We start from the raw sequence: 115,343 nt of genomic DNA, 5'->3' as shown, positions 1-115,343 counted from the left end.
CATCGCCGGTTGCAGGTCAAAAAATTGGCCATATTCGGCCAGGGTGCGGCCAAAGAAGGCCACGGCAGGCCGGTCAAAGACCGGTGTTTCTTGAATCTCGGAGGTTCTCATAATCAAAATTTTAAGAAATTTTGTCACCTAATAGGTTACAAATTACTGCAGCCTGCGGGGAGGCAGGGACAGCTTCGGTGGGTAGAGCGGTGGGGGGCGGAAAACAAAAAGCCCGACTCGTGCTAGGGAGTCGGGCTTGGCGGTATTCAAGTGACGGGCACGAGGGCCTCGTCGTGAGATCAGATCGACCTCACCATCGCCAAGCCGGGGAACGCCACCACGCCCATGCGCCACCAGTCGGAGAGACTTGTGCCGGGCATTGCGATTCGGTGGTGGAACAACCGTTCATTGCGCTGGGTGATGCTTCGCCGGGCCGCGCCGATCAAGTCGAAAGACGACCGCGGCCTCCAGCCTGCGGCGACCGGCGCTCCGATTCAAACCGCTTTCGGGCTCGGCGGCGGCGGGGCTTTGCGGCCGAAGATCCCACGGATACGCGAAGTCGCTTTGAACGGCGCCGCGGAGCCGCTGCGCTTGGGCGAATCAAACGTCTCCTTAGGCGGTGCTGGCAGGCCGCGACGCACCCGGTCCTTCTCCGCCAGCAGGGTCTCGAGTTCGCGCAGGCGCTCCTCCCGCTTGCGGATTTGGTTGTCGAGATCGACGAGGGCCATGCGCTCGTCGCGGAACATCGCCTTCTCGGCGGCAAAAACTTCGCGGGCTTTTTCCAGTGCCTCCCAACCGCGACCATAGTCCTGATCGGAGCCCCAAGGCAGCCGAGTGCCGTCGCGGGCCATGCGACCATGTTTTGATTCCAGCGCTTCTTCGCGCTCGCGCAGGCGCAGCTCGTAGTCGCGCAGGTTGGCTTCCCGCGACTGCAGGTCGCTCAAGGTTTCCTCCCACATCACCCGCTCCTCGCGCAGTTCTTCGCGCGCCCGGTCCACGCGGGCGCGATCCATGGCGAGGGCCTGTCGCTGCTGATTCAAAGCCGCGCGTTCGTCGGCCATCATGCGCGCTCGCTCGTCCATCGCGGTCTGCGCGGCCTGCATCATGTCGCGCTCTCCTTCGAGCTCGAGCAACGCCTGCTTAAAACGATCGCGCATCTCGACCGCATCCTTGTCCGCCTGCAGCGACTGGAAAACGGGCTCCAATTCGCGCAGGGTCCGGTCGACTTCACTGACCTCAATCGAAGGCACGGTGGTGAGCCCCTCGACTCGCTCCGGCTCGACCATCGCCAGGACCCGGCGCACCACCGGCCCGAGATCCTCGTTGAGCGGCCAAACATCGGAGAGGCCTTCCCGAATCCCCTGCACCACCAAGGGCAGCTGCAGCTCCGGCAGGAGCATCACCACCGGCGGCACGTCGCCGACGCGCTCGCGAATGTCTCCCGCCAAGGCAAACGCCTCTTCGCCCATCCCTTGGTAACCCACCAAAATGAGGTCGAAGGTCTCCGCCGCCGCAACCGCCGCCGCTTCGGCGGTCGGTTCAATGGCTCGCACCTTCAGTCCCGCCTCAACCAGCAGCATCGCCAAGACCCGGCGGTGATGGGCATCGGCATGGATGATGAGAATGTGTGGAGATGTCGTGTTCATGGTGACTGGGGATCAACCAGTCACCAGCGATACGTCACCGGTTCCGTTTTTCCACGGTAAACCTCCTGATCTCCAAGCATTTACCCAGCATTTACGTTAGCCGGTTTTTTACAATTCCAGCTCCCGCGCGCGGCGACCTCAGGCCCGGAAGATCACGTCCTCGCGGTTGAACATCTTCACACACAACCACAAGGCGATGCCGGCGTAGACGGCGGAGGAGCCGAAGATCAGAGAGATATAACCCCAGTTCCAGGTGCCGGAGAGCATCTCCTTACACACCAGGCTCAGGTTCATGATCGGGATGAGCGCGGTCTTTGCGCTCAGCTCGATGCCGGGCAACATGCCCATGGCGGTCGGAATGATCACCAGAATCATCATGGGCGACACGTAGCTCTGCGCCTCTTTGAAGCTCTTGGCAAAAAGCGCGATCGTCAGCTCCAAAGCCGCAAACAACACCGCCACCGGCACCACCATCGCAAACACGCCGATGAGGCCCACCGGGTCGATCAGCATCGGCATGCCGCCGCCACCGCCCGCGGCCGCCGCGCCGCCGCCGGGACTGCCGAAGACCATGGGCGCCACAAAGGCACTCGCCGCCATCATGACGACGGTGAGCGCCACCGTTGCCGCCGAGGCCGTGAGCACCATGAGGAACTTGCCGAGCACGATGTTGATGCGGGCCACCGGCGCGCAGAGCAGGGTCTCCATCGTGCCCCGTTCCTTTTCACCCGCCGTCAGGTCCATGGCCGGATACATCGCACCGGTGAAGCACAGGATCACGATCATGTAGGGCACGAAACCGCCGATGGCGTTGCCGCCCACTTTCTCGGGCGGAGCCACGTTTTCGGTCTCCACCTTGAAGGGCTCCACCACGCTCTGCGGCAGACCGCGCGCAGTGAGCGCCGTCTGGACTTTGTCCTCGCGGTAACCGTTGAGAAAATCACGGGCCTGGCTGCGACCCATGTTCGACTTTATCTCCCCCTGATAGTGGTAGATCTTCACCGTCGGCACCTCGGCCCCACTGGCCAGCGCCGCGTCAAAACCCGGCGGGATGTCGATCGCGACGCGTATCTTCTTATCGGATACCGCCTGCTTGTAGTCGTCGGTCGTCGGCACGACGCGAAACTCGTCGTGCGCCTTGAGCGCGGCGACGAGCTCGGGGGAATCCTCGCCGCCCACGATCATCACCGCGGAGAGCTCGGCCTGGGCCTTCGTGATGACCTTCTTCATCACGAAACCGGCGCCAAAGAAGATGAGCGGGATCACCACGGTCGGCACGACGATGGTGGAAATGAGGGTGCGCTTGTCGCGCACGGTGTCACGCAGCTCCTTGAAATAAACGGTGGCAATGGCGTTCCAGTTCATGGCGGGTCGGTTCGAAGTGGGTTGAGCGGACGGTGGGTTCAGGCGTTCTTTTCGGCGGCATCGAGGGCGGCCTGCAGGGCGGCTTCGCCGCCGACGGCCTTGACAAAAATCTCCTCCATATCGGTCTCGGCAAAGCGCTGCTGCAGCTCCGGCAGGCTGCCCTCGGCGACGAGTTTGCCGTCATGGATGATGCCGATCTTGTCGCATAGTTTTTCGATCTCACTCATCACGTGCGACGAGTAGATGACGGTCTTGCCGCGGTCGCGGCACTGGCGCACGAAGCGCACGATGGCGCGCGCGGTCATCACGTCGAGACCGAGCGTCGGCTCGTCGAAGATCATCACCTCGGGGTCGTGCACGAGCGTGCGGGCGATCGAGGTCTTTTGCTTCATCCCGGTGGAGAACTTGTCGCAGCGGCGGTCGAGGAACTCGTGCATGTCGAGCTCGTCGGCGAGCTGTTTGATGCGCGCTTTGATCGCACGCGGCTCCATGCCGTTGAGCTCGCCGAAGTAGGTGATCATCTCCCGCGCCGTGAGGCGGCCGTAGAGCGCGGTGCTGGCGGCGAGGAAGCCCACTTGCTGGCGCACCGCGTTGGCGTCGCGCACCACGTCGTGCCCGGCCACCACGGCGCTGCCCTCGGTGGGTTTGAGCAGCGTGGCGATCATGCGCAGCGTGGTGGTCTTGCCCGCCCCGTTGGCGCCGAGCAGACCATAGATCCGACCGGGTTCGCAGCGAAAGGACACATCGTCCACAGCGCGCACGACGCCGCGCTTCTTGTCCTTGAAGGTCTTGGTGAGGTTGGCGGTTTCGATCATGGTGGACGGCTGGTGAGGGTTCAGGAACGGTTGCGGCCAAAAAGGCGACATTCGCCGCCTTTGCGAGTGACGGACATCAAAAGGGCGAGTGCGACAAAGCAGGTGGTCTGATCGGCGGCGGTGAAGATCATCAGCGCGGCGAGCAGGATGGCGGCAAGGCCGGTGGCCTGGGGCGAAATGCCCTGGCGAAGGAAACGGCAAATACGAGATTTCATGGTCAGGCGTGGGGGACAGTGGGTTGACGGATCAAAGGCTCATGCGCTCGCGAAAAGCCTGGGCTTGGCGGCGGCTGAGTTCGACTTTGGCGCCGCCCTTGAGCTCGACCAGCAGGCCGCCGCTGAACCACGGCTCGATCTTGTCGATCCACTGCAGGTTGATCATCTGGCGGCGGTTGGCGCGGAAGAAGGTCTTGGGATCGAGGCGCGACTCCATGGCGTTGAGCGAGCGGAAGAGCTGCGGCTGGGCGTCGTCGAAGTGCACGCGGGTGTAGTTGCCCTCGCTCTCCAGCAGCCGGATGCGCTTCACCTCGACAAACCAGCAGTGGTCGCCCTCGCGCACAAAGACCTTGTCGTCGGGATTGAGCACCTCGGCGCGTTCCGCGCCGGGCGCGGTGCCAACACTGCGTTCGCGCAAACGCTCGATGGCGGCGTCGAGGCGGGCGGGGTCGACCGGCTTGAGCAGGTAATCGAGCGCGTTGAGCTCAAAGGCCTTCACTGCAAATTCGTCGTAGGCGGTCGTGAAGATCACCTGCGGCACGGGCGGCTCGAGGGACTCGAGAAACTCGAGACCGGTCTCACCGGGCATCTGCACATCGAGGAACAGGAGGTCGGGTTTCAGCTCGGCGAGCTTCTCCCGGGCCTGTTCGGCATTGGCGGCTTCGCCCACAATCTCAATGCCTTTGACGCCATCGAGCAGGCGGCGCAGTTCGCCCCGGGCGAGGCGTTCGTCGTCGATCAAAAGAGCTTTCATGCGGAAACGGAATCAGGGGTGGTTTGAGCGTGACCCAGTGGTTTGCGACGTTCGCGCGGCATTTCCGCGCGGTCCTCGCCCATGGGCACGATCACCGCGGCAGTCACCACATTGGGCGCGGTCTGTTCGACCGAAAGGCGGGCGGCGTCGCCGAAGAGCAGTTGCAACCGATCCGAGGCATTGCGCAGGCCGACGCCGGTCGAGCGCTCCGCCGTGCGATTTCCAGTGGCGCTGTGGCGAAGGTTGCCGGGATTGCGCACCGCGATGTGCAGCTCCCCCTCAACCACGCGGGCCGAGATCAAGATCTCTCCCCCCTGAGGCTGTTCGGCAATGCCGTATTTCACCGCGTTCTCCACCAAGGTCTGCAGCAACATCGGCGGCACCTCCCGCCGCAGTGTTTCCGGCGCGACGTCGAGCTTGAGGCGCAGGCGTTCCTCGTGGCGCACCTGCTCCAGCGCGAGGTAGTCATTCACCACCGTGAGTTCCTCCTCGAACGACACGGTCTGCTTGCGCCCTGCTTGCAGGGAGTAGCGCAGCATGTTGGCGAGTTGCGTGACGGCCTCGCGGGCCCGCTGCGGATCTTCGTCGATGAGCGCCCGCACACTGTTGAGCGAGTTGAACATGAAGTGCGGGTTCACCTGTGACTTGAGCGCGCGCAGCTCGGCGTCCTTGACCACCGCCGTGAGGCGCAGGCGCTCAATCTCGGACAGGTTAAACCGATAGTAGACGTGGTAGATGAAGTAGGCACTCAACCAAGCCGAGTAAATGATGGTGCCGTTGATCGCCGCCATCGCCGGCAGCAGGAAGGGATTGATGCCCTCCGGCCAATCCTCGCGGAGGACGCCGTAGACCCAGCCGTAGCCCACGATGCTCCAGATGAGCGCCATCACGGCCGCGAGGCCCAGACCGCGCGGCAGCAGCTTGATCCACGGCATCTGCTTCAGCTTCCAACGCTCGATGTAAATGCGCGCAAAATGCGAGATCAGCCATCCCAGCAGGATCGTGTGCACCAGGTGCATGTAGTCACTGAGGTCGAGCCCTTTGTCCCGCGCGCTGGCGACCACCATGTAGACAGCCAGCTGCACCACCAGGAAGCAGCCCCAGCACAGCGTCTGGCAAATGACATACAACCGCTCCTTCGCACGCTCGCGTTTTGCGTCGGCTTGGAGGTCGGTGAAAGGAGCAGCGGAGTCGGTCACAGCGCCAACCTACACCAATCGGACCGCATCGGGGCAATCTTTGGACAAACGGTGCACAGCCCGTGACGAACGGAGCCCCGGCTCCCGATCGGCCTGCACTTCGTTCTTCAACCCGGTCCGTTCTTCCCTACCGTCAACGCCCATGACTGCACCCCAAGTCGTCGTCGTCGGCAGCTACGTCATCGATCTCTGCTTCAACTGCACGCACTTCCCCCGGCCCGGCGAAACCCTCGCCGGCACCTCACGCACCGGCCCCGGCGGCAAAGGCTCCAACCAGGCGGTCGCCGCCGCCCGTGCCGGCGCCCCCACCCTCTACGTCGGCGCGATCGGCCACGACGCCTTCGGGCGTGATGCCCAGGCCTTTTACGAGGCCGAAGGCATCGCCGCCCACTGGGCCATCAAACCCAAACATCCCACCGGCTCGGCTGCCATCCTCGTCAACGCCGAGGGGCAGAACCAGATCATCGTCGCCCTCGCCGCCAACCTTCATCTCAGCAAGGCCGACCTGCCCATCGACGCCATCGACGGCGCCCGCATCGTCATCGCGCAACTCGAGTCCAACCTCACCGCGACCAACCACGCGCTGAAGCTCGGCCGCGCCGCCGGCGCCCTCACCGTGCTCAACCCGGCGCCACTCCGCGCCGACTTCAAACCGGCGATGCTCCAACACGTCGATATCCTCATTCCGAATGAGAGCGAGTTCGTCGAACTGATCAACCGCCTCGGCCACGCCCCCGGCAAAAAGCCCCTCACCGTCAAAGCGCTGCTCAAGCTGAGCCCCGCCAAACTCCATGTCCTCTGCGGCAAGCTCGGCGTGCCGGTCGTGATCGTCACCCTCGGCTCACGCGGCTGCTTCATCTCCCGCGCCGATGGCTACCTCGAGGTGCCCGCCTTCCCGGTCGAGGCCGTCGACACCACGGGAGCCGGCGACGCTTTCGTCGGCGGGTTCGCCGCCGGCCTGCTCGAACACGAAGGCGATCTCGCCGCCGCCGCCCGCCACGGTTGCGCCGTCGCCGCCCTATCGGTCACCAAACCGGGCACCGCCCCGTCGATGCCCACCCGCACCGCGGTAACCCGTTTTCTAAAGAAACAGCTCTAAAGCCGCGTTAAAATCGGGCCCCGATCGCCCGACCGTGTGAGCCAGTTATCGCTGCATTCGCGCATACAAGAGACGTATGCCTCGAATCTCTGCTGCTCACGCCCGTTCATTCTCCCGCGCCTGCCTGCTCCTCGTGTTGCTGGCCGGGCTTTTATCGACGGTGCACGCCCGTGTATCCGTCACCGACGTCACCATCACGCTGACCAACCTGGTTCAAACCTGGGACGGCACCGCCAAAGCGCCGACCGTCACCACCAATCCGACCGGCGTCGCGGTCGTGCTCACCTACAACGGCGGCACCACCGCGCCCTCCGCCGTCGGCTCCTACACCGTGGTCGCGACGCCGGTCGACACCGTGAGCTACTCCGGCGCGGCCACCGCCACGCTGCAGATTACCGCGGTGAGCCAGAGCATCACGTTTCCGACCCCGACCGAACGTCCGCTCAACACCCCCATCACCCTCGCCGCCACCGCCTCGTCCGGCCTACCGGTGACCTTCCAACTCCTATCCGGGCCGGCCTCCCTCGACGGCGACACCCTCACCATCACCGGAGTCGGCGACATCACCGTGCTGGCACAACAGGCCGGCAACGCCTACACCGCCGCCACCGAGACCACCCTCACCTTCGCCGTTGACCCGCAGACCCTGCCGCGCATCGCCAACCTCTCCTCGAGCTCCCGCGCCATCGGCTCCACCGCCAGCGACCAACGCCTGATCTTCGGCTTCGTGCTGAGCCACGCCACCCCGCAACCCGTGCTCCTGCGCGCCGTCGGCCCTGGCCTCACCGGCTTCGGCGTGTCTGGCGTGCTCGCCGATCCCGCCATCGAGTTGTTCGACGCCAATGGCGACCGCATCGCGTCCAACGACAATTGGGACAACGCCGCCGCCGTCGCCAATCTCGCCCAAACCCTCGGCGCCTTCCCGCTCGAAACCGATTCCCGCGACGCCGCCCTGGTCGTCGACCTCGCCGCCGGCGCCTACTCCCTGCACGTCACCGGCGGAACCGGCGCGGTCATCGCCGAGATTTACGACGGCGACACCGCGCGTAGCCAGGTCGGCAACAACCTCGTCAACGTCTCCACCCGCGGCTTCGTCGAGGCCGGCACTCCGCTCATCGGCGGACTCGTCGTTGATGGCAATGGTCCGCAGTCCGTCCTCATTCGCGGCGTGGGCCCCACCCTCGCCAACCACGGGGTGAGCGGCGTCCTGCAAAACCCGGTGCTCACCGTCTACGATGCCAACCAAAACGTGGTCGCCACCAACGTGCGCTGGGACACGCCGACCACCGCCGGTGCCCCCGACGCCGCCGCCATCGCCGCCGCCGCCCAAACCGCCGGCGCCTTCGATCTCCCCGCAGCCAGCGCCGACGCCTCACTCGTCCTCGAACTCGATCCCGGCGTCTACAGCGTGCACGTCACCTCCGCCGACTCCGCCAGCGGCGTCGCCTTGCTCGAAATCTACGAGCTCCTCCTCCCCTAAGCGCCCCAGCACCCCGTCTCCGGCCCGCACCCTTTCCGGAAATTCGTCACCTATGAGGTGACAAATTTTCCCGGTGCTTAGCATGGTGGGTCCCCCTGAAACTCCACCAAAAGTGTAACCCAATAGGTTACATTTCTGGCCGGACTACCAACACGACGAAGGGGGTCCCATCGGCGAGAGCACTTGGGCGGGAAAGCGGGTGAAACCGGTTTTTCGTCGCGGCCGCTCGGCGCCGCTCAACCCACGCCTGCGACCATTCATCCACGCCGACTGGCGCTCGCGCGCGAAGCCCTCAACCTGCGAGCATGCTGAAACGTTTCCTGTGCCTGCTTGCGCTCCTCGCCGCGCCGTTTTGGGCGTCCGCCGCAACCGATTCCGCCGCCGACCTGCCGCCCCGGGTCGTGGCCCCGACCGACAAGGCGGCCTTCCGCCACTTCGTCCTCGATAACGGCCTCAAGGTCATCCTCGTCTCCGACCCCAACTTCAACAAATCCGCCGCCTCACTCGTCGTCGGCGTGGGCCAGATCGACGATCCCTTCGAGCACGCCGGCCTCGCCCACTTCCTTGAGCACATGCTCTTCCTGGGCACCGAGAAGTTTCCCGACGTTTCCGAATACAGCGCCTACATCACGGCCAACGGTGGTTACAACAACGCCTACACCTCGACCGACCACACCAACTACCAGTTCGAGGTCCGTCACGAAGCGCTCGAAGGCGCGCTCGACCGTTTCGCCCAGTTCTTCATCGCCCCGCTTTTCACGCCGGGCTACACCGAGCGTGAGGTCAACGCCGTGCACAACGAGGCCATGCGTCACGTGCAAAACGACCTGCGCCGCATGCTGAATGTGCGCCGCGAGATCTACGATCCGACCGCCGGCGAATCCAAGTTTTCCACCGGCAACAAAGACACCCTCGCCCACGCCACGCCCGAAATCGTCCGCGCCTTCTACGAGCAACATTACTCGGCCGACCACATGGCACTCGCCATCGCTGGCACCGCGCCCCTCGACGAACTCGAACGCATGGCCCGCAGCTACTTCGCCCCCATTCCCGTGCGCGATGTGCCGGCCATCGAACGCGAACCAACCTTCCTGCCGCCCGCCGAGGCCATTCGCCTCGCCACCATCGAGCCCGTGCGCGAACTCCGCCAACTTTGGATGGAGTTTGTGATACCCTCCACCCGCCCCCACTTCGTCTCCAAACCCGACTCGCTGCTGCTGTCCCTGCTCAACTACGCCGGCGACGGCGGCCTCGTCCAAACCCTCAAGGACGCCGACCTCGCCACCAGCGTCGGCGGCTTCACCTGGACCCGCACCACCGGCTACGAGTCGCTCTTCATCTCCGCCGATCTCACGCCGCAGGGGGCTGAGAACATCCAGCGCGTGATGGAGATCTTCTTCGCCTACATCGAGCACCTGCGCGCCGCCCCGTTCCCGGCCGATTTCTACGCCGACCAGGCCCGCATCGCCAACCTCAAGGAAACCTACGACGACCGCGGCGAAGGGTCCGCCCTCGCCACCCGTCTCGCCAACAACGCCCTCTTCTTCCCGTTGGCCGTCGCCGATCGCGCCGACCTGGCGTGGGGCGCCGCCGATGAAGCCGCCTACCGCAGCTTTCTCGAGGTCATCACGCCCGACAACATGCTCGTGACCTTCCAGGCCAAGGGCGTGCCCACCGACCGGCAGGAGGAAATCTACGGCACCGCCTACGCTTACACCGAGACCACCGGCACCGATTTCGCCAAACTCCAAAATCCGCCCGCCGTCGCCGGCTTCGCCCTGCCTGCCGCCAACCCCTTCCTGCCCGGCGAGACCAAGGTGCTGGCCGAGCGCCCGCTCACCCTCATCGATGAACCCGGCCTTGAGCTCACCTACGCGCAGGACGTCGAGTTCGAGCGCCCGCAGGCCACCATCAAAATCCGCTTCGTGCCCACCCGCGCGATGGGCACCGCCGAGACCGACCTGCTGCTGCGCTTCTATGAAGCCTGCCTCTACGACACGCTCGAAGCCGCCGCCGGCGACGCCGCCATCGCGGGCCTCGACTTCTCCATCGACGCCGGGCTCGAGGGCTTCGAGCTCACCGTAACGGGCTTCGCCGACTCGCCGACTCGCTTTGCCCAATATGTGGCCGAACAACTGCTCAGCTTCAACGTCGACCCGACTCGCTTCGCCGCGATTCACGAACGTGTGATGCGCGGCCTGCGCAGCTACGATCAAACCGAGGCCTATCAGCTCGCCAGCCACCGGTCCTCGGCCGCCTTGCGCGAATTTTACTTCCTGCCCAACCACTCCCTCGAGCAGGGGCCCGGCGTGACCTGGGCCGCCGTCCGCGACCTCGCCCACCGCTACTTCGCGCACGGCAAAGTGGAAGCACTCGTGCACGGCCACCTCACGCCGGAACAGGCCAAGACCTCCGCCCGCGCCATCGCGGCCGCCATCGGCGCCGAGCCCGCCCCCGCCGCCGAGCTCCTGCGCCGCCGCCATGTCGAGCTGACCGCCGGCACGCCCGTGATCGACACCGGCGTCGTGGAAGGCGCCAACTCCGCTTACCGCGCCAACTACCTCCTCCCGTCCGACTCGCCCCGGATGCGCGCCGCCGGTGAGGTCATCGGCACCTTCATGCGCGAGCCCTTCTTCACGGAGCTGCGCACGAATCAACAACTTGGATACATCGTCGGCAGCGGCTTCGGCTCGTCGCTGGATCAGCAGCTGCTGCTCTTCGTCATCCAATCGAGCACCCATGACGCCGACGACCTGCGCCAACGCGCCGAGACCATGATCGCCACCCTGCCCGACATGTTGGCGCAGCTGCCCGCGGACGCCTGGCAAACCCTGCTCGCCGGCGCCCGCGCGACCCTCGGCGAGAAACCCAAGTCCATTGCGGAAAAGGCCGCCGTGCTCTTCTCCCGCGCCTACGACCACGACGGCGACTGGGAACGCCAGGCCGACACCCTCGCCGCGCTCGATCAACTCACCCGCGAAGCAACCGTCGCGTTGTTCCGCCGCGCCATTGATCCGGCCACCGCCGAATCTCTCATCGTGTTGCTCGACAGCCCGAATCACGAAGCGAGCGCGGCCACGCCGACCTTCACCGACCGCACCGCCTGGAAAGCGACGCAGCACTTCGATTGAACAGGCGCTCAGCCACCCACCTGCACCGCCGCCAAACGGGCGCGCAAGGTGGGAAGATCGAAGGGCTTGGCCAATACCGCCGCCGGATGGATCGCCTCCGGCGGCAGGTTGGCGAGCTTCTGGGAATATCCACTCATCAGGATCACCGGCACGTCGGCGGCGATCGCATCCATCGCCGTATGGGCCTCGAAGCCATCCATGCGCGGCATGGTGATGTCGAGCAACACGCAGGCAAGGCGATCGGCGTTTTGCCGGAACACCTCGACGCCTTCCACGCCATCGCGCGCCGACACCACCTCGAAACCCAGATTGCGCAGCATCCGCTCAATGACGCGGCGCAGAGTGGCGTCATCGTCGACCAACAGCACCGTTCGCTTGCTCGGTGTGGCGTCGGCTTCGTCCCCTTTGTCGGATTCCACCGGTTCGGTCGTCGGTGGTTTGAGCGGCAGCAACACGCGAAACCGCGCGCCCGCACCGGGTTCACTCTGCACCTCAATGCCTCCGCGGTGTGTGCGCAGGAAACCCATCACCACCGCCAGGCCGAGCCCGCTGCCCGTGAACTTGGTTGAATAGAACGGCTCGAAGATGCGCTGCTTCACTTCCGCCGTCATGCCTGGTCCGTCATCGGCCACCTCCAGCAACAGGTAATCGCCGGGCAACAGCCGTTCGTCACCGCGGTGGAAGCTGCGGAGGTCGGCGGCCGTCAGGTGCCGGCAGTGCGTTGACACCTCGACGGTGCCGGCCCGTTCACCGATCGCGTGGGCGGCATTGAGCACGAGATTCATCACCACCTGTTGCGTCTGCGTCATCGCCGCCAGCACCCGCGGCAGGGGCTCCTGGGGGGAGAACCGCAGCGTGACGCTGCGCGCCAGACTCGGTTCCACCAATCGCAGCGTCTCCGCGATCAATTCATTGAGATCGATCTCCGCAAACTCAACCGGGCTGCGGCCGGCGTAGGCGAGCATCTGCTGACACAGGGCCGAAGCGCGCACCGCCGCCCGCTCCATGGTGTCGAGGCAGTCGCTCGCCTCGGATCCGGCCGGGATGTCCAGCCGGGCGAGGTTGGCGCTGCCGACCACTGACATCATGAGGTTGTTGAAATCGTGCGCGATGCCCCCGGCCAGCACACTGAGACTCTCGTCCTTCTGCACCTGCATGATCTGACGCTCGTGCAGCATGCGTTTCTCCTCCGCCTGCTTCTGCATCGAGAGGTCGCGCAGAATGAAGGAAAGAATGGCCGTATCCAATTCTTCATCACGATGGGCCAGCACCACCAATGCGGTCGGCCGCTCCTGGCCCGTTGGCATGGTCAGCGCGACCTCCCCCTGCCAGATGCCGTCACGCAAGGCGGCGGGAACGGCCTCGTCGCGCAAGCGCCGCGCATTGGTTGGGGTCAGGAACTCCTCGATCGAACGTCCACTCCATGCAGCGACCTCCCCGGGTATGCCCCAGCCTTCCAACATGGCGGTGTTCACATAAAGCACCGTGCCATTCGCCTCGCTGGTGAAGACCCAATCCGGCGTGGCCTCGATGATGCGCAACAAACGACCAATCTCCGCCTCCGCCCGCTTCCGTGCGTTGATGTCGACCACAATGCCCGACATGCGCAGCGGCGCCCCGGCGGCATCCCGCTGCACCACGGACCCCCGCGACAGCACCCAATGCCAGGAGCCCCGCTTGGTCCGCAGCCGGAACTGCGCTTCGTAAAGATCCGTCTTCCCCGCCAAATGATCCGCCCACGCCGCCTGCTCCGCCGGCAAATCGTGCGGGTGCACCAGGTCGATCCAACGCTCGCGCAACGGTTCGATTTCGGCGGATTCATAACCAAGCATGGCCGCCAGGTGATCGTTGGTGGCGACGTCCTCCCCGCCCACGTGCCAGTCCCACAGCCCCGTCTGGGCGCCCGCGATCACGCGGTCGAGCTGCGCCCGGCTCTGCGAAAGGGCATACTCCGCGACCTGCTGGCGCGACACCAGCGACCCCAGCCCCAGTCCCACCCCAGCCACCGCCACTTCGAAGAGCAGGAAAACATAGGCGAAGTCGGCCGTGCTTTCCATCAGCCTCATGCCCACCAATCCGGTCATGGTGACCAGAAGCGTGGCCAGCACCGCGCCCCGCATGCCGTGGTTCATGCAAATCCACACCAAGGGCAAGAAACTCAGGTATAGCGCGGGCTGCGCCGGCAACACCGGCGCGGCGACCATAAACCAGACCGAACCCAGCAGCGCCACGCTCGCCGCGATCGTGAGAAAATCACCCCGCAACGATCGCGGGCGGGGGCGGGGCACCGCTCGGCGCTCATCGATGTAGGGCGCGACAAAAACCGCCACCACTGGCACCACCGTGAGCAGACCGCTGGCGTCGCCGATCCACCATTGAAACACGGTTTGCCAAAACGCCTGTCCCGACGGCGGCGCCCCGTCCATCGCCACCAAGGTCGCGACAAGGGCATAGACCAAGGGCGACAAGACAATCGTGCTGAAGAAGACCAGCGTCTGGCGATGCTGCCCGGGCAACAAGCGGATCCCGATTGTGCGCCGCACCAGCCACGCCGTCGCCGCGTAGTTGGCCGTCATCAACAGCGGAAACCAGACGAGCGATCCCCAGCTGCCAACGCCCCCGATCAACCACGTCCCTGTCACGTTCGCCAACAGGACAACCGGCGCGTAGCGCGGACCCAGCAACAGCAACAACGAGAGCGCGAGTCCCGCCGGAGCATACCAGATCGAAATGGCCACTCCTCCCGGCGCCACCTCGAACCACGCCGCCGAATAATGCGCCACCAAGTGCAGGACGAAGTAGGCCCCGCACAAAATCAGGTGACGGATAGGTTTTGCCGCAGGCATGACGGGGGTAGCGGAGCGATGATCGAAAATCGGCCGCCTTCCAAGTCTATCGGAAGCCGTCGCCTGATTTTGAGTAATAATACAGCCGGTAATCCCGGCCACCACTGGCCATTGCGTCGCCACCGCGAGCCGACACCCCCTCGCCAGCAGAGTCCACCGCCGGCGCACCGGTCACTTGGGGGATGACCTCACTGGGCAAGCCCTCAGACAAAAAGGTCGACCGGTCATACCACCACACGTTCCCCTCCCCCACCGGCACGGCAAATCCCTCGCCGTTCGACTCCAAGTGAATCCCCGCCGACGGCGTAGCCTCGGGTAGATACGCGGTCTTCATGACCACCAGTGCACCGCCGGAGTTGTGCAACAGGCCGATGCGACCCGCATCATCGCGAAAAACAATCACGGATCCGTCCCCCGATATGTCCACCCCGACGGTCCGCCGGCCGTCGGCTTCGCCGGCGCAAGCCGTCGCCACGCGGGTGTAGCCCTCGGTGCCCTGCACCCGGCAATAAAGTTCAAGCCCGTCCGCGCCGGCGACCAACCAGGTGCCGTCGTCGGAGATCGCCACCCCGCACGCCGGGCCCGCCGTCCGCACGTCCAGCAGCACTTGCCCCGTTGCAACGTCGTAAGCGCGCACAAAACCCGTGGCCGGCACGGCCTCGTAATCGCCTGCCGCCGCCGCGAATCCCCCATCCGCCGAAACCGCCACCCGTCGCACCCCACCCCAGCCGGTGATCGGATCCGACCATCGCAAGACGCCATCGCCGCCATAACAATACACCCCCAACACCACCGCCTCGCCTTCCCCGCTCCCCGCCGATGCTGCCAAGCAAGTCCCCGCGACCACCGTGTCGCCGTCCGCACTCAAGGCGACCGCCCCGACCACACAGGGAGGTCCCCCCGGAGAAGTCTGCCAGACCAGTGACACCGACTTTTCGGAAGAAGGGATAGACATGCTAAGGAAGCCCGAAGGTCTGCAACTTGGTTGGCTGCCGGAAAATTTTCCACCCTTTTATACCCAGCCAAACCGGCCTATTCCGACTTCGACGCCAATCTGCTGAACTTCCACCAAGCCCGCCTCTGGGTCCGCTTGCCCCCTTACCGACCGCTGTCCACCGTGCGACTCATGAAGCCCCGGATTATCCCGACTCTCCTTTCCGCTTTTCTCCTCTCCGCGGCCACTGCGTCGGCTGCCGATGAGAAATACCCCGAACCGCAGGCCATCGGCTCGGCCCTCCCGCACTTCGAGTTGCCGGGCATTTCCGCCGAAGGCGAGGTGCGCACCTACACGCCCGCGGATTTCGCCGACGCCAAGCTCCTGTGCCTGGTTTTCACCTGCAACCACTGCCCCACCGCCCAACGCTACGAGGAGCGCATCAAAGAGCTCACGTCCGAATACGGCCCCAAGGGCGTGGCCGTCGTCGCCATCAACCCCAACAACGCCGACGCCGTGCGCCTCGACGAAATGGCGTGGACCGATGTCGGGGACACCTTCGAAGACATGCAGGTCCGCCATGCCCACAAGGCCTTCAACTTCCCCTACCTCGACGATGGGCCCACCCAGGAGATCTCCCGCGTTTTCGGTCCGGTCGCCACGCCGCACGTCTTTATCTACGACCAGGATCGCAAACTCGCCTTTCAGGGCCGCATCGACGACGCCGAGCTCCCGCAATACATCAAGCACCACGACACCCGCGACGCGCTCGATGCCCTGCTCGCCGGCAAGACCCCCGAGGTCCAGACCACCCGCGTCTTCGGTTGCTCGGTCAAGTGGGCCGAAAAAGCCGAAGGCTACAACAAGGTCTGGGCGCAGCGACTGAAGGAGGAACCCGTCACCCTCGAGCACGCCACCGCCGCCGACTTCGTCGCCCTGCGCGAAAACGCCGACTCCGGCAAGATCCGCGTCATCAACGTCTGGGCCACCTGGTGCGGCCCCTGCGTCGCGGAGTTCCCCGATCTGGTGGATCTCAACGTCACCTTCCGCGGCCGCGACTTCGAGCTCGTCACCATCGCCGCCGAATATCCCAAGATGGAGGCCAAGGCCCTCAAGTTCCTGCAAGGCCAGCACGCCTCGATGAAGAACTACATTTTCGGCGACACCGACAAATACGCCAACATCGAGGCCATCGACCCGGAGTGGAACGGCGCCCTGCCCCACACCCTCGTGGTCAATGAAAAGGGCGAAGTGATCTTCCGCCAAACCGGCCCGGTCGACTTCCTCGAACTGCGCCGCCTGCTCCTCCCCGCCCTCGAAGCCATCACCCCCTGGGGTGGCCTCGACGGCAACTGAGCTCGCTCCGCCTTTCTCCGCATCATCCAGAAGCGCCGTCCGCAAAAGCGGCCGGCGCTTTTTGCGGCTCGGCCCGTCCCACGCGAGCGGGCGCACCCGCTGCTCAAATCATCGCCCGTGGCCGCGAGCGGGAGCGAGTGGACCTCGCCCCATCGCACCCGCGCTGCACGCGCCAGATCATGAACGCCAGCACAGCCGCCGGAACCAGCACGTCCCCGCCTTGCAGCCGGTCAAAACCCCGCACCCCAAACGCCAACAGCCAGAACAGCCCGCAGGCCAAGATCGTGGAAACGTGAGCCTCCCACACTCGTGAGCGGACCGTGAAAAACAGGATCGGCGCGGCGCTGAAGGTCCACGCAAACAGCCAAGCCCACTCCCACAGCTCCGATCGCGGAGAACACCATGCGATCGTCCATTCGCCGCCGAAATCAGTATACACCCACGGCATCAGCAAGACCTGCAGCGCCCCCAAAACTGTGAATGCCGCACTGAGGTGCAGAAAACGGGACGGGCGATAGGTCGGGGCAGGCATCACAGGACGGGGTGTCCGAAAACGACCGTAACCCAATTCCGTCGACAATTCCTCACAATAAAAAAGCGCCGCGCCCTCATCGGGACGCGGCGCTGAAATTCAGGACACTTTTTCGCGGCGCTCAGAGGTGTTTCTGCAGAAACGCCTCGATGCCTTCGAACAGCTTCACGCGGTTCGCCAGGGAACCGGCACCGTCCTGCAGGGAAAGGGTCTCGTAGGGCGCGCCGGCAGACTTGAGCTCGGCGATCAGGCGACTGGCTTCGTCCTGCTCGACCGTGTCGGCGCCCAATTGCTCGATCACCAGCAGGGGAGCCTTGATCCGGTCGACCCGCTTCGACGGCGAGACCGCGCCGTATTTGGCGGCTTCACGACCCGGATCGCCCAGGACCGCGAAATGTTCGCCGTAATTCGGATCCCGCTCGCGATCGACGCCCAGGGTGTTGGCCGCCCGCGCCCAGTCATAGATGCCGGCAAAGGTCACGCCCGCCGCATAAAGGTTCGGATCTTCAACCAAACTGGACACCGCGAGGTAACCTCCGAATCCACCGCCGGAGATCGCCACGCGTTTCTCGTCGATCATGCCAGTGCGCAGCACGGTCTTCACCGCGCGGCTGATGTCGACGCGCATCATCAGGAAGTCATTGCGCTCAGCCTCGGTGAACATCCAGTCGTAGCCGGTGGAACCCCGGTAGTTGGGCTGCAGCACCGCGAAGCCGCGGCTGGCGAGCGCCTGCACCTCCGGGTCGAAGCCCCAGGTGTTGCGCGCCCAGGGGCCACCGTGCGGCAGCACGACGAGCGGCACCGGCGAATCCTTCGACGCGCCGGTCGGCAGCGTCACATAGGCATCCAATTTCTTGCCGTCAGCCGTGGTGTATTTGACCACGCTGGTCGGGCGCATGAGTTCGGGGTCGAGCCAGGGGCGCACGCTGGCGAGCAAGCCGACCGTGCGTTCCGTAAGGTTGACCGTGTAGAACTCGACCGGATGACGATCGGAGGAGACGGCCACCAGTTGCACGTCACCCTTCACGCTGGCGTCGATCATGCGCACAGCCCGGCCGGGGAAGAAGTCGTTCAGCACCTCCTGCAGTTTGCGATAGGCCTCGTCGAACCAGTGGTTGGTCGGGCCCGCCCGATCATAGAACGCGCCCACGATCGCCTTGCTGGCCGGGTCGCGATAGGTGGTGCCCTCGAAGTCATAATCCTTGTCGCGCAGCACGAGATCGCCGACCTCGCCCGTCAGCGCGTCGATGAAGAACAATCCCGCCGTTTCGCCATCCTGCGGCGGGAGGCGGACGAGGAGCTCGCCGACCTGGCGGCCGACATCGACCACGCTCATGCCGGCGAGGTTGAGTCCGGATGCGATCCAGTTGGCTCCATCCCAAACATGCAGCACGACGCGCTCATCGGTCGCCGTGTAGGCGAAGCCCAGGTTGCCCTCGGCGTCGGCCAGGTAACCCAGTTGGGTGCGACCGGCCGGCACGGGCACCACGCGAAGGATGTGATCGTTGTTGTGCTCGGCCACTTTGGCCCAGGCCGCGTCGGCGTCGTCACCGCGCACATCGATGAAGCCACCGGTGTTGAGGGAGGCATCGATCTCGACCACCGCAGGGGTGCCTTCGGCACCGGCCACGGACACCCACACGAGGGGCTTCATCGGGGAACCGGACGGCACGCCGATGATCTGCGAGGCGCCGTATTGGTAGACGGGATACGCCCCGGCCGGGTTGTTGATATCCACCACCATGAGGCCAAGTTGCGACCCGCCGATCACGTTGAGCGTGTAGGCGACATGCTGATCGTCCAACCACCGGAAGGACGAAACCTGCACCTGACCGGAGCCACCCACGATCACCGGCTCCTTTGGGGAACCGACTTCCTTGATCATGAGTTGATAGGTCTCGCCACCACCCGAATACAAGGCGGCGACATGGGTGCCGGCCTGGTTCAGGTCGGGCGTCTGGATGAGCGGCGAGCGCAGGAAGGCGGAGGCGTCGATCGGATCGGCCGAGACAAAGGCCACGTCCTCCTGGGCCGACAGCCGGACGACCGGCGCCAGCAAAGGCAGGAGCAACAACAAGCAGGACCAACGACGAAGAGGTTGGAAGTTCATAGGGAAACGCAGAGACAGACTTACGGGGTTTAAAGGTCGGGGGAGAGGCGGGCCACGATCACCAGACACGGAATCCGGCGACGGGTTTGCGTCAAAAGAACGAACACCGAAACAAACCCCGCCCCGGAGCGCACGCCGAATTTTAACCCGGCATAGACGGGGAGAAAGGGCTCAGAGGTGCTTTTTCAAAAAGGCTTCCTGACGCTCCACAAACTCCAGCATGGCGGAAAGGTCGCGCGTGAAGGCGCGGCCCTTCTCCAACATGAGCGACTCATGGACCACCCCGGCCGATTTCAGGGCAGCGATGAAATCCCGGGGCGCCTCGAGCCCGCCCTCCCAGGGAAAATCCGAATTGGCCACCAACACCGGCGCACGCAGTTGCGGGGCAAGCTCCACCGGTGACCGCGACGTCGTCGAAGCCGAAGCCTCGGGCGGGCCGAACTGGGGTCGCTGCTTTGAACGGTCAAATTGCGTGCCGCCCAGCATCACGGCCTGATAAAGGCTGTCCTCGCGCGCAGCCGCCAGCAGCGCAATGTATCCACCCTCCTGCAGGCCGTAGATCGCCACGCGAGCGCCGTCGATCACCCCGGTCTTGATCGCCGTCCGCACCGCCGCGTTCAGATCGGACGCCATGCCGGCATGATCCCCGGCCGCTGCGCGGCCGGCCCGCCAGCGTTGCCCCTCGGAACCCCGGTCGAGAGCCCGAAGCACCGCATACCCGCGGCTCGCCCAAAACTGGGCGTAGTCGTTGTAAAGCGCGTCAAAGTTCCCGCCCGGACCGGCCGAGAAGACGACCAGCGGCAGCTTCTCCTGCGGTTTCGCCGTCGCCGGCAGCGTGAGATATGCGTCCAGTTTATATCCGAGATCGCTGCGATATTGGAAGTGATGCGTGCGCCCCATCCGGTCCGCCCCCAGCCACGGGCGGGAAGACTTAAGGAGGGCAACCTTTTTGGTCTTCGCATCGAAGGTGTAGTAGGTCTCCGGGTCCCGGTCCGAAATGGTGCGGAAGAGCAACACCCGGCCATCCTTGGAACTGTCCAGAATGTCGACCACGCGGCCCTTGAAACCAGCGTTCAACAGATCCTGCACCGCCTTGAACCCTTCATCAAACCACACGTGCTGTCGCTGCTGTTGCTGGGTCGTGAGACCCACCACCTTGCCCGTCGCACGGTGAATAAAAACATCCCCGACAGCATCGTAGTTATCATCCCGATACAGCACCTGCTGCTCCTCCCCGCTGAGGCCGTCCACCAGCACCAAACCGCCCGGCTGCTCCCGCGGACCGTGCTCGCGGGCGATTACCGCCTGCGGGCCGTCCTCCACCGCCTGGATGTCGTAGCGGGACAAATCCAGCCCCGCCGGCTCCCAGCCCTGCCCGTCCCAGTGCAAGAGACTCGCCTTCCCGTCCTTCACGACTTCCGCAAAGGTAAGCCGGCCCGCCCCGTCGGCCCAGTAGCGCCGCGTCCGCCCGCCGTCACCAGGCGCCGGATACGTTTCCAAAATATGACTGCGGTTGAGGTATTCGATGGCCTGCAGTCGATCCGGCGCGATCCGCCACCAGTTCTTGCCCAGCTCCACCCAACGGCCGGCCCGCGAAGTCGCGTCGATCTTAACCACCGCGCCGTCCTCCGGCGCTCCCCAGCCCTGCACCTGCACCAGGGGCTTCAGCGGCTCGTCCTGCGGCACCCCGACGATTCCACGGTCGGTGAACTGCAGGACCGGATAGGCCTTCTCCACACTGCGCACGTCGACCGCAAACAGGCCGACGTAACGCCCGTTCATGATGTCGAGCGGCACGAGCAAGGTGTTGTCGTCGAGCCACCGGTAACCCAACACCTGGCCGCCTTCCAGCCCGCTGAATCCGCTCAGTTTGCCCGAGCCCAACTCTATGATGCCCAGCTGCCAGCGCTCATCCCCCGTGTTCATCAACGCGGCCACATGCGTGCCCGCACCGTTGAGCGCCGGAAGCCCCATGAATTCCTTGCGGAAAAAGTCCGCCGCGGGGATCGGTTGGTCCGCCGGCACCGGCTCCATCCGCATCGCGGGCACCTCGGTCTCGGCGAGCGCGACCGCGCTCAGGCACAAAATAACAACAGCACGACAAGCTAACTTGGTAACGTTCATGGGGGAGGCAAAGAAGGGTTCCAACGCTATAGCTGCGCGCACGGGATCACGACAAGCGCCAACGCTGTTCAGCAAACTTCTCCTCGCGTCGGTTCTCCGGCCTCACACCCTCATCGCCATGCCCCGCCTCACCCCTGTCCGCCACCGCCGGCGCTGGCTTCTGCCGCTGGCGCTGACCGCCCTCACTCTCACCCCCCTTCACGCCGAGGACGCCCCCGCCCCTGCCGTGCCGGCCTATGAACTGGCCCTGCCCAGCTACGACAACGGCCTGCCCGGCCGCGGTCCACTGCGCCGCCACACGTGGTTTCAAAACCTGTGGCAGGAGCGTCGCGGCCAATGGTCGCGCAGCGTCGCCGCTGATCAGGGGGCCGTGGTCTTCTTCGGCGACTCCATCACCCACTACTGGGAAAAGGACATGGACGCCGCCTTCCCCGGCTTGAAATGGGCCAATCGCGGCATCGCCGGCGACACCACCCGCGGCCTGCTCCTGCGCCTTGAACACGACGTGCTCGCCCTCAACCCCTCCGCCATCGTCCTGCTGATCGGCACCAACGACATCGAGGAGGGCGCGCGCAACGACACCATCACCCGCAACGTCGAGCTGCTGGTCGAGCGCATTCAGGACCACAGCCGCGCCGTGCCCATCATCCTCAACCTCGTCTTCCCCAGCTCCCCGCAAAAGGAGCGCCCCCGCACCTACATCAGCGATCTCAACGACCGCTACCGCGCCGCCTTCAAAGGAGACCCGCAGGTCATCATCCTCGACACTTGGACCCTCTTCGCCGACGCCGAGGGCAACGCCAAACTCGAGGAGATGCCCGACCTCCTGCATCCCAACGAGCTGGGCTACGCCAAATGGCGCAACGCCCTCTGGCCCCTCTTCGCCACCCTCGGTTTGGTCGAGACCGAGACCGATCTGGGTTGGCAACCCGAACCCGGCTACACCGCACTCTTCAACGGCACCGACCTCACCGGCTGGGGTTATCGGCCAACCCCCGAACCCGAGCGCGAGGGCGCCCGTCGCTGGATGGCCGGTGACCCGAACGTGACCTACCCCTTCGTCGACGAAGCCGTGAACTTCGACGGACTGCGCGCCACGCCCGATGGACGTTTCCGCGCCATCAACGGCCGCCTCGTCGTCACCACGCCGCCCGAGGGGCGCAAGATCCAGAAGCTCTTCACCCAACAGGAACTCGGCACCGACTTCGAACTGCGCCTCGAGTTTCGCGCCACCCCCAACGCCGACAGCGGCGTCTACGTGCGTGGACCGCAACTCCAGTGCCGCGACTACGACCTCGCCGGTCCTTGGAAAGACCTGCCCCACTACCGCCCCGGCGATTGGAACGAACTCATCATCACGGTCCGCGGCACGACGATGACCGCCACCTGCAACGGCGACCCGCTCGACCATGACCTGACGCTCCCTGCCATCGGCCCCATCGGCGTCGAAGGTGACCGCGGTCAGATGGAGTATCGCCGCCTCCGCTACAAGACCCTCTGAGCCAGGAGCTCGCCGGTCCGAGATATGCTGGAAAAATCGGAAGGGGTGCTCCGCCGCGCGGGGTTCCTCCCCCTCACCCTTTCCGGTTTGTTTCCGTCCCGTCGCTTCAACTCTGCCCCCGCTGTGCCCGCTGCGCCCTTCGCCGCGCGCAATCACTTGCGGTTAAATCGTGCGCCATCAAGTCGGCGACGGCGGATTGAACCGCGCGACATTTGACATCCGCGCCGCCTTCCAGATTCATTTCCACCGCTTCGGCTCTTACTCCACCTACCCCCTACATGTCTGCTTCCCCCCGACCGCGACGCTTTGTCGGTTTCGCGTGGGTTGGTCTGGCGACCTCATGGTTGCTCTCCACCTCCTTCGCCGACACTCCCCTCAACGACGTTCAAAAAGCCGCCTCTGAATGGGCCCGCCTGCGGTCCGAGACGTCGCGACTCGAAAAGGAATGGGACTCCGAAAAGGAGTTGCTCGACGCCTCGATCAGCGGCCTCGGCGTTCAGGCCACCCAACTGGCGGCCGAGCACGACACCCTCGCCGCCCGCACCGCCACCGCCCGCGACGAGATCCAAGCCCTCACCGACGCCAACCTCGCAACGGCTGAGCGTATCACCCACGCCGGCGAACGCATCACCGAGCTCGCCGCCAAACTCATCGCGCTGCGGCCGGCCCTGCCCCCGCGTCTCTCCACTGCCCTCGACCTGCCCTACCGCAGCATCGGCACCCCCGAGATCGCTCCCGCCGAGCTCATGCGACACTCGATGGCGATTCTCAACCGCTGCAATCAGTTCAACCAGAGCTTCGTGCTCTCCGAGGAAATCCTGCCCGTCACCCCCGGCGGTGAACCCCGCCTCCTCGAGGTGATCTATTGGGGCCTCGCCCAAGGCTGCGCCCTCGATCGCTCCGCCGGCGAAGCCTTCGTCGGCCGCGCCGTCAACGGCACCTGGACCTGGCAACCGCAACCCGATCTCGTCGGGCGCATCGCCGATCTCATCGACATTCACCGTGATGAAACCTCGCCGGTGTTCGTCACCATCCCCGCTCAAGTCATGGGAGGTGCCCGATGAACCGCCGCACCGTCGCCACCGCCGCCCTGGCCTTCACCGTCAGTGTCGGTGCCATCGCCCAGACCACGGCCCAAAAGACCGCCCAATACGACGCTCAGCTCCGCAAGGTCGCGCTCGACTACACCACCCGCATCGAGACCGCCACGCAGACGCTCAACGCCACCCGCACCCGCATCGGCGAGGAAAAGATTCCGCTGCTCAATCAGCAGCGCGACATCGAAAACCGCATCCTCAACCTCCGTGCCGAGGTCTCCCGCCTCCAAACCGAGAGCGCAACCTTTGCCAACGACAAGGCCCGCCGCCAACAGGAGGCCGAAGCCCAACGTCTCAACATCTCCTACTTCGCCGGCGCGGCCGCCGAAGGCCTCTCCACCCTCACCAGCTCCCTCGGCAACGTGGAGGTCGAGCACTGGGAGGAACAAATCGGCGCGCTGCGCAACCGCCTCGACCCTGTCGGCGGCATTCCCGATATCGACGCCGCCGTCGAAACCGCCGACCTCCTGTTCTCCCGCGTCGAAACGCTCATCGGCGGCGATACCCGCTCCGGCATGGCCGTCTCCGCCGAGGAACACGAACTCGTTGAAGGCACCTTCGTGTTCTTCGGCCCCGAAACCCTCTTCGTCGGCAACAACGGACTCGCCGGCACCGTTCGTGCCCGCGACGAAGGCGCCGCGCCGATGGTTTATCCGATCGGCGGTTGGGACGCCGCCGCCGCCGCCGCCCTCGCCGCCGGCCAGCCGGCCGAATTCCCCGCCGATGTCTCCGGCGGCAAAGCGCTCCAGCTCGCCGAAAACCAAGGCACCTGGATCGACCACATCAACAAGGGCGGCGTGGTCGGCTACTCCATCATCGGCCTCGGTCTCTTTGCGCTGCTCACCGCCATCGTGAAGTTCATCGATCTCGGCAAACTCTCCGTCGATAAACCCGTCGCGACGCTGCCCTTCCTCAATGCCATCGCCGAGACCGGCGCCGCCGACGCGGACGGCAAGCTCACCGGCCTGCGCAAAACCAGCCGCGAGCTCTTCGCCACCGGCCTGCGCCACATCGCCAAGCCCAAGGAAGTCATCGAGGAGCACCTTCACGCCTACATCCTGCGCGAGCGCCTGCACCACGAACGCTGGCTGCCCATGCTCGCCGTCATCGCCGCCGCCTCCCCGCTGCTCGGTCTGCTCGGCACCGTCGTCGGCATGGTGAAGACCTTCACCCTTATCACTGTCTTCGGCACCGGCAACGCCGCCAAACTCTCCAGCGGTATTTCCGAAGCCCTCGTCACCACCGAGCTCGGCCTCACCGTCGCCATCCCGACCCTCGTGCTGCACGGCCTGCTCTCCTACCGCACGCAGAAGAACCTCTCGCTGCTCGAACGTTACGGCGTGGAGTTCATCACCGCCTCCGAAGACCACAAAGTCAGCCGCCCCACCGCCCAATAATGGAAGCGCTCCGCGAACTACTGCAGCAGGGTGGCCCCGTCATGGTGCCGCTCGTCCTGCTGTCGATCGTGCTCTACGAACGCTGCTTCGGCCTCTACTTCACCGTGCGCCGCGCCGCCCGCCTCCTCACCAACGACGAGGCCGCCGGCCTCGATTCGCTCACCGCCGTGCGCATGCTGCGCCTCGAGCTCCAGGATACCTTCCAACAGCATCGCTTCATCATCACCACGCTCATCGCCGCCGCGCCGCTCATGGGCCTGCTCGGCACCGTGACCGGCATGATCAGCACCTTTCAAAGTCTCGTGAACCGCGCCGGGCAAAAATCCTTCGAAGGCCTCGCCGACGGCATCTCGGTCGCGCTCATCACCACCGAGACCGGTCTGGCGATCGCCATCCCCGCGGTGATCCTCCTGCACTTTGCCCACCGCCATCTCCAACACGGCGAACAATCCCTCGTAAAACGCGAGAGCGCCCTGATGGAAACCGCCTGAGCCCCGCCCACCCCGATCATGCTCAAGTCCACTCGCTCCGATTCACGCTACCAGGCCGTCGCCATCGATCTCGCGCCGATGATCGACTGCGTGTTCATCCTGCTCATCTTCTTCATCGTCACCTCCGTCTTCGTCGAGGACCCCGGCATCGAGGTCGAGCGCCCCGACACCCGCGGCGAGAATGTGACCGATCGCAACGCCCTGCTCATCGCCATCTCGGCGGAGGATGGCATCTACTTCGACGGCCAGCAAATCCGCCTCGATCAAGTCGGCCCCACGCTGCGCCAAGCCTCCTTCTCGGACGACGCCACCGTCATCATCCGCGCCGATCGCCACGCCAGCCACGGCGTCTTCGCCGGCGTCTACTCCGAAGCCAAACGCGCCGGCCTCGCCCACGTGCAATTCGCCACCGCCCGCCTCGGCGCCAGCCAACCCTGAGCCACTCAATTTAAGTATCTCAGCCTTTCAGCGTTTCCCCCATGCCCTCCTCCGCCCCTTCTGTCATCGACCTCGAGCCGTCCTCCGGCTTCGGACGACAGGTGCTCAAGTGGGGCGCCGGCTTTGGCATGAGTCTGGCGATCCTGGTCATCCTCGCCCACGTGCAACGCACCGAGGTCGAACTGCCGCCCGCCCCCATCGCCGATCTGCAAACGATCGTGCTGGAGGATCCGCCGCCCCCGCCGCCCGAGATCGCCACCCGCGAACCACCGCCTCCCACCGTTCTCGACCTCGATCCGGTGCCTTCCGACAACGTGGTGAAAATCCAGGTCGCCGCCCTCACCTACGAGGTGCCGCTGCCCGAGGCCACGCCCATCCTTGAGTTCAATCTGGCCGACTTTAAGCCCGACCTGAAGTCCGGCGAGAACGACCCCAATCACATTTTCCAGTTTCGCGACGTCGACCAGCGCCCCGTGGTCATTCACCGCAAGAAACCCGACGTATCCAACGAACTGCTACGCACCGTCAAGGACCCGCGGGTGGTCGTGAGCATGGTCGTCACCCGGGCCGGCTCCGTGCGCAACATCAGCCCGGTGCAGTCCTCCAACAATCGCGAATTGGACAAGCTCGTCATGGAAGCCCTCTCCGAATGGCGCTTCCGCCCCGCCATCAAGAACGGCAACGCCGTCAACTGCATGGTCATCCAATCCATCGTCATCAAACCGTCCCGCGGCGGTTCCCCCTTCAGTCTCTGATTTTTCCCATGCGCACCCGCTTGCTGCTCCCCCTCCTCGCCACCTGCCTCGCTCCGCTCGCCGTCGTTGCCCAACCCCTCAGCTCCGGCACCGACGCCACGCCCGAACTCACCCCGCAGGAACAGCTCGCCCAGATTCTTGGTGAAGGCGCCGGCCAGCCCGACGTCGACCCGTATAGCGTCATCAACGAGTCGATGAACTTCCGCAAAGAGCGGGAGCCCGATATGACCGCCGCCGAGTTCGCCCTCTACGAACGCATCTCCAGCATGGTGGAAACCAACCCCACCTTCGCCCTGCAACTCCTCGAGACCATGCTCGGTGACGACCAGGAGGACAGCGCGGCGTTCGACCTCGCCCTCGGCAACCTCTACTTCGCCGAAGAACGGATCGATGAAGCCCTCGCGCGCTACAACAGCGCCGTCGAAAAATACCCCGAGTTCCTCCGCGCCTGGACCAACATCGGCATGATCCACTACCAGCGCGAAAACTGGCCCGAGGCCGCCAAGGCCTTTGCCAAGGCCGTCAACCTCGGCGATCGCGATGCCCAGACCTTCGGCCTGCTCGCCTTCTCCATGCGCATGACCGGCAACACCCTCGCCGCCGAGATGGCCTTCCAGCAGGCCATGACCGCCAACCCCGAGGATACCAACTGGATCGGCGGTCTGCTGGAACTCTACTTCATCAACGGTCGCCACGCGCAGTCCGAATCCCTCGTCCGCGAACTCGTCCGCCTTGAACCCGGCAAAGCCGAGAACTGGATGCTCTACGCCTCCCTTCTCGTCGAACTCGACCGCCCCTTGCAGGCCGCCACCCAGCTCGAAATCGCCCGCCAACTCGGCGCGGTCAACAAGGACTCCCTCGGCCTCCTCGGCGACCTCTACGTCGGCCTCGGCCTTATCCCCGAAGCCATTGCCGCCTACCAGGCGATCCCCGGCGACGCCGACAACCTCGCCGCCACCCGCCTGCTCGCCTACGCCCGCGCCATGATCAGCGACGGCAAACTCGAGATCGCCCACGACATTCTCGCCAAAGTCCCCGCCACCGAACCGGATTGGGAAATCGCCCGCCCGCGCCTCTTCGCCACCGCCGAACTCGCCGTCGCCGAGCAGGACTGGACCGCCGCGCAGGAAGCCTACGAGGGTATCATCCAAACCGAACCGATGAACCCCTTCGCCCTGCTCGGCTTGGGCGGCGCCCTCGCCGAAGCCGGTGACACCGCCCGCGCCGAATTCACCTTTGAGCACGCCCTGCAAGTTCCCGAAGCCGAAGCCCGCGCCTGCCTTGAGCTGGCCAACATCGCCCTGGTCGACCGCCGTTTCCACCGCGCTATCGAAATGCTGAACCGCGCCGACCGCCTGGAACCCTCGTCGGCCGTGCGCGCCCAGATCGCCCGCATCAACGCCCTCGCCGGGCAGTAAGCGCTGCGGGATCGCCGCCCGAAAAGTAGGCTGCCCGCTCGCGGGCGCTGCGTTGCCTCACAGGCCTTCGTCCGACCCTCGCTCGCGCAACCACCGCCGCACGCGCCAGCGTTGGTGCCGCGCCACAATGTAACCCGTGCAACGCTCCGCCCCGCACCGACAAGGATGCCCCAAGCCATCCCTGAACGTGTAGCCGTAGTCGAAGCTCAGTTCCTCACCTGGTGCGATATCCCGCGTCGCCACGATCCAAACGGAATCGTCCCAAATATCCGACGCACAGTTGGGTTCACAGTGGTGGTTGATCAACCGCGCCACATTCCCCGAATCGCGCCCATCGATCGCCCACGCATCATCGAAGATGTAGAGGTAGTCGCAAATCCCGTCGCCCGTCCCACCCGCCGCCACCCGGGCCTGGCGCGCCTGCTCTCGCCGCACCGCCTCGGCGATCGGAATGCGTTCGCCGGTGTATTCCAAAATCACATCGCCTTCCCCGATCGGCATCCGCGCCACCACGCCCCGCCCATGAATGGCCGAGTCCCGCGCCTCAATCGCATCTCGCGGCACCGTGATCACCCCCCAACCACCGCCAGCACCCGCCCCCCAGGTCAAGCCCACCAACCGTCCGCCCAAACCGACTGTCACGTCCTACGTGACAAACTCCCGCACGAACGGAGCAGCCACCGCGGTGGCGACGGGCGCGGTGACCTACGGGGTAAGCACCACGTCGTCGGGAGTGTAGCGCTCGCCGTCGGGACCGCTGGAGCGCAGCTCCATGCGCTCGGCACTCAGTTGATGGAAGAACAAGGGTGTGCCCCAACGGTCGCACAACTCACCCCGTGCGTTAATCGCCGGGTGGTCCGGCGGGATCACTTCGAATTTCCACGGGTTGCGGCCGGTGAGCGTCGCGGTGATCTCGCGGTTGGTGCCGACGGGATTGCCATCGCCCTGCGCGTTGCTGCGCCAGGCCGCCAAAAGTTCGTGCAGAATCAAAAGATCGCGCTCGGCGCTGCCACCCGGCGCGTTTAACCCTGCCCCCAATCGACCCTCCAGCGGATCAGACCACTCCGCCACCGCGCCCTCCCTCCGCTCGGCGGAATCGAGCGCCGGATCGCCCGGCGCGGGCAATAACGGTCCGTCACCACGTCGCGGATACAACAGCAGCCCGACCACCAGCACCACCACCGCAAACAACAATGCCAGCCCGGCCTGCGCGGTCTTCATGCGATGCCGTTCATGAAGCCGAGGTCGCGCGAGGCAAAGCGGCCGATGTTGGGCAGCACCAGCGGAAGGTCGCTGTCACTCACCCCAAACCACCGCGCGAGCGTCGCGTTGTATTCGTCGACACTCACCGTCGGAATCCAACGCCCCTGCTCGGTGTCATCGGGACCGTCGACCGTGAGGTCCGGCACCCGTCCGTAGAAATCACCGCCGCGCACCGCCCCGCCCATGATGAGGTGATGACTGCCCCAGCCGTGATCGGACCCATCGCCGTTGGCCACGAAGGTGCGGCCGAAATCGGAGGCGGTGAAGGTGGTCACGTCGTTCGCCACGCCGAGACTTTCCGTCGCCGTGTAGAAGGCCTTCATCGCGTCGGACAACTCCGTCAGCAGCGTGGCATGAGCGTCGACCTGACTGTCGTGCAGGTCCCAACCGCCGAGTCGCGCAAAGAAGATCTGCCGCCGCAGACCGAGCTGTTGCCGCACGCCAATCAACTGCGCAATCATCCGCAACTGCCCGCCCAGATCGGTGTCGGGAAACGGCGTCTCGAGCGGGGTCGCGTTCTCCAGGATTTCACCCAGCAACGCACTGTTCTCCAGCGCCTGTCCGGTCGAGTGGCCAAAGGCCGATCGGAACAGGTTGGCGTCGTTCTGCGCCATCACGTCCTCCATCGCCGCAAGTCGCGCCGCCGCCGCACCGTCGCCATCATTGGCGTTTTCATGCCACCACAACGTTGGCGCGCCTTCCGGCCGCACCGCGAACTGCACCACCTCGCGACCTACCTGGAAGGAGTTCTTTCCGTCCAGGGTGATCGTCATCGAGATGCGGTTGTTCTCGTTGAAGGCGTTGGTGAGTTCAGCGAGGCGCCCGCCCCAGCCGGTTTCGAAGGCCCGGTCCGGCAGGCTGCTCTGCCACTGCACCGATTGATCGCTGTGCGAGAACAACTGCGGCGGCAACGGCACCGAACCCGCACGATATTGCGCCTTGGTTGTCGGGTGCAGGAGCGTGCCCACGTTGGCCAACAGAGCGACCTGCCCGCCCACAAACAGGTCACGCAGGCCGGTCATCGCCGGATGCAGCCCCCAAGCACGACCATCTGTCGTGGTCGGTTGGATACCGAGCAAGTCTCCGCGCGACACCGCGAGATTGCCCCGGGCTCGCGCATAGGCGGCATGGCCGGAGCTGTCGTTCGGAATGATGAGGTTGTTGGCGTCGTTGCCACCGTTGAGATAGAGACAGACCAGGGCGCGGTAGTCCGGCGCCTCGATCCCGGTCGCATCCAGCACCGTGCCGGGGCTGGCTGTCGCACCGAAGAGCCGCAGCTGCGCGAGCGTCGACAGCACCCCCGTCGCGCCCACGGCCGCACAGCATTGCCCGAGGAAACGGCGGCGGGTGGAGAAGTGGGGATCGAAGGACATGGCGGAATGGCGGGTTCAGTTCTGCACCGCGGCGGCGGGCGACGTGACAGTCAGGTAGATCAAGGAGCTCACCCCCTGCCGCGCACTCACCCAACCCGGCAGCTCGGCGTGGGCCTGCAGGATGCGTTCGCGTGTGGCCGTATCCATGGATCCGGCACAGAGGCGTGCGTTCAGCTCATCGAGCAGCGCACCGGGCGTGGCGTAGAGCGGCAACAGGTCGGCGATATCGAGGATGACATCATCGGCCTCGCGGTTGGCCGGGTCGCCCCAGTTCGAAAAGGAATAGACCGCCAGGCGATTGGGCACGCCAAGTGCCGTGGTGTCGGTGTGAATCTGCATTTCCGGCGCGAACAGACCGGCCGCGGCGAGGTTGCCCGGCGGCACGTAATCCGGGGTGAAGAAATTGAACACAGAGGGCGAACGCAGCGGCGCTTGTGAGAGTTCGCCCTGCGACCAGAAGTAGTAAATCCGTCCACTGGCCGAGGCGCCGTCGAAGGCGCGCAGCAGATTGGTCACGCGCAGCAGCGGTTCCTTGAGCTTGCCAAAATTCGGCGCGGAGGCGGCGTCCGCCGAGCGCGCCTCGTGGTCGAGCAGGATGGCCCGCACGACCGCGCCGAGATCGCCGCGCACGCCCGCGCCATTGTTGGCGAAAACCTGTGCGACGCGATACACGTAGCCGGGACTCGGGTTGCTGGTGACGAGGCGCTGGATCAAACGCCGCGCGATGAACGGCCCCGTGTTCTCGTGAAGGAAGAGGGTGTCGAGCGTGTCGCGCAGGTCCTTCAGCGCGCCCTGCCCGGCGGGAAGTTCGCGTCCGGTCACGATGCGCTTGGCACCGTCCTCGTGGTAATCGGGGTAGTTGATCATCGGCCGCAGGAACTCCGGTTCCGTCCAACGGAAACGCCAGGGTTGCGGGTCGGCGTGATAGAAGGACCAACCGGTGAAGACCTTGGCCATCTCGGTGATCGTCGTCTGGTCGTAGGTCGGGATCGGCAGGCCGTTGCCATCGAGTCGCAAGGTGCCGTCGGGGTGCAGCTCGACGAGGCCGATGGAGAACAACTGCATGATCTCGCGGGCAAAGTTTTCGTCCGGCACCGAGCCTGTCTCCGGGTCGGCTTTGGCGTTGCGCAGGTGACTCAGGTAGGTGCCCATCACCGGGCTCAGGGTCACGTCTTCGAGCAGGTCGCGGAAGTTGCCAAACGCGTTGGCCGCGAGGATGTCGAGGTAGTGCGCAGCGCCCTCCTGCCAGTTGTAGATCGTGCCGTTCTCATCGGAGATCACGAGGATCTCGCTGAGCGCAAAAGCCACGCGCTGCCGCAACTGATCCTCACCGCGCAGGGTGATGTTCCACCACGCACCGATGCGATGTTGCTGGTCGGGGCGATCGGCAAAATTGGGTTCACCCCAACGGTCCAATTCGGCGCGGGTTTCCGCGAGATGGTTCGAGGCGGGCAACGCCATCTGCGCATCGATCCATTGCGCATAGGTCTGGCTAAGCAACGCGGTGACTTCATCCGGCGTCGGTCCAAAAGTCGCCTGCGTGAGGAAGCGCGCCGCCTCGGCGCGCGTGGTTGGTGCCGTCGGCGCAGCCGGCGCGGCGGACGGCGCCGTAAAGGTGCGCGAACCTGCGTAGCGCACCGCCGCGCCGCTGAGTTCGCCGCTCGGGAACTGGGTCGATCCAATTGTCGCCTGAATGCGTCCTTCACGCAGCGCCGCGAGAATGTCCGCCGGGCTGTGCGCGCCGACCGCCTGCAGGTCCCATTGCACGTTGGTCGCCTGGCCGCTCGGTAAGGCGAAGAGGTAGTCGCCGTCCTCGCCCGGCGCGCCGAGTCGCAGGTAGGCGGAGGTCTCGGGCGAACTCAGGTTGGCCACGCGACTGCTCACGATCAGTGCACTTTCGTCGGACGCCAGCTGGATCGTGACCGTGCCATAGGCATTGGAACCGGGCGAGGTCGGCAGCAGGTTGATCACGTAGAGCGTGCCCGCGCTGTAGAAGATCGTCGCTTCGGCCGTCGTTTGCAGCCCCGCCCCATAACCGGAACCGGGCGCGACGGAGAGCGTCACCGATTTGTTGAAGGTCTGCACATCGGTGTTCGGGTAAGGCGTGATCGCAATGGTCGCCGACGCCTCTCCCGGCGCGAGGGTGATCGTGCGCGGCGCATTCACGTAGTCGGCGCCCATCGCCGCCGTGCCACCGTAGTCCAGGTTCACGGTCAACGCGTCAGCGGTGCTGCCCACGCGATGCACGCGAAAGGTCGCCGGGGCCGAACCGGGCGCGGTGTCGGTCGAGGCGTTGAGCGCCGTGACACTCACGGTCGCGCTCTCGGTCGGCGTAAGATCGTAAACCTCGACGAGCGCCGGACCGGCCGCGCCATTCACGCCGCTCACCAGCAGCGTGTAGCCGCCCGCCGGCAACTCGGCGAGCAGCGCGGCGTCGGCGCTGCCTTCGAGCAAAGGAAACGCGCCGGCGGCCGCGAAGGTGTCGTTCAGCACCGCCGCGTCGGGCGAGTCGCCCCAGTTGTCGTTGCCATCCAGATGCACGCCATCCGCCTGCCGCACGATGGTGATGGCCGGATCACCCAAGGGCGCGTTCACCCCGTAGGCCGCCAGCGACGGGCCAACCGCCCGAAACAGAAGGCGACGATCCCCCCCATCGGCCCCGACCACGAGGCCGGCGATCACCAGTGAACGGTCGCTGTCCACCCGGGCGCGGGTTGAGAGGTTGGTGAGGCGCGTCGGTCCCGCGAGATCGTAGACTTCCACGACGCCCTGCCCGAAACCGAAGCCGCCGGTTGCGTGCACGACGGCGGAGTAATTGCCCGGCGCCAGTTCCGCCACCAACGCGGCATCGGCGCTGTCCAGTGGGAGCGCAAACGCACCGAGCTCGTCGAAGGTCGATGCCAACACGGCCGGCCAAGACGCGTTGTTGGCCACCACGTTGCCGTCGACATCCACAATCTCGAGCTCGGGGTCGGCCATGGCATTGCCGACGCCGTAACCCGTGAGCGCCGGCCCGATCGCGCGCACCAGCACGCGTTTGGCCGGCCCTGGAGCGATGGAGAACCCCGCGATCAGGACTTCGTCGCCCTGCCCCACCCAGGCACTCGACGACAGGTTCTGCAACCGATCGCCCTGTGCGAACACCGACGATTCCGCGCCGAGGACCAAAACGAGGCCACGCAGCAGCAAACGTCCGACTGACAAAGGGGATAACATGGGGGTATCCAAACGGGTGACACCGCAAACAAACCCACCCCGCCGCGGCTGGCAATGCCCGGAATTCGTGCGGACGCGGCCTTACGAAGCGTTTACAGCGCCAGCACCGACCACAGCACCCCGGCGGCGATGGCGGACCCGATCACGCCCGCCACATTGGGCGCCATCGCCTGCATGAGGAGGTGGTTCTCCGGGTCGGCGGTCCGCCCGATCATCTGCACCACCCGGGCCGAGTCCGGCACGGCCGACACCCCCGCTGCTCCCACCAGCGGGTTGATCTTCTCCTTGAGGAACAGGTTCATGAACTTCGCGAAGAGCACCCCGCACGCCGTGGCGATCATGAAGGATAAGGCGCCGAGACCGAAAATAAGCAGTGACTGCGGCGTAAGAAAGGTGTCGGCCTGCGTGCTGGCGCCGACCGAGATCCCGAGCAGGATCGTGACGATGTCGATCATGGCGTTGCGGGCGGAGTTCGCCAGCCGCTCGGTCACTCCACTCTCCTTGAGCAGGTTGCCGAGGAAAAGCATCCCTAACAGGGCGATGGAACCCGGTGCGATGAGCGCGCAGATCAGAAACGCCGTCACCGGAAACAGGATACGCTCGCGCTTCGAAACCTTGCGTGGCGCGGCCATGCGGATGCGCCGTTCGCCCGGAGTGGTAAGCAGTTTCATGATCGGCGGCTGGATCACCGGCACCAACGCCATGTAGGAGTAGGCCGCCACCGCGATCGCCCCCAGCAGGTGCGGCGCGAGCTTGGCCGCAAGGAAGATCGCCGTCGGTCCGTCGGCCCCGCCGATGATGCCAATGGCGCCCGCCTCCAGCGGCGTGAACCCCAAGCCGAGCGCGCCGATGAAAGTGAGGAAGATGCCCATCTGCGCCGCCCCGCCCAACAGGATGAGCTTCGGGTTCGACAACATGGTCGAGAAATCGGTCATCGCCCCGATGCCCATGAAAATGAGCGGCGGGAAGATGCCCTGTTTCACCCCAAAGTAGAGGTAGGACAAAACGCTGCCCTCGTCGTAGACGCCCAGCGGCATGCCTGCGGGATACGGGATGTTCCCCACCACGATGCCAAAGCCGATCGGAACCAGCAACAGCGGCTCGTAGTCCTTGGTGATCGCCAGGGTGATGAAGACCAGCCCGACCACGATCATGACCGCGTGGCCCAAGTCCAAACTCGCAAAACCGGTCGTCGGGCCAAACTGGAAGAACGTATCCATGAAACGGTGGCAGATGGGCGATAAAGGAGCTATTCGATGGTGAGCAGCTCGCCGCCCTGCTCGACCACCGCGCCCTTGGCCACGGCGACCTTGGTGACCTTGCCGGCGATCGGCGCGGAGATGGTGTTTTCCATTTTCATCGCTTCCATCTTGAGCAGCGCCTGACCCGCCTTCACCGCGTCACCCATGCGCACAAAGACATCGAGCACCGCCCCCGGAATGGGAGCGCGCACCACCCCGGGCGCATCCTGGCCTTTCATCGCCGGCACCGGGGCCATCGGGCGAGCCGCCGCCGCGCCCGATGACCGGGTCGCGGCGGCGGCACCCTCACCCGGCAGCACATCCTGCCGCGTGAGTTTCACCGCGAACACCTCCCCATCGACCTCAATCAGGCTCTCGTTGGGGTGGTGTGATTGGACCGTGACCGTCAGGGGATGGTCGTTGATGACGAGTTGGTATCGGCGCATGGCGAATCGGAGTCGGGATGGCGCGATGAGTAGAGAATGGACCAGAGGCCCGGCGACCGGGTGGAGCGGAAGGTAAGGCGGGTCTGATCGCCGAGCTGGAAGACTTCGAGTTCACGCAGCGCCACCCACGCCAGCGCGGCGCGCACCTCGGGCGAGGGCAGTTCGGCCGGGGGTGCATCGGCCGGATTCCCCGCGGGCTGGCGCCAGGTATCCCAGCGCGCCAACACGCGCGGCAGGACCGCGATGTAGCTCGCGATCAGCAACAGACCGCCAAAGACGATCGTGATGCCGGTGAGGGCCAGGGGAACGCCGTCACCATCGACGATGTTTTGCCAATTGAACGCAAACAGGAGTGGGGTCATGACAGCCATCCTCACAACGGCATGTTGCCGTGTTTCTTGCGCGGGTTGGTGTCCTGTTTGTTTTCCAACATCGTCAGCGCCTTGATCAGCCGAAGACGGGTGCGGCCGGGGGTGATGATGTCGTCGATGTAGCCGCGGCGGGCCGCCACCAGCGGGGTGGTGAAGCGCTCGTTGTAGTCGCGTTCCTTGGCCGCGAGCAGCGCCGTCGGATCTTCGGCGACGGCGGCTTCCCGCGCATGGAGAATCTCCACCGCACCGCGCGCGCCCATCACCGCGATCTCAGCCGTCGGCCATGCGTAGTTGATGTCACCACGGAGGTGCTTGGAGCTCATCACGCAGTAGGCGCCGCCGTAGGCTTTGCGGGTGATGACGGTCACTTTGGGCACCGTGGCCTCGGCATAGGCATAGAGCATCTTCGCCCCTTCGCGGATGATGCCCCGGTGTTCCTGCGCCGTGCCGGGCAGAAAGCCGGGCACATCCACCAGCGTGACCAGCGGAAGGTTGAAACAATCACAAAAGCGCACGAAGCGTGCGCCTTTGATCGAAGAGTCGCAATCGAGCACGCCGGCCAAGTGCAACGGTTGATTGGCCACGATGCCGACGGGGCACCCGCCAAGCCGGGCAAAACCGGTGACGAGACTGGGACCGAAACCCGCCTGCGTTTCCATGAAGTCACCGTTGTCCACAACCGCAGCGATCACCGCGGTGATGTCGTAGGGTTGATTGGGATTGTCAGGCACGATGGCATCGAGGCCTTCATCATAACGATCGAGCGGATCCTGGGTGGAACGGCGCGGCGGCATCTCGAGGTGATTCGACGGCAGGAAACCGAGCAGCCGCTTGATCTGCGCCAGCGTTTCCAACTCATCCGGACAGGCAAAGTGGGCCACGCCGCTGCGAGTGGTGTGCACGCCGGCGCCGCCGAGGTCCTCGGTCGTCACGTCCTCATGCGTCACGGCTTTCACGACCTTGGGGCCGGTCAGGAACATGTTGCTCTGGCCCTCCACCATGAAGGTGAAATCGGTGAGCGCGGGCGAATACACCGCCCCCCCCGCGCAAGGACCGAAGATGGCGGAGATCTGAGGCACCACGCCGGAGGTCAGCACGTTGCGCAGGAAGATGTCGGTGTAGCCGGCGAGGCTTTCAATGCCCTCCTGAATGCGCGCCCCTCCGCTGTCGTTGAGCCCGACGACCGGCGCGCCGTTCTGCAGCGCGAGATCCATGACCTTGCAGATTTTTTCCGCGAAGGTCTCCGACAGGGACCCGCCGAACACCGTGAAATCCTGCGAGAACACGTATACCAGCCGCCCCTCTACCGTGCCGTAGCCGGTGATCACGCCGTCGCCGGGAAAGGATTTCCCGGCCATGCCGAAATCGGTGCAGCGATGCGTCTTGAAGAGATCGAACTCCTCAAAGCTGCCCTCGTCGAGCAACACCGCCAAGCGCTCGCGGGCCGTGAGGCGACCCTTGGCCTTGTGCTTGGCGATACGTTCAGCCCCGCCACCGAGTCGGGCCGTTTGCTTCAACTCGGCCAGTTCCTGCAGACGCTGGAGAGACGATGGCATGATGCCACGCGGGGTAGAACGGCGATTCAGACGTGTTGATAAACTTGATACAGTGTGGGCTCGCCCAGCAGCGCATCGATATCGGACTGGACGGCGACGCGTTCCGGGTTGTTGAGCCAATCGGTCCACTTTTCAAGGGAAGCCCAGGTGCTGATGACGAGGTATTCCCCGGGGACGTCGATGTTCAGGAAGGTTTCGCCCGAAACATAGCCGGGCTGAGCCAAGGCGAGCGCCCGCAAGCGCTGCACGAGCGGCTTGAGCTCCTCGAAGCACCGCGGGGTGCCTCGACGGACGATGAGCACTTTGACGGCCATCTTACGACGGGGTTGAGGGTGACCTGACGCCACTAGGATTACCGCATCCGCGCCCCGTCGGCTCACCGGATCTTGGCAAAAGCTCAGCGCACATTTCCATCATCGGTGAACATGCGACATTCGCCGCGGTCCAAGAGATTTATGCGCGCGACTCCCCTGACTGTTTTGCTCACCGGCCTGGCCCTGCTCCTCACCGGTTGCGTGACCGTGGGCGTGGGCAAAACCGAACGCGAGTGGAACGCCGCGCTCAAGGCCCTCGAACCAGGTCTCACCCAAGCCCAGCTCCTCACCATGTTGGGCGAGCCACGCGAACGCATTGCGCCCAGCCCGGAAGACACCTTCGACAGCAAATGGATCTACTCGCGCCCTGAGATCATTGGCACGCGCAACAAGATGACCGGCGAGCACGACATCCGCCTCCCCAACGGCAAGGACACCGTCACGGTGCCTACCTTCGAAGACCGCGACATTCGCGTCATCGCCGAATACCACCTCTACTGGCAAGGCGACGTGCTGACGGACTGGGAGCGGATCGAATTAAATTAATCCCCATGCCGGCGAGAGGACGGCGTCCCCACGGGGATTGGTCCCGCTGCCGCGGGATCGCTGCGCGACCGACGCTACGCATCGTCCCTTCTCCAGTCGCTTCGCTCCTTTCGTCGAACCCGAGGGTTCTCATCCCCGCTCCGCAGAAACGAAAAGCCCCCCGACGTTTTAACATCAGAGGGCTTTTTAAAGTGGCGTCCCCACGGGGATTGGTCCCGCTGCCGCGGGATCGCTGCGCGACCGACGCTACGCATCGTCCCTTCTCCAGTCGCTTCGCTCCTTTCGTCGAACCCGAGGGTTCTCATCCCCGCTCCGCAGAAACGAAAAGCCCCCCGACGTTTTAACATCAGAGGGCTTTTTAAAGTGGCGTCCCCACGGGGATTCGAACCCCGGTTCTCACCGTGAAAGGGTGGTGTCCTGGACCGGGCTAGACGATAGGGACGTAAGCACGGGAGGGCGGAAACTAGAAACGACTTCCCGCCGCGCAAGGCGAAATTTCGCATTTTTCCACCACCCTCATAAAGATTTCCTGCTTTCGCTCCCCGGCCCGCTCCCCTCTGCTCCCATCGGTCCAAGACCGTTCCGCCATGACTTCCGCCGAGATCGCCGCCTCCCTCCCCGCCATCGCCCGCACAACCATCACCGGCTTGCCCTTCCCCCTGCTCGCCTCCGGCAAGGTCCGCGAGATCTTCGACCTCGGGGACGCCCTGCTCCTCGTCGCGACCGATCGGCTGTCCGCCTTTGATGTGATCCTGCCCGACGGCATTCCGGGCAAGGGTATCCTGCTCAACCAGTTGAGCCTGTGGTGGTTCGATCGCACCACCGATCTCATCGGCAACCACCTGCTGCCCGACCAAGCCGGGGAATTCACCCGCCGTGGCATCAGCGACCGTGACCTGCAACTGCGCTCCATGATCGTGCGCAAACTCCAGCCCCTCACCATCGAGTGCGTCGTGCGCGGCTACCTCGTGGGCAGCGGTTGGGCGTCCTACCAAAAATCCGGTCAGGTCTGCGGTCACACCCTGCCGGCCGGGCTGCGCCAAGCCGACAAGCTGCCCGCCCCACTTTTCACCCCGACGACCAAAGCCCCGAAGGGCGAACACGATGAGCCGATCAACGACGCTCAGGGCGCTGCCGCTGTCGGTGCCGCCCTCTACGAGCAGGTCAAGGCCACCAGCCTCGCCCTCTACCAACGGGGTCACGATCTCGCCGCCGCCGCCGGCATGATCCTCGCCGACACCAAGTTTGAGTTCGGCACCGACTCCGCCGGTCAACTCGTGCTCATCGATGAGGTCCTCACGCCCGACTCTTCCCGCTACTGGCCGGCCGACGAATACCGCGTCGATTGCTCTCCCCCCAGCTACGACAAGCAGTTCGTGCGCGACCACCTCGAGGCGGTTGCCTGGAACAAGACGCCGCCCGCACCCGTGCTGCCGGCCGAGACCATCGCCCGCACGCAGGAGAAATACCTCGCCGCCGTGCGCAACTTGGTGGGGTAAGGGCTCGTGTCAGCCCGTGTCAGGTGAGGCCGTCGCCTCCCGCTTCACACCTTCTCGCCCGGCTTGAGCATATCGAGCGTGCGGTTCACCGCCTTGCGGGTCGGGGTGATCGTTTCCAGCGCGCGATCCCGATCGATGCCCAGTTGCTTGAGGGTCGTCTCGTGCAGCGACCAGAAATCGCGTTCCACCCCCAGGCCCTGGTCGAGGCTGTCCGCGCCCCAGCACGCGAGGTGCAAGAGCGCCGGTTCGGCTCGCTTGTAAGGGTCTTCCACGGGCGACCACGCGTAACGCAGGCCTTCCACCGTCGCTTTGGAAAACTCCCACAGCTCCAACAACCGCGCGCCGGCTTCGTCGGCCGCCATGCCGAAAGTCGCGATTTCCCATTCACGGGTCGCGGCACCGGAAGTCTTGGCTCCCGAGGTCGGCGGCAGCGCCGCTTCCTGACCGATACGCTGCAACAGCATCCGGCCCGAACTGCGCAACAAGCCCAGCGTGTAGGCCTCGCGCGACTCGCGACCGCTGGTCGACGCAAACTGCTCGGCCGCCAGCGCCGTCACCAAGGCGTTGAGCCAGAGGTCGTCGCCCGAAATGCGATAGAGCGGCAGACCCACGGCGAAGAGTTGATCCGCCACCGCCGCGCCCACGAGCCGGTGAATCTCGCGCAGACCGATGCGACTGATCGCCATGTCGAGGCTCTCCACCGCGTCGCCGCGCCGAAAGACCGGACTATTGGCCACCCGAATGACCCGCACCGCCAGACTCGGGTCCACGCGCACAATCTCGACCACGGCATCGATGGCCACATCGGGATTGCGCAACGCCGCTTCCAAGGCCCCAAAAACACGCGGGGACGACGGCAGGCGCTTTGCCGCAGCGAGCAGCATCTCGGAGGTGACGTTAAGTGAAGCCAAGGTTACTCCTTTCGGACCGGACCAGCCGACCTTTACCGGGAATAGTGGAAATCCCGCTCGGTCAGCAAGCTGCGAGATTGAGCCACGCCGTCGCAGGAGGTCCGCTCAATTATGGTGAAGTTCGATCGAAGGCAGCCCACCCGCCGGGTCATCCTGGGCCCGCAACAGTTCACGGCGGAGCCAATCGAGGGCAAAGTTCACTGCCCGGCGCTTCACCGCCTGGCGGGGCCCCGGGTAGCGGATGCGCTTGGACCAAACGCCTTCCTGCGTGTAGAGCGCGATGAACATGGTGCCGACTGGGTTCTCGTTGGTGCCGCCGCAGGGGCCGGCGAAACCGGTGATGGCGAGGCCGTAGTGCGCGCCGAGTTTTTCGGCCGCCCCCGCCGCCATCGCGATCGCGTTCTCCGCACTCACCGCGCCGTGCTGCATGAGGATCTCCTCCGGCACATCAAGGAGCTGCATCTTGGATTCGTTGGAGTAGCACACCGAACCGCCCGCAAAAAACTTCGTCGCCCCCGAAAGGTCAGTGAACGAGCTCGCCAGCATGCCGCCGGTCGCCGTCTCCGCCACCGCCAGGGTCGCGTCCTGCGCGCGCAGCAGATCGGCACAGATCTTCGCCAACGAATCATGGCCGAAGCCCATAAAATCGTCGCCCAGCACCGCCGCACATTCCTCGGCCACGGCCTCCAATTGCGCCCGGGTGACATCCGAGCGCGCCGCGCTCAAACGGCAGTCGACCTGCCCTTGGTGCGCACAAAACGCGATCTCCAGCTCACCGGGGTGCGCGTCAAAGATCGGTTGCAGCTTCGCCTCCAACGCCGACTCGCCCACGCCGGCCGTGCGGATTTGCACGTAGGCTTCGCCCTCGGTCAGCAGGCCGCGCTCGGTCAAGCGCGGCACGACCTGCTCGGTGAACATGGGCTGCAGTTCGTTGGGCGGTCCCGGCAGCATCACCAAGACCTTGCCATCCGCCTCATACCACAAGCCCGGCGCGGTGCCGTTGGCATTGGGCAACACCTCGCCGTCGCGGAAGCGGTAGGCCTGCTTGAGGTTGTTGTCGGTCATACGCCGCGCGAAATGACGGAAACGCTCCCGAATCGCCGCCTCGATGGTCTCGTCGAACACCAGCTGTTGCCCCAAGGCCTTCGCCACTTCCTCGCGGGTGCGGTCATCGCAGGTGGGCCCCAGTCCGCCGGTCGTGATGACGACCTGCGCGCGTGCCCAACTCTCGGCAAATTGCGCCGCAATCGCCGTCGCGTCGTCGCCGATCGTGACGTTGCGCAACAAGCGCCCGCCGCGCTTGCCGATCTCCTGCCCGATAAAGGTCAGGTGGCCATTCGCCGTGAGCCCGAGCAACAACTCGTCTCCGAGCGTGATCAATTCGATCGCCGCGCCGCGCGAAGCGGGCGATGTCGCGGTATTATCGTCGGCCGGATGAGGAGAAACCATTTGCAGGCTGAGAAACTAGGCTAAACTCCCGGATTTTCCAGCGCCCGATCCAATTCGATTTATCGCACCACCTCGCCGCCACCTCTACCGCAAATCACTGTCGGCCGCATCGCGGCTCCCAGCGCCCAGGTTCCAGCTCCCAACATCCAGCCATGAGCATCCAATCCAACCTCAAAGAGAAAGTCCGCCAGCTTCCCGAGAAGCCGGGCGTCTATCTCATGAAGGATCGGCTCGGGCGCATCCTCTACGTCGGCAAGGCCAAGGCCCTGAAGAAGCGCGTCGGTTCCTACTTCACCCCGTCGCGCGCCCACGTCCACTCGCCCAAGATCCGCGCGCTGGTCGAGATGATTGCCGACTTCGAGACCATCGAGGTTAAATCGGAACCCGAAGCCCTGCTCCTCGAAGGGCGGCTCATCAAGCAGTGGAAGCCGAAATACAACACCGACTTCGTCGACGACAAACGCTTCCTCCTCGTGCGCGTCGACCTCGGTGAAACCCTGCCGCGCTTCCGCCTCACCCGCCTCCGCAAGGACCAACGCTCGCGCTACTTCGGGCCCTTCGCCCACAGCGGCTTGTTGCGCAAAACCCTTTCCCAGATGCGCCGCCAGTTCGGCATCCTGCTCGCCGACTCGACGCCGCAGCAACTGCCCGACGGCCGCTGGCGCCTTTACGACGACGTGCGCCAGGAAATTTACGGCCACCTCAACGAGATCACGACCGACGAATACCGCGCCCGCGTCGAGGCCGCCTGCGACTTTCTCGACGGCAAGTCCCGCGAGTGGCTCGCCACCCTCCGCGAGGAAATGCAGGAGGCCGCCGGCAAGCAGGCCTACGAAAAGGCCGCCGAGCTGCGCGACATCGTCTTCGCTCTCGAACGCACCATCAAAAAAACCCGCCGCTTCGAACGCGACCACCCGGTCATCCGCACCGACGACGAAGCCCTCGAGCGCCTGCGCGACGCCCTCGCCCTGCCCGGCCTGCCGGAGCACATGGAGTGCTTCGACATCTCCCACATCAGCGGCACCTACGTCGTGGCCTCCATGGTGCACTTTACCCACGGCCGACCCGACAAAGCCCAGTATCGCCGCTTCAAAATCAAGAGCTTCATCGGCAACGACGATTTCCGCGCCATGGAGGAAGTGGTTGGCCGCCGCTACCGCCGCCTCCGCGACGAAGGTCGCCCCTTGCCCGAGCTTGTGGTGATCGACGGCGGCCGCGGTCAGATCGGCGCTGCCTTGAAGTCATTCATCGCCCTCGACCTCGAGCCACCGCCCATGATCGGCCTGGCGAAGAAACACGAGACGATCATCTTCCCCGACGAACGCGACCCGCTGAACCTCGGCCTCACCGACCCAGGTCTGCAACTCCTCCAACGCCTACGCGACGAAGCCCACCGCTTTGCCAACACCTTCAACGCCGACCTGCGTAGCCAAAAGATCCGCGAGTCGATCCTCGATGATTTCCCCGGCCTCGGCCCGCGCCGTCGCGCCGCGTTGCTGGAACACTTCGGCACCATCGAAAAATTGAAGGCCGCCAGCGCCGCCGAACTCTGCGACGTCGAAGGCATCGGCGACAAGTTCGCGAGAGAGCTGCACGCCTTCCTGCATCAGAAGGGAAACAATCCCGCCACCACCGTTGAACAGTGACCGTTTCGTCGACCGGCGTTCGGACCGTCACCCGGAAATCCGCTGGCAAACCGGCCCGATCGGCATAGCCGTTACCCATGCCCCAAACGCCCCACCCCGCCCCGTCTCGGCGCGCGTTTTTCAAAACCGCCGGACTGGCCGCCGCTTCGCTCGCCCTCGGCCGCTCGACCGTTTCCGCCACCGCGCCCATCCCCGACGGCACCACCGCAGCCAACGTTCCGTTTCGCATCGGCGTCGCGTCCTACTCGCTGCGCAAACTCCCGGTCGAAGGCGTCATCGACGCGATGCACGCGCTGCAGACCCCGTGGCTGTGCCTGAAGTCCTTTCACCTGCCCTACGAGCTGAGCACCGCGGAAATCAAAGTCGCCCGCACCCGCTACGAGGCGGCCGGACTGACCATCGTCGGTGGCGGCAACATCGCCCTGCGCAAGGACGACGATGACGACATCCGCATGTATTTCGAATACGCCAAAGCCGCCGGCATGCCGGTCATGGTGTGCTCGCCGCTCATCGCCGCCCTGCCCCGCATCGAAAAGTTCGTGCAGGAATACGACATCAGGATCGCCATCCACAACCACGGTCCGGAGGACAAGGAATACCCCGCCGCCCGCGACGCCCTGAAATACCTCGAGGGCATGGACCCCCGCATGGGCGTCTGCCTCGACATCGGCCACGCCACCCGCGCCGGCGCCGACATCGTGGAGGAGGCCGCCCTCGCCGGACCGCGCCTCTTCGACCTGCACCTGAAGGATCTCAAGGACAAGACCGATCGTGACAGCCAGTGTGTTGTCGGCGAAGGCCTGCTCCCCATCCCCGCGCTCCTGCGCCAACTCCAACGTCAGGGCTACACCGGCTGCGCCAACCTCGAATACGAGATCGACGCCGAAAACCCCGTGCCCGGCATGCTCCGCTCCATCGCCTACCTGCGCGGTGTCCTCGCCGGCCTCACCACCGCCTGAAAGCCAACCCGTTCCAACCACAGATTTCACAGAAAACACAGAGCCGTCATCTGTGCCCTTCTGTGAAATCTGTGGTTCATTTTCCCTGCTCTATCCCACCCCCTGTGTTCACTCGCCGCCTGCCCATCCTCCTCGCCGCCACTGCCGCCGCCGTCACCGTCTCGGCCGCGCCGCCCGACCCGTCTTCGCTCAAGTTCACCGAGTTCGCCCGCGAGCCCATGGTGCGCAACGTCGTCGCCGTCACCGTCGATGAACAGGGTGACGTTTACGCGACCTCCGTCGTGCGCCGCCAAGCCGCCGACCTCGACATCCGCCGCTTCACCGAGTGGATCGAGACCGACCTCAGCCTCACCTCGGTCGACGCCAAACGCGATTTCTTCCGAAGTCAGCTCACGCCCGAAAACTCCGCCCAATTCGCCGGTCGTTTCGAGGACACCAACGGCGACGGTTCCTTCGACTTCGCGGACCTCAACCTGCTCGCCGACCAGATCACCCGCCTCACCGACACCGACGGTGACGGTGTGGCCGACACCTTCGTCAAATTCAACGCCACCGAGAACACCCACATCACCGGCATCGCCGCCGGTCTCGCCGCGTGGGATCACTCACTCTACGTCGCGGTCGAACCCGACCTCGTCCGCCTCACCGACACCACCGGCAACGGCATTCCCGACGAGCGCACCGTCCTCGCCCATGGCTTCTCCCACCACATCGGCTACGGCGGTCACAACTTTTCCGGCTCCACCATCGGCCCCGACGGTCGCATTTACGCCGCCGTCGCCGACCGCGGGATGAACGTCGCCGCCTTTGACGGCTCCCGCCATTGGAACCCCCACAGTGGCGCCGTCGTGCGCGCCGAACTCGACGGCTCCAACTTCGAGATCTACGCCACCGGCATCCGCAACGTGCAGGAACCCGCCTTCGATGCCTGGGGCAACCTGCTCGGCGTCGACAACGACGGTGACATGCCCGGCGAGCGCGAACGCTTCGTCTACCTCGCCGAGGGTTCCGAGACCGGCTGGCGCACCTACTGGCAGTATCGACAAGGCCAATACAATCCCTGGCAGGACGAGGGCCTTGATGTGACGCCGCACGCCGACCAGCCCGCCTACCTCTTCCCTGCCCTCGACCTCTATTACGACGGACCCGCCGGTTTTGCCTTCAATCCTGGCACCGCCCTGTCCCCCGCCTATCGCGACTACTTTTTCCTCTCCGCCTTCCCCTCCCGCCAGCTCTACGCCTTTCAAGCCGAACCCGATGGCGCCGCCTTCCGCATGGTGAACTCCCACACCGCCGCCTCCGGCGTGCTGATGGTCGGCCTCGCCTTCGGCCCCGACGGCAAGCTCTACGCCGCCGACTGGTCCTCCGACGGCTACGCCATGAATGAACAGGGCGCCGTCTGGACCCTCGACGACCCGGCCTTTGCGAACTCCGAGCTCCGGCGCGAAACCGCCGGTCTCATTGCTCAGGACTGGAGCAGCGTCGCACTCGCCGACCTGCCGACCCATCTCGCCCATCCGGACCAGCGCGTGCGCATGAAGGCCCAGTTCGAACTCGTGCGCCGCGATGCCGGCGACGTTCTTACCGCGGTCGCCACCGACGCTGCCGCCGACCGCCTTGCCCGCGCCCATGCCATCTGGGGCCTCGGCCAGCGCCTGCGCCACGGCCAAGCCGTATCCACCGATTCGTTACTCGCGCTGCTGACCGACCCCGACGCCGAGCTCCGCGCGCAAACCGCCAAAATCATCGGCGAGGCGCGACCGGCTGTTTCCGCGACGACGGACGCCCTCATCGGCCTGCTCGCCGACGAAGCCGATCGCCCGCGCTTCTTCGCCGCCATCGCGCTCGGGCGCCTCCGGCACGCGGAGGCCGTGCCCGCGCTGCTCGACTACCTGCGCCGCGATGGCACCGACCCCTACCATCGCCACGCCGTCGTGATGGGCCTCGCGGGCTGCGCGACGCCCGAGCAACTCGCCGAACTCACCTCCGCCCCTGCCAGCTCGGATCGCCTCGCCGCCGTCGTCGCACTCCGGCGCCACCGCTCTCCCCTCGTCGCCCAATTCCTGCAGGACACCGATCCGCTCGTTGTGGCCGAAGCCGCGCTCGCCATCTACGACGACGAGTCGATTCCCGCCGCCCTGCCCGCCCTCGCCGCATTGCTCGATCACCCCACACCGCAACGGCAACGCACCACCCGCCGCGCCCTCGCCGCCGCCCAGCGTCTGCGCGATGGCACCAACGCCGGCCGCGTGGCTGCCTTTGCCAAAGATGACGACCACGATACCGCCCTGCGCCTGCATGCCCTCGATCTGCTGCGCACCTGGCCCGAGCCGCCAAAACTCGATCCGGTGCAAGGCGCCTTCCGCGCCCTCCCACCGATCGACCCTGCCTCCCTGGCCAGTGCGGTGAAGCCCGCCTTGAACGCCTTGGCGAAGGACGCCGATCCTCAACTCGCCCGCGCGGCCTGGGACGCGGCGGCCACGTTCTCCATTGAGCCCGACACTGCCGATCTGATGGCCATCGTCGCGCAGGACACTCCGCTCGCCGCCGACGCCCTGCGCACGCTGGAGCAGTCCCAACCGACTGGTTTGGCCGAGGTCGCTCGACCGGCCCTTAAATCCGCTCACGCTGCGGTGCGCTCCGCTGCCTTGCGTGCCCTCGCCACCGCCGACCCCGCCGGTGCGCTCACCGAGGCCCGCGCCCACATCACTTCCGCCGACATCCCGCTCGCTCGCGCCGCGCTGCACGTTGTGGCCGCGTCAGACGATGCAATTGCCCATCAAGCCCTGCGGGACGCGCTCCATGCTCTGCAGAACGGCAGCCTGCCGCTGGCCCTGGCGCTCGACGTAATCGACGCCGCCGCAACCACAAAGGACCACACCGTTACGGCCACCCTCGCCGCGTATCAACAATCCAAGGATGCCTCCGATCCCCTAGCGCCCTACCGTGAGACCCTTTACGGCGGCGACCCCGCCCGAGGCGAATCGATCTTCCGCACCTCGGTCACCGCGCAATGCACCCTCTGCCACCGCGTGGACGGCCCCGGCAGCAACGTCGGACCGCGCCTAAACCGCATCGGCAACAAGGATCCCGCATATCTCCTCCGCGCGCTCGTCATGCCCGGCGCCGACGTTGCGCCCGGGTTCGGCTTCACCGCCCTCACGCTCAACTCTGGCGAGGTCGTGGCCGGCACGCTGATGAAGGAAGATGCCGATTCCGTGCGGATGAAGCTGCCCGACGCCACCGAACGGTCGGTGCCGACCTCGGAGATAACCGCCCGGTCGCCGCTCACCTCCTCGATGCCCCCCATGGGCACGATCATGAGCCGCCGCGAGCTGCGCGACGTGCTCGCCTACCTGCAGACGCTCAAGTAGCATCTGCTGGCCGCTGTAGCCGGGGACGTTGACCCCGGTCGGGAGCGTTACGAACCGGGGTCACCGACCCCGGCTACAACGCGTTACCTCCGCGCGTCATGCTCCGTTTGCAGGGCATGCAACTGCTCGATGATGTCCGCCAGCCGCTCGCCGGCGGCCGTGAGCTGGTATTCGACGTGCAGCGTTGTCGCCTGCGACAGGTCCTGCCGCACCACCAGCCCGTATTCACTCAGGCGACGCAGCCGTTCGTTCAGAATCTTGGTCGATATGCCCGGAATATAACGCTCCAAGCGACCCGGTCGGTTAACCCCGCGTTTGATCGCCCCGACGACCGCCGCCGACCATTTGCAACCGACCACGTCTTCCAGGCTCCGGTAGGCGATGCGCTCTTTCAGGCTCAGGTGTTTCGCGGGCATGAACCCGGGAGCGTAGGCCATCCTCCGCCAGCTGCCTAGTCCTTACTTTTTGGTGAGGGGGCACGCACCGTTTTGTGCCCAATTCTCACCCACGGCGAGGTCGGCTAAGGTGACGACATCGGCCCGCCAGTCTGGTGGGCCCAATAATCCGAAACCACCACTACACCATGAAATCATCCGCCATCTTCTATCACGCCGGTTGCCCGGTCTGCGTCGAAGCCCAAACCGTCGTCGAGTCCTACCTCGACCGCGGCAAAACCGAACTCCAAGTCGTCCACCTCGGCGAATCTCGCAATCGCCTCCCCGAGGCCGAAGCCGCCGGGGTTGCGTCGGTGCCCGCGCTGGTCATCGACGGCCGGGTCGTGCACCTGAACCACGGCGCGGACCTCGCGGCGCTCAAATAAGCTCCGCGCCCTCCCTTGCATCGTCCGCCGCAGATCGTTCTGCTGGCGGGCGATGAAACCCCTGTCCGCGCTGCTGTTCGCGCTCTCGTTTTCCGCCGTCTCCGTTTCGGCCGATGTCACCCTCGCCCCGGTCTTCACCGACCACGCCGTCCTGCAACGCGACAAGGCCTTGCCGGTGTGGGGTTCGGCCGATCCGGGTGAAGAGGTCACCGTGGCCTTCGCCGGGCAGACGCTCCGCACGACCGCCGATGAGGACGGCGCTTGGTCGGTGCACTTGGCTGCCTTGCCGGCCAACGCCACCGGTCAAACCCTCACGGTCAGCGGCGACAACACCCTCATCCTCACCGACATCCTCATCGGCGACGTCTGGCTCTGCGGCGGCCAGTCCAACATGGAGTGGCCCCTGCGCCTGACAACCGACGCCGCCACCGCCGTGCCCGCGGCTGACCTCCCGCTCATCCGGCATATCAAGATCGAGCGCCGCATCGCCCGCGATCCGATCACCGAAGCGCGCGGCACCTGGACGGTTTGCACGCCCGAAACCGCGCCCCATTTCACTGGCGTCGGTTTTTATTTCGCCCGCCGCCTGCAGGCCGAACTCGGCGTGCCGATCGGCCTCCTCAACAGCAATTGGGGTGGCACCCCCGCCGAAGCCTGGCTCCCGCCGGCGGCGCTGGAGGACCTCGACGTGCTCGAAGCCAGCACCTCCCACCAGGCGGTTTCGTATCAGGGAATCCATGACGCCGTCGTCCGCTACCGGGAAAAACTTGCTGACTGGAAAGCAGATCGCCAGCGGACGCCGAAGCCTAACGCCCCGTGGCGCCCCGGCGCCGAGAATGCCTCGCTCGTGCTCAACAACGGCATGATCGCGCCGCTCGCCCCCTTCGCTCTCAAAGGTGTCATCTGGTATCAGGGCGAGGCCAACGCCGATCAGCCCGAGACCTACCGCACGCTCTTCGGCGCCGTCATCGAGTCCTGGCGCGCGCAGTTTGAGCAGCCCGAGCTGCCCTTCTACTGGGTGCAATTGGCCAACTGGGCGCCGGGCAACGTCGACTGGGCCTACCTGCGCGAAACCCAGACCCAGACCCTCGAACTCCCGCACACCGGCCAGGTCGTGATCCTCGACGTCGGTGATCCCAATGACATTCACCCACGCAACAAAACCGCGGTCGGCGAACGTCTCGCCCGCCTCGCGCTGCGCCGTCTCGAAGGCCGCGACCTCATCGACTCCGGCCCCACCTTCACCGCCGCCTTCTACGAAGACGGCAGCGCGCGGGTCGTTTTCGATCACGCCGCCGGCCTGCACACAACCGACGGCGGCGCGCCCCTCGCCTTTGAGATCGCGGGCGATGACCTGGCGTTTCATCCCGCCAACGCCAAGATCGAGGGCCCGCAGTCGGTGCGCCTCACCAGCAAAGCCGTTCCCTTGCCGCGCTACGTGCGCTACGCCTGGACCGGTCACACTCCAGTCAATCTCGTCAACGGCGAGGGCCTGCCGACGGCGCCCTTCCGCACCGACAAACAACCGCGGGAGTAACGCGGACCGGGGTCAACGACCCCGGCTGCAACCAGCCCAAACTGTAGCCGGGGTCGGTGACCCCGGTTCAGTCCTTCGGTCTCACCGCTCCAACCAAACCGCCTGCAGCGGGTGGATGTCCAAGAGGGTTGGATACACGCCCTTCACCGCCGGATCGATGGCGAAGTATTTGGTGTAGGTGTAGAGCGGGATGACCGGCACTTCGCGGCCGAAGATTTCCTCCATCTCCGCGAAGATCGCCTGGCGCCGCGCGAGGTCACGCGTCGCCAGCGCTTCCTCGACCAGTTCATCGAAACGCGGACTCGACCAGCCGGTGCGGTTGTTGCCCCCGTCGGTCACCATCATGTCGAAGAAGGACAGCGGGTCGACGTAGTCGGCGATCCACGCGCTCCACGCCACGTCATAGTCCTGCTCCTGCATGGTGTTGAGGTAGACCTTCCACTCCTGGTTGTAGAGCTGCACGTCAATGCCGAGGTTGCCGCGCCACATCGACTGCAGGGCCTCGCAGACGATGCGTCCGGTGTCGGAGGTTGGGTAAAGGATCTCGATCTTGGGCAGGCCCTTGCCGTCGGGATAACCCGCCTCGGCCAGCAAGCGTTTCGCCTCCGCCACATCGTCGACGAAAGTGTTGTGCGCCGGGTAGTCCGGCATCGCCGGACAAAAGCTGAAGGCCGGGAACTTGGCGCCGCGCTGCACTTCGTAGGCGAGGCCCTGCCGGTCGATCGCCAGGCCCAAGGCGCGACGCACCCGCGGGTCCTGCAACTGCGGCCGATTCACATTCACGCGGAAGTAGGCCGCCGCCAGAAAGTCATCGATGCGAAACACGTCCTGCCGCTCATCGCGGTAGTGGTCGATCTTCGACAGCGGCAAGGAATAGGTCAGGTCGAGCTGCCCGGTGCGGAACATGCGCTCCTCGGCATCGACACTGTCGATCGGGTAAAACCGCACGCCGTCGAGCCGGGTGTTGGCCGCGTCCCAGTAGGTCTCGCTGCGCTTCACCTGCACGTGCTGATTGGGTATCCACTCGGTGAGCACGAAGGGCCCGTTGCCCACATAGTTTTCCGGCCGGGTCCACTTCGAGCCCTTGCGCTCCATGCCGTCGAACTTGGCCACCGTGGCCGGGTGAATCGGATACCAACTGTAGTGGTGCAGGATATCCAGCAGGTAGCTCGTCGGGTGATCCAACGTGAGCTGGATGGTGCGCTCATCCAGGGCCTTGAACCCGGTCTGGGCAAAGTCGGTGAGTTCACCCGAGTTGAAGGCCTCGGCGCCCACCACCGGGTAGAGCATGTAGGCGTATTCGGAACCCAGGGACGGCGTGAGGATGCGTTGCCATGAGGTCACAAAGTCCTGCGCGGTGACCGGGTCGCCGTTGGACCACTGGGCGGTGGGCCGCAAGTGGAAGGTGTAGACCAGACCGTCGTCCGAAATCTCCCACGACTCCGCCTGCCCCGGCATCGGTTTGAGCGTCTTCGGGTCGGGAATCACGAGGCCCTCCATGAGCGCGCGGATGATGGTGCTCTCCGGCCGCCCAGTCACCGTCTGCGGATCGAGGTCAGATGGCTCGGTGGCGTTGGCCATGTGCAGGATGTTGCCCTTGGCGTCACCGGTGTGCTGCTGGGCGCAACCGAAACCCAAAAGCGCCACCAAGGTGGCGAGACCCAGCGCCCCAAGGCGCCGGCAGGAGGAGTCGAACAAATTCATTAGATGGAATATTTCTCCCGCACGTCATCCGGCAACGGCACGGCGCGGTTTGTGGGCAGATCAATGAGGGCGTAGTCACAACTGCCGTCGCAGGATCGTTTGCGATCCGGCAGGCGATCGATCTCGAAGCTCAGTTTGCAGCCGAAGCGGGTGAACTCGGTGATCCAACACCGCACGATCATGCGATCACCCAGGCCGAGCGGGCGTTTATAGTTCACCGTGGTCGAGGTCATATACCAACCCAGACCCCGCGCGGCGAAGTCACTCATCGACATGCCGTAGTGCCGCTCCATCTGGATGAAGCGCGCCGCCAGCACGTAGTCGAGGTAGCGGGTGCTGTGCACGTGCTGATAGAGGTCGATGTCGTCGGGGCGCACATCGAGTTCGGTTTCGAATTTGGAGAACACGTCCATGGAAAGTGTGCCTCAGGAGGCGCCAAACAACTCGTCGAGCTGGCGCCGATCGCGCTTGGTGGGACGGCCGGCGCCGCGGTCGCGCGCGAGGATCTGCTGCACGCGGGCATTTTTCACCCGCTCGATTTCCTCCGGGGGCGTGCGGTCTTCACAAAAGTCCGGCACCAGCTTCGCCCCCACGCGGGAGGCCGGCAGGTCCCGCACCACGAAGACCCGTTGCAGGAGGCCGTCGCGCACCGTCACCGTTTCGCCGATACGCACGTCGCGCGCGGGTTTCACCACCGTTTCGCCGACGCTCACATGACCTCCGCGGCAGGCACCGACGGCAAGGCTGCGGGTCTTGAAGATTCGCACCGACCACAACCAACGGTCGATGCGACAGGTGGCGTCCGGGCTGACGGCGGGGGGTGGGACTGACGACGAACTCAAAATAAAACGGCCGCCAGCAAAACAATGCCGGCGGCCGGGTTCAAATCAAAGGCGGTGAACGGCGCTCGTCAGGCCGCCATGCCTCGAAATTCTTTGCGCATCCAACTGTCGATGAGCTGCTTTTCGTAGCGCAGGGGGTCACTGTCACCAGGGCGGGCGGCGAACATGAAGCCGAGGTCGCGCAGGCGGCGATTGCCCTCGGCGACGACCGTGCCGTCGGAGCGGGTGAGGCGGAAACTCAGGTTGATGCGCGGCGGATACAGGTCCTTGACGATGCGCACATCCTGGGCGCGCGCGCCGTGCCACGGCTCGAATTCGCCGGCCATGTCGACGTCGGTGATCACGACTTCGAGCTGCAGGTCACCGCCGAGGCGGGACTCCGCCCGCTGCTCGATGAATTGCGCGAGTTCCTTGACGTAGGCTTCACGCCCCCGATCGGGGAACGAGTAGGAGTCGGTGAAGTCGGTGAAGTTGTCGGTATCGACGAAGTTCACCTTCACCGCACCGACCGATTCCGCCGACGCGACGCCGGCGAGAAGCCCGAGAGTTGCGAGAATGATGGTGGTTTTCATGGTTCAAACGTTGTTGCCCCTTCCGACCAAAGCGCCGCCGGGAATGTTTCAAAATTCGCGCTGCGGTCATTGCGTAGGCCCGCGCGCGACACGGCCAAGTCGTTGGCGTCGAGCCCTTCACGACAGGCTAAAAATCACGTCAAAAGATTCTTCGCCGCGCCCACTTTCCTTTTTGGCGGAAACACCTACCGTGCCCGACCGCCCCCTCCGCCACCATGTTCGCCAACCTCCTGCCGTTCCGTAACCCGTCCGACTCCGACGATCACGAACGCGCCTTCGTGAAGGAGGTCACGGTCAAGCGGCCGGTCCGACGCAGCCGACGTTCCGAGCTGCTGATCCTCGTCGGATGGATCCTCATCGCGCTCAAGTGCTGGGGCACCTTTTGGGTCGTGAAGCACTACCAGATGCCGTTCAACCCGTGGTGGATCGTGCTGCCCACCCTCGCCGCCGCGGCCTTGTGCACCTGGGTCTACTGGCGCCGCAATTGACCCGGGCGCTCCGGCGCGCACAGTCGCCCGCTATGCCCGCCGTTACCGGACTCCGCAGCCCCTACGCCGTCGTCACACGCCTGTGTTACGTCGGCCGCATGTTTGATAAGATTCGCCTGCACGCCCGGGGCGAATTGCCGGCCGACTACCACGGCAGCCTCGGCAAGGGGCTCGACCAACGCCTGTGCACCTTCGCCGGGGTGGACTACGCCGCGGTCTGCGAGCGCGTGCTGCAGGGCGGCACCGACGCCGAGCTCGAGGCGTGGCTCTTCACCACCGGCACCGATCGCAGCGACAGCGATTGCCACACCTGGAACCATTTCGTGCGCAAACTCGGCTGGCGCGACGAACGCTCCGACTTCCTGCGCCAACGCGTGGCCGAGGACGGCTTCGAAGGACGCGGCGTGGAAACCTTTTTTGACCTGATCGAGATCGACGAAGGTCGAGCGATTGGCGGCGCCGATGCCTGAGTCGCCCCCTCCCCCCGGCGCCGTCGTCGTGATGGGCGTGTGCGGCACCGGCAAGTCCACCATCGGCCGGCAGGTCGCGGCCGCGCTCGGCTGGATCTACGTCGACGCCGACGACCACCACCCGGCCGCCAACGTCGCCAAGATGCGGACCGGCACCCCCCTCAACGACGACGATCGCGCCCCGTGGCTCGATCGGCTGCGCGCCCTGCTCAGTGAGCACGCCGATCGCGGCGCCGGGGTGGTGCTCGCCTGCTCCGCCCTGAAAGCCGCCTATCGCCAGCGCCTCGCTCCACCCGAGCACGCCCCCGCCTGGGTCTTCCTCCACGGCGAACGCGACCTGTTGGCCGATCGCCTGCACGCTCGCACGGACCACTACATGCCGCCCACGCTGCTCGACTCCCAACTCGCCACCCTCGAGCCGCCGTCGCCGGATGCGGCCCTGTGGTGCGACGTCGTTGAGTCCCCGGCCACCATCGTGCAAAACGTGCTCCAACACCTCCGTCTTCGCCGCGCCCCATGAAAGTTTCCCGTCTCCTCCGCTGGATCGGCCTCGGCCTTTGCACCGTCTTTCTCGTTCTCCTTGCGGCCTTCGCATGGATCTGGTCGCGCGTGCAGGGCAGCCTGCCGCCCCTCGACGGCGAACGCCCCTTGCCCGGTCTCTCCGCCGCCGCTTCCCTCTCGCGCGACGAGCGCGGCATCGCGGTGATCGAGGCCCAGACCTTCGCCGACGCCCTCCGCACCCTCGGCTTCGCGCATGGCCAGGACCGGTTCTTCCAAATGGACCTCATGCGCCGCCGCGCCAGCGGTCGCCTTGCCGAACTGTTCGGCGAAGACGCCGTCCCGCTCGATCGTGCCAACGTCGTGCACCGTTTCCCGGAACTCGCCGCCACGGTCATCGCCAATGAACCCGCCGACCGTCGCGCCTGGCTCGAAGCCTACGCCGAGGGCGTGAACGCCGGCCTGCAATCCCTCGAATCCGACCCTTGGGAATACTCCATCACCCGCACCGCCCCCCGCCCCTGGACCACCGTCGACACCGTGCTCGTGTTCTATGCCATGACCCTCGACCTCCAGGATTCGACCGGCGCTTACGAACAGACCCTCTCCACCCTGCGCGACACCATGGGCACGCGCACCGTCGACTTTTTCAACCCGCTCATCGGGCCGCACGACAGCGCCCTCGACCACACCGTCGCCGACCTCCCCGCGCCGCCGTCCGCCGACCTCGTCAACCTCCGCCAACAGGCCCTGCCGAGCACCCCCGCCGACGAAACCGCGTTCCGCGAAGCCCCACGCTTTGGCTCCAACGCCATCGCCCTCCCCGGACCACGCTCCGCCTCCGGCGCCGGCCTGCTTGCCAGCGACCCACATCTCAACCTGCTCCTACCCAATGTTTGGTATCGGGCCCAACTCAATTGGACCGATCCAAACGGCGCCCCCCGCCAAGCCAACGGCGCGACCATTCCCGGCATGCCCGGCGTCGTCATCGGCTCCAATGGCCGCGTCGCCTGGTCCTTCACCAACGCCACGGTCGACACCGGCGACCTCGTCCTCGTCGACCTCAACCCGGTAGCCCCGGAGCTCCTCTACCGCGGCAAGGGCGAGTTTCTGGAGTTCGATTTCCATACCGACGAGATCCCGGTCAAAGGCGGCGATACCCAGACCGTGGAAACCACGTGGACCATCTACGGTCCCCTCGTCGGCGCCAACGACCGCGGGCGCAATTACGCCCACAAATGGACCTTTCACGATCCGAGCGCCGTAAATTTTGCCCTCCTCGAGCTGGTGAACACCACCACTGTCGACGACGCCATCGCGCTCGCCAGCGAGGTTGGCATGCCCAACCAAAACTTCTTCGTCGTCGACCGCGCCGGGCACGCCGCCTGGACCCTCATTGGCCGCCTGCCCCACCGCTTCGGTTTTGATGGGCGCTTCCCGACCGACTGGACCTACGGCGATCGCGGCTGGGACGGTTGGCTACCCGCCGACCAACGCCCCGTCGTCCGCGCCCCCGCCAATGGCTCCGTCTGGTCCGGCAACCAACGCCAAGTCGGCGGCGACGCCCTCGAACGACTCGGCGATGCCGGTTACGACGATCCCGAGCGTGCCGCCCAAATCGAGCGCGCCCTTGCCGCCCTCGCCCGTCCCGCCGAGCCCGCCGACCTGCTCGCCATTCAGGTCGACGAACACGCCGAGTGGGCGCTGCGCTGGCGCGAACTCCTCGTGCAAACCTTCGACCGCGCCGGCGATGCCGCCATCGCCACGCCCGCTCGCGCCGATTTCCGCCGCCTCATCACCGCATGGGATGGCCGCGCCGCCGCCGACTCCGTGGGCTACCGCCTGCTCCGCGACTGGCGCAGCCAATTGGTGCCGCTGACCCTGCGTCCGATCCTCGACCGCGCCTATCGCGCCGACCCCGCCTTCCCGTATTGGAAACTCCGCTACGAGGCCGGACTCTGGGCCCTGCACCGCGACGAACCGATCCACCTGCTCGCCGCCACCTACGCCGATTGGGACGCCCTGCGCCTCGCCGCCGTCGACCGCGTCATCGCCCGCCTCGATGAGGCCGGCACCGAGCTCGCGGCCGCGACCTGGGGCGAGGCCAACACCCTGGCCCTGCACCACCCCTTCGGTGATTTCCTGCCCGATCCCTTCGCCTCCTGGATCAATCTCCCATCGCGCCCCCAGTCCGGTGACAACCGCATGCCGCACGTCGCCCGCCCGCGCTTCGGCGCCTCCCTGCGCATGGTCGTGGCCCCCGGCCACGAAGCCGACGGCATTTTCCACCTGCCGGGTGGCCAGAGCGGCAACCCCCTCTCGCCCTTCTACCGCGCCGGCCACGAAGACTGGTTCAACGCCCGCCCGACGCCGCTCCTGCCCGGCGAGCCTGAGCACACGCTGACGCTCATTCCATAGTCCGCCAAGGTGGACGCCGACCTCCGGACGGCGTGAGGACTGTGGAGTGGATCTACGGCTACCTGCGAAAAGTCTGCGGTTCAACTCGCCCCCTTTCCCCGCAAAACCGCGTTGCCCCGGCAGCGCGGTTTTTGTTGCATCTCACTGGCGCCGCCACCGACGTCCTCTCCCCGCGTGAAAAGCAAACTCAAGCCTGCCGCCAAGAGCTACTCGGTCTACTTCGCCGGGGAGCTCTTCGACATCAAACACCTCGTGGGCAACGCCTACCTGGCCGAGGCCATTTACGAGAAATCGCACGGCAAATACCTCTGCCACCTGCCGCAGGACTTTGAGCTGCGCGGGCTCAATCCGCACGTCATCCGCGATCAGGACATCCTCGCCCTCTTTGAGGCCGACCTCGCCATCTTCAACTTTGACGGCACCGAACTCGATAGCGGCACCGTGGTCGAGTTCATGTTGGCCAAGTTCGCCGACATCCCGACCGTCATCCTGCGCACCGACCTGCGCGCCGCTGGCGACCAGGGCAGCGCCCGCCACGACCCGTGGAACCTCATGGCCAGCTTCTACCCGCGCACCGAGGTCGTGCGCGCCGCCAGCCTCATCGATTACCGCGTTCTGCAAAAATCTCGTCTGCGCAAGGCGCCCGACGACATCACCCGCCTCGCCGGCCAGCACGCCTCCGCCACCGCCTCCATCATCTGCGACCGCGTCGCCACTCAGGTCGTGCGGGCGCTCAACAAGGTTCTCAAAACCCCACCCGTCATGCCGGCCAAATCCCGGCCCGACGTCTACGCCTGGCTCGCCCTCATGCCCGGTCTCAAGGGCAAAAAAAAGGAGCTGCACGGCCACCTCGCCAAGCTGCTTGAGCGCAAAGTCCTTCGCGGCCTGCTCTGACCTCAGCAGAATCGAAAATCCACAATCCGAAATCGACAATCCCATGGCCCACCTGCTGCACCACCCCCTCGCGTCGCACATCCTCACCCACCTGCGCGACAAGACCACCAAGCCCGCCACCTTCCGCACCCTCAGCCACCAGATCGGTCTCCTGCTCGCCCTCGAGGCCACCCGCGACCTGCCCACCGGCGTGAAAACCATCGAGACGCCCCTCGAGCAAATGGACGGCACCGTGCTCGAGGAAACCTTGGTGGTCGTGCCCATCCTGCGTGCCGGCCTCGGCATGCTCCAGCCCTACACCGATCTTTTTCCCAACGTGAGCGTCGGCTACGTGGGCTTGGAACGCGACCACGACACCGCGATCGCCCGCAGCTACTACTGCAAACTCCCTCCCGTCGAGGGCTGCCGCGTGCTCTGCGTCGACCCCATGCTCGCCACCGGCGGTTCGGCCGTGCAGGCCGTGCAGATCCTCAAGGACTACGGCGCGACCGACCTGCGCATGGTCTCCATCGTGAGCGCGCCCGAGGGCATCGAAACCTTCGAATCGGCCCACCCCGACGTGCCGGTCATCACCGCCGCCATCGACCGCGAGCTCAACGACCGCAGTTACATCCTGCCCGGCCTCGGTGACTTCGGCGACCGCCTGTTCGACACCTGACCGCCGCCGATGCCGACCGCATCCACCTTTTCAATACGCCCGCTCACTGACGCCCCGGCCGACGATGTCGCCTGGGCGCGCTTGCGGCAGGCCCTTTGGCCCGACTGCCCGGTTGAACGTCACGCCGTGGAGAAGGAGATCTACCTGCGCTCGCCCGGCGTCGTGTTGTTCGCCGTCGATGCGACCGACACCGCCATCGGTTTCGCCGAAGTCAGTCGGCGCCGCGACCACGTCGTCGCCAGCAGCACCGCCACCACGCCCTATCTCGAGGGCTGGTATGTCGAGCCGGGTTGGCGCGGTCGCGGGGTGGGTCGCGCCCTCATCGACGCCGCCGCCGACTGGGCCCGACAAGCCGGATATCGCGAACTCGCCAGCGACGCGGAACTGGACAACGTCGCCAGCCAGACCGCCCACCAGCGCCTCGGCTTCCGCGAAGTCGAACGCACGGTCTCCTTTCTCAAGCCGCTTTGAGCACCTCCACCCTCCCCGTCCCTCTCCTGCGCCCGGCCACCGCGGCCGACCTGCCGGTGCTCGCCGAGATCTACATCGACGCGGTGCGCTCGATCGGGCCCGAGGCTTACTCCGCCGCGCAGGTAGCCGCCTGGGCCACCTGGCCAAGCGCGGAGCCGGAGGAGTTTCGCCAACGCATCCTGGCCGGCCACCCATGGGTGGCCGAGGTCGACGGCGTCGTCGCCGCCTTCGCGGCCTACACCCCCCCCGACCACCTTGATTTCCTCTACACCCGCGGCGACTACGCCCGCCGGGGCCTCGCGACCAAGCTCCACCGGCGGCTCGAGGCCATCGCCAACGAAAACGGCGCGCCGTGGCTGCGCACCGAGGCGAGCTACCTGAGCCGCCCGGCCTTCAACCGCTTTGGTTACCGCGTGACGGAGATCGAGCGGGTGGAACGCTTCGGCGAGATGTTTACCCGCTTCAAGATGCGCAAGCGCCTCACCGTTGGCCCCCCCGCCACCGGCCCCGCCACCGCCGTGCTGCAGGAACACGAGGCCTCGTTCGCCGTCACGCCGGTGGTCGCCGCCGAAGAACAGGTGACCGTGCGCCAAATGGACGAGAACAACCCCGGCTGGTTCAGCGGCAGCGATGCCCGCGGCGTGCCGGGCTACTTTCCGGCGGAATGGTTTCGCATCGACGAACTCCAGAAGCGCGGCACCGCCCAGCGGGACTATGCCGCCACCGAGCTCAACGTTGCGGAGGGTGACCTCGTGCACGTGATCGAGACCGTCTCCGGCTGGCACCTGGTCGTGACCGATGACGGATTGCACGAGGGCTGGATTCCCGTCTCCTGCCTGCCCGAGACCCCGCCCGACACTTGGAAGCCGATCTGATCCTGCGGCCCCCGCGCAGAACCCGGCCTCAAACTTCACCCGATTGTTGCGCCCTCGCCGCCGGGTGGTCTCACGCCTGCTTAATCATGGCGCGACCAACCGAACCTTTTCGGCTCCGGCGGGTCTTGGTTTCAAACCGCAACCTTCAACCGTTCCTCGCCATGGTCTACTTCAGTTCATCGCATCCGTCCCCGGAGACCGCCACGCCGCTGCTCTCCGAGATCATCGCCGAAGCCCTGCAAAACGCCCGGACCTGCCACCTCAACGGCAGGTTTTTTTGTGCCCCGGCCTCGCCGCCCACCCGCTCCGCACAAGCCCCGGAAGAAACCGAGACCGCGCTCTTCGAGTCCGAGCTCCTCGGCATCGCCCGGGACTTCAGCTTCCTCTACGACGCCGACACCGAGGTGATCTACGCCGAGCTCCACCGCCAATTCATCGGTCGGCCGGTCCCCGCGTAACAGACCGCTTTTCCTTGCGAAGCTCCATGGCTGGCGGACACTCCGCGGCCCATGGAAACCTTCCGACGTCTCTTCCAGCAAAACCGCGAATGGGCCGAATCCATCACGCGGGAAGATCCCGAGTTCTTCAAAACCCTCTCCCAACAGCAGACGCCGGAATTCCTCTGGATCGGTTGCGCCGACAGCCGCGTGCCCGCCAACGAGATCATCGGCCTCCTCCCCGGCGAGGTCTTCGTCCACCGCAACATCGCCAACGTGGTCGTCCACACCGACCTCAATTGCCTTTCGGTCATCCAGTTCGCCGTCGATGTGCTCAAAGTGAAACACATCATGGTCGTCGGCCACTACGGTTGCGGTGGTGTGAAAGCCGCCATGACCTGCCAACGCGTCGGCCTCGCCGACAACTGGCTGCGGCACGTGCAGGACGTGAACGACAAACACCGCAACTGCCTCTGCCAGGTCGAGAACGATGAAGACCGCCACGATAAACTCTGTGAGCTCAACGTCATCGAACAGGTCGCCAACGTGTGCCAGACCACCATCGTGCAGGACGCTTGGGACCGCGGCCAAAAACTCATCGTCCACGGCCTGATCTACAGCCTCAAGGACGGCCTGCTGCGCGACATGCACATCAACGCCGCTTCGCAGCAGGAAGCGAGCACCGCCTACCAGACCGCCGTCGCCGAACGCGCCGCCCTCTGACGCCCCGCAGCCACTCGTGCGGTCGGCGGACCGCTGATCCTGAAGCCGTTGTCCTTTTCGCGGGAAGCAACGTCCTCGCTGCACGCTCCCTTACTTCGATGTTCAATCCCCGCTCTCCCCTTTCCCTCGACGAGCAATGGCGCCAATTCGCCGCCGCCCGCTTCCTCACCATGCCCCTGGCCGGCACGATCATGTGGATCGTCATCGGCATCGTTGGCGCCCTCAAGCCCGGCCCCGTCGCCGAGCTCACCATCTTCATCTGCACCGGCTCGATCTTCTACCTCGCCCTCGGTCTGTCCAAGCTCACCGGCGAGGACCTTCTGGGCAAAACAAAGCCCGGCAACTTCTTCGACCGCATCTTCCTCTCGACGATCATCATGGCCTTCATGACCTACTCGATCGCGATCCCCTTCTACCTCGTGGAAAAGAGTTCGCTGCCCATGACGGTCGGCATTCTCACCGGTCTCATGTGGATCCCCTTCTCCATCCTCGCCCGGCATTGGGTCGGACTCTTTCACGGCATCGGCCGCGCCCTCGGCATCGTGGCCGTGTGGTATCTGCTTCCTGAATACCGCTTCACCGCCATCCCGGCGGTGGTGGTCGCCTTCTATCTCGTGACCATCGTCGTCCTGGAAAAACGCTACCGCGCTCTGAACGGGTAGGATCGCCACCGCTCCGCCGCGGCGCCGTAGCACGGCGTCAAGCTGTGGCCGGGGTCGGTGACCCTGTGGTCCGTCTCACCAAGCTCACTCCTCCAAGCGCAGGTATTTGTAGGGATGCTTGTCGAGCGGGTTGGGCCACCAGCCCTTCACCCGCGGGTCGATCAGGTAACCCTGCGTGTAGTGGTAGATCGGGATCAAGGGCATCTCCTCGACCAACATCGCGTCCAACTCCTGCAGCATGTCCATGCGTTTCACCGGATCCAGCTCGGCCATCGAACGCGCATGCAGTTCATCGTAGACGGGATTGCCCCAACCGGTGCGGTTGTTCGGGTTTCCGGTCGTCATGATCTCCACGTAGAGATTGGCGTCGGCGTAAACCGCGATCCAACCCGACCGCGCCACGCCGTAATCCAACTGCGTCATCGAATCGAGGTAGACCTTCCACTCCTGGTTCATGAGCTGCGCGTCGATGCCGAGCTCGCGCTTCCACATCTGCTGAATCGCCTCGGCCACCGCGCGGTGGGTTTCCGAGGTGTTGTAGAGCAACTCCACCGGCGGAATCCCCGCGCCGCCCGGATACCCCGCCTCGGCCAACAAGGCCCGTGCCGCCTCGACGTCATAACCCACCTTCACGCGCGCTTCAAAACCGCCGATACCCGGCGGCGTAAAACTGCCCGCCGGTGCTTCACCACCCAGCGTGATCTTCGATACGATGGCCTCCCGATCGATCGCCAACGCCAGCGCGCGGCGCACGCGCGGATCATCAAACGGCGGTCGCGTGACATTGATCCGATACACGTAGGTGCCCCACTGCGGATCGAGCCGCAGCGGCGAATCGACCTGCGCCGCGTATCCGGCGATCTTGGACACCGGCACGTCGTTGGTCTTGTGCAACTGGCCGCTGCGGAACATGCGCTCCTCGGTGTCGAGGCTGTCGACCGGAAGGAAATGGATTTCGTTCAACCCCACCGTCGCCACATCCCAGTAGTGCGGATTGCGCTCGAGCTCGACCACGCGATTGGGTTGCCAGGACTTGAGCCGGAACGGTCCGCTGGTCGCCAGGTTCTCCGGCTTCGTCCAACCCGAACCCCGCCGGCGCAATCCCCCCGCGGCCTCGATTACATTCGCGGGGACCGGATACCAGGCCGGGTAGGTCATCAGGTCGAGGAAGTAGGGCACTGGATGGGCCAGTCGCACCACCAGTGTGGCCGGATCGGGCGCCGCAAAGCCGACCGTGGAAAAGTCCGTCGTTTCGCCACGATTGTAGGCCGCCGCCCCGTCCACGATCTCGAACAAGTAGGCGTATTCCGCCGCGAGTTCGGGATGCAGGATGCGTTCGTAACCGCGAATGATTTCCGCAGCCTCCAACGGAGTTCCGTTCGACCACTTCAAGCCCGGCCGCAGGTGGAAGGTGTAGGTGCGCCCGTCCGCCGATCGTTCCCAGCTCTCCGCCAACCCCGGCGCCAACTCCCGGCTTTCCGGATCGATGTCCAACAGGCCCTCGAACAGCGCGTCCATGATGTGAAACTCCGGCACGCCCGTCGCAATATGCGGATCGAGGGTCTGCGGCTCCGCCCCGTTGCCCAACAACAACACGCCCTCCCGCACCCCGCGGTCGACCGGCCGCTCGCTGCGGCCACAACCACTCGACCCCACCACCACCCCAAGCATCGCCATCGCCGCCAGACCCCCGAACACGCGTCGTTTTTGCATGGCACGTTTACGACGCAACTCCGCCCTGCGCGCAAACCCGGAGATCGCACGCGGGACTTGTCTTGCGCCCCGATCGATGAACGCTCGAAGCCTCCCCTTCACCATGCGGCTCTGGCACAACAAGACAGTCTGGGAAAAACTCGCGAAGCAGGACCCGTATTGGGCCGTGCTCACCTTGCCCGACACCGCGGGCAACCGTTGGCAGATCGATGAATTTTTCGCCACCGGTCGTGAAACCGTGGATACCGATATTGCCTACCTCGACCGCCACCTGCCGGAGCTGCGCAAAGGCGACGCCCTCGACTTCGGCTGCGGCGTCGGCCGCCTCAGCCAAGCTCTCGCCCACCACTTCGAACGCGTCATCGGCGTCGACATCGCCGCGCCGATGATCGAACTCGCCGCCCAGCACAACCGCCACGGCGAGCGCGTCACCTACGTGCACAATCCGGCCAGCGATCTGCGCCGCTTTCCCGCCGCCAGCTTCGATTTCGTCTACAGCGTGATCACGCTGCAGCACATCCCGCCTGCGCTCATCCGCCGCTACCTGCGCGAGTTCATGCGCATCTGCCGCCCGGGCGGCGCGGTGTTTTTCCAACTGCCCGCCGAGGCACCGTCCAAGCGCTGGCGCTTCTCCTGGTATCCGCCGACGACCTGGATGCGCATCAAACGCTGGTTCCGCAAAGTCACCGCGGTGGATGCCGAAATGGACATGAACGCCCTGCCCAAGCCCGAAGTCATCGCGATCCTCGAATCCGAGGGCGGCAGGATCGTCGACACCCAGACTTATCAGGCCGCCGGCGACCTGGAAAGCTGGTCGTATCTGGTGACGAAAACCCGCTGACCGTCGACCACCCTATTCTTCTCTTTCCTCTTTATCTTTCTCTTTATCCCCACTGGCCGGAATTCGGCCGCATCACACCTTCAACCGGGCGACGCTTCGCGTCGTCAGAGGAAAGAGAACGAGAAAGAATAACGAGCAAGATAGCCGCTGCGCGGCCGCTCACTCCTCCCTCGGAAACAACTTATCCCGGATCTCGCGCGAGTTGATGAGGATAATGCCCTCCTCCTCGATGATGCGACGGGTCTCCGGCGCGGTCGCCCAATCAAAGTCCAGCTGCCGCCACTTCGCGCCCCACAGCGGGTGGTTCACCGTCACTGCGCGCATCTCCTCATCGTCGTAGGCGACGTGCAGCACGATCTGGTTAAGACCCGGCTGCAGGTCGCGCAACAACTGGTTGTAGTGCGCGATCATGCCGTCCGGATAGGTGTTCGGCGGCGCGCCGCCAATGCTGGTGTAAGCGGCGCGATAGCCATCAAAGGCCGCCTTCAATTCCGGCGACTTCACCCGCTGCCCCGTGTGTTCGTGTAGCCGCAGCGGCAGACCGTATTCCTCGCCGAGCCGCAGGTAGAGCTGCATGATTTCCTCGCTCGCCATCATCACGCCCATGTGGCCATCGAGGTGCGTTACATCGATGCCTTGCGCCAAGGCATGATCGATCTGCGCCCGCACTTCGCGCTCCACTTCCTCCACCTTCGCCGCCGCCGCGTAGGCCGGCACGTTGTCATGAAACACGCCCGCCGCGGTCACCAGGCTCGGGACCTGATCTTTGCCCAACAACGGCCCCCACTTGTAGGTGTCCCACTCCGCCGTGAGCGTGATGTGCACGCCGATGTCGGCCGCCGGATTCGCCTGCTGGTATTGCACCACCTCGGCCACCCAGGGCGTGGGCATCATCACGCTCGCAGACGTGACCACACCCTCCTCCATCGCTTTAAAGGTCGCGGCGTTCTGCGAATGCGACACCCCGATGTCGTCACCGTGGATGACCAACAACTTCGCATCCGCCGGGTAACCCAGCCGCTCCTGAATGGTGCGACTGTCAGCATCGGCATGACCATGTTCGTGGGCGGCCAAGGGCGCGGCACAGAGACCAAGCACAAGGGCGGAGGCGGTGATGAGACGGGGTAACATGGCCGCAGCTTGCACCGCCTCGGCCGCCATGATGAGCCAAAACCGTGGCCGCACCCGCCTCAGTCGCTGATCGTCATGCAAGTGCAGGTCGCCGTCGCCACCAACTTGCCGCGCGCGTCGTGCACCTCGCAATCAAGGAACCCGATCCGCAAACCGCGCTGCACCACCTTGGCCGTGCAGGTCAGCCGCCCCAGTTTCACCGGGCGCATGAAGTTCACCTTCAGCTCGATCGTCGAAAAATCATCGTCGTCGTGCAGTTGCCGCCCATAGGCCGTGCCCATGGCCGCGTCGGTCAGCGCCGCAATCACCCCGCCGTGCACGCGCCCCATCGGATTCGCATGCTGCGGCCCGGCCTCGAGCGTGACCGTGGTCACGCCGTCGACTTCCGGTGCGACCTGGAAGCCGACGAGTTTCGAAATGGGCGCGTTCTCAAACTGACTTGCCGATGGAGCCATACGAGGCACCAGAACAGGCTCGCGGCGGGGTGCAACGGCCGACCGCAGATTGTGTCGGCTAAGCCGTCGCCGCCGGTGGCAACGACAATGTCGCCATGACCGGGTGCTCGCCGGGCAGGCCGAACTCATTCCGCAACACCGCCTTCAGCTCCGCCAGATCGCCCACCATCCGGCGCTCGACCCGTCCGTCGGTGTAGCGCCGCAAATATTCGCGGTCACGCAGCACCCGGCGATGATCCGGCTGCACCAACGTGACAATCAGCGAGCGCCGAAAGAGCGAGTCCGGGTGGGTGCTGGTGAACCAGTTCGCGCCCATCACGTCGACCGGATGGATCGGCGTCAGTTCGAGATGAAACACATCCTGCCACTCCCCCGGTGCGAGCTCTACTTCGTGCCGCACCGTGCCATCCTCGCGTCGGGTGAGCCGGCGCCGCTCGTGCGGCGTGTCCTGCACCGCCGTCTCAGCCAGGCGCAGCGGCGCGGTCGGTCCCACGCCGCCAAACCCACCATCGACGAGCCACTCCTCTCCGTCGATCGCCACCCGCAGGCATAGATGCGAACGCCCGGTCACCACCTCCGCCGGCACTTGCCAACGCACCCGCGCCAACATCCGCACCAAATTGAACCCCAGCGCCTCCAGCGCCGCGCCCAGCAGGGTGTTGAGCTCGTAGCAATACCCACCCCGCCCTTCCCGCACGATCTTCTGCTCCAGTTCCGGTAAGGTCACCGGCACGGGCTGGCCCAGATACGGCGACAGGTTTTCAAACGGAATCGCCGTCACGTGCGCCCACAAGATACCCCGCAGGGTCGCGAGCGTGGGCGCGCGCTCACCGGCGTAACCGATGCGGCGAAAATAGGCGTCGAGGTCGAACATGGTTCTCCTTGAACACTCAAATCCGGCCGCAAGTTGCAAGGATCACACGTCGCACTCGACCCCCGCCGCCGGCATCCCTACGCACTGCCCTGCCGTGACCTCGTCCGCCGCCCCCGCCATCCTCTTCGAAGACGCCGACCTGCTCGCGCTCAACAAACCGTCCGGTCTGCTCACGGAGGGCGGCGGCGACCGCGAGTCTGATCTCGAACAATGGGCCTCCGAGCACTGCGGCCGCCCCGTGCACGCCTGCCACCGCCTCGACCGCCTCACCAGCGGCGTCGTGCTTCTGCGCAAAACCGCCCGCCTCAACGCCGCCCTCGCGCAAATCTTCGAGGCGCACCGCACGCGCAAACTGTATTGGGCCCTTGTCGACGGCGCGTGGGACGGCCGTATCCAGAAAATCGACACGCACATCGTGCCGGCCGGACCCGGCCGCTTCGCCAACGCCGCCAGCGGCGGCAAACCGGCGACCACGACCGTGCGCGTGCTCGGTCGCACACCGACCTCCACCTGGCTGGGTCTGTTGCTCAAAACCGGCCGCACCCATCAGGCCCGCCTGCACTGCCTGCACGGCGGCTGCCCGGTCCTCGGCGATCCGCTCTACGGCCGGGAAAACCCCGACGGCTGGTTCGGGCTCCACGCCCGCGAACTCCGCTTCACCCATCCTGGCACCGCCGCGGCACTCGCCATCACCGCGCCTCCACCGCCCGCCTGGACGGACCCCCTCGCCCGGCTGGGCAGCGGGTGATCTCCGGCACCGCCTCCCTGCAGCCGGGCTCATCGGGGTGAGAGGTCCGCGCCCGCCACAACAGCTGCGTGCACCTGAAAACGACGGGCGATCACCTGCGCTACTGTTTCGGGCGGTCGACGACCTTGGGCATTGAGCCTCGCCCCCATCCCCTTCCTGCTTCGCTCAGGTTCCGCGCCCCCCCATCCACGACCGAGGACCCGACAGCGCCAGCAGTTCTGCGCGATCGAAGCGAAGTCGCTGTTTTCACCCCACCCCGAGCGACTCGTCGCCTCCCTTCATCTCTCCCCGTCGCCATGATCAAATCGGCTCAACGCTGCACGCTTCTCACCACCGGTCTGCTCGTCGGCACCGTGGGACTGCTCCTCACCGCCTGTGCCCCGCGCGAATCAGCCGTCGAGGTCGGCAATCGCACCAAAACCCTGCACATCGGCAATGGCGCTGAACCTCCGAACCTGGACCCCCACACCAACAACAGCCTGGTGGTGGGATTCATTCACCAAGCCCTGTTCGAGGGGTTGGTGCGCCTCGCCCCGGACGGCGCCACCGTGCTCCCGGGGGCGGCCGAGTCCTGGGAGATCTCCGCGGACGGCCGCCGCTACACCTTTGCGCTGCGTCCGGAAGGCCGCTGGTCGAACGGCGACCCGCTGACCGCCCATGACTTCGTGGCGGGGATGAGGCGCTTCATGACGCCGGCACTCGGCTGCGAAGCGGTCAACGTCTGCTTCCCGATCGTGGGCGCCCGCGACTACGCCGAGGGTCGCAACGATGACTTCTCCTCCGTCGGCGTGACCGCTCCGGACGACCACACCTTGGTGATTCGCCTCCGGCACCGGACGCCCTACTTCCTTTCCTCCCTCACCAAGGGTCAATTTTCTCCTGCCCATCGGCCTTCGATGGATGCGTTCGATGCGTGGGCCCAACGGGGCGGGGTCTGGACCCAACCGGGCAATCTTGTCTCCAACGGCCCGTTCTTCCTGCACGATTGGCAACCCAACGAGTTCGTCGCGGTGGATCGCAATTCGCACTACTGGAATGCCGACGCCGTGAAATTGCAGGCGATCCACTTTCACCCCATCGAAAACAAGGTGGCCGAGGAGCACGCCTTTCGCGCCGGTCAGATACATGTCACCGTTTCCGTGCCGGCCAGCCGACTGCGCGGGTATCGGGAGCGCCAGGATCCGCGTCTCGTTTCGATTCCCATCCTGAGCACGCGGTTCATCACCTTCGGCACGCAGCAACCTCCGTGGGACGATCCCCGGGTGCGACGCGCCTTTTCTCTGGCCATCGATCGTGAGCGCATCGCGGCCGCCGTGCTGCCGGGCATGGGCGAGCCCGCGTGGACCTACGCCCCTCCCCAATCCGGCGGCTATGACCTGCCGGCCTTGTCCCAGTATGATCCCGCCGAAGCCCAACGGCTGTTGGCCGAGGCGGGCTACCCGGGTGGAGCAGGGTTTCCGGCGGAGGAATTCACCCTGCCCAGTCGCGACTCCGACATGTTGAACTTCGGCCAAGCGCTGCAACAGGCGTGGCGCGAAACGCTGGGCGTGGATCTGCAGTTGGCGCCCATGGAATTCAAGGTGTGGATCGACATGGTCCGCAGCAAAACCCTCCGCCTGTCCTACGACTCTTGGTTTTTGTCCGTCGATGACCCCGTGGAAGTGCTGGCGCTGGGGGTGACCGGCGACCCCAACAATTCAGCCGACTGGCGCAACGAGGACTACGACGCGGCCTTCGCCCAAATCGAGCTCGCGACCAACGAAGCCGAGCGCGCCGCCGCCATCCTCGCGTGCGAACAGATCATTGCGGACCAAGTGCCCTACGCCCCAGCGTATCACGACATCGCCAACCGGCTGGTCCACCCCTCGGTGCAAGGCTGGCACCCCAACGCGGTGCAATACATCGACTGGACCGCCATCTGGTTGCAGTGAACCCGCCCCGCCTGGACGCCCCCCTCGCGAGCCTGAACTCAGCGTGAGTCCAGAATGGCCGCCAGTCGCCGGACGACGTCCCGGCGGCCGGGCTCTTTCAACGTCTCCTCCAAGTCGGGATCCTCCAGCAGGTCACTGAGCCGCGCGATCTTCGCCGCCAGTTCGCGCGCGCCAGACGGCCCGAGTCCGGGCAAACCCAGTCCCACCAGCACCCGCGCCAGCGGAGCGTCGCGGCTCTCCGCGATTGCCGCCACCAGTTGTTCGGCCGTGCGCATGCCGACGCCCGGCAACTCCACCAGCTGCTCGATGGTGAGTCCATACAGGTCCGGGATGGCCTGCACCAATCCGGCCTCGACCAGCTTCTTCACCATGCCCGGCCCCAGTCCGCGAATGCCCAGTGCCTGCCTGGACGCATAGTGCAGCACGCGTTGCTCCAACTGCGCCGCACACGTCCAGTTCGGGCACGCCACCTGCGTAACCGGTTTGTCAATACGCAGGGGCTCTCCGCAACTCGGACAACGTTGCGGCAACGCCAGCGGCTCCGCTCCCGCCGCCCGTTGTTCGACCACCACGCCGGCCACCTGCGGAATGATCTGCCCGGCCTTTTCGATCCAGATCGTATCATCGCGATGCAGCTCACGCCGGACAAACTCCGCCGCGTTGTGCAACGACGCCCGGGTGATCGTGGCGCCACCGATCACCACCGGATCAAACTCCGCCACCGGCGTCAGCGCGCCGGTGCGACCCACCTGCCACACCACCTGCCGCAGACGGGTTTCCGCCCGTGGCGGGGAGAATTTGCGCGCCAGCGCCCAGCGGGGCGCGGTAGGACCGTTGCCCAACGCCGTTTGCCGGGCCGCGTCGTCGACCTTGAGCACCACGCCGTCGGTGGGATACGGCCAATCGCGCGAGCGCACGACCGCGATCGCGGCGTTGAGTTCGGCGGCCGTGCGCGGCGTCACAAAACTCGCGTCCTCCACCGCCGGCAATCCCACGTCTCGCAGCCATTGCTGAAACGCCTTCACCGACGGCGGCGCCGCCTCGACCGGCTTCACCGCGCCCCAACCATGGAACACGATGGACAGGCCGCGCGCGGCGACCTCGGTCACGTCGTCCAATTTGATCGATCCCGCCGCCACACTGCGCGGATGCCGGAACGGCTCCAGTCCCGCGGTCTCCCGTTCCTCATTGAGCCGGGCAAAGACCGCATGACTCAGGAACACCTCGCCCCGCAATTCGATCTCTTCGATCCGTGGCCGCTGCAGATCAAAGGCCCACTCGTAATCGAGCCCACGCACCGCCCGAATCTGCACTGTGACATCCTCCCCGGCCGACCCGTCACCGCGCGTGGACGCCGAGACCAAGGCCCCGCGGCGCAACACCACGTTGACCGCGACACCGTCAAACTTGGGTTCGATTGCATACTGCGCCGATTTCCCCGGTGACACGGCCGCCACCCGGTCAAAAAAAGCCGCCACCTCGTCTTCCGAGTAAGCCTTGTCGAGGCTCAGCATCGGCTGGCCGTGAACAACGCGGACCGCGTCGCCGCTGAGATCGTCCCCCACCGAGGCCGAGGACGATACCCCTGCTTCCTCCTCGAGCCGGCGCAGTTCCAGCTTCAGCAGGTCGTATTCGTAGTCCGTGATCTCCGGCGCCGCCTGCCGAAAATACAGGTCGTCGTGATGCGCGATCTCGCTGCGCAGAGCCGCGATCCGATTCAGCAGCTCCTCTTCCGCCGCCATCGCCGCGCTCGCGCCCCACCCAACGAGCGTCGCGCACACCAAGACCCGCCACCACAAAGCACCAGAAACAGCCGAGGTCTTCATACCCCCTGTAACGCAGCCAACCGCCCCAATCTTGCAGCAAAGTGCCCCGCCGCCGACCAGGTGGACGCGGACGTCCTCGACCGCGTGGTTGGTCTGCCCCTCCGCATTCAGCTCTGGGTGGACGCGGACGTCCCCGACCACGTCTCTCACCTGCCTCTCCGCCCTGTCCCAATCGTAGCAACAAGACCCTCACCTTGCACGAACCCGCACCCCGCCCACCTTGCCTGACCGTGCGCGTCTCCATCATCGTCCCCGCCTTCAACGAGGAAAAACTCCTCGGCGCCTCGCTAACCGCGATCAAGGCGGCGACGCGCGCCTGGACGGACCTCGGCTGGGAGCACGAGTTGATAGTCTGCGACAACAACTCGACCGACCGCACCGCCGCCATCGCGACAGAGCACGGGGCTCACGTGGTCTTTGAACCGATCAATCAAATCGCCCGCGCCCGCAACCGCGGCGCCAGCATCGCGCAGGGCGACTGGCTGCTCTTCATCGACGCCGATTCCGCGCCCAGCGCCGGCCTCTTCGCCGACCTCGCCGCCGCCATCCAAACCGGTCGCCACCTCGCCTGCGGCGCGACCCTGCGCTTCCACCATCGCAGCCTGCTCCTCCGTTTCCTCGCGACAACCTGGCGCCTCTGGAGCCGCACGGTCCGCCACATGGCCGGCGCCTTCGTTGCGGTGGAGGCCGATGCCTTCCGCGAAGTCGACGGCTTCTCGGCCGAGTTCTACGCCGGCGAAGAACTAGACCTTTCCCGCCGCCTCAAGCGCCTCGGCCACCGTCGCCAGCCCCGTCAGACGATCACCATCCTCGCGGCCCATCCCCTCGACACCTCCAGCCGCAAAGTGACGCTCTACACCACCCGCGAGCTCCTCACCGTCGCCCTGCGCTACCTCCGCCGCCCCCGCCAAACCCTCCGCCACCGCGACGCCGTCTCCCCGTGGTATGACGGCCGCCGCTAAACTGAGTTAGGATCGCGATAATATTTCACTTGGAGCCGACCGGAGAAAGCCTGTTGAAAATCGTATGAACGTCGCCAAGCGTCGACCCGATGAGCATCGCCACCAAGAAGACCGCGTCCGAGCAGGCGGCGACCAAGAAGCTCCCGGGCAACAAAGGAACCCTTAAGAAGGCGGCTTCCAAGAAGGCGACTGCGAAGAAGACCGCGCAAAAACGCAGGTTTGCCCCGTCCGGGATGAGAATTCACCCGGTGTCAGGCCTTCCCTACATTCCCAGCCAACCAGGGCAGAAACCAATTGCGGCCGATCGGGTGGCAACTCTGCTCGACGAGCTACCGTGACCTACCTGCTCGATGTAAACGTCCTTCTTGCTCTGCTTAGCGAACGGCACACGGACTTTTCTCGAGCCCATCGTTGGCTCGGCGGGTTGTCGGCCACCACCCGATTCGCGACCTGTTCTATTACCGAAATTGGTGCCATGCGGGTGGGCCTCCAAGTGGGAGTGTTTCCCGATCTCCCCACCGCTCGTCGGACGCTTGGCGCGCTTCTCTCCTCAAAACGCTTCAACTTGCTGCCGGACGACGTCGGAGTGGCCAAGCTACCGAAATACGTGAAGGGCCCTAAACAGATCACCGACGGTCACTTACTTGCACTCGCTGAGCGACATGGCGCGCGACTAGCCACCCTCGACCGCGGGATCCCGGACGCCGAACTGATCGCCTGATCGGAAGTCGCTAAGCCAAACCCATGCCTCCCCGGCAAGACCGCCGACGTGGCCCTCATGCTGACAATGTGACGACATGACCCCGTCTGCCTGCCCCGTCTGCCTGCCCATGCCTCCCCGGCAAGACCGCCGACGTGGCCCTCATGCTGACAATGTGACGACATGACCCCGTCTGCCTGCCCGTCCTGCTTAGGATGCCGGCTGTGCGGGATGCCGTCGCTCGAATCAAGCGCTAGGAAGGCATTCGCGTAATCCGCTAAAAGTGGCGCGCGGCTCACGATCTTCCAAGGCTCAGCGCCCTATGGATGATCTCTGCTACCCCCCGTTGAGACAAGAGCCTCCCGGTTCGTTGTTCGATCCACAACTGAGCGTGCGCGGTGCTCTCGAAGTTCCCCCGGCGGACCTTGGCTTCGAATTCCTGCTTCCGGGTGCCTTTTAGGGTCGGAGGGCGGCCGGTCGACTTACCGCGTTTCAGAATACCCTCCAAGCCATCCTCCCGGAACGTCCGCCAGTAATTGAAGGCCGTTCGACGGCTGACTCCATGCACCTTGGCGATTTCGTCGGTCGTTTGCTCGCTCCGGAGCATGCTCTCCAAAATCCGCAGTCGCGACTTTTGCCAGGGCTCAGAGGCCCTTCGCAGCGCCGTGCGCACCACCGCCAAATCGTCACGTGTCCTTTGGTCCATGGCCCAGTTTCGAAGACAAAACCCTTCAGAACGGCCAAGTGCAAAACATTAGTTCCGCTTTCCTAAGTTACAGATCCAGCGTTGTTTCAGCAAAATGAACCGATTAGTGTCCTCAGGAAAATGCCCCTATTCGTGGCCATCTGACACTTTTATGGGTCACTCACCAGGCGTGGTGAGTGACTCATTAATTTTCAGCGGAATGGCTCAATTCTCGTCCGAGAAAAGGGAGGTCGGAAAGCGAATCGCCGTGTGAATGGCTCGATTAGTGTCCCTACCTGGATTTTAACGCGCAGGCCGATCTCGCCGCAATGGAACCCTAATGCAGTTTCAGACATAAAGATCTCCACCGCAAAATTTGCTATTAATTGTATTTCCGCTGTTTACGAGCTCACTGATCTGCATTTCCGAAGAACCAAAAGTTCGCGGAGACCTTCGGGAGTGTCATTTTTCAATTTCGCCATTTCGCTAAGGCGTAGTCAGCTTGAACGTGGTTAGCCAGTTGACCTGCTTTATGAAGCTGGATCGGCGAAATCACAGGAACCAAGAGTCCGACTGACCTACCCCGGGACTCTAAAATTGGCGCTCCAGCACTGGGGGGGCAGGTCAAGCGCCCGCCACTCCGCCTGCGTCACCGCAAACTTGCCGAGATAGAAATCATCCACGAACTACACCCGATGCCGCGGCTCCTCATCTTTCGCTCCCCACGTCCAAACACCCCCCCCGCGACCCGATCCACCCCAGCCCCGCCGGAATCCGCCGAAACGCCATCGCCAACCCACCCGGCAACGGCAGCAGCAGGTCAGGCTCAGCTCGGGTGATTTCCCAGCGATCGGTGTTCATGCGTGTTCGGTTTCTCCTTTTGACATGGAGTGGCGACAAAAAATCGGTCGGTTTCGCGGTATACTTAGGACCCTGTTTCAACGGTGAGGAGCGAGCAGTTGCTCACACTCGCGCAGGGCTTTCTTCACCTCCGTGATCATTTCATTGTCGACGTCACTCTTCCCAGACTCCAACTCCAGCAGCCTTCGGAAACTGCGCTCCGCCCCGGACATGTGCTCAATCAAAAGCGCCTCTTCATTCAGCAACTCGGGACGCATCCAATTCCCAATTTCGAAATAAAGGGAGCCGAGAATGCGCCATGACCACGGGGAATCCGGGTCTTCCTCCGCGTGGGCGGCAAAAGACGCCACGGTCTCGGCATACTCTTCCCGCTTAAATTCGTAGAGTTCCCGGAGGCAGTCGATCTGTCGACTGGCAACGGCGACCTTGAAAGCGTCGATCTCTTGGCGGGCCGCACCCTGGCCGATTTCGTAGCTGATTTCACCTCCGTGTCGGAGCAGTGCCCGCACCGTCTGTGGATTGCCAAAACGGATTCCTACCACGAGGGCGTTTGCCCCTTTAGGATGTCTCGCATCGGGGTCCGCCCCGGCGGCAACCAAGTCATCAACCAAATCACCATCACCGAATGCCGCCGCAATGTGAATGATCGCGTCACCCGTTCGGTTGGTTTGCTTCACATCCGCACCGTTCGCTATCAGCGTATCCACCATGCCTCGTAGCTGCGGTTTCTGTGGCAACTCTTGAATGAGAGCGCCCAAGAAGGAGTTGCCGTTATCGAACACCAAATCGGTGCCGAGCCCGGCCTCCACCAACGCCTCCGCAAAGGCAAATTTGCCCGCCACCGCCGCCACCCCCAATGCGGCATTCCCTTGCTGCCGATCCTTGACGCCTGGGCTGAGAACCTGCAGCAGACGCACGGCGTCTGTGGTTTCGTCCGTGGTGGCCACAAACTGAGGCAATGGTGCCATCATCGGCGGCATCGTTGCCCCCGCTTCGGGGCTCAACGTAACGTCGGCTCCCGCTCGAACCAGAATGTCAGCCAGGCGGATCATCGCGTCCTTGGATTCACTTTCGTTGAACTGCAGCAGAATGGCCCCGATACCCGTGAAGGTCACCCCTGCCGTCGGCACCGGGCGATGATTCACGTCGCCACCTTGTTCAATCCAGGCCTCGACCTCCGCGAGGAAGTCTTCGTCGACACGCTCCCCCATCATTACCCGGGTGCGAATATCCCGAGACAATGATTCCGTGGCCACCGCCGGAGCGACTGGCGTTGGACTGTCCGCCAATAACGCTGCCGCCATCTCATTCTCAGAGAGCCTGACGATCGATCTAAACGACAAGCCGGCCATCACGACGTTGGGGTCGGCTCCGAGGTCCAGCAGCAGCTTCAAGGCGGCGCGGTTATCCGCCGCCAGAAAAATGGGACTCGGCATGAGCGCTCCTATTTCTTCCCAGTCGTCGCGCTCAATACTCACCCCGGATTCGACAAGTTTTTCCACGAAGCGGTAGTTGCGCAACATCACAGCCATATCGATGGGGCGCTGTCCATCGCCGTTCGGCGTATCGAGGGAGAGACCGTGTTCGACGTAGAGGTCGATCATGTCGGTTTGGCCATAAAATGCCGCCCAAGTCAGCGCCGTTTCACCGGCGGCATTTCGACGGTCAACCTCGGCTCCCTGTTCGATCATCCAACGGGCAACGTCTTCGTTGCCGGATGCCGCCGCCAACATGAACGGAGTCATCCCTTCATCGCCAAGCACCATGGTGTTGATCTCGTCGGCGGAAAGCGCGGCCTGAACCTCAGCGAGCGTTCCCGACAAAATGAGTTTCGCGACCAACGGAACATCCTGATCACCCGGGAACCACTTGTTGGCCAGATCACCGGCAATCTTGACCTGCTGGGCGCGCTCCACCTCCGCCTCCTCCGCCCGCTGGCTCGCGTCCTCCGCCTCGCGCTGCGCCCGTTCGGCCTCCCGCTCTCGCACTTCAATCACCCGCGAGGCGTCCTCGACCCGGCGCTCCGCATCCATAATACGCCAGCCTGCGACAGAGCCCGCCGCCAAGAATACCACCGCCGCGCTTGCCCAGAGGACCCTGCGCCGTTGTTCAGCCACCCGGTGTCGCCGGGCTAGATCGTCAAAGCCCACTTCGAGCGCACCGGCGAGCACCTTGAGCAAACTGTTCTTTCGGCCATCGCCCTGTGGCCGCAGGTCGGCCGCCAGCGGGTGCGCGGGGTGACGAAGGCTCTTTGGGAAACACTCCAACGGTACCCCGTTGGCGTCCGTTTCATTCGTATTCCGCTTGCCGTCCACGATGACGGCCAGCACCCGGTCGATTCCGTGCTTCTCGATGAAGTAATCGACCTCGTGATTAACCCAATGGGAATTCGCCGAATGAGGAGAACACAGCACGATCAAATAGCGTGAGTCATCGAGTGCGTTCCGCAGGCTGTCATTCAATTGCCCGGCAGCCGGCAATTCGGTCCGGTCACGGAAGATGGGGCGCAAATGCCGACCGACTGTGGTTCCGTCATTCAGCTTGGAACCGCGAATTGGTGCTGGGATGGGAAAGTGCTCCAAGCTCTTTTGTAGCCAGTTAGCCTGCTCGGAGTCGGCGGAAGAATAGGACAGGAAGGCCCAGTATTTTTTCATGAGCTTTTGGGATAAGCTTACCACAGATCCACCACACGTGTAGCGTGATACCACTCCATGGTTTCGTCGGCAAAAAGGTCTTCAGTGCGGGCGACCCACTCTTGCAATAGGCGCTCGCTTCCACCGATCGGAGTTTCGGCCGCTAATCGATCCAGTTTAGCCACCATGTCCGGATAGCGGACCGCGCGGCGATCATGGTCCAGAAGACGCGACGAGGACTGAATCCACGCCGCCACCATCGGCACCGCGACGGGAAACATGCACACCACCGCCGCGCTCACCCAACACGCCGTTTCCATGCCCCAACCCCAGATGTTGTTGTAAAACACCACCAGCAAAACGAGCGGAAGAGAGCCGAGCAGGGTCAGCGCAGTGCCCGCTCCCCCGCGGACCCGTTTGACCGACTTTTCGCCGTTCTTCGCGAAATAGTCGCGTTGGTTCAGCAAGCGCTTCTCCAAATATCGCTGCTGATACCTAGCTCGGTCGAAAACGGGTTTCTCAATTTCGTGCCGCAATACCCCCACCGTCACAGCGAAGCGACGCCACTCCGGGCGCTTTCGCGCCAAGGCAGAACGCAATGGATCCAACACCGGCTGACCAAACTCCGCGCACTTCGCCACCTGCACTGCATAGCGCGACTCGGTCCAGACATCCCGCGACTTTTTGTGCCGCTCCCAAACCTTTCCGCCCAGCACCACGATCACGAAACCAAACTCCAGCATCGCCACCACGATGGCAAAACTCGGCAGCCAGTCCGCACCGCCGTAGAGCCCTTCCATCAACTGCGTCAGGGTCACGACAAGGGCTGACACTGAAGCCAGTCCCATCGTCCAAACCGCGATATCCCGAAAGGTTGTGGCATCGGTCTTAGCCAGTTCGGACAAGTTGGTCTTGAGCTGAGCCGCAGCATCGATTGGCGACTGCTCCAGCGCGGCGTCCGAAAGGACGCCTTTCTCCACGAGCAGCTTCCAAGTCTCATCGAGGCCCAGCCATTCCTGGTCAAAACCACCGCGGATGACTGCCTCGCCTGGCTTGCCCGATACCACTACCCACGGCAAAGAGCGATGTTTCGCCTGCTCCAACAACTGTTCCCCACGTTCGGTTGGTGCCGATCGAACAAACACAACCACATCCGCCACATCGACCGCCCGAAACGCATCGTCATACTCACTGAAGTCATCGTTTTGAGCAGCACTCGCGCCCACCGGCTTCGCTTGCTCCGAAACGGAAGCTTCGGGTAAGCGCACGAGCGCTCGCATATCGCTCACGCTGCGCTCGCAGCCCGCCCACTCAAGATGCAATCGCCCGTTCAACCTCGCCACCTGCCGCTGCAGCTTGCCCAGCTCTGTCTCCAACTTCTGGGCACAAACCAGCAACGCCGCAGATTCCGCATCCGTCACGATCACGCTGACCACCCAAACCGGGCTCAATCGCACTGGCTGAATTTTTGACTCCGGCTGATGGGCGGATCGAGCACTCATACTTCGGGCAATTCTTTGGTGTAGAGCATCCGCCACTCCGTGACTTCGGAGATCATGTCGTCGGTAATGGCCTCCACCACCTGCAACGCCTCCAGGGTTGCGCTGCCGCAATCCGACGCCGGATTGGCACGCATGACCTGTAGCTCGGCCAAGGTCGCTTCGATCTGTTTTCGCCGGGCCTGCAGCATGTCCATCATCACAAGTGATCGCTCGTGCAGTCGCTGACACTCCGACTGAAACCGCAGCCCGTTGAGCCCCGCCAAGGCCGCAGGGATGAGCACGGCCACCACGACCATGGAGGTCTTCACAATCGAAACGTGGTTGTAGATGGCGTCCGGCCAGAGGTGGAATAGGAAGCCGAAGAGCAGCACCACGTCGGCTCCGACGGCCCATACGACCCAATGGCCCAAACGCTTGGTCGCGTTATTCAGCACGTGATGCATCGCGTGCATGCGGTCGGCATTCTGCTCGTGGTAGCCAATCTGGCCCCGGCCGGCCGTCGCGCCATCCGCGACGCAACCCAACCAATCGTCGCCCACCGCGCGCAACGCCGCTTCCGCGTTGGTCCTAATGATCGGCACACGTTTGCCATTACCCACATCGTAGTGCTCCATTGCCGACTCCGCCGGCGAAAGGGAGCGCAGGCACGCGTTGAAAAACCAATCCGCTGGCCCTTGCCGAGACAGTCGTGCATCACTGTGCGGGTGAGCCGAAACAACCGGTTGATACGATCCGACTGCCGGCAGGAAATAGAGGGATCGAAACCGTTCCGCCAGATACCGAAAATCCACCGCCCGTTCCGACCAGCGCTTCGAATTCGCGCGATGAATTGTCTGCGCCATTTGATAGACGACATAGAACTCAGCCGCCGCCAGCCCTAGCAGGATCGCGTAAGACCAAGTTCCTTTGGCATACAACGAAACCACCAAGGCCGAGGTCGCCAACAGCACCGCCAAGAACGCCCGCCGGATGTTCATCCAAAATCCACCCCGGTAACAGTCGCTGTAGACGTAGTTCAACTTCTTCGCGCGCTCCCGCCAATTACACACCTGGCCCTCGGACTCCGCCGTAGTACTCAACTTGGGCTTACCCGGCAGGTGCAGTTCGAACCGATTCTGCAGGCGCTTCCACGCCTTGTTTGCCCGCGCCTGGAACTTTCGCCCCCAATCCGATTGCGCCTGATCAACTGCAAAGAACTTCTCCAACACTTTCGCATCGATCTGTCCCTCGTCGGCACGAGGGCCGCCTAACAGGGAATCCACCGTCAGATTCAAACGCTCCCATATCGGGTCATTCGCCAAAGGGTTGGATAAGATCGCAGCCCAATTCGGCGGCGCCCCATCACTGGGCAACCGAAGCGCAGCAGCGCCATTCGTAGGATTGATGACTAGCACCGGAAGCTCGAACGCCAGCGCCGCTTCAACCGTTTCCGCCGTCCCTCCAATCGCGCCTTTGGCCAGCGGATCAAAAACCGCTAGCAGCATATCCGCCTGTCTCAGCAGCAGCCGTGATTGCAAACGATATCCCCGAGCCCGACACAAGTCTGCAAAAGCCTTGGTCTCCGGCGCGGCATCTTCCGCGGCCCGTTCGTAGCGTCCATCGCCACACAGCACGTATTCACACGCCGCAAGCTGCCGATCAAACTCAGGCAAAAAGTCCTTTGCCCTGCTCGATCGGTAGGACTCGATCGATCCCGGCAACACCGCCGCCAGCCGCAAATCCACGCCCTCGATCATCGAACCCAACAGCACCTCCCCCGCCAGCGCATCCGCCCCCTCAGCCAAACCCGTGATGAGTCTTAAACAGGGAGCCTCATCCGCATAAAACCGACGCAACGGAAACGCACTGTCGAGATCCACCACTGCCTGACCGTGTTTCAACAACCGTTCTGAAACCCGCTGCACGATTTGTTCGAGTAATAACTGAAAACTCACCCCCCCCCGGGGTAACTGCCGGTTTCCGGCAAACGCGACCCGGAGAGTGAGACGTGGTCGACTAGGTGCCGCGGTTTGACGAGATTTCGCAGATGTCATGATCAACAGCAGGGGGTTAATGAGCGATTCATGGGTGGATTGCTGGGTCTATGGATGATCCCGAAGCCATTTTGCCGCCGCCACCGTGTCAGGGTGATTTTCGCCCTGCCGCTCTGAGTAGATTCGATACGCCTTCTCGATCCAGCCTCTGGCCGCAAAGCGGTCGTCGCTTTCTTCAACGAGCGTGCCGATATTCCAATAACTGGTCGCCAGCGCCGGGTGGTTGTTGTCGTAAACTTGCTCCTGAATTGCGATGGCGCGCTCCAACAGTTCCTTGGCCACTGGAAGATTTCCCAGAGCCCGTTCCACTAAAGCCAGCTGGAAGTAGTTGTACACCAGCTCCGGATCGTCTCTGGCGTAGGCTTTCTCCTCAATTGCAATCGCCCGTTCCAGCAGGTCTTTGGCCGCCGGAAGATTCCCAAGGGCCTCTTCCTCATCCGCGAGAAATGAGTAGCTGTTCGCCAACGCCAAGGCGTCGCTGTCGTAGGCCTTCTCATAAATTACGATGGCACGCTCCAGTATCTCTTGGGCTCGGGGTCGATTTCCAAGATCCCGTTCCACTCGCGCCAGTCTCACGTAACGGATCCCAAGCACATTGTGGTTTTTCGCGTTGACCTGCTCCTCGATTGCGATGGCGCGCTCCAGCAGTTCCTTAGCCCGGAGCAGATTATCGAGCTTCTGTTCCACCAACGCCAGATTCCAGTAGCTGGTCGCCAGCGTCGGATGGTTGCCGTCGTAGGCCTGCTCCTGAATTGCAATCACGCGCTCCCACAGTTTCTTGACCGCCGGAAGATTTCCAAGATCCGCTTCCTCATCCGCCAGAAATGAGTAGCTGTTCGCCAACTCCAGGGCGTCGCTGTCGTAGGCCTTCTCATAAATTACGATGGCACGCTCCAGTATCTCCTTGGCCCGGTGTAGATTTCCAAGTTCCCGTTCCACTCGCGCCAGTCCCACGTAACGGATCCCAAGCACATTGTGGTTATTCGCGTTGAACTGCTCCTCGATTGCGATGGCGCGCTCCAGCAGTTCCTTGGCCCGGGGCAGATTTTCGAGGGCCCGCTCGATCAACGCCATTTCTGTGTAGCTGGTCGCCAGCGTCGGATGGTTGCCGTCGTAGGCCTGCTCCTGAGTTGCAATCACGCGCTCCCACAGTTTCTTGGCCGCCGGAAGATTTCCAAGATCCGCTTCCACTACCGCCAGATTTGAATAGACGGTTGCGAGCGTCGGGTGGTTGCAGGCGTAGACGCGCTCCAGAATTGCGATGGCGCGCTCCAGCAGTTCCTTGGCCCGGGGCAGATTTTCGAGGGCCCGCTCGATCAACGCCATATTTGAGTAGCTGGTCGCCAGCGTGGGGTGGTCACTGGGGTAGAACTGCTCCTGAATTGTAATGGCACGCTTCCCCAGTTCCTTGGCCTCCGGGAAATTTCCAAGATCCTGTTCCACGGACGCGAGAATTGAGTAGCTGTTAGCTAGCTCCGGGTGGTCGCTGGCATAGGCATTTTCCTGCATCGCAATCGTCTGCCTCAGCAATTCCTTGGCCCTTGTGAAATTCCCACTATCCTTTTCCAGCAACGCTAGATTTGAGTATCGGCTCGCCTGCGTCGGGTGGTCGCCAGTGTAGGTATCTTCCCCGATTGCAATGGCGCGCTCCAGCAGTTCCCTGGACTTCGAAATATTTCCAAAACTCCGTTCCACCATCGCCAGACGTGAGTATCGAAGCGCCAGCCGCGGGTGGTTGCTAGGGTAGAACTGCTCCTCAATTGCGATGGCGCGCTCCAGCAGTTCCTTGGCCTTCGGAAGGTTTCCTAGGTCATGTTCCACTGTTGCCATAAGTGAGTGGCTGATCGCCAGCGTCGGATGGTCGCTGTCGTAGGCCTGCTCCTGAACTGCGATGGCGCGCTCCAACAGTTCCTTGGCCTTCGGAAGGTTTCCTAGGTGATATTCCACTGTTGCCAGATTTGAGTAGCTGGCCGCCAGCGACGGGGGGTCGCTGGCGTCGACCTGCTCCTCGATTGCGATGGCGCGCTCCAGCAGTTCCTTAGCCCGGGGCAGATTTCCGAGGCTGCTCTCCACCAACGCTAGAATGTTTGATAGCACCGCACTGTCGGTTTCGGGCGGATCAACCTGTTGCCACAGCGCTGCGACTACCCGAAGTGCCGGTAGCCACGCGGCCACCTGTGGCTCGAAGAATCGCTCATGTAATTCATCAGAGAGCTTTAGGGCGATTTGACGTATCTCAGCCAACGTGTCATCCGAGAAGTTCGCGTGGCTCTTAACGATCTCGCCGACCAACCGGTGGACGCGGGCGGTGTGCGGCGTTTGGTCGGGACGTAGGCCTGAGAAGTCTGGCACCAGTAAGCGCAGAGCGGCGAGGCGTCGCCAGATTTGGGTCCAGCGGTGCTCATCCTCAGCGCCTGCGACGGGATCGGCGGCCACAGTGGGATACGTTTTTGCCACACCGGCCCGAATCCATTCGAGTGGCACGCAATCTGGCGGTAGCACGGCGGCGTAGTTGAGTGCCAGCTGCTCGTCGTCGGCAAGGTTCTGCAAGGTCGGACTGAGTGTGAGAGTCAGGAGTTTCTCCCGGTGCAGCTGCAGATTCACATGATCCTTGGCCGCTGTGGTATCAAGCTGGGCGACCCCACGTTGTTGCAGCAGGTCGCGATACCCCGCGAGGCTCACCGTGGGCTGTTCTGCGAGGTGCACGGCTACGGCCTCGACGGCGAGGGTGAAGCCACCGAGCAATTCCGCAATCTCCCGCATCACATCAAGATCCGCCTTCGTCAAAGCCCGCTTGGGGGCGATCCCAGGCTCATCGCCATCAGCCGCGCAATGACGGCGCATCACCTCGACGGCATCGTCTGTCGCCAGTTCATCAAGTGGGCAACGCACGGCCTGACGCACCTCCCCTCGGCTTGTTGCCAGTAGGTGCACGATCTGCCCCCCTGCCCGCGAGGCATTGGGTAGCAGATTGGGCTGGCCGTGAGATGGAACAAGAAAGCCGGAGGCATCGACGTCGATATTGTCGAGGACGAGCAATTTTGCACCCGGTCGGGGCACGGGCTGGTGAAGCCACTGTCGGAGTGCCGCAAGTTGTTCGTCTGCTGTAGCCGTCGGCTCCCATAGTAGGCCGAAGGCTCCGAGTGGCGTGAGCTTCGAACCGCCTAGCGCCACTAGGGCTTCGACGAGCGTAGACTTTCCTTCGCAAGGCACCCAAAAACGCCCGCCAGGGTAGGCGTGGGCAAACACTTGAGCATACTCGAAGGCTAGGGCTGTTTTACCCATGCCTCCCAAGCCGCAGGTCACGACCGCCGGACGGGCTTGCAGTTCCTGACGGAGCAGGCGCAACTGTTCGTCGCGCCCACAGAAATTGGGGTTATGCGACGGAATCGTGCTGGGTGAATCCCCAGCCGTGGCGGCGAGCTCCCGCTTGCGGATGATCGCGTTGTCGAGTGCTTCCAGTCGCTGTCTCACTTGAGCCAGCTGCAGCACCTCCTCACCGGTCGGGTCCAGTGGGATAATCTCGTCGCCGGCCACAAGTTTCAGATCGTTCCGCCAGCGACGTGCGTCCAACCATGCCCGAATTTTTTGCTCCTCGGATTTCCGACCCGCCCCATCTGGCGCGGTCACAAAGAACACTGGACCAATGGCTTCACCGTAAAGTCCACGCCGCCGTTCGTGTCGCTCAAAATGGTCCCACTCCCAAGTGCAATTCGGGCTTTCGGTGTAGTTGCCCGACAAGAACGCGATCATGAAATGCGAGCCCCGCAACCCCTGTTGCAGCCGGTCCCGCCACGATTCGCCCACTTCGATCGCCTGTTCATCAAAAAACAACGTCAGCTCTTCCCCGCCCATGAAACTGCGGTGCCGAGCCTGCAACTCCGCCAGCGCGGCTCTCACCCAGGCAATGTCCCGGCGCGAATAGCTGACAAACACATCCCAAGAGTCGCGACGAGGTGAAGGAGGGGCGGACATGGCGAGAAGAACGAAGTCAAAGGTATGAACAATATGGAGCACTCAACAAAGTCTCCGACCCACTTCATCGAACGGGTATTCACTGTCCTCGCGGTCGTAGAAGAAGAATACGTGGAGGGGCGCAGGATCCATGAGGGTGCAACTAAAAAGCAGGAAATGGTGCAACTGAACGAGTTCTCTTTGCCGAATTTTCAGGGACGCTCACATCGACGACGAGCCTGCTGGAACGCCGCGATCGGGGGTGGCGTTGGCGCGACGGGGGTGGCGGAGTAGTCGTTGCTGGTGCCAGCGGCGGCGAATCCATGCCTGGGTGCCGACTGCAGCGGTGAGGGATTGACTCGATGACATTTGCCCAGACGCCGGTTGTGCCGCGCGACTCATGGTGACCAAGGAGCGCAAGTGTTCGTAGGCGTTCCGCAACCCGACCTCCGGCCAATAATCGAGGTCGCTGCCCAAATATGACGCGGAACGGAGGCTTCTCACCACGTCATCAATCCGTACTGGCGCCTGTAGTATCTCCGACTTACAAAAGTCGGTGCGCCCGCGCTCAACTAGAATCAAAACGCCGAGCAACCGCTTTTCCTAGGCTACCTCACTCCTGCTCTTTTAAGCGCACCCAAAGTGATAGCAGTTGTCGCGTCAAATTTCTTAAACGCCAGAACGACACATACAACCCAACCGAACAGGCTTAACCCAAAGAAAATATTTACCAACAGTATTGCCCAACGATGCACATGCATCTTACTCCAAGCAACGATTGACGGTAACATATAAACCCAAAGAAAAACCACTATACCCAAAAACATCGGAACATCACCCGGGCTATACACCGCAGCCGGAAGAAATAATATAAGACTCAAAATCAACGATGTAACCAAAGTTCTTCGACAATATAGATCTTCCATCACCTTCGCCTTGCTAGCTTCAAAAGTAAAAACCTCCTGAGACGCCGCATCGAGGATCAACTTCCGATGACCAAGTGATCTAACGCCGATCTCCTTTAACTCCGAATCCGAGATCGAGGGCAACATATCCAACCGGATACGATGCGACTCAAAAAGAGGCACAAGTTCCGAGACACCAATTCGATTCAGGAACTCAGCGATCGTCTCGTCATTCTTGAATCGCTGAGGATGAATACTATTATCCGAGGAAATACCCAGTTGCTTGTCTTGCATAATATGAGATACTAAACAATCAATACTTCAAAATTATAATAACAATAGAAGCCACCCAACCGCGCCGGTTAATAAAAAATTTAGAAGTCAGCCAAGTTGGGTTTTCATGCCATATAGCCAAATGCGAACATACCGAATGAAATGCCGAGGCAGAAGCGAGCCTGCGATTGAGGGAGGCTGGAAGCATGCTCGGTCATGATGGGGATAAACTCGTGCACATTCTCCGGAAAGTTCGACCGCAGCCAGGCCAGTAGCGCAGTACGTCAGAACTTGTCGGACTAAGTGACAGCTGGCGAGCCACAAATCCTTGAATCACCATGCCCTTCGCTATCTTCGACCTCAGGCTGAGACTCCGGATTCGAGAGACCCCATCGACCATCACTCCAAGCGCTCCTTTGACCGTTGGGCTTAGGCGGAAACCAATTTCACTCTCGCCGGTGGCCTTGCCACATGGTGCATGACAATTTTCGATTTCGCCAATTCGATGACCCGAGCCCAGCACTGAACTTGCGCAGCCGGTGAATGCGTCATCAGGTTCGCGAGGTGCGCGCGACGCTCACGAGATTTGTGTCGGGATAATCTAGGCAGGTCGCGCGGTCCCTTGCTTCACTCGCACGAGTTCGGCAAGGGAATCGGCCGCTTATGACCCGCACTCTGACTGACGAAGACGTTAATGCTATTGCCGAACGAATCCTAGTCCTCATGGCCGAACGACTAGGGAAGCGGCCCGAGCCTGCACCGGCACCAGCGCCTCCCATCGCACCCCGAGAGGCTCCAACGCCGAAGGCGAGTAAGCTCGGCTATACGCTGGCCGAACTAGGTGAAGAACTGGGGATGTCGAAGGCGACGATCTACCGGCTCACCACTCGCGGGCTCTTGAGGCCCCTTCCATACATCCGCACCAAAATCTTCACCCGACAGGAGGTGGAGCGGTTTTTGGCCGAAGGGGATGCTCGTATGAAACCGTCGCGCCGGGGCTCCTATCGCTGAGTAGGACCCTGAACATCGTTCACGCGCCCCATGGCCTGAATCGCCTTGATAACCGATTCACTAAACACCGATCCCGCGATCTGGCCTAAGCGAACCCACCGCTCAACTTGGTCGGCCGTCGATCCCTTCATCAACTTCGCGGTGGTGCGCGCAGCTCTAACGAGAATTGCGTCGAGATGAACCGTGGTCGTGGCGCTCGCGGACTTCGGTTTAGCCATAACAATTTTTGCCCCGACAGACTTCTATTTCACCGCTCCATCAAAGCGGATTGCCGTCCTCGATGCGCCCGAGCACCCGCAGGACCTCGGCCTTTCCAACATCTGTGCGCCCGTGCGCAGCCGGAGCACGGCCATCGAACAACTTGCTAGGAGTGATCAACCACCGGGCCGCCGCCAACGCATCTCCAAAAACATGGACCGACTTTGCGGCAATCTCGTCATCGACGTCGCCAACCAGATCGCGCCCATGAGACAGCCGCTTGATCTCTGAATCGAGGGCATCCACGAGCTGTTGGACCGGTGTCATGATTCCGTGAACGGTGATGGAAAGCGACCGAAGAGGCAACCAGCCGTTCACCTCCCGGAAGAGCTCGCGCTACCCGGATCCCTCAAACGCAAAGCCTTCAAAAGTCGTTTTCCATACCTGCGATCTACCCGCGGAGCCGCCTCACACGTCGGAGTCCGCCAATGGAAGTAATCCTTCCGGTGGTTATCTAAAGCCCAGATTCGCCCAGTAGCTCTGAAGGCTTCAGGCCGAAACACCGAGCCACTGCCACCAGCGTCGTCAAAGTCGGCGCCTTGGCTCCAGTTTCCAAGATGTAGATGTAGTAGCGCGAAACGTCTGCCCGTTCCGCCAAGGCCTCCTGGCTCCATCCTGCCTCCGTGCGCAGCCGACGGATGGCCAACCCGAGCTTTTTCTCCGGAGTGGCATTTGAAGCAGGGGAAGGGCTGGTCGGCCGCGGCACTCCCGCATCCTACCAAAATGCCAACTAAAGAACGACCAACTATAGTTGTCATTTGAGTTGACACCCGGAACCCAGACCTTCTTTCATTAGCAAACGCTAGAAGGGATCCACATCGATCCGCTTTTTCGAGGTCCGCGCGGCCTTAACCCTCTTTCTCTCCGGTGGAACCCATGCAGCGTTATCATCCGCCGGCAGCCCCTCGTCCCTCATCGATCTAAAAGAGCTCTCCAGTCTAGCTTTGTGCCTTTGATAGGTCATGCGCCCGACGAGCGCTAAGTGCTTTCTCCCCGGAGTCTTAACTGCAATTCGCTCAATAATACTCTGCCATACGCAAGGACCAAGGAAACGTCCCTTCCTTCTTCGATTGATCTCGTTTGGCGCGTAGAGCTGCTCCGCGATCCATCTCCAATCCTCATTACTGAGATTCGACCTGAATGCGACCGGCAACACGGCAACGGTCGTTCGATCCAAGAGGAGTTTCATCTTAGTCTCCCAGACCTGATCCTCCGTGTTTCTCCAAAGTTTAACCACCTGCCTACTTACGTCTAATCGCCTCGCCCACGCATTCGAACCCTTAACGTCACCCATTCGGAAGGACCGCATCACATAAGCCCGGCATACATCCCAAAACGCCAACTCCTTGCGCCTTTCGATGACTTGATCGCAAACCTCGATCAGCTCCGCCGTTCGCAACCCCTGATTGCTTCCAGAGTCCAAGAGACCGTCCATAAAACACAGTCCAGGCCACCCCTCAAAACGTCAAGTATAGTGCTAGCTAGGAAACCCCAAACCTTTACGGGGTGCACAGACTCGCCACAGCACACCTCACTTGACGGCCAACGGCTTCAGTAACTCGGCCACACCGGCCCACATTCGCCCCAAAATTCTCCTCCAAAACACGCTCCCAACTTGAGGACGTGAAAACATCATCGACCACTGCGATCTCGGCGGCTCCGGCCGCTCAAGTTCACCCCGCGACGACCAAGGAGGCCGACGCGATTTTTTCTCAACTCGCTGATAAATGGGATCTTGAGAAATATCTCCGCCTTTTCCCGGAGATCACCGAAGCCGGTCGCGACTACCTGCGCCGCTCCGCGATCGCGCCCTGCCGCTCCAACAATGGCACGATGTCTAACATCACCCGGTGGCCTTCCCTCAAAACCGGCGAGACCCGCACCGCCGGCAGCGACTCTGCTGAGCTCCCCGCCACCCTCATGGCGGATTACACCCCAGATGTGCTCTACTTTGAGGAAGAGCCCGGCATAATCCGCATCAGCGAGGTTTCGCTTCAGACCAAGACCCTTCCGGACATTGTCCTGTTTCTCCGTTCAGGCCCGATGCTGCTAGAATGTCGCACCGCGACCGGCATGGCGCGCAAGGTCGTCAAATCTCCCCGCCTCTACAAACAGGAGGACAACGGCGATTATCGGTCTGGCCCCATCGAACGCGCCGCAGCCGAGCTCGGCCTCCGATACCGCATCAACACCGAGCGGAACTATTCGGGCAAGTTCCTCCAGAACCTGCTGTTCCTCCAACCGTATTACCGGGCGGAGCTCCGCGAGCCCGTCTCTCAAAAGGAGTGGGAGACTGTGTTCGGCACCGTCGCCGACCAACCGGGAACGTCCCTCGCCGACATTCCCGCCGATCAATTCGCTTCGGTCGCTCGTCGTGCCGACGTGGTCCATGCGCTCCTCGCAGAGCGTAAGATCTTCGCCCACCTGGACCGCGTGGATCTCCGCGACCAACGCGCCGTCCAACTGTTTTTGTCCCCGGTCCAACGCGATGTTGCAGCCCTCTTCCTCGGCAAAACGCGTCAACAGATCCCGCTGAAAGGTCAGATCACGACCCTCCTCACGGAGGGCGCCACGTTCAGCACAGGAGGATCCACCTTCCGCGTCATCCGCCTTCGCTCAAACAAAGTGGACTCCGTTGAAGTTCAGTCCGGCGAGAAACGCTCCTTCTCACTGGCTTTGCTTCACGACCTTGATGTCACCGTGAACCCAGTCGAATCGCGCCACACCACCCACGCGATCATCGGCGAGCTCAACGATCGCGAGCTCAAGGATTTGCTGCGCACTCGTCGTCAGCTCACGCCCTACTTACCCGGCGGCAAGAAATTCGGCAAAGCGCCCGCCGACCGCACGCTTCGGCGCAAGCTCCAAGCGTTCCGACTCAAGGATGCCTCCGTCGGCTTCGGAGAGTTGGGACTGATCTCCCGGGTCAAGCACCGCGGCAACCGTCAGTCCGTCATATCCAAAGAATCCCTGGCGATTCTGGAGGACGTCATTCGCGATGTCTATTTGAAGCCCGGCAAAGTGAGCGGACGCTGGGTTTACCGCGAATACGTCAACCGTGCTGAAGCAGCCGGCGTCGGGGAGAAAAACATCATGGGCTACGAGTCTTTGCTTCGGCGCCTGAAAAAGATTCCGGAGCACACCAAGACGCTCGCCCGCGAAGGGAAGCGCGCTGCCCTGGGTTTTCGCCCGCCCCACGACTCCCGCGCTCTTTTGGGCTCCCCGAATGGGCAGGGACCATGGGCAGTCGGCCACATCGATCACACCGAGCTCGACGTCTTGGTCCTCAACCCGGACACCGGCGCCTATGAGCGTCCCTGGATCAGCGCCATGGTCGATGCTTTCGACGGCCGCCGACTGGCTCGCCACGTGTGGTTTGGGAACGCCAACAAGCAGGTGGTGATCGACATCATCAAAAACTGCGTCGAGCGACATGGTGTCATTCCTATGCGGATACGGTGCGATTGGGGCGCTGAATTCCGGAGCACGAGCGTGGCCAAAACGCTCAGTGAGGTCGGCGTCGCGCTCTCGTTTCGCAAGAAAGGTGAGCCGCGCGACGGCTCACCGGTGGAAGGCTCGTTCAGCGCGATGGATAAGGTATGGATCCACAACGCGACGGGGAACACCAAGGCCCTGAAAAAGCCTCGCAACACGTCGCGTTCCCACGCCCCCCGCCGATACGCCCTGCTGGAGCTAGAAGAGTTCATCAAACTGGTTGATGATTTCATCGCCACGGAAAACCGGGCCCCGAGAGAGCACAAGCCCTCGCCCGACGAGATGTATGCGGAGTTCATTGGCACGTATGGGGTGCACCACATGCATCGCATCTCGCCTCAACTGTTGGATCAGATGCGGTTCGTTGCCGACACCGATAACACCCGAGTGGTCTCGAAAAAGGGGACGATTCGATTCCAGTGCCTCGACTACAGTGCGCCGGGTCTCGCCAACTATGCGGGCGAAGAGGTGAGCGTGTTTGTTGACGAATCGAACCCGCTAGAGGTCAAAGTCGAAGCGGGCCCCCACCACGAGCGCATTCGCGGCAAGGTGGTCGACTCGGAACTGAAATATGCGCCCAGTCTCGCGCGTGCAGTGGAGATCGCCACCCGCCGGCGCAACAACACGCAGGCACGAAAAAAGAAGGCCGAGCACAGTCGTAAAGGCTTTCAGGCTAGAGCGGTTGCAACGGAGGCCGCGTCCTCGGCGCGGCGAGCCCAAGCAGCCGAACCGGTCGTGGAGAATGCGACCGCCTTTCCGGGTCCTGTCTTCGACGACTCCCTCGTGAACGCCACGGACATCGAATTGGATTAATTGGAGGAATTTTTATGTTTGATCAGCAGCTTTATCTGTTTCCCGAGACGGACCTTTCGGCAGGAGCCCCGGAAGTCTTGGCCGACCTCGCCAATCGGATCGATGCGGCCGAAAGTCGCCGCGAGTTCATGCGCGACATCGCCGGCGCTATCTCCGATGTCGGTCGCGGCGGGGTCGTCATTGTTGGCCACTCACCAGCCGTGGATGCGCCCGAGATCATCGATCACTTGCGGCGCCACGTGGCAGAACTGAGCAAAGACGGGCTACCCGCTTCGCTTTCCCCGCGGCAATCTGTAACAATTGCGCTCCCCCCGGCAGGCGGCAAATTCGCGGAGCAACGCGGCCTTTTGGTGGATCGCATCGAAGCGGCCACCCGCCGACGTTGCTGCCTTGAACATACCCGCAGTTTCGGCACTCAAGTGACAACGTCTTCCGCTCCATTCGAGCTGGAGATAGTGGAGGCGGCCAACTTGCCACAGGAGCCCCACCTGAAGGCATTGACTGTCCTCGTTCGGCGCAACGTCTCTGTCGTTTTTATAACGCAGGCGGATCAGCTCTTTGCGTCGAATGAAGCGCGCAAATCTGGCCCACGTATCTGCGAGTTCCTGCGGGATATCGCGCGCGACTCCCAGACTACCTTCGTCCTCCTTGGACATCGAAAGTCGCTCCTCAAAATGCGAGTAGCGATCGCACACGACCGTATCCCAGAAGCACGCTGGGTGAATCAGCGGCTCTATGATCCGAACGCGGTCAGCGACATGAAGGACTGGGCAAGAATCATCAAAATGCTGTTGCGCAAGGTCGCGCTACAGGACGCGACGATTCAGGCTATTTCGTCCATAAACATGGCACTAGCGGTAGGCGGAGATGTCTCGCGGGTATCGCGCTGGCTACGCCAAGCCATGATCGACGCCTACCAACGCGGGTCAGGCTCCCTCTCCCGAGCCAACATCGAGCGCACGACCCCGAAGATGAGTGAGGTGCGTTCGGCCGAGGAGGAACTGGATCTTTACCGCGACTGGCTAAGCCCTGCGCGCTCGGTCTTCCAGACGCCGGCAACAGCCCAAGAAGCCTCGCCGCCTCCGCCGGCTCCACCCAAGGAGAAGGACAAGGCGAAGGGCGGGAGGGCCAAGCGCCCCCAACCTGGCAATCGGAAAGCGACCCGTGACGCCGCGCCGAAAGGAAAGGCGGCGTGATGAAATCGCCGCTCCAACCGCTCGGGATTGAAGCAGGGCAACCCGAGGCCTTGAGCAGCTATGTTCAACGCCTCGCTGCGTCGATCGATACGGTTCCCGGTCAACTCTTGCATCGCCTGCTCGCGCACGCTTCAGCCAACGACCCGCGATTCACGGGCCGTTGGCGCAAAGCCACCGCCAAGCTGTATTTCACGCGCAACATCAACGGCCACAGCCACGCCACCGCGTGGCTGAAGGCCCTCGCCAAGTGCGTGCCGGACATCGATCTCGCCCCTCTCACCACAACGCCATGGGACGAACACTTTCCGCCCCAAGGTCTCTTCTCGCCGAAGCTCAGATGGTGCCCGCTCTGCCTCGCCCAAGACTCCGAGCCCTACCATCGACTCTCCTGGACGCTGCAACCGACGACGGTCTGCCCAGTCCACCACACGCGCCTGCAAAGCCAGTGCCCCCGGTGCGGCCGAACACCGACCACCCTTCACCCGCGGTCGCAGGTGCTTCGCTGCCATCACTGCGATCACTCCTTGATCTCGGCCAAGACGATCCCGCCCCGGGTTGATCCCGCGTCACCCGAGTTCATCGCCTCCAGCCAAGCCGACGCCTTCATCCGCCAACACCTCACACATCAGGCACCACTTCATCCGCTATGCGGCCAGCACCTGAAGGACCTATGCTCCGGCCTCGGCTTGCCTCATCTCAATGCCCTGACCAAAGCCACCGAAACCCCGAAATCGACCGCCTGGGGTTGGTGGCACGGAAACCACGCCCCGCCATTTCCGCAGGGCCTACGGCTCGCCCGGCTGTTACAGTTCGATCTCTACGCCGCCATGGCACGAGACCCGTCACTCGCAGAGAATCCCGCCGACCAACCCCAACAACTCTCCTTCAATCTCCGCGAATCCCGGCAACCCACCGAACACGATTGGAACGCGATCCGCCGCCGCCTGCGCACCGAGAGCAAACGACCCATACCGCAGGCAACCCGCCTCAGCGAAATCGCCCGCGAGTTCCACATCGACGTTCGCTCCCTGCGGAGACGTGAACCCACCCTCTGTGGCATCATCGGCAGCAAGTCTCGCCAACGCCGCACCTACGAAGCCCAGAACCGTCAGCACCAGCTCAAAGCCGACATCTCCATCGCCATCCAAACCTGCCACCACAACGGCGTGCCCATCACCCAACGCACGATCGCCGACGTCCTGCGCCGCCCCGGCCTCTTCGCTCGTCCCCACGCCCGCCGAGCCTTCGCCGAAGTCCTGATCGCCGGCGAACACCACTGGCCCAAAGTCGTCACCTTCCCCTCCGCAATCCGAGCCGCGAACCCATACCGATAGCGTGCTCATTCGTTGGGACACCAGCCAAACACACGCATCAAGTTCCACACGATCCGCAGTAGCGTCAAAGCGCGATCAATCACGACCAACCAGTCCACCTGCTCGGGTGACGGTTGCGCTTTCGGTCGTCGCTTCTGCGTCGTGGTAGGTTTCCGTGACTTGCTCGAACGATTCTTTTGTTTGCGGCTCATCGACACCGCCGCGGTGTCAACCAGCGCCCTCAAAGCCCTGCCGAACAACGCCCATTTGCCCCGTATGTTATTTTTTATATTTCTAACTTGACTCGCCCGATTCAGCTCGTAACGCTGGTCGACATGAACCAGAAGAATGACAAAACCAGAAAGAACATCCGAAAGGCATGCGACCTTCTTCGCGAGGAAATGCAGCACATCGAAGAGCGCCTGAAGGACGAAGCAGCATCCTTCATCAGAGAAGGTGAAACTGAAATAACGTTACACTTTGTTAAAAGTATTAACGAAATCCGGTCGTTCCTCAAACAGATCGATTCTATCGAGAACGGCGCGTTGGAGATCTGCGAAGCCCGCCTGATGCTGGAGGACGTCGAGGACGGTAAGGTTGTTGGCTACGGGCTTCGCGTGCTTCGGATTCGCGTTACAGCCGGCATGCTCAACCAAAATCTGCTGACGCTGACCAGGGCCCGAAAGCTAGGCCAAGTCCGAGTGGGCGAGAACTTTCACATCACACTCCCCAACGGGGATTCGTTTTCGACTGATGTTTGCCTTCCCGGAAACAAGCTGAGGGAACGGAGCCAGATAGGAAAATTCTACAGAGACCACCGCATTAAAGAGGGCGACACGGTCATCCTTCGTGAAGTCAAAGGCGGGAACTGGGAACTACTCCCCGAGCATGACTATGAGTCAAAACTTCGCGGGTCGGAGTAATCAGCGGCCAACTGATCGACCTTACGACTTCCCTCCAATGACCATCGAAATGAAAACATTACCTTCCACTTTCAGCCTCCCGTCTTCGTCTGAAATCTATGTCTCTGATCATGCGGCAAAGAGATCGAAAGAGAGATTGGGTTGGAGCCGAGAGGCGACTGTTCGAATGACGAAGATCGCGTTGGCTCGGGGGAACTCAATCACCTCCTTGAAGCCCCAACTTCGCGTCCATCTGTCAATGGACCCGCAATCCCATACGCCATCATGTCCTTACCTCTACGGCGACGTTATCTACGTCCTAGGTTTCGACAGAATTCGCCACACGTTCGTTTTAGTTACCGTGTATCCCGCCCCCCCGCAGCTCATTCACGAGCTGAACAGGCAACGGCTCAAGTCGTCATCAACGAAATATCACTTCAACAATTGACGAATGGACCGGTCCTCTGGAGCGCGACCGCGCTCTTCGACCACCACGATCGATAATTTCCCGGTCCGAGCACCATTCGTCCCCAGTATTTTTCACTCACCCGCCGCTCAGGCTTGTCGCCTCGGTTCCCACCTGCCTTGGTCTAGGCGATCAACGTTGTAACTGGCCCGCACGTTGGTCCTGCACCCCTCCTCAGGAATGACCGGACCTCATCTTCGACTCCGCGGCGCCAGCCTTCGCACCCGTGCTCTCGCACGGCCCCACGCTTCAGCGCACCTCCGTGCCTCGCTGTGACCCTTGCCCATGTCCACTTCTGACGAACAAGCCTTTCTCGAAGACCTCGACAAGAAGCTCTGGAACGCCGCTGACCGGCTCCGCTCCAACCTCGACGCCGCCGTCTACAAACACGCCGTCCTCGGCCTCATCTTCCTCAAATACGTCTCCGACGCCTTCGACCTGCGCCGCGAGGAGCTGGACACCGCCTTCCGCGACCCGGACAGCATCTACACCCTCGATCGCGATGACTTCGACTCCGACGCCGCCTACGAGGCCGGCATCCAGGCCGAGTTGGAGGACCGTGACTACTTCACCGAGCAAAACGTCTTTTGGGTCCCGCCACTCGCCCGTTGGCAGTTCATCCAGGACAGCGCCCCGCTCGCGCCCGACACGCCCCTCACGCTCGCCGACGGCACACCCTACACCTTCCGCTCCGTCGCCCGCCTCATCGACGACGCCCTCGAAGCCGTCGAAAAGGACAACCCCCGCCTCAAAGGTGTCATCGAGAAGAACCGTTACATGCAGCTCCAACTGGAGCCGTCCAAGCTCATCGGCCTCATCAGCGAAGTCGTCTCGGCCATCCCCTTCCGCCACGCCAGCCTTAACGCCAAGGACATCCTCGGCCACGTTTACGAATACTTCCTCGGCCAGTTCGCCTTGGCCGAGGGCAAGAAAGGCGGCCAATACTACACGCCCAAGAGCATCGTCTCCGTCATCGTCTCCATGCTCGAGCCCTACTCGGGCAAAGTCTACGACCCCGCCATGGGCTCCGGCGGCTTCTTCGTCCAGAGCGAAGCCTTTATCGAGGCCCACGGCGGCAAACTCGGCGCGATCTCCGTTTACGGCCAGGAGAGCAACCCCACCACCTGGCGCCTCGCCGCGATGAACATGGCCATCCGCGGCATTGACTTCAATTTCGGCAAACAACCCGCCGACACCTTCCTCTTTGATCAGCATCGCGACCTCCGAGCCGACTACGTGATGGCCAACCCGCCCTTCAACATCAGCGAATGGTGGGACGGCCGGCTGGAAGGCGACCCGCGCTGGGTCTACGGCACGCCGCCCAAAAGCAACGCCAACTTCGCCTGGGTGCAGCACATGCTGTATCACCTCGCCCCGCACGGCTCCATGGCCCTGCTGCTGGCCAACGGCTCCATGTCGTCCAATACCAAAGGCGAAGGCGAAATCCGCAAAGCCCTCGTCGAAGACGACCTCGTCGAGTGTATGCTCGCCCTCCCGGGCCAACTCTTCACCAACACCCAGATCCCCGCCTGCGTCTGGTTCCTGACCAAGCATAAGGGAGGGACTACCTCCGTGTCGTCCGGCAAACCGCCTACCCGCGATCGCTCTGGCGAAGTCCTCTTCATCGACGCCCGCCAACTCGGTTACATGAAGGACCGCGTCCTCCGCGACTTCACCGCCGAGGACATGGAGAAAATTACCGGCACCTTCCGGGCTTGGAAACGAGGCAAGGACTACGCCGACGTCAAAGGCTTCTGCAAATCTGCCACCCTCGACGAAATCGCCGCCCACGGCCACGTGCTCACTCCGGGTCGCTACGTCGGAGCCGAGGATGTCGCGGACGACAGCGAACCCTTCGACGAAAAGATGCAGAAGCTCATTACCGAGCTAGACGCCCAGTTCGAGAAATCGTCCGAACTGGAAATCGCCATCCGAGCCAACCTGAAGTCCCTCGGTTTCGAATGACGCAATCACTCACAAGGCAGTCCGAGTCGTCCCGCGACCGTGGGATGGACCAGGCCGTCAAAGCGAATCTGGAGGGGGTCGGTTATGGCGACTGAGTGGCCACGAATTACCATTCAGGCCTTGATCGACGCAGGTGCCATTGTCGGCCACAAGGATGGCAACCACGGCTCGATGTATCCTCGCGTCGAAAAATTCGGTTCCCAGGGTGTCCCTTTTCTAACAGCGAAAAACCTAAGCGCGGGAAACGTAGACATCGAAGGTGCGCCACGTCTCGCGGACGAAAAGGCCGATGCGCTGCGTATTGGCTTTGTGAGACCTAAAGACGTCTTGCTTTCGCACAATGCGACCATCGGTCGAGTTGCGGTTATGCCTGAATTCGAGGGACGAATCCTGATTGGCACGTCCCTCACCTATTTTCGCACTGACCCTTCGAAGCTAGATCCTCGCTATCTCGCGGCGTATTTCACGGGACGCGATTTCCAAAATCAGTTGGCGGCGGTGATGAGCCAAACCACACGCAACCAAGTCCCGATCACTTCGCAGCGGGCACTGTCTGCAATCGTCCCGCCCCTCCCCGAACAAAAAGCCATCGCGCGAATCCTTGGGACGCTGGACGACAAGATCGAGTTAAACCGGCGGATGAACGCGACGCTGGAGGCGATGGCGCGGGCGCTATTCCAGAGCTGGTTCGTGGATTTCGACCCCGTCCACGCCAAAGCAGCCGCCGACCGCCCACCCGTCGGCACGGACGAACAAACTGCCGCCCTCTTCCCCTCCGGATTCCATGAATCCGCCCTCGGCGAGATCCCCACCGGCTGGACCGCCGGAACGCTTAGTGATGTCGCGACCAATCCCCGTCGTTCCGTTCACCCAAACGAGATCGCCCCAAACACGCCTTATATCGCCTTGGAGCACATGCCTCGTCATTCGATCGCCCTCGGCGATTGGGAGCCGTCAGCCGAGGTCAAGAGTGGAAAAACGGCATTTCAGAAAGGCGAAATCCTCTTCGGAAAATTGCGTCCCTACTTCCATAAGGTCGGGGTCGCACCTGTCTCCGGCGTTTGCTCCACCGACATCCTAGTCCTCGCCCCATCCAAACCCGAATGGTTCGGATTTATGCTCGGTCACGCCAGCAGCGACGCTGCCGTTCAGTTCGCCGACAAGCACTCCACCGGCACCAAGATGCCACGCACGAACTGGACCGACCTGAGCTCGTTCAAAATCGCTCTTCCGCCTCCATCTATCGCAAAAGCGTTCAACGATCAGATTCAGCCGATGGTTGGCCGGATGCACGCCAACCTCCACCAATCCCGCACCCTCGCCACCCTGCGCGACACGCTCCTGCCCAAGCTGCTGGGCGGAAACCTACCTGTTGCATCCATGGAGGTGAACACGTGAGCGAGCCGCTGGATATCTACGAGGGTTGCCAGCAGATCAGGCGGACAATGCGGCCCGATGTTCTCGATGACTTGATGGAGATTACATTCACTCACGTCCCAACTCAGCGGATGTTGAAGCGAATCCGCGTCTATATTTGGGCAGATGAACCGACTGCCGCTTGGATTAAGAAGCATCCGACTTTTAGTCGCGGCTGCTGGCCGCTAGCTCTGTTTGCGCTACACGATTGGATGTGGCTGAAGAAGTTCGTTGAAGTAGAAACCAAAGTCGTAGCCGAAGGCGGTCTTGATGACCCCAAAATCGGCAAGACATATATCCGGGCTGAGTTTGAAAATTTCGAAGACGGTGTCTGGTTCGCCCCCTTGGTGAATTTTGCGAATACGCATATCTTCGACCAACTAAAGCAGTTTTACCTTGATCATCCAGGTGCCAAAACGTCCCCCGAGCGCATTCCCCGGATAATGGCCGAGGAACGAGCAAAGCTTGAGGCCAAGCAGCGCGCAGTCGCGATCGCGCAAATGCAACGCCGGCATCTTCTCAAAGTGCCAACTAAGATGGTCCAAGTGTTCATCGACGAATCCGGTGATGTCGGGTTCCAAAGACTCCAAGACGTCTACGTATTCGCGCCGGTCATCGTCCCCGAGGGTAAGCTCCAGCGTGTGAATTCGTTGCTGGATGCACTGCGAGCAAAGCATTGGGGATCAAACGCACCGTCAGAAATCCACATGGTGCAGGTTCCTGATGCCAAGCGCGCGGCAATCAGAGAGGATTTCGCCCGTATCGTTCGAGAAAACGAAATCACGATCTTAGGCTGCATGGTCGAAAAAGAGTCATTCATAAAGCACCTCTTCCGCTGTCATGCGTCGGCTCGTCGATCCGAGGAGAACCCGTTGGACCTAACTTGGAACGAACTCATCAACGACCGCTCCTATTTTCTTCAGGCCAACACCCTCGCAACGACTGTCGAACTTGTCGTTTCGCACCTCGCTTTAGATTTTCTAACAAGCGGCACGGCTGCAGTTTTCACTCACGACCGAAAGTATCGGGAATGGATGAATAATGCGCTCAGTCTTGGATTCAGCCGAGGGCTGGAAACCGCCAAGAAACTTGCCGAAGCTCACTTCGGCATCAGCACCGCGCCATCAGCCAGCTTTCGCGTGACCGACTCCCAAGCGGAACCATGCCTTTGGCTATCCGATTGGATAAGCGGGGAGCTCCGCGCTTGGTCATTCAATAAACCATTTTCACCCGAGTTTGAGAGCATCAAACCTCATATGAGTTTCATGGGATTTAGAAACGACGGGGTGAAGTGCTCTTCACGTGATGTCGGAGTCGTAGCGGAAGCTGAATTTCCGGATCTTCCCCGCCTCCTTATTCGCGGCGATCCAATAGCAGTTGAGCCCCAACCTTGAATATACAATTCGCCATGCCTCGATATTTCTTCAGCGCAACCAAGAGTGCCCACGAACAAATAACGAGCCTCTTTGACTTCGTTTGGCCCACCGCGACGGCCATGTGGAATCTAAGGTGGCAAGTGGATGGTTTCCTTCGAGCCATGCCTACAGCAACAGTGCCCGATCTTCATGCTCGGTTCTCCCAAGGTGCCGACATTCACGGCGCCAACCTCAAGCGCGCGTGCGTAACACATACTTGGGAAGAACAAAAAGAGGTCTTCGCGAAGATCCTGCTCACAAACTCAATCGCCATTTATGAAGGCTGGATCGAGGAAGTCTTGGACGTATTGGGCAAAAACACACCGGCGCTCGGTAAAGCACTTCAGTTTCCTACAACGGGTGCCAACCGCGGCATTAAATCGGCGGTTTCTACTTTAACTGCATCAGAATCTACTGCGTTGAAGATCAGCCTACATCCCGCGCTCGCGAATGCCGAAAAATACGACTGGGCAAACCTGGATGCCATGCTGCTTTGCTACAGATTCTTTAAAGAGCAGCGTAATTGCGAAATACACAGAGGAGGAGTCGCCGACCAGAAACTAATTGATGCATATAACCAATTTTCACTAGTCGCCTCACCGGCATCGCTTGGCGTAGCCGAGGTTCCGATCCACACCGCTCCGCTCATAGCAAAGCCAATCAAGATCAGCCTACGTGGCGTTGTAGGCCTAACTGACATAGTCCTAAAAATAATCACGACGTTGGACGCCGAATTATGCCGGTCTAAAGATTCCGAACCCCCATTCATCACCAAGTGGAAGACGATCCATCACACCCCCAAAACGCTCTCTAAAGTTCCGAAGAAACGCACTCGCCAGGTTGAGGATCTAGCAAAAGAAGCGGGGTTCCCGAAACCAAGGGATCCCATGCAACTTGGTAACTGGCTATCAAGCAAAGGACTCACACGCTTTTAAAGGAGCCCCTAAAACGTCAGGTCTTGAATCTTGAGAAATGCACCAATGGACGACGCCCGGCTCCACTCCAACTCACTATATCATTACGCTAGTGCAGCCAACGCCGGTCGCGTGTTTATAAAATGAAATGGCTCAAGAAACTGCTCGGGGTGGGGTCGGTGGCGTCGGTGGCTGCGGCGCAGCCGGTGGCGACGCCTTCGACTGTCGCGGCTCCGCCCGCTGCGGTCAGCGACCCGGCCAAGGATCCGAACATGATTCGGGTGCATGATGCCTACGGGCGGGAGATGTTCATCACCAAGCAGGAGTGGCGGGACAGTGTGCTGCTGGGCCACATCCAGAAGGTCTGGAACGATCCTGACGAACTGGCCGCCGTCATCACTCAGTCGCTCCAAGACGGGTTCGGGGCCGACATGGTGAAGCCAGCCGAGCAGCTGGCCAAAATCGATCCCAACGCCGAGCGCGGTGCCGTCCTGCTCGCGGTCACCTACCTCGACCAGAAGCGGCCCACCGACGCCGCCAAGGTCATTCAGTCCTTTATCAAGACACACGGTCCCTCTGGTGTTGCGCTCACCAATCTCGCCAAGGCCCAGTCGGCCCTTGGGGCCGAGGAAACCTCGCTCAAAACCCTCTGGAGCGCGCTCGAAATTGATCCCAATCAGGACAATGGCCTGCAATGGTATGCGCTCCGCTGCCGCGACCGCGACGGGGAAGCCGCCTACTTCGACGCCTATCGCCGTGTCGCCGCCGTGCCCGGGGCCTGGCGTCCCCAAATGTGGCTGGCCCGGGATGCTCTCGACCGCCGCGCCCTCGACGAGGCACTGACCCTCTACCACGAAGCCCTGGAACGCGCCCCACGTCCTGTGCCCACCGACTTGCTCATGCAGCTCTCCGGTGACCTGGGCAATCACGCCCACCTGCCCGAGCTGCTGGAGCTCACCACGCCGCACTTCGATGTCACCGTCCACGGCATCACCGTCGGCAACAACCTCATCAAGGCCCGACTCGATCTCGGCCAGATCGACGCCGCCCAAGCTCTGGTGGAGTCGCTCTACACCCAGCAGCGCCCGGACTGGAAACCGACCCTCACGTTCTGGGACAACGAAATCGCCCAAGCTCGTATCACCGCCGCCGATACCCACGCCGCCTCCTCGTCCCCGACGGGTGAACCCAAGGTGTCGATCTCGATCCGCTCGTCCGATGGCCCGGTCTGGCTGGCCCAGGGCTCGCCCGCCGCCGAGCTGTATGGTTCCGCCACCCCGCCGGACGAAAACCTGCCTCGCATCGCCTTCATCGGCAGCAGCGCAACTCAGCCCCAAACCGGTGAGCGGGCCAAACTCCAGCTCGCCGACAACATGGGCCGGGTCGCCCGCGGCCTGCCCCTCTACCTCGCCGAACGCACCCAGTTCGGCGCCCGTGCCACCGTCACGAGTCTCGTGCCATGGCTGGAAGGCGACACCCCGAGCTTCGTGCTCTCCGGTGGCCCCTGGAGCGCCGAAACCGCCGCCGAACAAGCCCGTCGCGGCGACCATCCCGCCGACTACGTGGTCATCCAACACCTCGACGCTTCCCAGCCGCAATGGCGGGTGCAACTCGACCTCGTGCGCACCATCGACGCCCGTGAACTCGCCACGCTCTCCGCTGAGTTTCCGATACACGACCCCGGCGCGGCCCTCAACCGCCTCGCCACCGACCTTTTGTCCGCATTGGCCACCCACGCCGAGGTAACGCCAGCCGAGCCCCCGGCCGTCTACCAACCGGCGACAGACGCCAATCTGGCCACTTACATCGTTCGCCTGGAGCAACTGCTCTCGATCCGCGCCGCACAAACGCTGCCTCGGAAACACCGCTTCCTCCACGGCGAACGCGACATCATCGACGGCATGGTCCAATATTGCCTCGCCGCCCCGACCGACGTCACCGCCCGTCTCCTCCTGATCGAAGCCCTCCGCCGCCTGAAGGAGGTGCACCCCGAAGTCGTGACCCAAGCCCACCCGACCATCGAGCACCTGCAAAAGGATAAACCCCTCACCGGCGAAGCCGCCGCCGTCATCACCGGCATGCTGGCGGAGATCTATCCCCAAAACTGATTCGGAAAAAGTCATGAGCATCCGCAGTCGCCTCCTCACTCTCCTCGGTATTGCGGGTGTTTCGGCTTCAAACCCATCGAAAGCTCAGACTGAACCTGAGCCGGTGCATTTCGAATTCGCGCTCTATTTCGCGCCGGCACCCAAGGAGGACCCTGAAGCGATTCTGACGCGCCTGCTGGCGGACGAATTCCAGCACGTCAGTGCATTTCTCTTCGTTACCCACGAGTGGTATGACCTCGCCGACTACGCGCCGCCAACCCCGCAAGCGTTCCGCTACACGGCGGTTGAACTGGACGTGAGCCAAGGGGCCGCGATCGCGGAGTCAGAACGCGTCTTCGTGCTCGGCTTCGCCGCCCACCCAGCCGACCTGCTTCGCGCCCACCGTGAAGCCAATACACTCACCCTGACGCTGGCCGAAGCCTCCGAGGGCCTGCCCTGGGACGAAGAGTGCCGGCTGCTGTATTCGCGGGAGGCATGGCAGCGGAAACGAGTCGAGAACTGGCAAGGCGACGTGCCCGACGTGCGCGGCCACGTGAACATGCACGCCTACCGGAACCCGGACCTCGTGCGAATCATCACCCTCGGCATGCGGAAGTTCGGCCTGCCGGATCTTGTCGTGGAGGCCACCCCCTCCGGCAAAACCCAAGTGGCCGGCAACGTAGTCAACGCCTGTGCCCAACGCATGCTCGAAGGCCAGCCCTTCGATGGAGAGCGGTTCAAGTTGGTCCTGGCCGACATCCGTCACGACGCCATGCGAGCCAACGCCCTCGAAAACCCCTTGGAGGGCGCCACGGGGAAGGTGGCGATGCAACTCGCCGAGTGTGCGCGCGACGAAGGCGATCCGGAGAACCGACTGCTCGCGATCAGCTTTCCCGAAGCCAAAGGCCGGGATGACCTCGAACGCCAGGCGACGGCCCTGGCCGCGCTCTATGGCGCAAAGGAAGTCATCGTCAATCGTTGGGCCAGCGACCAAGCGCTCAAGGCCGCGAGCAATAAGGCGCGCGCCGATTTCTTCGCCCAGGTCGACACGTTCAGAAAAGGTTTTCACCCCAACGAACGGTTAACTGTCAAAGTCCCCTTCACCTTCGATGGCCAAACCGAATACATGTGGGTCGAGGTCGTGGGTTGGGGCGAAGAAACCATGGACGGTATCCTGATGAACGATTCCAGCTTCGAAGAAAGCTTCCGCGTCGGCCGGAAACTCACCGTCAAGTTCGAGGACGTCTACGACTACATCCACACCAAGTCCGACGGCACCGAGTCCGGCAACGAAACCGGCAAGGTGCTAGGTTATAACTGAAGCATGGTTCCCGAAATGACTCGCATCCTTCTCAACGACGAACGCAGGAACCACGGCCAAGTTCTAAAGAACTGGTTTTCGGGTAGCACAGATGCGTTCGTGGCCGTCGCATTTCTCAAGCAAACGGGCTGGCGAATCATCGAAGAAGAGGTGCGAAAATTCCTGGAAAGAGGCGGGGCAATCCGACTGCTCGTCGGAACCGACTTTCACCTGACGGACCCTGCGGCACTGCGACGACTTCACGCGTTATCCCAACAGCATCCGAAGCTGGAATGGCGCATGGTCGAGGCATCCGCCGGTTCGACCTACCACCCCAAATACTATCGCTGCCGCGCCGACAGCGCCGTGTGGGTCATGACCGGTTCGGCCAACCTCACCGCCGGCGGCTTGAGCCAAAATATCGAGACCTCCGTGATGCTCGAAGACTCGGTCGAAAGTCGGTTCTTTCAAGAATGCGAAAAGACCGAGGCCGCGCTTTGGAACCACCCTCGGAGCCTGGCTCCCAACGAAGAAATGATTGGTCGTTACGCCGCGCAGCATTCGCGGACCAAGCGCCTCGCCAAGAAAGCCGAAGAACTCGTTGAGACGGAAACGGAACTGGCGGCAAAACTCGAAAGTGAACTGCTAACGAGTAAACTGGAAGCATACCTCGCTGATTCCAATCAACAGGCCGACTTGGTTAGTCGCAGGGCGAACTACCTCGAAGCGAATCGCCTAGTTAAGGAACTACTCGATAGATCGCATTCAATATCGGAAGAGGATTTCAGAGCCGCGTTCGACAATCTAGTCGGTAGCCAAGGCGGGCAGAAACTATGGCATTCCAACGGCCTCTACCGACAACGAACCCAAGTGATGGAGCAATGGCCAGAGGTGCTGAAAATGTTCTGCGCGATCGGAGAAGTATTCGAGCAAAGCCCGGCTGCGGTCTACGCAGTCGGACTGCATTGGATTGAACGAATTCGCGGAGTCGGCCCCAACATCCTCACCGAGTTTTGCCACACGCTTTCTCCCCGACGCCTATCGCCACTGAACAACAACCCCGTGGATAGCCTGCGTTGGCTGGGTATTGAGGATTTCCCTAAGCCGGACGCATTCAAGCCAGAGGACTACGCCCGATTCTGTAGTTGCATGGATCGGCTAAGAATGCGTGCCGGATTCAGTGATCTCGGTGAGGCAGACCACTTCTTGAACTACATTTACTGGGAACACGCAAAAGCGGATCAAAACCGTGCGGAAGAAGGCGAGAGCCCTGAAGATGAACGGATGAACCCCTAGTGCGCCCGACACACTGACCTACGAATCAATCAAACTATGAGCACTTGGCTATATCAACTGAACGCCCAAGACTGGTCCCCTGAAACCTTCCGCTACGAAATCTGGGAAGGGAAACCGTGGCATTGGGGCTACGGTCGCAAGCAGGACAAGTCCCTGCCTGAAACCGGTGACACGGTCGTGTTCTTTTACGCACCAACCAAATGCGCCGACCCCGGCTTCTACGGCTGGGCCGTGCTGGAACGGCACAACGTCGATAGCCAGTCACTTTACTTTCTCCCTGCAGCCCCCACCAACCACCTCAAAATGGATCCATGGTGGGACGAGAAGGCCGAAACACTCGCGAAGTCCATTCGGGGCAGGATGAACCAGGCCACCCTCTTCCGCATTAAGGACCCGGAGCTCAAAACCCTCCGAGCTTCCCTTCGGAAGCACCTCGCCGGGCGATAGCAAAGCGACTCCGCCATGATCACCGAAGACCAACTCGAACAACAGTGCCTCGGCTGGTTCCGCGAAGGCGGCTGGGAAACGGTCTTCGGTCCTGACATCGCTCATGATGGGTCTTCGCCGGAACGTGCGAGCTACCGGGAGGTCGTGTTGGTGCAGCGGCTACAACGTGCGCTGGAGAGACTGAATCCGCAGGTGCCGGCCGCGGTGATCGAAGAATCGGTGCAACGACTCCTCAAACTCGATCATCCGGTCGCAGAGCAGCGCAACCGAGACTTCCACAAGCTGATGCTCGCCGGACTGCGCGTGGAGTGGCGCGAAGGGGATTCTGTGAAACACCACGATCTGCGTCTCATCGACTTCGGCACGGTCGAGACCAACGAGTTCCTGGTGGTGAACCAGTTCGCCATCCGCGGTCCGCAGAAAACGCGTCGGCCAGATATCGTGGTGTTCATCAACGGACTGCCCTTGGCCATTCTGGAACTCAAGAATCCGGCCGACGAACACGCCGACATTTGGAAGGCCTACCAACAGCTCCAGACCTACAAGGACGAAATCCCGGATATCTTTAACTTCAACGAAGCGTTGGTGATCAGCGATGGGTTTACCGCCCGCATCGGCTCGCTCACTGCCGACCAGGAGCGCTTCATGCCGTGGCGCACGCTAAAGAATGAGGACGACAAGCCTGCGCTTGAATTCGAGATCGAGAAAGTCGTGCGCGGCTTCTTCGACCGAGAACTTTTCCTCGATTACCTGAAGCACTTCGTGCTGTTCGAGCAGGACGGCGACCGCATCGTCAAAAAGATCGCCGGCTACCACCAGTTTCACGCGGTGCGCGAAGCCGTGCGGGTGACGGTGATTGCCGCCGCGGAGACGGTCAGCGACCGGGCAGAAGAACCGCGCGCGCCCTACGGCCAACAAGTCGAACCCGGTTCACGCAAGGCGGGTGTCGTCTGGCACACGCAGGGATCGGGCAAAAGCATCTCGATGGTCTGCTATGCCGGGAAACTCATTCAGCAGCCGGAAATGCGAAACCCGACCTTGGTCGTTGTCACGGACCGCAATGACTTGGACGGTCAGCTCTACGAAACGTTCTGCGCCGCCGATGAGCTGCTCCGCCAAACTCCGGAGCAGGCCGAAAGCCGTGAGGAGCTGCGCGACAAACTCATGTCGCGCCAGGCCGGCGGCATTATCTTCACGACGGTCCAAAAGTTCTCGTTGGTCGAGGGCGAGGCGAAACACCCACCACTCTGCGAGCGCTCCAACGTCGTGGTCATCTCCGACGAAGCGCACCGCAGCCAATACGGCCTCAAGGCGAAGCTGAACACCAAGACCGGTCTCTACTCCTACGGCTTCGCCAAGCACATGCGCGACGCGCTCCCGATGGCGTCGTTCATCGGTTTCACCGGCACCCCAATCGCGAATGAAGATCGCGACACCCGATCAGTGTTTGGCGACTACATCAGCATTTACGACATCCAGGACGCGGTCGACGACGGCGCGACTGTGGAGATCTTCTACGAAAGCCGTCTGGCCAAGCTCGATGTGAACCGGGCAGAAATCGAAAAGCTCAGCGCCGAGGTGGACGAGGTCGTCGAAGACGAGGAAGAAACCCAGCGCGAGCGCACCAAGGGCATGTGGGCGACATTGGAGAAGCTCGTCGGCGCGAAGGATCGTATCGACGAAATCGCAGCGGACCTAGTTTCGCACTTCGAAGCCCGCATTGCGGTGGTGGAAGGCAAGGCCATGATCGTCGGCATGAGTCGCGAGATCTGCGCCCGGCTTTACGAAGCGATCGTTGCCTTGAAACCGGAATGGCATGACCCGGACATCGAAAAGGGAGCCATCAAGGTGGTGATGACCGGCAGCGCCTCTGACATCCCGCTGCTCCAACCGCACGTGACAACCAAGCGGCAAAAGAAGCGGCTGGAGAAGCGGTTCAAAAATCCGGGCGATCCTCTGCGCTTGGTCATCGTGCGCGACATGTGGCTGACGGGCTTCGACGCCCCGTGCTGCCACACCATGTATGTCGATAAGCCGATGAAGGGGCACAACCTCATGCAGGCCATCGCCCGCGTGAACCGCGTTTTCAAAGACAAGCCGGGCGGCCTGGTGGTGGACTACATCGGCATCGCCAACGACCTGAAAGCGGCGCTCAAGACCTACACCGACGCGAACGGTCGCGGTCAACCGAACCGCAAAGCCGAGGAGTTCCTCGTCGTCCTCAACGAAAAGCTGGACGCTTGCCGCGGCCTCTTCCGCGAGGGCGGTGGTTTCGACTACTCCAAGTATGAGAAGCAGGCGGCCGCGCTGCTCGTGCCGGCGGCAAATCACATCCTCGGTTTGAAGGATGGGAAGAAACGCTTCCTTGATCTCGTAACGGCCATCACGCGCGCCTTCGCGTTGTGCGGCACCTTGGATGAAGCGGCGAAGGTCCGCACCGAGATCGCCTTCTTCAGCGCGGTGAAGGCCGCGATCGTCAAATACACGACGGTCGACCGAAAGCTGTCCGAAGCGGAGAAGCACTCCGCCCTCCGCCGCATCCTCGACAACGCGGTGATCTCGGAAGGCGTGATGGACGTGTTCGCGCTGGCCGGCATCGAGAAACCCAACATCGGTCTACTCTCTGACGCCTTCCTCGAAGAAGTGCGCAACATGCCCACCAAGAACCTCGCGGTGGAGCTGTTGGAGAAGCTGCTTCGTGACGACATCAAAGCCCACACGCGGACCAACGTGGTGCTGCAAAAGAAGTTCAGCGATCGCCTGCTGGAGTCGCTACGGCGCTACCACAACCGCGCCATCGAAACCGCCCAGGTGATCGAAGAGTTGATCGCGATGGCGCGGGACTTCCGCGACGCGATGGATCGCCACGAACAACTCGGCCTCAACAAAGACGAGATCGCCTTCTACGACGCGTTGGCGGAGAGGCCGGAAGTGTTGCAGGAGATGGGGGACCAGACCCTCAAACAGCTAGCGACTGCACTGACCGAGCAACTCCGCTCCAGCACAACGGTCGACTGGCAGGTGCGGGAAAGTGTCCGCGCCAAAATGCGCATCCTAATCAAGCGCCTGTTGAAGAAGTTTAAATACCCACCCGAGGGCCAGGAAGCCGCCGTAGCCCGCGTCCTCGAACAAGCCGAAGCCCTGGCCGAAGACTGGTCACAATGAAACCTACGATATCAAATACCCTAAAATCCCTAAGACTTGTGTTCGGCCTAATGAGCATAGTGCTAGCTGCTGACGGCTCCACGGACGTCTATAGAGATATCGACGGAGACATACATGAAGCGTTTGTTGGCCCTATAACGGACGGCAGCGAAGAGGATTCGGATACGTCCACCGTTGCCAAATTTCTCGGTTCTGGGCTGCTGGCATACTTAAGCGTCGCTGCGAAAAGCAATTCAAACCGAACCAATTACTCTCACTCCCACGTGCTCAAGCTGAGTCCAGAACTTAGGGAGGAATCCGCGGCGATTGCTGAAGCTTTTGATAAGCTTTCTCCCGCTGTATTGGAGCTGATGGACCTTCTGCTTCATGAAATAGACGAAGAATCAGAATTTTGTGATCTTAATTTTCGAGATGAACACGGATTTATCATTTGGAGTGTGAAGCTTAACAACTCCTCGATCCCCAAATCGAAGCTACCCGAGCTCTGGAATCTAATGAACGACCTGCTTTCCGAAAAGGTCGAGCACACTGCCACCCTGTGCGACAACTTCACAGTGAAACATGGAGAGTGTGTATTAAAACTCCGTGTCGCGCTTTGCGAAGAAATCGAAGGAGGGGCGAAATTAATTAGGGATCGCGTTGGTTATAGCGTTATCAAACGCAACTCGGAGAACACATAACACTACCCTCAGAATTCCTTCTCTCGCTGATTTCCCGGATTGTGAACTCGATCACGAATCTTCCTGATTGCCCTCGTTGTTAACAACTTACCTGTTCGCTTTTCAACCCACTCTTGGGCGTGAACCGTGCTCTCGAAGGTCCCGCGGCGGACCTTGGCTTCGAACTCCTGCTTCCGGGTGCCTTTCAGGGTCGGAGGGCGGCCGGTCGACTTTCCGCGTTTCAGAATACCCTCCAAACCATCCTCCCGGAACGTCCGCCAGTAGTTGAAGGCCGTTCGACGGCTGACACCATGCAACTTGGCGATTTCATCGGTCGTTTGCTCGCTCCGGAGCATGCTCTCCAAAATCCGCAGTCGCGACTTTTGCCAGGGCTCAGAGGCCCTTCGCAGGGCAGTGCGCACCACCGCCAAATCGTCGCGTGTCTGTTGGTCCATGGCCCGGTTTCGAGGACAAAACCCTTCAAAACGGCCAAGTGCAAAACATTAGTTCCGACTTCCTAAGTTCCTAATTTGGAGTGATTTCAAAATAATGACCCAATTAGTGTCCTCAGAAAAATGGCCCTATTCGTGGCCACCTGACACTTTTATGGGTCACTCACCAAGGCGGGCACCGATTTGATTCAAATCGGTGGTGGGCGCAACAGGACTCGAACCTGTGACCTCTTCCGTGTGAAGGAAGCGCTCTAACCAACTGAGACTATGCGCCCGTCTCCAGCCTCTTGCGAGGGTCGGGCAACGTGAACACCTGCTCCGCGTTAATCAAGCCCACTTTTTCAGCCCGGAAACGTTGCCGGCGAAGGCTCCGTTCCCTTCCGACCCCGGCCCGCCCGCCCGCACTCGGCAGGCCCGCCAAAAACCCTCGGAGTAGCCGCGGCCGAGACCCCGGTGTTTAGCCTCGGTCATTTTGCAATCAGCCCAGCAAAACGATTAATATCACCTGAGGGCTGCACCCCGCTTCCGATCGGAAGGAACCCACATTTTCACCCGGAATTTCTGCGCCCATTCAACCGCCTCCCGGCTCGTGACGTAAGCGCGGTCGCTGGCCACAGCCCTCAACCCTGCCTTTGTCCCTCACCGCCGTGAAAACCACGTCTGTCTCACGCCGCCTGTTCCCTCAACTCGCCCTCCTCGCTGCCGGCTTCCTGATCTGCGCCGGCGTCGTGGAGGTCGCCCTGCGCGCCAACCGCACCGACGCCACCGTGATCAACATCGCGGGCCGTCAACGCATGCTCAGCCAACGCATGAGCAAAGAGGCCCTGCAGTATGCCCACGGCGGATACACCAATCCCGCCGTCGCCGATTCCCTCGCCGCCAACCGCGCCCTGTTTGACCGCAGTCTGCACGGGCTGCGCGACGGGGACGCCGAGCTTGGCCTGCCGGCCACCACCGCACCCGCCGTCGTCGCCCAACTCGACGCCGTGCGCGAGCTCTGGACGCCGTTTGCCGCCGCCATCGACGTCCTGCGCGCCACCGACGCCACGTCGACCGACCGCGATGCCGCGTTACAAACCCTGCTGGCTGGCAACGTCGACCTGCTCAAGGCCTCCAACGCCGCCGTCGCACTTTTCGAAACCCAGGCCAACGCCAAACTCGCCCGCGTCACCACCCTGCTCTGGTCGGCCGCCGGACTCGGCTGCACCCTGTGCCTGGTCGCCGGCGTGGTGATCCAGCGCCGCGTGGTCAGCCCGTTGCGCGTGATCGCCGCGGACCTCGGCCGCGACGCCGACGAGGTGCGCCGCAACGCCGACGCCGCCACCCACAGCGCCAACGAACTCGCCGCGTGTGCGACCGAACTCAGCGCCGCCGTCGAGGCCAACACCAACGCGCTCAACGAGGTCGGCCGCGGCGCCGAAGCCTACCACCGCCGCACGCTTGAGATCACCCAGTCCGCCGAGACCACGCACCTGCGCACCGAAGCCGCGCAGGCGGATGTGCGGGATCTGGTGACCGGCATCGGCGAACTCGCCACCGCATCCGACGACATCCAGCGCATCCTCGCCACCGTCGACGAAATCGCTTTCCAGACCAACATCCTCGCCCTCAACGCCGCCATCGAGGCGGCCCGGGCCGGCGAAGCGGGCGCCGGGTTTTCGGTGGTGGCCGACGAGGTGCGCCAGCTCGCCAAACGCAGCGCCAACGCCGCGTCGGAATCCGCCGACCGCATCCATCACTCGATTGAAACCACCCGCCGTTGCGAAGCGATCGGCCAAAGGATCCGGGATGCTTTCACCACGATCGATGACCACGCGCGCGGCCTGACGGAATTGGCCCTCAACCAGGCCGAGGCCTGCACCCAGCAGGTCGAGATCCTGCGCCAGGAATCACTGCGCGCCCGCGAGAACGCCACCGCCATCCACCAGATCACCGCAGTGTCCGAAACCGGCGCCGCCGGCGCCCAGGAACTCGCGGCCAAGAGCTACAGCCTGTCCGCCCACGCCCGCATCCTGCAGATCATGGGCGGCGTGGGAGCGTCCGCGTCGGCGGCTGAGCCGGGTGAAGAATCGCCCGCCCCGGCCGCCGCCTCCTTCGTCGCGACCAATTCGCGCGGCCCCGAACATTTCCTCGAGGCCGCCTGAGCTGCGAATCCCGTAGGGCTCGATCTTGCGCCGGGCAGTGTCGCGGTAGGGACGGAACCGATCCGACGCCGCTCGACGCAAGATCGAGCCTTACGGGTAACCGCCAAAGCACCCCACCTCGTCGGGCCTCACCTCGTGTGAGGCCGCCTTGCACTGCCGGGCGAGCCGCACTCACGCTGTCCGGAGGTCGTCGTCCACCTTCCGATCCGTGGGTGGACGCGGACGTCCCCGACCGCGTGGTTTGGGCACCGCTCGTCTACCCGATCCGATCGGCGATCAACGGTGGCGCTTTCGCCGGGCCGTCGCCGATGACGATGGCGTCGCGCAACATCACCTCGGCGGCGGCCCAGGTGTCGTCGTCGTTGGCGTGGACCACGCAGAGCGGTTGGCCGTGCTCAACGGATTCGCCGATCTTCACGAGATCGGTGATGCCGACGGCGTGGTCGACGTCATCCTCGGCCCGCGCCCGGCCGGCGCCGAGTTTGAGCGCGGCAAGCGCCACGGCCATCGCGTCGACGTCCTGCACCACGCCGGCGCGGGCGGCTTGCAGGGGCACGCGTTGCGCAGCGCGCGGGAGCAGGCCGTCGGGGTCGTCACAAACCTCGGGGTTGCCGCCCTGCGCTTCAATGACGGAGCGGAACACATTCAGCGCCGCGCCGCTTTGCACGACGCCTTCGAGCATGGCCTGCGCTTCGGCGGAGTCCTTGGCGGCCTTGCCGATGAGCAGCATCTCCACGCCGAGCGCGGTGGTGACCTCCATGAGGTCGGCCGGACCCTTGCCTTTGAGGCAGGCAATGGACTCGGCGACTTCGACGGCGTTGCCCACCGCCCGACCGAGCGGTTCGTGCATGGCGGTGATCAGCGCGCGCACGTCTTTGCCCATGGCCTGACCGATCTCGACCATGGCACCGGCCAGTTCGCGGGCGCGGTCGAGGTCTTTCATGAAGGCGCCACGGCCGTATTTCACATCGAGCACCAGGCCGTCGATGCCCTCGGCGAGTTTCTTGCACATGATCGAACCGCAGATGAGCGGCACGCACTCAACCGTCGCGGTCACATCGCGCAGGGCGTAGAGTTTTTTGTCCGATGGCGCGAGGTCGGCGGTCTGGCCGATCAGCGCGCAACCGATGCGCGCGACCTGCTCGCGGTAGGCGTCGAGCGAGAGGTTCACGTTGAAGCCCGGGATCGATTCCAGCTTATCGAGCGTCCCGCCGCTGTGGCCGAGGCCGCGACCGCTGATCATCGGCACAGGCACGCCGCAGGCGACGACCATGGCGGCGAGGGGCAGGGAAACCTTGTCACCCACACCGCCGGTGGAGTGTTTGTCGACCTTGATCCCCTTGACGTGCGAAAGGTCGGCCACAACGCCGGAGTTCATCATCGCCCGGGTGTAGGCCGCGGTCTCCTCGGCGGTCATGCCGTTGAGGAAAATCGCCATCAGCATGGCGGTGAGTTGGTAGTCCGCCCACGACCCGTCGGTCGCACCGCGCACGAAGGCCGCGATCTCCTCCGGCGCCAACACCTTCCCATCCCGCTTACGAGCGATCACATGCTGTGGAAACATGCCGAACAGGATGCCTGCAGGGCGGGGTTTTTACAGAAGGAAACAAAGGAATTCGGAGGGCTGACGCACCGGGTTTTTTTACCACGGATACACACGGATGGCTTCGCCTAC

The 115,343-nt window shown here is 63.2% G+C and carries 96 protein-coding genes and 2 tRNA genes (1 of these 98 only partly in view); 51 read left to right on the top strand and 47 right to left on the bottom strand.

Features of this window, described 5'->3' with window-relative positions:
* The 7 genes from AC0MRV_RS02125 to AC0MRV_RS02095 all read right to left on the bottom strand — a co-directional run.
* On the bottom strand, window positions 1-111 hold the 5' portion of the coding sequence (locus AC0MRV_RS02125; protein ID WP_472762773.1) for a methyltransferase domain-containing protein. The gene continues 618 nt to the left of window position 1, outside the view; only the first 111 of its 729 coding nucleotides appear in the window; the start codon lies at window positions 109-111; the stop codon falls past the left edge of the window.
* A 374-nt stretch (window positions 112-485) separates the two neighbouring features.
* Window positions 486-1,637: a hypothetical protein gene (locus AC0MRV_RS02120; protein ID WP_472762772.1), complete on the bottom strand. Its 1,152-nt coding sequence runs from the start codon at window positions 1,635-1,637 to the stop codon at window positions 486-488.
* 138 nt (window positions 1,638-1,775) lie between these two features.
* Entirely contained in the window at window positions 1,776-3,002 is a 1,227-nt protein-coding gene (locus AC0MRV_RS02115; RefSeq protein ID WP_472762771.1) for an ABC transporter permease, read from the bottom strand.
* Between the two features lie 38 nt (window positions 3,003-3,040).
* Complete coding sequence (locus AC0MRV_RS02110) at window positions 3,041-3,817, bottom strand: ABC transporter ATP-binding protein (RefSeq protein ID WP_472762770.1); 777 nt, start codon at window positions 3,815-3,817, stop codon at window positions 3,041-3,043.
* A gap of 20 nt (window positions 3,818-3,837) precedes the next feature.
* The gene (locus tag AC0MRV_RS02105) at window positions 3,838-4,032 is read right to left on the bottom strand and encodes a hypothetical protein (protein WP_472762769.1); all 195 of its coding nucleotides are present in this window, start codon (window positions 4,030-4,032) and stop codon (window positions 3,838-3,840) included.
* A gap of 31 nt (window positions 4,033-4,063) precedes the next feature.
* Complete coding sequence (locus AC0MRV_RS02100; protein WP_472762768.1) at window positions 4,064-4,786, bottom strand: LytR/AlgR family response regulator transcription factor; 723 nt, start codon at window positions 4,784-4,786, stop codon at window positions 4,064-4,066.
* Entirely contained in the window at window positions 4,783-5,985 is a 1,203-nt protein-coding gene (locus AC0MRV_RS02095) for a sensor histidine kinase (RefSeq protein ID WP_472762767.1), read from the bottom strand. Before AC0MRV_RS02095 ends, AC0MRV_RS02100 begins: the two co-directional genes overlap by 4 nt.
* Before the next feature lie 142 nt (window positions 5,986-6,127).
* Here AC0MRV_RS02095 and AC0MRV_RS02090 point away from each other — a divergent pair, with 142 nt between their 5' ends.
* The 3 genes from AC0MRV_RS02090 to AC0MRV_RS02080 all read left to right on the top strand — a co-directional run bounded on the left by AC0MRV_RS02090 (window position 6,128) and on the right by AC0MRV_RS02080 (window position 11,695).
* Complete coding sequence (locus AC0MRV_RS02090) at window positions 6,128-7,084, top strand: ribokinase (protein WP_472762766.1); 957 nt, start codon at window positions 6,128-6,130, stop codon at window positions 7,082-7,084.
* Window positions 7,085-7,160: 76 nt separating this feature from the next.
* Window positions 7,161-8,564: an MBG domain-containing protein gene (locus AC0MRV_RS02085; protein ID WP_472762765.1), complete on the top strand. Its 1,404-nt coding sequence runs from the start codon at window positions 7,161-7,163 to the stop codon at window positions 8,562-8,564.
* Between the two features lie 305 nt (window positions 8,565-8,869).
* Window positions 8,870-11,695 carry an insulinase family protein gene (locus tag AC0MRV_RS02080; protein ID WP_472762764.1) on the top strand — a complete coding sequence of 942 codons (2,826 nt, stop codon included), beginning with the start codon at window positions 8,870-8,872 and terminating at the stop codon, window positions 11,693-11,695.
* 8 nt (window positions 11,696-11,703) lie between these two features.
* On the opposite strand, the gene AC0MRV_RS02075 is transcribed toward AC0MRV_RS02080, so the two are convergent.
* Both AC0MRV_RS02075 and AC0MRV_RS02070 read right to left on the bottom strand, forming a co-directional pair.
* Window positions 11,704-14,541: a PAS domain-containing hybrid sensor histidine kinase/response regulator gene (locus AC0MRV_RS02075; RefSeq protein ID WP_472762763.1), complete on the bottom strand. Its 2,838-nt coding sequence runs from the start codon at window positions 14,539-14,541 to the stop codon at window positions 11,704-11,706.
* Between the two features lie 46 nt (window positions 14,542-14,587).
* The gene (locus AC0MRV_RS02070) at window positions 14,588-15,496 is read right to left on the bottom strand and encodes a hypothetical protein (protein WP_472762762.1); all 909 of its coding nucleotides are present in this window, start codon (window positions 15,494-15,496) and stop codon (window positions 14,588-14,590) included.
* 171 nt (window positions 15,497-15,667) lie between these two features.
* Between AC0MRV_RS02070 and AC0MRV_RS02065 the strand changes: the two genes are divergently transcribed.
* Window positions 15,668-16,831 (top strand): redoxin domain-containing protein, encoded by a 1,164-nt coding sequence (locus AC0MRV_RS02065; protein WP_472762761.1) that lies wholly within the window; start codon window positions 15,668-15,670, stop codon window positions 16,829-16,831.
* Between the two features lie 103 nt (window positions 16,832-16,934).
* Here AC0MRV_RS02065 and AC0MRV_RS02060 read toward each other — a convergent pair whose 3' ends face one another.
* The 3 genes from AC0MRV_RS02060 to AC0MRV_RS02050 form a co-directional block, all read right to left on the bottom strand.
* Window positions 16,935-17,363 (bottom strand): hypothetical protein, encoded by a 429-nt coding sequence (locus AC0MRV_RS02060; protein WP_472762760.1) that lies wholly within the window; start codon window positions 17,361-17,363, stop codon window positions 16,935-16,937.
* A gap of 121 nt (window positions 17,364-17,484) precedes the next feature.
* The gene (locus tag AC0MRV_RS02055; RefSeq protein ID WP_472762759.1) at window positions 17,485-19,473 is read right to left on the bottom strand and encodes an alpha/beta hydrolase family protein; all 1,989 of its coding nucleotides are present in this window, start codon (window positions 19,471-19,473) and stop codon (window positions 17,485-17,487) included.
* Between the two features lie 171 nt (window positions 19,474-19,644).
* Window positions 19,645-21,672 (bottom strand): alpha/beta hydrolase family protein, encoded by a 2,028-nt coding sequence (locus AC0MRV_RS02050; RefSeq protein WP_472762758.1) that lies wholly within the window; start codon window positions 21,670-21,672, stop codon window positions 19,645-19,647.
* A gap of 43 nt (window positions 21,673-21,715) precedes the next feature.
* On the opposite strand from AC0MRV_RS02050, the gene AC0MRV_RS02045 reads away from it, so the two are divergent.
* From AC0MRV_RS02045 to AC0MRV_RS02015, 7 genes are all read left to right on the top strand, one after another.
* On the top strand, window positions 21,716-23,098 hold the full coding sequence (locus tag AC0MRV_RS02045) for a GDSL-type esterase/lipase family protein (protein WP_472762757.1): 1,383 nt from the start codon (window positions 21,716-21,718) through the stop codon (window positions 23,096-23,098).
* A 278-nt stretch (window positions 23,099-23,376) separates the two neighbouring features.
* Entirely contained in the window at window positions 23,377-24,162 is a 786-nt protein-coding gene (locus AC0MRV_RS02040) for a DUF3450 family protein (RefSeq protein ID WP_472762756.1), read from the top strand.
* Window positions 24,159-25,592 carry a MotA/TolQ/ExbB proton channel family protein gene (locus AC0MRV_RS02035; protein ID WP_472762755.1) on the top strand — a complete coding sequence of 478 codons (1,434 nt, stop codon included), beginning with the start codon at window positions 24,159-24,161 and terminating at the stop codon, window positions 25,590-25,592. Before AC0MRV_RS02040 ends, AC0MRV_RS02035 begins: the two co-directional genes overlap by 4 nt.
* Entirely contained in the window at window positions 25,592-26,083 is a 492-nt protein-coding gene (locus AC0MRV_RS02030; protein WP_472762754.1) for a MotA/TolQ/ExbB proton channel family protein, read from the top strand. Before AC0MRV_RS02035 ends, AC0MRV_RS02030 begins: the two co-directional genes overlap by 1 nt.
* A gap of 18 nt (window positions 26,084-26,101) precedes the next feature.
* Window positions 26,102-26,521: an ExbD/TolR family protein gene (locus tag AC0MRV_RS02025; RefSeq protein ID WP_472762753.1), complete on the top strand. Its 420-nt coding sequence runs from the start codon at window positions 26,102-26,104 to the stop codon at window positions 26,519-26,521.
* A 41-nt stretch (window positions 26,522-26,562) separates the two neighbouring features.
* Entirely contained in the window at window positions 26,563-27,276 is a 714-nt protein-coding gene (locus AC0MRV_RS02020; protein ID WP_472762752.1) for an energy transducer TonB, read from the top strand.
* 8 nt (window positions 27,277-27,284) lie between these two features.
* Window positions 27,285-28,694 (top strand): tetratricopeptide repeat protein, encoded by a 1,410-nt coding sequence (locus AC0MRV_RS02015; RefSeq protein WP_472762751.1) that lies wholly within the window; start codon window positions 27,285-27,287, stop codon window positions 28,692-28,694.
* Window positions 28,695-28,751: 57 nt separating this feature from the next.
* Here AC0MRV_RS02015 and AC0MRV_RS02010 read toward each other — a convergent pair whose 3' ends face one another.
* The 9 genes from AC0MRV_RS02010 to AC0MRV_RS01970 form a co-directional block, all read right to left on the bottom strand.
* Entirely contained in the window at window positions 28,752-29,336 is a 585-nt protein-coding gene (locus AC0MRV_RS02010; RefSeq protein WP_472762750.1) for an SET domain-containing protein, read from the bottom strand.
* A gap of 63 nt (window positions 29,337-29,399) precedes the next feature.
* Window positions 29,400-29,915 carry a hypothetical protein gene (locus AC0MRV_RS02005; RefSeq protein ID WP_472762749.1) on the bottom strand — a complete coding sequence of 172 codons (516 nt, stop codon included), beginning with the start codon at window positions 29,913-29,915 and terminating at the stop codon, window positions 29,400-29,402.
* Window positions 29,912-31,330 carry a DUF1501 domain-containing protein gene (locus AC0MRV_RS02000; RefSeq protein ID WP_472762748.1) on the bottom strand — a complete coding sequence of 473 codons (1,419 nt, stop codon included), beginning with the start codon at window positions 31,328-31,330 and terminating at the stop codon, window positions 29,912-29,914. Before AC0MRV_RS02000 ends, AC0MRV_RS02005 begins: the two co-directional genes overlap by 4 nt.
* A gap of 15 nt (window positions 31,331-31,345) precedes the next feature.
* The gene (locus AC0MRV_RS01995) at window positions 31,346-34,546 is read right to left on the bottom strand and encodes a DUF1800 family protein (protein ID WP_472762747.1); all 3,201 of its coding nucleotides are present in this window, start codon (window positions 34,544-34,546) and stop codon (window positions 31,346-31,348) included.
* Window positions 34,547-34,638: 92 nt separating this feature from the next.
* Entirely contained in the window at window positions 34,639-35,766 is a 1,128-nt protein-coding gene (locus AC0MRV_RS01990; RefSeq protein WP_472762746.1) for a sodium ion-translocating decarboxylase subunit beta, read from the bottom strand.
* Between the two features lie 29 nt (window positions 35,767-35,795).
* Window positions 35,796-36,233: a biotin/lipoyl-containing protein gene (locus AC0MRV_RS01985; RefSeq protein WP_472762745.1), complete on the bottom strand. Its 438-nt coding sequence runs from the start codon at window positions 36,231-36,233 to the stop codon at window positions 35,796-35,798.
* Window positions 36,194-36,595 (bottom strand): OadG family protein, encoded by a 402-nt coding sequence (locus AC0MRV_RS01980; RefSeq protein WP_472762744.1) that lies wholly within the window; start codon window positions 36,593-36,595, stop codon window positions 36,194-36,196. The genes AC0MRV_RS01985 and AC0MRV_RS01980 overlap by 40 nt, the downstream gene beginning before the upstream one ends.
* Window positions 36,596-36,606: 11 nt before the next feature.
* Window positions 36,607-38,160: an acyl-CoA carboxylase subunit beta gene (locus AC0MRV_RS01975; protein WP_472762743.1), complete on the bottom strand. Its 1,554-nt coding sequence runs from the start codon at window positions 38,158-38,160 to the stop codon at window positions 36,607-36,609.
* A gap of 26 nt (window positions 38,161-38,186) precedes the next feature.
* The gene (locus AC0MRV_RS01970; protein ID WP_472762742.1) at window positions 38,187-38,474 is read right to left on the bottom strand and encodes an antibiotic biosynthesis monooxygenase family protein; all 288 of its coding nucleotides are present in this window, start codon (window positions 38,472-38,474) and stop codon (window positions 38,187-38,189) included.
* A gap of 141 nt (window positions 38,475-38,615) precedes the next feature.
* On the opposite strand from AC0MRV_RS01970, the gene AC0MRV_RS01965 reads away from it, so the two are divergent.
* Entirely contained in the window at window positions 38,616-39,020 is a 405-nt protein-coding gene (locus tag AC0MRV_RS01965; RefSeq protein ID WP_472762741.1) for a hypothetical protein, read from the top strand.
* Window positions 39,021-39,384: 364 nt separating this feature from the next.
* On the opposite strand, the gene AC0MRV_RS01960 is transcribed toward AC0MRV_RS01965, so the two are convergent.
* Window positions 39,385-39,462, bottom strand: a tRNA-Glu gene (locus AC0MRV_RS01960).
* A 145-nt stretch (window positions 39,463-39,607) separates the two neighbouring features.
* On the opposite strand from AC0MRV_RS01960, the gene AC0MRV_RS01955 reads away from it, so the two are divergent.
* A complete protein-coding gene (locus AC0MRV_RS01955) occupies window positions 39,608-40,519 on the top strand; it encodes a phosphoribosylaminoimidazolesuccinocarboxamide synthase (RefSeq protein ID WP_472762740.1) in 912 nt (303 codons plus the stop codon).
* A 44-nt stretch (window positions 40,520-40,563) separates the two neighbouring features.
* Here AC0MRV_RS01955 and AC0MRV_RS01950 read toward each other — a convergent pair whose 3' ends face one another.
* Complete coding sequence (locus AC0MRV_RS01950; RefSeq protein ID WP_472762739.1) at window positions 40,564-41,430, bottom strand: HDOD domain-containing protein; 867 nt, start codon at window positions 41,428-41,430, stop codon at window positions 40,564-40,566.
* 105 nt (window positions 41,431-41,535) lie between these two features.
* Complete coding sequence (locus AC0MRV_RS01945; protein ID WP_472762738.1) at window positions 41,536-42,879, bottom strand: competence/damage-inducible protein A; 1,344 nt, start codon at window positions 42,877-42,879, stop codon at window positions 41,536-41,538.
* 152 nt (window positions 42,880-43,031) lie between these two features.
* Between AC0MRV_RS01945 and AC0MRV_RS01940 the strand changes: the two genes are divergently transcribed.
* The 3 genes from AC0MRV_RS01940 (at window position 43,032) to AC0MRV_RS01930 (ending at window position 48,858) form a co-directional block, all read left to right on the top strand.
* Complete coding sequence (locus AC0MRV_RS01940) at window positions 43,032-44,525, top strand: excinuclease ABC subunit UvrC (RefSeq protein WP_472762737.1); 1,494 nt, start codon at window positions 43,032-43,034, stop codon at window positions 44,523-44,525.
* Window positions 44,526-44,602: 77 nt separating this feature from the next.
* A complete protein-coding gene (locus AC0MRV_RS01935; RefSeq protein WP_472762736.1) occupies window positions 44,603-45,484 on the top strand; it encodes a sugar phosphate isomerase/epimerase family protein in 882 nt (293 codons plus the stop codon).
* Between the two features lie 104 nt (window positions 45,485-45,588).
* Entirely contained in the window at window positions 45,589-48,858 is a 3,270-nt protein-coding gene (locus AC0MRV_RS01930; protein ID WP_472762735.1) for a DUF7133 domain-containing protein, read from the top strand.
* Between the two features lie 83 nt (window positions 48,859-48,941).
* Here the strand turns inward: AC0MRV_RS01930 and AC0MRV_RS01925 are convergent, their stop codons facing one another.
* Window positions 48,942-49,274, bottom strand: a complete 333-nt coding sequence (locus tag AC0MRV_RS01925; RefSeq protein WP_472762734.1) for a winged helix-turn-helix transcriptional regulator — start codon at window positions 49,272-49,274, stop codon at window positions 48,942-48,944.
* Window positions 49,275-49,441: 167 nt separating this feature from the next.
* Here AC0MRV_RS01925 and AC0MRV_RS01920 point away from each other — a divergent pair, with 167 nt between their 5' ends.
* A complete protein-coding gene (locus AC0MRV_RS01920; protein WP_472762733.1) occupies window positions 49,442-49,678 on the top strand; it encodes a thioredoxin family protein in 237 nt (78 codons plus the stop codon).
* 52 nt (window positions 49,679-49,730) lie between these two features.
* Entirely contained in the window at window positions 49,731-51,215 is a 1,485-nt protein-coding gene (locus tag AC0MRV_RS01915) for a sialate O-acetylesterase (protein WP_472762732.1), read from the top strand.
* Between the two features lie 81 nt (window positions 51,216-51,296).
* Here AC0MRV_RS01915 and AC0MRV_RS01910 read toward each other — a convergent pair whose 3' ends face one another.
* The 4 genes from AC0MRV_RS01910 to AC0MRV_RS01895 form a co-directional block, all read right to left on the bottom strand.
* Window positions 51,297-52,919, bottom strand: a complete 1,623-nt coding sequence (locus AC0MRV_RS01910) for a peptide ABC transporter substrate-binding protein (RefSeq protein WP_472762731.1) — start codon at window positions 52,917-52,919, stop codon at window positions 51,297-51,299.
* Window positions 52,919-53,332, bottom strand: coding sequence for an acyl-CoA thioesterase (locus tag AC0MRV_RS01905; protein ID WP_472762730.1), 414 nt, complete (start codon window positions 53,330-53,332; stop codon window positions 52,919-52,921). The genes AC0MRV_RS01910 and AC0MRV_RS01905 overlap by 1 nt, the downstream gene beginning before the upstream one ends.
* Window positions 53,333-53,344: 12 nt before the next feature.
* Window positions 53,345-53,761: an RNA-binding S4 domain-containing protein gene (locus AC0MRV_RS01900; protein WP_472762729.1), complete on the bottom strand. Its 417-nt coding sequence runs from the start codon at window positions 53,759-53,761 to the stop codon at window positions 53,345-53,347.
* Window positions 53,762-53,829: 68 nt separating this feature from the next.
* Window positions 53,830-54,333 (bottom strand): DUF3016 domain-containing protein, encoded by a 504-nt coding sequence (locus tag AC0MRV_RS01895; protein ID WP_472762728.1) that lies wholly within the window; start codon window positions 54,331-54,333, stop codon window positions 53,830-53,832.
* 215 nt (window positions 54,334-54,548) lie between these two features.
* On the opposite strand from AC0MRV_RS01895, the gene AC0MRV_RS01890 reads away from it, so the two are divergent.
* From AC0MRV_RS01890 to AC0MRV_RS01840, 11 genes are all read left to right on the top strand, one after another.
* On the top strand, window positions 54,549-54,821 hold the full coding sequence (locus tag AC0MRV_RS01890; protein WP_472762727.1) for a hypothetical protein: 273 nt from the start codon (window positions 54,549-54,551) through the stop codon (window positions 54,819-54,821).
* A gap of 32 nt (window positions 54,822-54,853) precedes the next feature.
* On the top strand, window positions 54,854-55,291 hold the full coding sequence (locus tag AC0MRV_RS01885) for a DUF5069 domain-containing protein (protein ID WP_472762726.1): 438 nt from the start codon (window positions 54,854-54,856) through the stop codon (window positions 55,289-55,291).
* Window positions 55,284-55,811 carry a gluconokinase gene (locus AC0MRV_RS01880; RefSeq protein ID WP_472762725.1) on the top strand — a complete coding sequence of 176 codons (528 nt, stop codon included), beginning with the start codon at window positions 55,284-55,286 and terminating at the stop codon, window positions 55,809-55,811. The genes AC0MRV_RS01885 and AC0MRV_RS01880 overlap by 8 nt, the downstream gene beginning before the upstream one ends.
* Entirely contained in the window at window positions 55,808-58,207 is a 2,400-nt protein-coding gene (locus tag AC0MRV_RS01875; protein WP_472762724.1) for a penicillin acylase family protein, read from the top strand. The genes AC0MRV_RS01880 and AC0MRV_RS01875 overlap by 4 nt, the downstream gene beginning before the upstream one ends.
* Before the next feature lie 174 nt (window positions 58,208-58,381).
* Window positions 58,382-59,101 carry a nucleoside 2-deoxyribosyltransferase gene (locus AC0MRV_RS01870; protein WP_472762723.1) on the top strand — a complete coding sequence of 240 codons (720 nt, stop codon included), beginning with the start codon at window positions 58,382-58,384 and terminating at the stop codon, window positions 59,099-59,101.
* Window positions 59,102-59,144: 43 nt separating this feature from the next.
* Window positions 59,145-59,759, top strand: a complete 615-nt coding sequence (upp, locus tag AC0MRV_RS01865) for a uracil phosphoribosyltransferase (RefSeq protein WP_472762722.1) — start codon at window positions 59,145-59,147, stop codon at window positions 59,757-59,759.
* Window positions 59,760-59,768: 9 nt separating this feature from the next.
* Window positions 59,769-60,230 carry a GNAT family N-acetyltransferase gene (locus AC0MRV_RS01860; RefSeq protein ID WP_472762721.1) on the top strand — a complete coding sequence of 154 codons (462 nt, stop codon included), beginning with the start codon at window positions 59,769-59,771 and terminating at the stop codon, window positions 60,228-60,230.
* Entirely contained in the window at window positions 60,227-61,105 is an 879-nt protein-coding gene (locus AC0MRV_RS01855; RefSeq protein ID WP_472762720.1) for a GNAT family N-acetyltransferase, read from the top strand. The genes AC0MRV_RS01860 and AC0MRV_RS01855 overlap by 4 nt, the downstream gene beginning before the upstream one ends.
* Before the next feature lie 161 nt (window positions 61,106-61,266).
* On the top strand, window positions 61,267-61,563 hold the full coding sequence (locus tag AC0MRV_RS01850; RefSeq protein ID WP_472762719.1) for a hypothetical protein: 297 nt from the start codon (window positions 61,267-61,269) through the stop codon (window positions 61,561-61,563).
* Between the two features lie 51 nt (window positions 61,564-61,614).
* Window positions 61,615-62,265 (top strand): carbonate dehydratase, encoded by a 651-nt coding sequence (gene can / locus AC0MRV_RS01845; protein ID WP_472762718.1) that lies wholly within the window; start codon window positions 61,615-61,617, stop codon window positions 62,263-62,265.
* A gap of 98 nt (window positions 62,266-62,363) precedes the next feature.
* Entirely contained in the window at window positions 62,364-62,927 is a 564-nt protein-coding gene (locus AC0MRV_RS01840) for a DUF7010 family protein (RefSeq protein ID WP_472762717.1), read from the top strand.
* A gap of 84 nt (window positions 62,928-63,011) precedes the next feature.
* On the opposite strand, the gene AC0MRV_RS01835 is transcribed toward AC0MRV_RS01840, so the two are convergent.
* Window positions 63,012-64,640, bottom strand: a complete 1,629-nt coding sequence (locus tag AC0MRV_RS01835) for a peptide ABC transporter substrate-binding protein (RefSeq protein ID WP_472762716.1) — start codon at window positions 64,638-64,640, stop codon at window positions 63,012-63,014.
* Window positions 64,641-64,716: 76 nt separating this feature from the next.
* Here AC0MRV_RS01835 and AC0MRV_RS01830 point away from each other — a divergent pair, with 76 nt between their 5' ends.
* Entirely contained in the window at window positions 64,717-65,481 is a 765-nt protein-coding gene (locus AC0MRV_RS01830; protein ID WP_472762715.1) for a class I SAM-dependent methyltransferase, read from the top strand.
* Window positions 65,482-65,640: 159 nt separating this feature from the next.
* Here the strand turns inward: AC0MRV_RS01830 and AC0MRV_RS01825 are convergent, their stop codons facing one another.
* From AC0MRV_RS01825 to AC0MRV_RS01815, 3 genes are read right to left on the bottom strand one after another with little or no spacing between them, the layout of a single operon-like run.
* The gene (locus tag AC0MRV_RS01825; RefSeq protein ID WP_472762714.1) at window positions 65,641-66,612 is read right to left on the bottom strand and encodes a polysaccharide deacetylase family protein; all 972 of its coding nucleotides are present in this window, start codon (window positions 66,610-66,612) and stop codon (window positions 65,641-65,643) included.
* A gap of 59 nt (window positions 66,613-66,671) precedes the next feature.
* Complete coding sequence (locus tag AC0MRV_RS01820) at window positions 66,672-67,067, bottom strand: PaaI family thioesterase (protein ID WP_472762713.1); 396 nt, start codon at window positions 67,065-67,067, stop codon at window positions 66,672-66,674.
* Between the two features lie 58 nt (window positions 67,068-67,125).
* Entirely contained in the window at window positions 67,126-67,941 is an 816-nt protein-coding gene (locus AC0MRV_RS01815; RefSeq protein ID WP_472762712.1) for an arylamine N-acetyltransferase family protein, read from the bottom strand.
* A 94-nt stretch (window positions 67,942-68,035) separates the two neighbouring features.
* On the opposite strand from AC0MRV_RS01815, the gene AC0MRV_RS01810 reads away from it, so the two are divergent.
* Window positions 68,036-68,689 (top strand): RluA family pseudouridine synthase, encoded by a 654-nt coding sequence (locus AC0MRV_RS01810; protein WP_472762711.1) that lies wholly within the window; start codon window positions 68,036-68,038, stop codon window positions 68,687-68,689.
* 296 nt (window positions 68,690-68,985) lie between these two features.
* Window positions 68,986-70,620 carry a peptide ABC transporter substrate-binding protein gene (locus AC0MRV_RS01805; protein WP_472762710.1) on the top strand — a complete coding sequence of 545 codons (1,635 nt, stop codon included), beginning with the start codon at window positions 68,986-68,988 and terminating at the stop codon, window positions 70,618-70,620.
* Between the two features lie 38 nt (window positions 70,621-70,658).
* On the opposite strand, the gene ligA is transcribed toward AC0MRV_RS01805, so the two are convergent.
* Window positions 70,659-72,446 carry an NAD-dependent DNA ligase LigA gene (ligA, locus tag AC0MRV_RS01800; protein ID WP_472762709.1) on the bottom strand — a complete coding sequence of 596 codons (1,788 nt, stop codon included), beginning with the start codon at window positions 72,444-72,446 and terminating at the stop codon, window positions 70,659-70,661.
* A 230-nt stretch (window positions 72,447-72,676) separates the two neighbouring features.
* On the opposite strand from ligA, the gene AC0MRV_RS01795 reads away from it, so the two are divergent.
* The 3 genes from AC0MRV_RS01795 (at window position 72,677) to AC0MRV_RS01785 (ending at window position 74,129) form a co-directional block, all read left to right on the top strand.
* Window positions 72,677-73,408 carry a glycosyltransferase gene (locus AC0MRV_RS01795; RefSeq protein WP_472762708.1) on the top strand — a complete coding sequence of 244 codons (732 nt, stop codon included), beginning with the start codon at window positions 72,677-72,679 and terminating at the stop codon, window positions 73,406-73,408.
* Between the two features lie 89 nt (window positions 73,409-73,497).
* On the top strand, window positions 73,498-73,746 hold the full coding sequence (locus AC0MRV_RS01790) for a hypothetical protein (protein WP_472762707.1): 249 nt from the start codon (window positions 73,498-73,500) through the stop codon (window positions 73,744-73,746).
* Entirely contained in the window at window positions 73,743-74,129 is a 387-nt protein-coding gene (locus AC0MRV_RS01785) for a TA system VapC family ribonuclease toxin (RefSeq protein ID WP_472762706.1), read from the top strand. The genes AC0MRV_RS01790 and AC0MRV_RS01785 overlap by 4 nt, the downstream gene beginning before the upstream one ends.
* 274 nt (window positions 74,130-74,403) lie before the next feature.
* Here the strand turns inward: AC0MRV_RS01785 and AC0MRV_RS01780 are convergent, their stop codons facing one another.
* From AC0MRV_RS01780 to AC0MRV_RS01755, 6 genes are all read right to left on the bottom strand, one after another.
* On the bottom strand, window positions 74,404-74,814 hold the full coding sequence (locus tag AC0MRV_RS01780; RefSeq protein ID WP_472762705.1) for a helix-turn-helix domain-containing protein: 411 nt from the start codon (window positions 74,812-74,814) through the stop codon (window positions 74,404-74,406).
* Between the two features lie 917 nt (window positions 74,815-75,731).
* On the bottom strand, window positions 75,732-78,308 hold the full coding sequence (locus AC0MRV_RS01775; RefSeq protein ID WP_472762704.1) for an ankyrin repeat domain-containing protein: 2,577 nt from the start codon (window positions 78,306-78,308) through the stop codon (window positions 75,732-75,734).
* Between the two features lie 17 nt (window positions 78,309-78,325).
* Window positions 78,326-79,789, bottom strand: coding sequence for a hypothetical protein (locus tag AC0MRV_RS01770; protein WP_472762703.1), 1,464 nt, complete (start codon window positions 79,787-79,789; stop codon window positions 78,326-78,328).
* A complete protein-coding gene (locus AC0MRV_RS01765; RefSeq protein WP_472762702.1) occupies window positions 79,786-81,723 on the bottom strand; it encodes a hypothetical protein in 1,938 nt (645 codons plus the stop codon). The genes AC0MRV_RS01770 and AC0MRV_RS01765 overlap by 4 nt, the downstream gene beginning before the upstream one ends.
* A 147-nt stretch (window positions 81,724-81,870) precedes the next feature.
* Window positions 81,871-85,797: a tetratricopeptide repeat protein gene (locus tag AC0MRV_RS01760; protein ID WP_472762701.1), complete on the bottom strand. Its 3,927-nt coding sequence runs from the start codon at window positions 85,795-85,797 to the stop codon at window positions 81,871-81,873.
* 587 nt (window positions 85,798-86,384) lie between these two features.
* On the bottom strand, window positions 86,385-86,975 hold the full coding sequence (locus AC0MRV_RS01755; RefSeq protein ID WP_472762700.1) for a superinfection immunity protein: 591 nt from the start codon (window positions 86,973-86,975) through the stop codon (window positions 86,385-86,387).
* Window positions 86,976-87,617: 642 nt separating this feature from the next.
* On the opposite strand from AC0MRV_RS01755, the gene AC0MRV_RS01750 reads away from it, so the two are divergent.
* Window positions 87,618-87,965 (top strand): helix-turn-helix domain-containing protein, encoded by a 348-nt coding sequence (locus AC0MRV_RS01750; RefSeq protein WP_472762699.1) that lies wholly within the window; start codon window positions 87,618-87,620, stop codon window positions 87,963-87,965.
* Here AC0MRV_RS01750 and AC0MRV_RS01745 read toward each other — a convergent pair.
* From AC0MRV_RS01745 to AC0MRV_RS01730, 4 genes are all read right to left on the bottom strand, one after another.
* Window positions 87,956-88,096 (bottom strand): hypothetical protein, encoded by a 141-nt coding sequence (locus AC0MRV_RS01745; protein ID WP_472763926.1) that lies wholly within the window; start codon window positions 88,094-88,096, stop codon window positions 87,956-87,958. The two genes, AC0MRV_RS01750 and AC0MRV_RS01745, sit on opposite strands and share 10 nt — an antisense overlap.
* Window positions 88,097-88,223: 127 nt before the next feature.
* Window positions 88,224-88,490, bottom strand: a complete 267-nt coding sequence (locus AC0MRV_RS01740; RefSeq protein ID WP_472762698.1) for an antitoxin Xre/MbcA/ParS toxin-binding domain-containing protein — start codon at window positions 88,488-88,490, stop codon at window positions 88,224-88,226.
* A gap of 187 nt (window positions 88,491-88,677) precedes the next feature.
* Complete coding sequence (locus AC0MRV_RS01735; protein ID WP_472762697.1) at window positions 88,678-88,929, bottom strand: helix-turn-helix domain-containing protein; 252 nt, start codon at window positions 88,927-88,929, stop codon at window positions 88,678-88,680.
* Window positions 88,930-89,025: 96 nt separating this feature from the next.
* Window positions 89,026-89,412: a hypothetical protein gene (locus AC0MRV_RS01730; RefSeq protein WP_472762696.1), complete on the bottom strand. Its 387-nt coding sequence runs from the start codon at window positions 89,410-89,412 to the stop codon at window positions 89,026-89,028.
* 434 nt (window positions 89,413-89,846) lie between these two features.
* On the opposite strand from AC0MRV_RS01730, the gene AC0MRV_RS01725 reads away from it, so the two are divergent.
* From AC0MRV_RS01725 to AC0MRV_RS01660, 14 genes are all read left to right on the top strand, one after another.
* On the top strand, window positions 89,847-92,531 hold the full coding sequence (locus AC0MRV_RS01725; RefSeq protein ID WP_472762695.1) for a DDE-type integrase/transposase/recombinase: 2,685 nt from the start codon (window positions 89,847-89,849) through the stop codon (window positions 92,529-92,531).
* Between the two features lie 14 nt (window positions 92,532-92,545).
* A complete protein-coding gene (locus AC0MRV_RS01720) occupies window positions 92,546-93,727 on the top strand; it encodes a hypothetical protein (protein WP_472762694.1) in 1,182 nt (393 codons plus the stop codon).
* Window positions 93,727-95,061: a TniQ family protein gene (locus tag AC0MRV_RS01715; RefSeq protein WP_472762693.1), complete on the top strand. Its 1,335-nt coding sequence runs from the start codon at window positions 93,727-93,729 to the stop codon at window positions 95,059-95,061. The genes AC0MRV_RS01720 and AC0MRV_RS01715 overlap by 1 nt, the downstream gene beginning before the upstream one ends.
* A gap of 314 nt (window positions 95,062-95,375) precedes the next feature.
* Window positions 95,376-95,963: a hypothetical protein gene (locus tag AC0MRV_RS01710; protein WP_472762692.1), complete on the top strand. Its 588-nt coding sequence runs from the start codon at window positions 95,376-95,378 to the stop codon at window positions 95,961-95,963.
* Between the two features lie 730 nt (window positions 95,964-96,693).
* A complete protein-coding gene (locus AC0MRV_RS01705; protein WP_472762691.1) occupies window positions 96,694-98,373 on the top strand; it encodes a class I SAM-dependent DNA methyltransferase in 1,680 nt (559 codons plus the stop codon).
* Window positions 98,374-98,493: 120 nt separating this feature from the next.
* The gene (locus AC0MRV_RS01700) at window positions 98,494-99,771 is read left to right on the top strand and encodes a restriction endonuclease subunit S (protein WP_472762690.1); all 1,278 of its coding nucleotides are present in this window, start codon (window positions 98,494-98,496) and stop codon (window positions 99,769-99,771) included.
* A complete protein-coding gene (locus tag AC0MRV_RS01695) occupies window positions 99,768-101,183 on the top strand; it encodes a hypothetical protein (protein ID WP_472762689.1) in 1,416 nt (471 codons plus the stop codon). The genes AC0MRV_RS01700 and AC0MRV_RS01695 overlap by 4 nt, the downstream gene beginning before the upstream one ends.
* Window positions 101,180-102,139 (top strand): hypothetical protein, encoded by a 960-nt coding sequence (locus AC0MRV_RS01690; protein ID WP_472762688.1) that lies wholly within the window; start codon window positions 101,180-101,182, stop codon window positions 102,137-102,139. The genes AC0MRV_RS01695 and AC0MRV_RS01690 overlap by 4 nt, the downstream gene beginning before the upstream one ends.
* Window positions 102,140-102,261: 122 nt before the next feature.
* Window positions 102,262-104,226, top strand: a complete 1,965-nt coding sequence (locus AC0MRV_RS01685; protein WP_472762687.1) for a hypothetical protein — start codon at window positions 102,262-102,264, stop codon at window positions 104,224-104,226.
* A 103-nt stretch (window positions 104,227-104,329) separates the two neighbouring features.
* On the top strand, window positions 104,330-105,526 hold the full coding sequence (locus tag AC0MRV_RS01680) for a DUF2314 domain-containing protein (protein WP_472762686.1): 1,197 nt from the start codon (window positions 104,330-104,332) through the stop codon (window positions 105,524-105,526).
* A 15-nt stretch (window positions 105,527-105,541) separates the two neighbouring features.
* Window positions 105,542-106,801: a phospholipase D-like domain-containing protein gene (locus AC0MRV_RS01675; RefSeq protein WP_472762685.1), complete on the top strand. Its 1,260-nt coding sequence runs from the start codon at window positions 105,542-105,544 to the stop codon at window positions 106,799-106,801.
* A gap of 36 nt (window positions 106,802-106,837) precedes the next feature.
* Window positions 106,838-107,248, top strand: a complete 411-nt coding sequence (locus AC0MRV_RS01670; protein ID WP_472762684.1) for a hypothetical protein — start codon at window positions 106,838-106,840, stop codon at window positions 107,246-107,248.
* 15 nt (window positions 107,249-107,263) lie between these two features.
* On the top strand, window positions 107,264-110,413 hold the full coding sequence (locus AC0MRV_RS01665) for a type I restriction endonuclease subunit R (protein WP_472762683.1): 3,150 nt from the start codon (window positions 107,264-107,266) through the stop codon (window positions 110,411-110,413).
* Window positions 110,414-110,463: 50 nt separating this feature from the next.
* Window positions 110,464-111,093: a hypothetical protein gene (locus AC0MRV_RS01660; protein ID WP_472762682.1), complete on the top strand. Its 630-nt coding sequence runs from the start codon at window positions 110,464-110,466 to the stop codon at window positions 111,091-111,093.
* Between the two features lie 8 nt (window positions 111,094-111,101).
* On the opposite strand, the gene AC0MRV_RS01655 is transcribed toward AC0MRV_RS01660, so the two are convergent.
* Window positions 111,102-111,527, bottom strand: coding sequence for a helix-turn-helix domain-containing protein (locus tag AC0MRV_RS01655; RefSeq protein ID WP_472762681.1), 426 nt, complete (start codon window positions 111,525-111,527; stop codon window positions 111,102-111,104).
* Between the two features lie 194 nt (window positions 111,528-111,721).
* Window positions 111,722-111,799, bottom strand: a tRNA-Val gene (locus AC0MRV_RS01650).
* A 372-nt stretch (window positions 111,800-112,171) separates the two neighbouring features.
* Here AC0MRV_RS01650 and AC0MRV_RS01645 point away from each other — a divergent pair.
* Entirely contained in the window at window positions 112,172-113,668 is a 1,497-nt protein-coding gene (locus tag AC0MRV_RS01645; RefSeq protein ID WP_472762680.1) for a methyl-accepting chemotaxis protein, read from the top strand.
* Window positions 113,669-113,924: 256 nt separating this feature from the next.
* Here the strand turns inward: AC0MRV_RS01645 and AC0MRV_RS01640 are convergent, their stop codons facing one another.
* Window positions 113,925-115,232 carry a thymidine phosphorylase gene (locus AC0MRV_RS01640; RefSeq protein WP_472762679.1) on the bottom strand — a complete coding sequence of 436 codons (1,308 nt, stop codon included), beginning with the start codon at window positions 115,230-115,232 and terminating at the stop codon, window positions 113,925-113,927.
* Window positions 115,233-115,343: the final 111 nt, after the last annotated feature.

The sequence above is a fragment of the Actomonas spartinae genome (assembly GCF_051209155.1).
Classification (GTDB): Bacteria; Verrucomicrobiota; Verrucomicrobiia; order Opitutales; family Opitutaceae; genus Actomonas.
Note: the sequence above shows the minus strand (reverse complement) of the source record. Positions and strands in the feature narration are given on the sequence as shown.

Bases quoted from the DNA above. Each gene is read 5' to 3' on its own strand.
- AC0MRV_RS01995 (WP_472762747.1), bottom strand. From the start codon at position 34,546: ATGTTATCCCCTTTGTCAGTCGGACGTTTGCTGCTGCGTGGCCTCGTT.
- AC0MRV_RS01965 (WP_472762741.1), top strand. From the start codon at position 38,616: ATGCGCGCGACTCCCCTGACTGTTTTGCTCACCGGCCTGGCCCTGCTC.
- AC0MRV_RS01820 (WP_472762713.1), bottom strand. From the start codon at position 67,067: ATGGCTCCATCGGCAAGTCAGTTTGAGAACGCGCCCATTTCGAAACTC.
- AC0MRV_RS01715 (WP_472762693.1), top strand. From the start codon at position 93,727: ATGAAATCGCCGCTCCAACCGCTCGGGATTGAAGCAGGGCAACCCGAG.
- AC0MRV_RS01665 (WP_472762683.1), top strand. From the start codon at position 107,264: ATGATCACCGAAGACCAACTCGAACAACAGTGCCTCGGCTGGTTCCGC.
- AC0MRV_RS01770 (WP_472762703.1), bottom strand. From the start codon at position 79,789: ATGAGTGCTCGATCCGCCCATCAGCCGGAGTCAAAAATTCAGCCAGTG.
- AC0MRV_RS02110 (WP_472762770.1), bottom strand. From the start codon at position 3,817: ATGATCGAAACCGCCAACCTCACCAAGACCTTCAAGGACAAGAAGCGC.
- AC0MRV_RS01710 (WP_472762692.1), top strand. From the start codon at position 95,376: ATGAACCAGAAGAATGACAAAACCAGAAAGAACATCCGAAAGGCATGC.
- AC0MRV_RS02040 (WP_472762756.1), top strand. From the start codon at position 23,377: ATGTCTGCTTCCCCCCGACCGCGACGCTTTGTCGGTTTCGCGTGGGTT.
- AC0MRV_RS02085 (WP_472762765.1), top strand. From the start codon at position 7,161: ATGCCTCGAATCTCTGCTGCTCACGCCCGTTCATTCTCCCGCGCCTGC.
- AC0MRV_RS02015 (WP_472762751.1), top strand. From the start codon at position 27,285: ATGCGCACCCGCTTGCTGCTCCCCCTCCTCGCCACCTGCCTCGCTCCG.
- AC0MRV_RS01750 (WP_472762699.1), top strand. From the start codon at position 87,618: ATGACCCGCACTCTGACTGACGAAGACGTTAATGCTATTGCCGAACGA.
- AC0MRV_RS02075 (WP_472762763.1), bottom strand. From the start codon at position 14,541: ATGCCTGCGGCAAAACCTATCCGTCACCTGATTTTGTGCGGGGCCTAC.
- ligA (WP_472762709.1), bottom strand. From the start codon at position 72,446: ATGAAGACCTCGGCTGTTTCTGGTGCTTTGTGGTGGCGGGTCTTGGTG.
- AC0MRV_RS01940 (WP_472762737.1), top strand. From the start codon at position 43,032: ATGAGCATCCAATCCAACCTCAAAGAGAAAGTCCGCCAGCTTCCCGAG.
- AC0MRV_RS01835 (WP_472762716.1), bottom strand. From the start codon at position 64,640: ATGCAAAAACGACGCGTGTTCGGGGGTCTGGCGGCGATGGCGATGCTT.
- AC0MRV_RS01905 (WP_472762730.1), bottom strand. From the start codon at position 53,332: ATGGACGTGTTCTCCAAATTCGAAACCGAACTCGATGTGCGCCCCGAC.
- AC0MRV_RS01880 (WP_472762725.1), top strand. From the start codon at position 55,284: ATGCCTGAGTCGCCCCCTCCCCCCGGCGCCGTCGTCGTGATGGGCGTG.
- AC0MRV_RS02045 (WP_472762757.1), top strand. From the start codon at position 21,716: ATGCCCCGCCTCACCCCTGTCCGCCACCGCCGGCGCTGGCTTCTGCCG.
- AC0MRV_RS02005 (WP_472762749.1), bottom strand. From the start codon at position 29,915: ATGAAGACCGCGCAGGCCGGGCTGGCATTGTTGTTTGCGGTGGTGGTG.
- AC0MRV_RS01890 (WP_472762727.1), top strand. From the start codon at position 54,549: ATGTTCGCCAACCTCCTGCCGTTCCGTAACCCGTCCGACTCCGACGAT.
- AC0MRV_RS01730 (WP_472762696.1), bottom strand. From the start codon at position 89,412: ATGAAACTCCTCTTGGATCGAACGACCGTTGCCGTGTTGCCGGTCGCA.
- AC0MRV_RS01685 (WP_472762687.1), top strand. From the start codon at position 102,262: ATGAAATGGCTCAAGAAACTGCTCGGGGTGGGGTCGGTGGCGTCGGTG.
- AC0MRV_RS01910 (WP_472762731.1), bottom strand. From the start codon at position 52,919: ATGAATTTGTTCGACTCCTCCTGCCGGCGCCTTGGGGCGCTGGGTCTC.
- AC0MRV_RS01895 (WP_472762728.1), bottom strand. From the start codon at position 54,333: ATGAAAACCACCATCATTCTCGCAACTCTCGGGCTTCTCGCCGGCGTC.
- AC0MRV_RS02060 (WP_472762760.1), bottom strand. From the start codon at position 17,363: ATGCCTGCCCCGACCTATCGCCCGTCCCGTTTTCTGCACCTCAGTGCG.
- AC0MRV_RS01640 (WP_472762679.1), bottom strand. From the start codon at position 115,232: ATGTTTCCACAGCATGTGATCGCTCGTAAGCGGGATGGGAAGGTGTTG.
- can (WP_472762718.1), top strand. From the start codon at position 61,615: ATGGAAACCTTCCGACGTCTCTTCCAGCAAAACCGCGAATGGGCCGAA.
- AC0MRV_RS02030 (WP_472762754.1), top strand. From the start codon at position 25,592: ATGGAAGCGCTCCGCGAACTACTGCAGCAGGGTGGCCCCGTCATGGTG.
- AC0MRV_RS01790 (WP_472762707.1), top strand. From the start codon at position 73,498: ATGAGCATCGCCACCAAGAAGACCGCGTCCGAGCAGGCGGCGACCAAG.
- AC0MRV_RS01780 (WP_472762705.1), bottom strand. From the start codon at position 74,814: ATGGACCAAAGGACACGTGACGATTTGGCGGTGGTGCGCACGGCGCTG.
- AC0MRV_RS01805 (WP_472762710.1), top strand. From the start codon at position 68,986: ATGATCAAATCGGCTCAACGCTGCACGCTTCTCACCACCGGTCTGCTC.
- AC0MRV_RS01720 (WP_472762694.1), top strand. From the start codon at position 92,546: ATGTTTGATCAGCAGCTTTATCTGTTTCCCGAGACGGACCTTTCGGCA.
- AC0MRV_RS02000 (WP_472762748.1), bottom strand. From the start codon at position 31,330: ATGTCCTTCGATCCCCACTTCTCCACCCGCCGCCGTTTCCTCGGGCAA.
- AC0MRV_RS02020 (WP_472762752.1), top strand. From the start codon at position 26,563: ATGCCCTCCTCCGCCCCTTCTGTCATCGACCTCGAGCCGTCCTCCGGC.
- AC0MRV_RS02035 (WP_472762755.1), top strand. From the start codon at position 24,159: ATGAACCGCCGCACCGTCGCCACCGCCGCCCTGGCCTTCACCGTCAGT.
- AC0MRV_RS01915 (WP_472762732.1), top strand. From the start codon at position 49,731: ATGAAACCCCTGTCCGCGCTGCTGTTCGCGCTCTCGTTTTCCGCCGTC.
- AC0MRV_RS01955 (WP_472762740.1), top strand. From the start codon at position 39,608: ATGACTTCCGCCGAGATCGCCGCCTCCCTCCCCGCCATCGCCCGCACA.
- AC0MRV_RS01945 (WP_472762738.1), bottom strand. From the start codon at position 42,879: ATGGTTTCTCCTCATCCGGCCGACGATAATACCGCGACATCGCCCGCT.
- AC0MRV_RS01815 (WP_472762712.1), bottom strand. From the start codon at position 67,941: ATGTTCGACCTCGACGCCTATTTTCGCCGCATCGGTTACGCCGGTGAG.
- AC0MRV_RS02080 (WP_472762764.1), top strand. From the start codon at position 8,870: ATGCTGAAACGTTTCCTGTGCCTGCTTGCGCTCCTCGCCGCGCCGTTT.
- AC0MRV_RS01885 (WP_472762726.1), top strand. From the start codon at position 54,854: ATGCCCGCCGTTACCGGACTCCGCAGCCCCTACGCCGTCGTCACACGC.
- AC0MRV_RS01840 (WP_472762717.1), top strand. From the start codon at position 62,364: ATGTTCAATCCCCGCTCTCCCCTTTCCCTCGACGAGCAATGGCGCCAA.
- AC0MRV_RS01825 (WP_472762714.1), bottom strand. From the start codon at position 66,612: ATGTTACCCCGTCTCATCACCGCCTCCGCCCTTGTGCTTGGTCTCTGT.
- AC0MRV_RS02055 (WP_472762759.1), bottom strand. From the start codon at position 19,473: ATGAACTTCCAACCTCTTCGTCGTTGGTCCTGCTTGTTGTTGCTCCTG.
- AC0MRV_RS01935 (WP_472762736.1), top strand. From the start codon at position 44,603: ATGCCCCAAACGCCCCACCCCGCCCCGTCTCGGCGCGCGTTTTTCAAA.
- upp (WP_472762722.1), top strand. From the start codon at position 59,145: ATGGCCCACCTGCTGCACCACCCCCTCGCGTCGCACATCCTCACCCAC.
- AC0MRV_RS02070 (WP_472762762.1), bottom strand. From the start codon at position 15,496: ATGTCTATCCCTTCTTCCGAAAAGTCGGTGTCACTGGTCTGGCAGACT.
- AC0MRV_RS01980 (WP_472762744.1), bottom strand. From the start codon at position 36,595: ATGACCCCACTCCTGTTTGCGTTCAATTGGCAAAACATCGTCGATGGT.
- AC0MRV_RS01985 (WP_472762745.1), bottom strand. From the start codon at position 36,233: ATGCGCCGATACCAACTCGTCATCAACGACCATCCCCTGACGGTCACG.
- AC0MRV_RS01850 (WP_472762719.1), top strand. From the start codon at position 61,267: ATGGTCTACTTCAGTTCATCGCATCCGTCCCCGGAGACCGCCACGCCG.
- AC0MRV_RS01760 (WP_472762701.1), bottom strand. From the start codon at position 85,797: ATGTCCGCCCCTCCTTCACCTCGTCGCGACTCTTGGGATGTGTTTGTC.
- AC0MRV_RS01660 (WP_472762682.1), top strand. From the start codon at position 110,464: ATGAGCATAGTGCTAGCTGCTGACGGCTCCACGGACGTCTATAGAGAT.
- AC0MRV_RS01925 (WP_472762734.1), bottom strand. From the start codon at position 49,274: ATGCCCGCGAAACACCTGAGCCTGAAAGAGCGCATCGCCTACCGGAGC.
- AC0MRV_RS01705 (WP_472762691.1), top strand. From the start codon at position 96,694: ATGTCCACTTCTGACGAACAAGCCTTTCTCGAAGACCTCGACAAGAAG.
- AC0MRV_RS01745 (WP_472763926.1), bottom strand. From the start codon at position 88,096: ATGAAGGGATCGACGGCCGACCAAGTTGAGCGGTGGGTTCGCTTAGGC.
- AC0MRV_RS01920 (WP_472762733.1), top strand. From the start codon at position 49,442: ATGAAATCATCCGCCATCTTCTATCACGCCGGTTGCCCGGTCTGCGTC.
- AC0MRV_RS02100 (WP_472762768.1), bottom strand. From the start codon at position 4,786: ATGAAAGCTCTTTTGATCGACGACGAACGCCTCGCCCGGGGCGAACTG.
- AC0MRV_RS01655 (WP_472762681.1), bottom strand. From the start codon at position 111,527: ATGGACCAACAGACACGCGACGATTTGGCGGTGGTGCGCACTGCCCTG.
- AC0MRV_RS01675 (WP_472762685.1), top strand. From the start codon at position 105,542: ATGACTCGCATCCTTCTCAACGACGAACGCAGGAACCACGGCCAAGTT.
- AC0MRV_RS01975 (WP_472762743.1), bottom strand. From the start codon at position 38,160: ATGCCATCGTCTCTCCAGCGTCTGCAGGAACTGGCCGAGTTGAAGCAA.
- AC0MRV_RS01990 (WP_472762746.1), bottom strand. From the start codon at position 35,766: ATGGATACGTTCTTCCAGTTTGGCCCGACGACCGGTTTTGCGAGTTTG.
- AC0MRV_RS01860 (WP_472762721.1), top strand. From the start codon at position 59,769: ATGCCGACCGCATCCACCTTTTCAATACGCCCGCTCACTGACGCCCCG.
- AC0MRV_RS02105 (WP_472762769.1), bottom strand. From the start codon at position 4,032: ATGAAATCTCGTATTTGCCGTTTCCTTCGCCAGGGCATTTCGCCCCAG.
- AC0MRV_RS02065 (WP_472762761.1), top strand. From the start codon at position 15,668: ATGAAGCCCCGGATTATCCCGACTCTCCTTTCCGCTTTTCTCCTCTCC.
- AC0MRV_RS01875 (WP_472762724.1), top strand. From the start codon at position 55,808: ATGAAAGTTTCCCGTCTCCTCCGCTGGATCGGCCTCGGCCTTTGCACC.
- AC0MRV_RS01830 (WP_472762715.1), top strand. From the start codon at position 64,717: ATGAACGCTCGAAGCCTCCCCTTCACCATGCGGCTCTGGCACAACAAG.
- AC0MRV_RS01970 (WP_472762742.1), bottom strand. From the start codon at position 38,474: ATGGCCGTCAAAGTGCTCATCGTCCGTCGAGGCACCCCGCGGTGCTTC.
- AC0MRV_RS01755 (WP_472762700.1), bottom strand. From the start codon at position 86,975: ATGCAAGACAAGCAACTGGGTATTTCCTCGGATAATAGTATTCATCCT.
- AC0MRV_RS01775 (WP_472762704.1), bottom strand. From the start codon at position 78,308: ATGAAAAAATACTGGGCCTTCCTGTCCTATTCTTCCGCCGACTCCGAG.
- AC0MRV_RS02090 (WP_472762766.1), top strand. From the start codon at position 6,128: ATGACTGCACCCCAAGTCGTCGTCGTCGGCAGCTACGTCATCGATCTC.
- AC0MRV_RS01670 (WP_472762684.1), top strand. From the start codon at position 106,838: ATGAGCACTTGGCTATATCAACTGAACGCCCAAGACTGGTCCCCTGAA.
- AC0MRV_RS02025 (WP_472762753.1), top strand. From the start codon at position 26,102: ATGCTCAAGTCCACTCGCTCCGATTCACGCTACCAGGCCGTCGCCATC.
- AC0MRV_RS01740 (WP_472762698.1), bottom strand. From the start codon at position 88,490: ATGACACCGGTCCAACAGCTCGTGGATGCCCTCGATTCAGAGATCAAG.
- AC0MRV_RS02120 (WP_472762772.1), bottom strand. From the start codon at position 1,637: ATGAACACGACATCTCCACACATTCTCATCATCCATGCCGATGCCCAT.
- AC0MRV_RS02115 (WP_472762771.1), bottom strand. From the start codon at position 3,002: ATGAACTGGAACGCCATTGCCACCGTTTATTTCAAGGAGCTGCGTGAC.